At 32.1% G+C, this 115,343-nt stretch carries 94 protein-coding genes and 1 tRNA gene (1 of these 95 running past the window's edge); 49 read left to right on the top strand and 46 right to left on the bottom strand.

Annotated elements, in window-relative coordinates; all coding sequences use genetic code 11:
• Positions 1-115, top strand: partial view of a DNA polymerase IV gene (dinB, locus tag ACKTTR_RS00475; RefSeq protein ID WP_408026014.1) — the end only. It extends 968 nt beyond the left edge of the window; the window shows 115 of its 1,083 coding nt (coding positions 969-1,083); its start codon lies beyond the left edge, outside the window; the stop codon is at positions 113-115.
• Here the strand turns inward: dinB and ACKTTR_RS00470 are convergent.
• From ACKTTR_RS00470 to rplU, 4 genes are all read right to left on the bottom strand, one after another.
• Complete coding sequence (locus tag ACKTTR_RS00470) at positions 112-2,034, bottom strand: tetratricopeptide repeat protein (protein ID WP_408026013.1); 1,923 nt, start codon at positions 2,032-2,034, stop codon at positions 112-114. The genes dinB and ACKTTR_RS00470 overlap by 4 nt on opposite strands.
• Positions 2,035-2,772: a LytR/AlgR family response regulator transcription factor gene (locus ACKTTR_RS00465; protein WP_408026012.1), complete on the bottom strand. Its 738-nt coding sequence runs from the start codon at positions 2,770-2,772 to the stop codon at positions 2,035-2,037.
• A gap of 371 nt (positions 2,773-3,143) precedes the next feature.
• Positions 3,144-3,404: a 50S ribosomal protein L27 gene (rpmA, locus tag ACKTTR_RS00460; protein ID WP_028891690.1), complete on the bottom strand. Its 261-nt coding sequence runs from the start codon at positions 3,402-3,404 to the stop codon at positions 3,144-3,146.
• Between the two features lie 22 nt (positions 3,405-3,426).
• A complete protein-coding gene (gene rplU / locus ACKTTR_RS00455) occupies positions 3,427-3,912 on the bottom strand; it encodes a 50S ribosomal protein L21 (RefSeq protein ID WP_408026011.1) in 486 nt (161 codons plus the stop codon).
• Positions 3,913-4,120: 208 nt separating this feature from the next.
• On the opposite strand from rplU, the gene ACKTTR_RS00450 reads away from it, so the two are divergent.
• A complete protein-coding gene (locus tag ACKTTR_RS00450; RefSeq protein ID WP_408026010.1) occupies positions 4,121-5,437 on the top strand; it encodes a M16 family metallopeptidase in 1,317 nt (438 codons plus the stop codon).
• 19 nt (positions 5,438-5,456) lie between these two features.
• The gene (locus ACKTTR_RS00445; protein WP_408026009.1) at positions 5,457-7,505 is read left to right on the top strand and encodes a M16 family metallopeptidase; all 2,049 of its coding nucleotides are present in this window, start codon (positions 5,457-5,459) and stop codon (positions 7,503-7,505) included.
• 80 nt (positions 7,506-7,585) lie between these two features.
• On the opposite strand, the gene ACKTTR_RS00440 is transcribed toward ACKTTR_RS00445, so the two are convergent.
• Positions 7,586-8,458, bottom strand: coding sequence for a DMT family transporter (locus ACKTTR_RS00440; RefSeq protein ID WP_408026008.1), 873 nt, complete (start codon positions 8,456-8,458; stop codon positions 7,586-7,588).
• An 89-nt stretch (positions 8,459-8,547) separates the two neighbouring features.
• Between ACKTTR_RS00440 and ACKTTR_RS00435 the strand changes: the two genes are divergently transcribed.
• A complete protein-coding gene (locus ACKTTR_RS00435) occupies positions 8,548-9,066 on the top strand; it encodes a cation transporter (protein ID WP_408026007.1) in 519 nt (172 codons plus the stop codon).
• Positions 9,067-9,151: 85 nt separating this feature from the next.
• Positions 9,152-10,168: a COX15/CtaA family protein gene (locus ACKTTR_RS00430; protein ID WP_408026006.1), complete on the top strand. Its 1,017-nt coding sequence runs from the start codon at positions 9,152-9,154 to the stop codon at positions 10,166-10,168.
• A gap of 208 nt (positions 10,169-10,376) precedes the next feature.
• Here the strand turns inward: ACKTTR_RS00430 and gldD are convergent, their stop codons facing one another.
• The 4 genes from gldD to mutY are packed head-to-tail and all read right to left on the bottom strand — an operon-like array spanning position 10,377 to position 13,793.
• Entirely contained in the window at positions 10,377-10,931 is a 555-nt protein-coding gene (gene gldD / locus ACKTTR_RS00425; RefSeq protein ID WP_408026005.1) for a gliding motility lipoprotein GldD, read from the bottom strand.
• Positions 10,924-12,252, bottom strand: a complete 1,329-nt coding sequence (gene gldE / locus ACKTTR_RS00420; RefSeq protein ID WP_408026004.1) for a gliding motility-associated protein GldE — start codon at positions 12,250-12,252, stop codon at positions 10,924-10,926. Before gldE ends, gldD begins: the two co-directional genes overlap by 8 nt.
• A 19-nt stretch (positions 12,253-12,271) precedes the next feature.
• Positions 12,272-12,709, bottom strand: coding sequence for a single-stranded DNA-binding protein (locus ACKTTR_RS00415; protein ID WP_408026003.1), 438 nt, complete (start codon positions 12,707-12,709; stop codon positions 12,272-12,274).
• A 37-nt stretch (positions 12,710-12,746) separates the two neighbouring features.
• Entirely contained in the window at positions 12,747-13,793 is a 1,047-nt protein-coding gene (mutY, locus tag ACKTTR_RS00410; protein WP_408026002.1) for an A/G-specific adenine glycosylase, read from the bottom strand.
• Positions 13,794-13,926: 133 nt separating this feature from the next.
• Between mutY and ACKTTR_RS00405 the strand changes: the two genes are divergently transcribed.
• Both ACKTTR_RS00405 and ACKTTR_RS00400 read left to right on the top strand, forming a co-directional pair.
• Positions 13,927-14,217 (top strand): HU family DNA-binding protein, encoded by a 291-nt coding sequence (locus tag ACKTTR_RS00405; RefSeq protein WP_047787990.1) that lies wholly within the window; start codon positions 13,927-13,929, stop codon positions 14,215-14,217.
• 294 nt (positions 14,218-14,511) lie between these two features.
• The gene (locus ACKTTR_RS00400; protein WP_408026001.1) at positions 14,512-16,056 is read left to right on the top strand and encodes an Rne/Rng family ribonuclease; all 1,545 of its coding nucleotides are present in this window, start codon (positions 14,512-14,514) and stop codon (positions 16,054-16,056) included.
• Positions 16,057-16,113: 57 nt separating this feature from the next.
• Here ACKTTR_RS00400 and ACKTTR_RS00395 read toward each other — a convergent pair whose 3' ends face one another.
• Positions 16,114-18,303, bottom strand: a complete 2,190-nt coding sequence (locus ACKTTR_RS00395) for a patatin-like phospholipase family protein (protein WP_408026000.1) — start codon at positions 18,301-18,303, stop codon at positions 16,114-16,116.
• Complete coding sequence (gene uvrC / locus ACKTTR_RS00390) at positions 18,300-20,096, bottom strand: excinuclease ABC subunit UvrC (protein WP_408025999.1); 1,797 nt, start codon at positions 20,094-20,096, stop codon at positions 18,300-18,302. The genes ACKTTR_RS00395 and uvrC overlap by 4 nt, the downstream gene beginning before the upstream one ends.
• A gap of 69 nt (positions 20,097-20,165) precedes the next feature.
• On the opposite strand from uvrC, the gene ACKTTR_RS00385 reads away from it, so the two are divergent.
• From ACKTTR_RS00385 to ACKTTR_RS00360, 6 genes are all read left to right on the top strand, one after another.
• Positions 20,166-21,938: a MutS-related protein gene (locus tag ACKTTR_RS00385; RefSeq protein ID WP_408025998.1), complete on the top strand. Its 1,773-nt coding sequence runs from the start codon at positions 20,166-20,168 to the stop codon at positions 21,936-21,938.
• Positions 21,939-22,028: 90 nt separating this feature from the next.
• The gene (moaA, locus tag ACKTTR_RS00380; protein ID WP_408025997.1) at positions 22,029-23,018 is read left to right on the top strand and encodes a GTP 3',8-cyclase MoaA; all 990 of its coding nucleotides are present in this window, start codon (positions 22,029-22,031) and stop codon (positions 23,016-23,018) included.
• A 68-nt stretch (positions 23,019-23,086) separates the two neighbouring features.
• The gene (locus ACKTTR_RS00375) at positions 23,087-24,277 is read left to right on the top strand and encodes a molybdopterin molybdotransferase MoeA (protein ID WP_408025996.1); all 1,191 of its coding nucleotides are present in this window, start codon (positions 23,087-23,089) and stop codon (positions 24,275-24,277) included.
• Positions 24,278-24,280: 3 nt separating this feature from the next.
• Positions 24,281-24,685, top strand: a complete 405-nt coding sequence (locus ACKTTR_RS00370; protein WP_408025995.1) for a hypothetical protein — start codon at positions 24,281-24,283, stop codon at positions 24,683-24,685.
• Complete coding sequence (moaC, locus tag ACKTTR_RS00365; RefSeq protein ID WP_273695000.1) at positions 24,682-25,158, top strand: cyclic pyranopterin monophosphate synthase MoaC; 477 nt, start codon at positions 24,682-24,684, stop codon at positions 25,156-25,158. The genes ACKTTR_RS00370 and moaC overlap by 4 nt, the downstream gene beginning before the upstream one ends.
• Positions 25,151-26,260, top strand: a complete 1,110-nt coding sequence (locus ACKTTR_RS00360; protein WP_408025994.1) for an NTP transferase domain-containing protein — start codon at positions 25,151-25,153, stop codon at positions 26,258-26,260. Before moaC ends, ACKTTR_RS00360 begins: the two co-directional genes overlap by 8 nt.
• Before the next feature lie 89 nt (positions 26,261-26,349).
• Here the strand turns inward: ACKTTR_RS00360 and katG are convergent, their stop codons facing one another.
• Both katG and ACKTTR_RS00350 read right to left on the bottom strand, forming a co-directional pair.
• Positions 26,350-28,632: a catalase/peroxidase HPI gene (katG, locus tag ACKTTR_RS00355; RefSeq protein ID WP_408025993.1), complete on the bottom strand. Its 2,283-nt coding sequence runs from the start codon at positions 28,630-28,632 to the stop codon at positions 26,350-26,352.
• Between the two features lie 185 nt (positions 28,633-28,817).
• Positions 28,818-28,901: transfer RNA gene (locus ACKTTR_RS00350), tRNA-Leu, on the bottom strand.
• A gap of 110 nt (positions 28,902-29,011) precedes the next feature.
• On the opposite strand from ACKTTR_RS00350, the gene ACKTTR_RS00345 reads away from it, so the two are divergent.
• From ACKTTR_RS00345 to pth, 3 genes are all read left to right on the top strand, one after another.
• Complete coding sequence (locus ACKTTR_RS00345) at positions 29,012-29,953, top strand: ribose-phosphate pyrophosphokinase (RefSeq protein WP_408025992.1); 942 nt, start codon at positions 29,012-29,014, stop codon at positions 29,951-29,953.
• Positions 29,954-29,974: 21 nt separating this feature from the next.
• Positions 29,975-30,550 (top strand): 50S ribosomal protein L25/general stress protein Ctc, encoded by a 576-nt coding sequence (locus tag ACKTTR_RS00340; RefSeq protein WP_408025991.1) that lies wholly within the window; start codon positions 29,975-29,977, stop codon positions 30,548-30,550.
• 137 nt (positions 30,551-30,687) lie between these two features.
• Positions 30,688-31,254 carry an aminoacyl-tRNA hydrolase gene (pth, locus tag ACKTTR_RS00335; RefSeq protein WP_408026135.1) on the top strand — a complete coding sequence of 189 codons (567 nt, stop codon included), beginning with the start codon at positions 30,688-30,690 and terminating at the stop codon, positions 31,252-31,254.
• A 31-nt stretch (positions 31,255-31,285) separates the two neighbouring features.
• Here the strand turns inward: pth and ACKTTR_RS00330 are convergent, their stop codons facing one another.
• From ACKTTR_RS00330 to ACKTTR_RS00315, 4 genes are all read right to left on the bottom strand, one after another.
• Entirely contained in the window at positions 31,286-31,735 is a 450-nt protein-coding gene (locus ACKTTR_RS00330) for a 6-pyruvoyl trahydropterin synthase family protein (protein ID WP_408025990.1), read from the bottom strand.
• A gap of 184 nt (positions 31,736-31,919) precedes the next feature.
• Entirely contained in the window at positions 31,920-32,093 is a 174-nt protein-coding gene (locus ACKTTR_RS00325; protein ID WP_408025989.1) for a hypothetical protein, read from the bottom strand.
• 2 nt (positions 32,094-32,095) lie between these two features.
• Positions 32,096-32,863, bottom strand: coding sequence for an enoyl-CoA hydratase/isomerase family protein (locus ACKTTR_RS00320; RefSeq protein ID WP_408025988.1), 768 nt, complete (start codon positions 32,861-32,863; stop codon positions 32,096-32,098).
• A 21-nt stretch (positions 32,864-32,884) separates the two neighbouring features.
• Positions 32,885-34,219 carry an MATE family efflux transporter gene (locus ACKTTR_RS00315; protein WP_408025987.1) on the bottom strand — a complete coding sequence of 445 codons (1,335 nt, stop codon included), beginning with the start codon at positions 34,217-34,219 and terminating at the stop codon, positions 32,885-32,887.
• Between the two features lie 83 nt (positions 34,220-34,302).
• Here ACKTTR_RS00315 and ACKTTR_RS00310 point away from each other — a divergent pair, with 83 nt between their 5' ends.
• Positions 34,303-34,758, top strand: coding sequence for a hypothetical protein (locus tag ACKTTR_RS00310; RefSeq protein ID WP_408025986.1), 456 nt, complete (start codon positions 34,303-34,305; stop codon positions 34,756-34,758).
• 2 nt (positions 34,759-34,760) lie between these two features.
• Here ACKTTR_RS00310 and mutS read toward each other — a convergent pair whose 3' ends face one another.
• On the bottom strand, positions 34,761-37,370 hold the full coding sequence (gene mutS / locus ACKTTR_RS00305) for a DNA mismatch repair protein MutS (RefSeq protein ID WP_408025985.1): 2,610 nt from the start codon (positions 37,368-37,370) through the stop codon (positions 34,761-34,763).
• A gap of 108 nt (positions 37,371-37,478) precedes the next feature.
• Between mutS and ACKTTR_RS00300 the strand changes: the two genes are divergently transcribed.
• The 8 genes from ACKTTR_RS00300 to ACKTTR_RS00265 all read left to right on the top strand — a co-directional run bounded on the left by ACKTTR_RS00300 (position 37,479) and on the right by ACKTTR_RS00265 (position 44,927).
• Positions 37,479-38,009: an RNA methyltransferase gene (locus tag ACKTTR_RS00300; RefSeq protein WP_408025984.1), complete on the top strand. Its 531-nt coding sequence runs from the start codon at positions 37,479-37,481 to the stop codon at positions 38,007-38,009.
• 208 nt (positions 38,010-38,217) lie between these two features.
• A complete protein-coding gene (locus tag ACKTTR_RS00295) occupies positions 38,218-38,364 on the top strand; it encodes a hypothetical protein (protein ID WP_408025983.1) in 147 nt (48 codons plus the stop codon).
• Positions 38,365-38,450: 86 nt separating this feature from the next.
• On the top strand, positions 38,451-40,313 hold the full coding sequence (locus ACKTTR_RS00290) for a tetratricopeptide repeat-containing sensor histidine kinase (RefSeq protein WP_408025982.1): 1,863 nt from the start codon (positions 38,451-38,453) through the stop codon (positions 40,311-40,313).
• Positions 40,282-40,959, top strand: a complete 678-nt coding sequence (locus ACKTTR_RS00285) for a response regulator (protein ID WP_408025981.1) — start codon at positions 40,282-40,284, stop codon at positions 40,957-40,959. Before ACKTTR_RS00290 ends, ACKTTR_RS00285 begins: the two co-directional genes overlap by 32 nt.
• A gap of 674 nt (positions 40,960-41,633) precedes the next feature.
• Complete coding sequence (glpK, locus tag ACKTTR_RS00280; RefSeq protein WP_408025980.1) at positions 41,634-43,118, top strand: glycerol kinase GlpK; 1,485 nt, start codon at positions 41,634-41,636, stop codon at positions 43,116-43,118.
• Positions 43,119-43,130: 12 nt separating this feature from the next.
• Positions 43,131-43,673, top strand: coding sequence for a pyridoxamine 5'-phosphate oxidase family protein (locus ACKTTR_RS00275; RefSeq protein ID WP_408025979.1), 543 nt, complete (start codon positions 43,131-43,133; stop codon positions 43,671-43,673).
• A 105-nt stretch (positions 43,674-43,778) separates the two neighbouring features.
• Entirely contained in the window at positions 43,779-44,576 is a 798-nt protein-coding gene (locus tag ACKTTR_RS00270; RefSeq protein ID WP_408025978.1) for a heparin lyase I family protein, read from the top strand.
• 216 nt (positions 44,577-44,792) lie between these two features.
• Positions 44,793-44,927 (top strand): hypothetical protein, encoded by a 135-nt coding sequence (locus tag ACKTTR_RS00265; protein ID WP_408025977.1) that lies wholly within the window; start codon positions 44,793-44,795, stop codon positions 44,925-44,927.
• 88 nt (positions 44,928-45,015) lie between these two features.
• On the opposite strand, the gene ACKTTR_RS00260 is transcribed toward ACKTTR_RS00265, so the two are convergent.
• Positions 45,016-46,194, bottom strand: a complete 1,179-nt coding sequence (locus ACKTTR_RS00260) for an acyl-CoA dehydrogenase family protein (RefSeq protein WP_408025976.1) — start codon at positions 46,192-46,194, stop codon at positions 45,016-45,018.
• Between the two features lie 109 nt (positions 46,195-46,303).
• Here ACKTTR_RS00260 and rnpA point away from each other — a divergent pair, with 109 nt between their 5' ends.
• The 4 genes from rnpA to purD all read left to right on the top strand — a co-directional run bounded on the left by rnpA (position 46,304) and on the right by purD (position 51,494).
• Entirely contained in the window at positions 46,304-46,723 is a 420-nt protein-coding gene (rnpA, locus tag ACKTTR_RS00255) for a ribonuclease P protein component (RefSeq protein WP_244210735.1), read from the top strand.
• The gene (locus ACKTTR_RS00250; protein WP_408025975.1) at positions 46,713-48,338 is read left to right on the top strand and encodes a S41 family peptidase; all 1,626 of its coding nucleotides are present in this window, start codon (positions 46,713-46,715) and stop codon (positions 48,336-48,338) included. The genes rnpA and ACKTTR_RS00250 overlap by 11 nt, the downstream gene beginning before the upstream one ends.
• 40 nt (positions 48,339-48,378) lie before the next feature.
• On the top strand, positions 48,379-50,058 hold the full coding sequence (locus ACKTTR_RS00245) for a DUF6909 family protein (protein WP_408025974.1): 1,680 nt from the start codon (positions 48,379-48,381) through the stop codon (positions 50,056-50,058).
• Between the two features lie 161 nt (positions 50,059-50,219).
• A complete protein-coding gene (gene purD, locus ACKTTR_RS00240; protein WP_408025973.1) occupies positions 50,220-51,494 on the top strand; it encodes a phosphoribosylamine--glycine ligase in 1,275 nt (424 codons plus the stop codon).
• Positions 51,495-51,533: 39 nt separating this feature from the next.
• On the opposite strand, the gene ACKTTR_RS00235 is transcribed toward purD, so the two are convergent.
• Both ACKTTR_RS00235 and ACKTTR_RS00230 read right to left on the bottom strand, forming a co-directional pair.
• The gene (locus ACKTTR_RS00235) at positions 51,534-52,580 is read right to left on the bottom strand and encodes a sensor histidine kinase (protein ID WP_408025972.1); all 1,047 of its coding nucleotides are present in this window, start codon (positions 52,578-52,580) and stop codon (positions 51,534-51,536) included.
• 145 nt (positions 52,581-52,725) lie between these two features.
• The gene (locus ACKTTR_RS00230; RefSeq protein WP_115899675.1) at positions 52,726-53,424 is read right to left on the bottom strand and encodes a response regulator transcription factor; all 699 of its coding nucleotides are present in this window, start codon (positions 53,422-53,424) and stop codon (positions 52,726-52,728) included.
• A gap of 174 nt (positions 53,425-53,598) precedes the next feature.
• Here ACKTTR_RS00230 and ACKTTR_RS00225 point away from each other — a divergent pair, with 174 nt between their 5' ends.
• Positions 53,599-55,359, top strand: a complete 1,761-nt coding sequence (locus ACKTTR_RS00225) for a DUF4153 domain-containing protein (protein ID WP_408025971.1) — start codon at positions 53,599-53,601, stop codon at positions 55,357-55,359.
• The gene (locus tag ACKTTR_RS00220; RefSeq protein WP_408025970.1) at positions 55,349-56,065 is read left to right on the top strand and encodes a 3'-5' exonuclease; all 717 of its coding nucleotides are present in this window, start codon (positions 55,349-55,351) and stop codon (positions 56,063-56,065) included. Before ACKTTR_RS00225 ends, ACKTTR_RS00220 begins: the two co-directional genes overlap by 11 nt.
• A gap of 8 nt (positions 56,066-56,073) precedes the next feature.
• Here ACKTTR_RS00220 and ACKTTR_RS00215 read toward each other — a convergent pair whose 3' ends face one another.
• The 5 genes from ACKTTR_RS00215 to ACKTTR_RS00195 all read right to left on the bottom strand — a co-directional run bounded on the left by ACKTTR_RS00215 (position 56,074) and on the right by ACKTTR_RS00195 (position 71,693).
• Positions 56,074-57,936, bottom strand: coding sequence for an ABC-F family ATP-binding cassette domain-containing protein (locus ACKTTR_RS00215; RefSeq protein WP_408025969.1), 1,863 nt, complete (start codon positions 57,934-57,936; stop codon positions 56,074-56,076).
• Positions 57,937-58,011: 75 nt separating this feature from the next.
• On the bottom strand, positions 58,012-62,259 hold the full coding sequence (locus tag ACKTTR_RS00210) for a GEVED domain-containing protein (RefSeq protein WP_408025968.1): 4,248 nt from the start codon (positions 62,257-62,259) through the stop codon (positions 58,012-58,014).
• A gap of 240 nt (positions 62,260-62,499) precedes the next feature.
• Positions 62,500-65,985, bottom strand: coding sequence for a M4 family metallopeptidase (locus ACKTTR_RS00205; RefSeq protein ID WP_408025967.1), 3,486 nt, complete (start codon positions 65,983-65,985; stop codon positions 62,500-62,502).
• A 67-nt stretch (positions 65,986-66,052) separates the two neighbouring features.
• Complete coding sequence (locus ACKTTR_RS00200) at positions 66,053-68,749, bottom strand: GEVED domain-containing protein (protein WP_408025966.1); 2,697 nt, start codon at positions 68,747-68,749, stop codon at positions 66,053-66,055.
• 211 nt (positions 68,750-68,960) lie between these two features.
• Complete coding sequence (locus ACKTTR_RS00195; RefSeq protein ID WP_408025965.1) at positions 68,961-71,693, bottom strand: GEVED domain-containing protein; 2,733 nt, start codon at positions 71,691-71,693, stop codon at positions 68,961-68,963.
• Positions 71,694-71,989: 296 nt separating this feature from the next.
• Here ACKTTR_RS00195 and ACKTTR_RS00190 point away from each other — a divergent pair, with 296 nt between their 5' ends.
• From ACKTTR_RS00190 to ACKTTR_RS00165, 6 genes are read left to right on the top strand one after another with little or no spacing between them, the layout of a single operon-like run.
• Positions 71,990-73,651, top strand: a complete 1,662-nt coding sequence (locus tag ACKTTR_RS00190; protein ID WP_408025964.1) for an ABC transporter ATP-binding protein — start codon at positions 71,990-71,992, stop codon at positions 73,649-73,651.
• Positions 73,652-73,708: 57 nt separating this feature from the next.
• Positions 73,709-74,725 carry a sugar nucleotidyltransferase gene (locus ACKTTR_RS00185; RefSeq protein ID WP_408025963.1) on the top strand — a complete coding sequence of 339 codons (1,017 nt, stop codon included), beginning with the start codon at positions 73,709-73,711 and terminating at the stop codon, positions 74,723-74,725.
• The gene (locus tag ACKTTR_RS00180; RefSeq protein WP_408025962.1) at positions 74,703-75,701 is read left to right on the top strand and encodes a tetratricopeptide repeat protein; all 999 of its coding nucleotides are present in this window, start codon (positions 74,703-74,705) and stop codon (positions 75,699-75,701) included. Before ACKTTR_RS00185 ends, ACKTTR_RS00180 begins: the two co-directional genes overlap by 23 nt.
• Before the next feature lie 20 nt (positions 75,702-75,721).
• Entirely contained in the window at positions 75,722-76,489 is a 768-nt protein-coding gene (locus tag ACKTTR_RS00175; protein ID WP_408025961.1) for a DUF4292 domain-containing protein, read from the top strand.
• 2 nt (positions 76,490-76,491) lie between these two features.
• On the top strand, positions 76,492-77,709 hold the full coding sequence (locus ACKTTR_RS00170; protein WP_408025960.1) for a murein hydrolase activator EnvC family protein: 1,218 nt from the start codon (positions 76,492-76,494) through the stop codon (positions 77,707-77,709).
• Between the two features lie 56 nt (positions 77,710-77,765).
• Positions 77,766-78,800: an AI-2E family transporter gene (locus ACKTTR_RS00165; protein ID WP_408025959.1), complete on the top strand. Its 1,035-nt coding sequence runs from the start codon at positions 77,766-77,768 to the stop codon at positions 78,798-78,800.
• A gap of 6 nt (positions 78,801-78,806) precedes the next feature.
• Here the strand turns inward: ACKTTR_RS00165 and ACKTTR_RS00160 are convergent, their stop codons facing one another.
• Together ACKTTR_RS00160 and ACKTTR_RS00155 are read right to left on the bottom strand one after the other, a co-directional pair.
• Positions 78,807-79,319, bottom strand: a complete 513-nt coding sequence (locus ACKTTR_RS00160) for an acyl-CoA thioesterase (protein ID WP_408025958.1) — start codon at positions 79,317-79,319, stop codon at positions 78,807-78,809.
• A gap of 59 nt (positions 79,320-79,378) precedes the next feature.
• Positions 79,379-80,275: an HU domain-containing protein gene (locus tag ACKTTR_RS00155; protein ID WP_408025957.1), complete on the bottom strand. Its 897-nt coding sequence runs from the start codon at positions 80,273-80,275 to the stop codon at positions 79,379-79,381.
• A gap of 94 nt (positions 80,276-80,369) precedes the next feature.
• Here ACKTTR_RS00155 and dprA point away from each other — a divergent pair, with 94 nt between their 5' ends.
• The 3 genes from dprA (at position 80,370) to ACKTTR_RS00140 (ending at position 83,141) form a co-directional block, all read left to right on the top strand.
• Entirely contained in the window at positions 80,370-81,470 is a 1,101-nt protein-coding gene (gene dprA, locus ACKTTR_RS00150) for a DNA-processing protein DprA (RefSeq protein WP_408025956.1), read from the top strand.
• Between the two features lie 117 nt (positions 81,471-81,587).
• Complete coding sequence (locus tag ACKTTR_RS00145; protein ID WP_408025955.1) at positions 81,588-81,935, top strand: hypothetical protein; 348 nt, start codon at positions 81,588-81,590, stop codon at positions 81,933-81,935.
• 120 nt (positions 81,936-82,055) lie between these two features.
• Positions 82,056-83,141, top strand: a complete 1,086-nt coding sequence (locus ACKTTR_RS00140) for a hypothetical protein (RefSeq protein WP_408025954.1) — start codon at positions 82,056-82,058, stop codon at positions 83,139-83,141.
• On the opposite strand, the gene ACKTTR_RS00135 is transcribed toward ACKTTR_RS00140, so the two are convergent.
• The 6 genes from ACKTTR_RS00135 to ACKTTR_RS00110 form a co-directional block, all read right to left on the bottom strand.
• On the bottom strand, positions 83,138-83,998 hold the full coding sequence (locus ACKTTR_RS00135; RefSeq protein ID WP_408025953.1) for a DMT family transporter: 861 nt from the start codon (positions 83,996-83,998) through the stop codon (positions 83,138-83,140). The two genes, ACKTTR_RS00140 and ACKTTR_RS00135, sit on opposite strands and share 4 nt — an antisense overlap.
• A 491-nt stretch (positions 83,999-84,489) precedes the next feature.
• Positions 84,490-87,858 (bottom strand): transcription-repair coupling factor, encoded by a 3,369-nt coding sequence (mfd, locus tag ACKTTR_RS00130; RefSeq protein WP_408025952.1) that lies wholly within the window; start codon positions 87,856-87,858, stop codon positions 84,490-84,492.
• Positions 87,859-87,926: 68 nt separating this feature from the next.
• The gene (locus ACKTTR_RS00125) at positions 87,927-88,526 is read right to left on the bottom strand and encodes a 7-cyano-7-deazaguanine synthase (RefSeq protein ID WP_408025951.1); all 600 of its coding nucleotides are present in this window, start codon (positions 88,524-88,526) and stop codon (positions 87,927-87,929) included.
• Positions 88,514-89,707 carry a PfkB family carbohydrate kinase gene (locus tag ACKTTR_RS00120; protein WP_408025950.1) on the bottom strand — a complete coding sequence of 398 codons (1,194 nt, stop codon included), beginning with the start codon at positions 89,705-89,707 and terminating at the stop codon, positions 88,514-88,516. Before ACKTTR_RS00120 ends, ACKTTR_RS00125 begins: the two co-directional genes overlap by 13 nt.
• Before the next feature lie 2 nt (positions 89,708-89,709).
• Complete coding sequence (locus tag ACKTTR_RS00115) at positions 89,710-90,027, bottom strand: hypothetical protein (protein WP_408025949.1); 318 nt, start codon at positions 90,025-90,027, stop codon at positions 89,710-89,712.
• Between the two features lie 619 nt (positions 90,028-90,646).
• Positions 90,647-91,876: an RNA methylase gene (locus ACKTTR_RS00110; protein ID WP_408025948.1), complete on the bottom strand. Its 1,230-nt coding sequence runs from the start codon at positions 91,874-91,876 to the stop codon at positions 90,647-90,649.
• A 607-nt stretch (positions 91,877-92,483) separates the two neighbouring features.
• Here ACKTTR_RS00110 and ACKTTR_RS00105 point away from each other — a divergent pair.
• The gene (locus tag ACKTTR_RS00105) at positions 92,484-92,780 is read left to right on the top strand and encodes a GIY-YIG nuclease family protein (protein ID WP_408025947.1); all 297 of its coding nucleotides are present in this window, start codon (positions 92,484-92,486) and stop codon (positions 92,778-92,780) included.
• Positions 92,781-93,343: 563 nt separating this feature from the next.
• Here ACKTTR_RS00105 and ACKTTR_RS00100 read toward each other — a convergent pair.
• Together ACKTTR_RS00100 and ACKTTR_RS00095 are read right to left on the bottom strand one after the other, a co-directional pair.
• On the bottom strand, positions 93,344-96,913 hold the full coding sequence (locus ACKTTR_RS00100) for a hypothetical protein (RefSeq protein ID WP_408025946.1): 3,570 nt from the start codon (positions 96,911-96,913) through the stop codon (positions 93,344-93,346).
• A gap of 371 nt (positions 96,914-97,284) precedes the next feature.
• Positions 97,285-97,782 carry a nuclear transport factor 2 family protein gene (locus ACKTTR_RS00095; RefSeq protein WP_408025945.1) on the bottom strand — a complete coding sequence of 166 codons (498 nt, stop codon included), beginning with the start codon at positions 97,780-97,782 and terminating at the stop codon, positions 97,285-97,287.
• Between the two features lie 402 nt (positions 97,783-98,184).
• Between ACKTTR_RS00095 and ACKTTR_RS00090 the strand changes: the two genes are divergently transcribed.
• Both ACKTTR_RS00090 and ACKTTR_RS00085 read left to right on the top strand, forming a co-directional pair.
• Positions 98,185-98,619 (top strand): TerB family tellurite resistance protein, encoded by a 435-nt coding sequence (locus ACKTTR_RS00090; protein ID WP_408025944.1) that lies wholly within the window; start codon positions 98,185-98,187, stop codon positions 98,617-98,619.
• A 56-nt stretch (positions 98,620-98,675) separates the two neighbouring features.
• A complete protein-coding gene (locus tag ACKTTR_RS00085) occupies positions 98,676-99,269 on the top strand; it encodes a transporter family protein (protein ID WP_408025943.1) in 594 nt (197 codons plus the stop codon).
• 52 nt (positions 99,270-99,321) lie between these two features.
• On the opposite strand, the gene gltX is transcribed toward ACKTTR_RS00085, so the two are convergent.
• The 6 genes from gltX to ACKTTR_RS00055 form a co-directional block, all read right to left on the bottom strand.
• Entirely contained in the window at positions 99,322-100,839 is a 1,518-nt protein-coding gene (gltX, locus tag ACKTTR_RS00080) for a glutamate--tRNA ligase (RefSeq protein WP_408025942.1), read from the bottom strand.
• 108 nt (positions 100,840-100,947) lie between these two features.
• Positions 100,948-101,109, bottom strand: a complete 162-nt coding sequence (locus ACKTTR_RS00075) for a hypothetical protein (RefSeq protein ID WP_408025941.1) — start codon at positions 101,107-101,109, stop codon at positions 100,948-100,950.
• Between the two features lie 155 nt (positions 101,110-101,264).
• Entirely contained in the window at positions 101,265-101,417 is a 153-nt protein-coding gene (locus ACKTTR_RS00070; RefSeq protein ID WP_408025940.1) for a hypothetical protein, read from the bottom strand.
• A gap of 9 nt (positions 101,418-101,426) precedes the next feature.
• A complete protein-coding gene (locus ACKTTR_RS00065) occupies positions 101,427-101,612 on the bottom strand; it encodes a hypothetical protein (protein WP_408025511.1) in 186 nt (61 codons plus the stop codon).
• Positions 101,613-102,018: 406 nt separating this feature from the next.
• Entirely contained in the window at positions 102,019-102,864 is an 846-nt protein-coding gene (locus tag ACKTTR_RS00060) for a hypothetical protein (protein WP_408025939.1), read from the bottom strand.
• A gap of 139 nt (positions 102,865-103,003) precedes the next feature.
• Positions 103,004-103,237, bottom strand: coding sequence for a hypothetical protein (locus ACKTTR_RS00055; RefSeq protein WP_408025938.1), 234 nt, complete (start codon positions 103,235-103,237; stop codon positions 103,004-103,006).
• A 200-nt stretch (positions 103,238-103,437) separates the two neighbouring features.
• On the opposite strand from ACKTTR_RS00055, the gene ACKTTR_RS00050 reads away from it, so the two are divergent.
• The 4 genes from ACKTTR_RS00050 (at position 103,438) to ACKTTR_RS00035 (ending at position 110,120) form a co-directional block, all read left to right on the top strand.
• Positions 103,438-106,731, top strand: a complete 3,294-nt coding sequence (locus ACKTTR_RS00050; RefSeq protein ID WP_408025937.1) for a DUF4175 family protein — start codon at positions 103,438-103,440, stop codon at positions 106,729-106,731.
• A gap of 87 nt (positions 106,732-106,818) precedes the next feature.
• Positions 106,819-107,235 carry an rRNA maturation RNase YbeY gene (gene ybeY / locus ACKTTR_RS00045; protein WP_408025936.1) on the top strand — a complete coding sequence of 139 codons (417 nt, stop codon included), beginning with the start codon at positions 106,819-106,821 and terminating at the stop codon, positions 107,233-107,235.
• A 30-nt stretch (positions 107,236-107,265) separates the two neighbouring features.
• Complete coding sequence (mnmG, locus tag ACKTTR_RS00040) at positions 107,266-109,143, top strand: tRNA uridine-5-carboxymethylaminomethyl(34) synthesis enzyme MnmG (protein ID WP_408025935.1); 1,878 nt, start codon at positions 107,266-107,268, stop codon at positions 109,141-109,143.
• Positions 109,144-109,226: 83 nt separating this feature from the next.
• Positions 109,227-110,120, top strand: coding sequence for a class I SAM-dependent methyltransferase (locus ACKTTR_RS00035; protein WP_408025934.1), 894 nt, complete (start codon positions 109,227-109,229; stop codon positions 110,118-110,120).
• Positions 110,121-110,263: 143 nt separating this feature from the next.
• On the opposite strand, the gene ACKTTR_RS00030 is transcribed toward ACKTTR_RS00035, so the two are convergent.
• Complete coding sequence (locus ACKTTR_RS00030) at positions 110,264-110,662, bottom strand: DoxX family protein (protein WP_408025933.1); 399 nt, start codon at positions 110,660-110,662, stop codon at positions 110,264-110,266.
• 136 nt (positions 110,663-110,798) lie between these two features.
• On the opposite strand from ACKTTR_RS00030, the gene ACKTTR_RS00025 reads away from it, so the two are divergent.
• Together ACKTTR_RS00025 and ACKTTR_RS00020 are read left to right on the top strand one after the other, a co-directional pair.
• Entirely contained in the window at positions 110,799-111,725 is a 927-nt protein-coding gene (locus tag ACKTTR_RS00025) for an SPFH domain-containing protein (RefSeq protein ID WP_408025932.1), read from the top strand.
• Between the two features lie 2 nt (positions 111,726-111,727).
• Entirely contained in the window at positions 111,728-112,045 is a 318-nt protein-coding gene (locus tag ACKTTR_RS00020) for a heavy metal-binding domain-containing protein (protein ID WP_408025931.1), read from the top strand.
• A gap of 67 nt (positions 112,046-112,112) precedes the next feature.
• On the opposite strand, the gene ACKTTR_RS00015 is transcribed toward ACKTTR_RS00020, so the two are convergent.
• The 3 genes from ACKTTR_RS00015 to rnr all read right to left on the bottom strand — a co-directional run bounded on the left by ACKTTR_RS00015 (position 112,113) and on the right by rnr (position 115,308).
• Positions 112,113-112,310, bottom strand: a complete 198-nt coding sequence (locus ACKTTR_RS00015; protein WP_408025930.1) for a Sec-independent protein translocase subunit TatA/TatB — start codon at positions 112,308-112,310, stop codon at positions 112,113-112,115.
• A 33-nt stretch (positions 112,311-112,343) separates the two neighbouring features.
• Positions 112,344-113,021, bottom strand: a complete 678-nt coding sequence (locus ACKTTR_RS00010; RefSeq protein ID WP_408025929.1) for a head GIN domain-containing protein — start codon at positions 113,019-113,021, stop codon at positions 112,344-112,346.
• A gap of 91 nt (positions 113,022-113,112) precedes the next feature.
• Positions 113,113-115,308 carry a ribonuclease R gene (rnr, locus tag ACKTTR_RS00005; protein ID WP_408025928.1) on the bottom strand — a complete coding sequence of 732 codons (2,196 nt, stop codon included), beginning with the start codon at positions 115,306-115,308 and terminating at the stop codon, positions 113,113-113,115.
• Between the last annotated feature and the right edge of the window lie 35 nt (positions 115,309-115,343).

Genomic DNA, 115,343 nt, shown 5'->3' with positions numbered 1-115,343 from the left:
GCTGTTATACCAAGATACACTTAATAACTCTGTTAGGTTATTAGGGATTTCTTTTAGTAATTTAAATACTGAGAAAACTGAACCTGTTTGGGTACAGTTACGATTTGATTTTTAAAGTATTGGTATTTTCAACGAAACTTTGGTTCCTTTCGGATTTCCTTCTTCATCAATTATATCTGTATAAATTAATGAATAATTATTTGCATACTCATTTGCAAAGTTTCGTAATCGTTCTTTAGTTAAATCTATACCTATAGACCTACGATTCAACGATTTATTTTTTCTAATTTTCATAGCAGCATCCCTACCAATTCCATTATCTACAATATCAATTTGTATAAATTCATCTGATATTTTTGTAACCGACAACGAAACTTCTTTTTTTCCTTTCTTAGATGATAGTCCATGCCAAATAGAGTTTTCTAAAAAGGGTTGTAATATTAATGGCGGAACTTTTATCCTTTCTATATTTACGTTTGAATCTATATTTTCTATATAGTTAACTTCATTTGATAATCGAATGTTCTCTATACTCATGTATAAGTTCATTGTTTTTAGTTCTTCACTCAACGTTACTTCTTTTACAGATGAAGATTCTAAAATACTTCGAATTAGTTTTGAAAATTTATTTAGGTAATATACCGCATTCTTCTGTTCGTTATTTATAACATACAGCTTGATAGAGTTTAATGCATTGAATACAAAGTGTGGATTCATTTGAATTCTCAAAGCCTCCTGTTCTAGCATTAATATTTTTTTGTCATTATTTAACAATCTTTGTCTATACATAGAATACAGCAACACTCCTAACAATGCTATAGAAACTAATGCTATAATTAAAACATTTCTGTTTCGTAATAGTTTTAGCTTCGCTATCTCATTCTCTTTTGCTAAGTTCTTTATTTTATTTCTACTTACCTCATTATCATATTTATTGATAAGGTTGTTTACGTATAGTATATTTTTATCATTAAATGTTTTACGTTCTCCTTCGATAGCTTTCTTATAAAAACTATATGCTTTTTCGTAATCCTTTTTTTTCTCATATAGCTCAGACAAGTACAAGTTAGATTGATTAACTCCTGAAGGAATTTTATGTTTATTGGCAACCTCTAAACCTTTTTCTAAATATGTTTTTGCTTTGTCTAAACTATCTAACTTTAATTGTACGTTACCAAACGTAATATATACATCGGATGTATAATACTGATTTCCTATTTTTTCTGAAATAGGAACTACTTCACTTATATATTTGTAAGCTTCATCATATTTTCCTTGTAGCAATAAAACATTACTAATACTGTTATGACAAATAACTTTTCCTATACTTGAATTATTCTCTATGTTATATTGTAAAGATTTGTTGTAATGCTCTAACGCAGCATCAATATCTCCCAGATTTTGAAAAGCAAGCCCCATGTTTTGATGGTTAATTGCTAAACCTCTTTTATCTTCAGTTTTTTCTTGAATTAAAATTGCTTTTTTAAACTTTTCTAATGCTAGTTGGTACTGCTTAAGAGCCAAGTAAATATTACCAATACTATTGTTTGATATACTTATACTTATTTTAGTATCAATATCAGGTATATCAATCTTATCAGCTAATTCGAGTGCCATTTGATGATAATTCAAGGCATTTCTAATCTTATCTTGCCTTCTATATACTACTCCTATTTGATTTAGTGTAACAATTTCTGCATTGACATCTTCTATTTCTCTTGATAACTCAAGAGCTTTCATATAATTCTCTATTGAACTATCAAAAAAAGAGTTATTTCTATAGTGTCTTCCTAACAAATTATAAGCATACACCTCTCCTAATCTGTATTCTTTTTGCTGACTCTCTTTTAAAAGAAAATCTATGTCTTGTTTATTAAATCGTTCACGTTGAAAAAAACGATATAAATCATAATAATCATCTATCTTTTTTTCTATTGCTTGCTGTATTAAACTATCTATACTTCTCTCTTCTTCTTGTGAAAAACAAGAAAGTACTACAGAAAATAAAAAGGTGATTATTATTAATTTCTTCATTTAAAATTTTTCTAAGAAATCCGACTTTCTTTGTCTGGAAACAGGAATTTTATGGTTATTTTCTAGTACAACATAACCATCTGATTTTAAAAACTCTTTTATTTTATTCAAGTTAATTATAAATGAATTATGTATTCTAAAAAAATGGTCTTCTGGAAGTAGTAAGTTTATCTCTTTTAGTTTTTTTGTAACCACAATTTTCTTATTCGCTCCAGTAGTATAAATTGTTGAATAATTACCATCTGACTCTACAAACAAAATTTCATCTTGAGACAAAAAGACAAGTTTACCATCGGTATTAATAGTTATTTTTCTTCTATTAAACTTCTCGTTAAAACTTGATAGTATTTTTTCAACCTTTTCGGTATTATTATTCTTTTTATAATGTTGCTTAACTCTACTTATCGTTTCCTCTAAATCATCAGAATCAATAGGTTTAAGCAAATAGTCTATTGCCTGATTCTTTAGTGCCTTTATTGCATACTCATTATATGCTGTTGTAATGATTATAGCAAAATCTTTATTTTCTATTTTTTCTAACAATTGGAAACCATCCATCGTAGGCATTTCAATATCTAAAAAAAGGCAATCAATACTATTCTCATTTATAAACTTAATTGCTTTTTCCGCAACCGTGAATGTTTCTATGATTTCTATATCATTCCCAAAGCTTGATAGTTCCCAGGAAAGTCCTTGTATTGCTTTTGGTTCATCATCAACTATAACTGCTCTTAACATCTCATGTACATTTATATCAAATGTAACAGATAATATTTTAAAAATAAAATGTAACTAATACGATTTTAGCAAAAAACCAGTTCAAAACTATGTTATAAACATATTTTTTTTACCATTTACACAAAAAAGCACACCATTTATACATCCTTTACATTAATAAATGTTCTTTTATATGATATTTGCAGTGTAATACACAAGGGGAATCATATTGATAAATTGGGGGATTAATCAATAATGATATTAAGTTATGAAACACCACTTTAAAGTGGTGTTTTTTTATATATAAATTTTTATGTTCGTTTATTTATATACACAAAAAAAGCTCAACTAAATTTAGTTGAGCTTTTATTTTATCCTAATCAATTAGTTTCTTAAGCCTCGAATGGAGTTACAGAAACATATGATTTATTATCTCTTTTCTTTTGGAATTTCACAACACCATCAACCTTAGCATGTAAAGTATGATCTTTACCCATGTAAACATTTTCACCTGGGTTGTGTTGAGTTCCTCTTTGACGAACAATAATGTTACCTGCAATAGCAGCTTGTCCTCCAAAAATCTTTACTCCTAATCGTTTCGATTCTGATTCACGACCGTTCTTCGAACTACCGACACCTTTCTTATGAGCCATCTTTGTAAGTTTTTAAAGTTAATTATTTACTTAATGCTTCAATTAATTCTGCTTTCTTTAAAGAAGTATATCCTGAAATACCTTTTTCTTTAGCTAAAGCTTTTAATTCTGCTACAGTCATTGAACTTAAATCCTTCGATTCTTCTTTTGCTTCAGCTTTAGGAGCTTCTTTTTTAGCAGCTGCCTTTTTAACTCCTGATGCAGAAATTCCTTCGATTTGGATTTCAGTTAAATACTGTCTGTGTCCATTTTTCTTTTTGTAACCTTTTCTTCTTTTCTTCTTGAAAACGATTACTTTATCACCTTTTAAGTGACCTAAAATTTTTGCAGTTACTCCTGCACCTTCTATAGCTGGGGCGCCAATAGTTACGTTTCCTTTATCTTCAATAAGCATTACATTATCAAAAGTTACTTTTGATCCTTCAGCCTCTTGTAAACGGTGTACGTATACTTTTTGGTCTTTTGCTACTTTAAATTGCTGCCCTGCTATCTCTACGATTGCGTACATACTATTTGTTTTGCGTTTATACTTTATTCACACTTTCTTAAATAAAAATGCGGGTGCAAATATACATTTTTTACTTCAAAAAAAAATGTATTACTCAGAAAATTACTCTTTTAGCATAAAAAAGGCTCGTTTTTATTATTTCAACTGTAACAAATGCTCTAATTTCACGTCAAATACACGAAAATCATTAAAAATTAAATTTCAATCAATGAGAAAAAGAGTTATCACTCTAGCTTCAGCTTTGTTGTTAGGCTTATCGGCTAATGCACAAAAAGTTGAGTTTGAAGAGTACGATTTAAGCAACGGAATGCACGTTATTTTGCATCAAGACAATTCTGCTCCTGTTGTTACTGTTGGAGTAATGTACCATGTAGGATCAAAGGATGAAGAGGATGGTAAAACAGGAATGGCGCATTTTTATGAGCACTTGTTATTTACCGGAACTAAAAACATTGGCCGTGGTGAATGGAATAAAATTGAAGCTGCCAATGGAGGAACAGGTAATGCTAACACTAACTGGGATAGAACCTATTACTACGAAACATTTCCTTCGAACAACTTACAGCTAGGTTTATGGATGGAATCAGAACGATTATTACACCCAATTATCGACCAAAAAGCTGTTGACACTCAAAATGAAGTAGTTAAAGAAGAGAAGCGTCAACGTATGGATAATGCTCCTTATGGAAAAATTATATACGGAGATGTATACAGTCATATTTTTGACAAGCACAACTATGGTAGGCCTATGATTGGTTATATTAAAGATTTAGACGCCGCTAAACTAAGCGAGTTTCAGGATTTTTATAACAAATGGTATATGCCAAACAATGCTGTGTTAGTAGTAGCTGGTGATTTTGAAAAAGCTTCTACTAAAAAGTTAATTAAAGATTATTTTGAACCAATTCCTGCAAGAACACTTCCAAAAAGAGACAAAGTAGTAGAGCCAGAAAGGACTCAAGAAAAACGTGTAAAAGAATACGATTCTAATATCCAGTTACCTGCTATTTTATTAGCACACAAAACTCCTTCAATGAAAGAAAGAGACTCAAAGGTGTTAGATGTTATCTCAACTATTTTAAGCAACGGAAAAAGCTCTAGATTATATAAAAAATTAGTTGACGATAAGAAAAAAGCACTACAAGTATTTTCTTTTGCTCGTAACCTAGAAGACTACAGTGTTTACAATATTGGAGCTATTCCTTTAGGAAAAACATCTTTAGATGATTTAATTAAAGAAATGGATGAAGAAATTGAGAAATTACAAACTGAATTAATTTCTGACAGAGATTTACAAAAAGTTCGTAACAAATTTGAGAACCAGTTTGTTGCTTCAAACTCTAGTGTACAAGGTATTGCTAATTCATTAGCAAGAAATTATATGTTAGTTGGAAACACTAACCAAATTAACAAAGAGTTAGAGGTTATCAACTCTATTACAAAAGAAGAAATTAGAGACGTTGCTAAAAAATACTTAGCTAAAAATCGTCGTGTTGTTATCGAATATTTACCAAAAAAGAAATAATCATCTAAACTGAATTTTAATGAAAACGAAAATATTTTCAATTGTCACAATATTATTTCTATCATTAACTGTTTCAGCGCAGATTGATAGAACCCAACAGCCAAAACCAGGTCCAGCTCCTAAAATTAACTTAGGAAGTCCTAAAAAGTTTGCTTTACCTAACGGATTGCAAGTTTTAGTGGTTGAAAATCATAAATTACCAAGAGTATCTGCTACATTAACTATTGATAATCCACCAATGTCTTTTGGAAATAAAAAAGGGGTTGAAGGATTATTAAGTGGGATGCTTGGAACAGGATCAACAAATACTCCAAAAGCAAAGTTTGATGAAGAAGTTGACTTTTTAGGAGCTAATATCTCTTTTTGGAATGAAGGAGCAAGAGCAAGTTCATTATCTAAATACTTTCCAAAAGTATTAGGATTAATGGCTGATGCTGCTTTTAACCCTGTATTTACTCAAGAAGAGTTTGATAAACAAATGAAACAATCTCTTGACGGAATTAAAAACAGTGCTAAGAGTGTTAAAGCTATCGCTAGTAGAGTTGAAAACGCTTTGACGTATGGTAAAAACCATCCTTTTGGTGAGTTTACCTCTGAAGAAACCTTAAAAAACGTTACGTTACAAGATGTTAAAGATTTATACAACAAAACGTATAAACCAAACAATGCCTATTTAATTATAATTGGTGATGTAAACTTTAACGAAATTAAATCACAAGTTAAAGACTTATTTGGAACTTGGAAAAAAGGCGATTTAGTTGCTCAAAAATTACCAAAAGTTGAAAATCCTTCAACTACAGAAATCAATTTTATTGATATGCCAAATGCTGTTCAGTCTGAATTATCTATCATTAACGCAGTAGATTTAAAGATGAACGATAAGGATTACTATGCTGCTTTATTAGCTAACCAAATTCTTGGTGGAGGCGGTACTGGTAGGTTATACAAAAACCTTCGTGAAGATAAAGGGTACACTTATGGAGCTTATTCAGGAATCGGATCAAGTAGATATGCTTCTCGTTTTAAAACAACTGCATCTGTAAGAAACATGGTTACTGATAGTGCTATGGTTGAAGCGATGAAAGAAATCAACAAAATTCGTTACCAAAAAGCAACTCAAGAAGAGTTAGATATAGCAAAAGCTAAATACATTGGAAACTTTGTTCGTAACGTTGAGAAGCCTCAAACAGTAGCTTCATATGCTTTAAATATTTTAACGAACGACTTACCTGCTGATTACTACAAGAACTACTTAAAAAATATAAATGCTGTAACATTAAACGATGTTCAAAATGCTGCAATTAAGTACTTCAAAGGAGATAAAGCTCGTATTATCATTACAGGTAAAGGAATTGATGTTTTAAAGAATTTAGAAAAAACAGCTGACTACAAAATCAACTATTTTGACAAAAACGGAAATCCAGCTGAAAAACCAGCAATGAGTTTACCTATCCCTAACGGTGTTACAGCTTCTAGCGTAGTAGATAGTTATTTCGAAGCCATTGGAGGAAAAGAGAAAGTAGCAAGTGTAAACTCTATAATGACTACATCAAATGCTGAAGTTCAAGGAATGCAGTTAAGTTTAGTTCAAAAAAATGCTGCTCCAAATAAATCTGCAGTAATCGTTTCTATGATGGGCAATGTGATGCAAAAGGTAATTTTTGATGGAACTAATGGATATCAAGAAGTAAATGGTCAGAAAAAAGAAATGACAGGTGATGAATTAGAAGAGGTTAAAAATACTGCTGCTCCTTTTGCTGACAAAGCTTATAAAGCTGGAACTTTAGATAGAATTGAGCCTATAGATGGAAACAATGCCTATGTGATTAAACATGGTAAAAAAGAAATCTTTTACGATGTAAACTCAGGGCTAAAGGTTAAAGAGGTAAAAACCGCTAAAGGACCACAAGGAGAAATGAAAGTACCTGTTGTTTTTTCAGATTACAAAGAGGTAAATGGAATTAAATTCCCTCATAAAATGATTCAAAAGAATGGACCAATGACTTTTGAGTTCATTACAAAAGAAATCAAAATTAACGAAGGTGTTTCTGATGCTGATTTTAAATAGATATTAAACTTACGTTTATAAAAACTAAAAGAGCCAAAATGCAATATTTTGGCTCTTTTTATTTTAAGTAATTTTTAAAATTATCTTGCTTTATTTACTAACCAAACTCCAAACAGAATAATTCCTCCAGCTAACAACTGAATTAAGCTTAATTTTTCTCCATCTATAATTCCCCACATTACAGCAACAGCAGGGATTAAATACGTTACAGAAGCTGCAAAAACAGGAGATGATAAATGCACCATTTTATTAAACAACACTTTTGCTATTCCTGTTCCCACTACGGCTAAAATTGTAATATAGCCTAATGCTGAAGTAGTTTCTGCTGTTACTTCAAAAGTTGAAAAGAACCCAGAAACCATCAAAACTACAAACGCTGGTATTATCAATAACAAAAAGTTTCCGGTTGTAATTGCCAATGCATCTAAATCATCTAAATATTTTTTAATCATATTTACATTAAAAGCGTACCCTATTGAAGCTATTAGTATTAAAACAGCATACCAATAATTTTGATTCGGATTTAACTCGGCTCCTTTCAAAATAAGAATTAAAGTTCCTGTCAACCCAATTAAAACTCCGTAAAACTGTTTTCTTTTAAAAGTGAACCCAAATACCAACGCCCCAAAAATAAACGTATTAAAAGGCGTTAACGAGTTTAAAATAGCTGGTATAGAACTGTCTATTTTACTTACAGCAAAGGCAAATAAAAACGCAGGAAAAAAAGTACCTAAAACTGCTGTGTAAGCAACATACTTCCAATGTCTCTTTTCTATCCTCTTTAAACTCTTAAACCCAACCAATAACAAAAAAGCTGCTGTAATTAGCATACGTAAAGCTCCTACTTGGACTGGACTTAACCCTATTAATGCCTTTTTCATTAAAATAAAAGAGCTTCCCCAAACTAGTGAAAGCACTATTAAAAACAACCATTTTTGTTGTTGACTATTCATTCTCAATTAATTTAAGCACAAAAGTCGTTTATTTCTATTTTTAATTTTGATTTTATTGATAAATTTGCTGAATAACTCAATAAATAAAAATGATGAAAATTCAGAAAATACTATTTGCATTGGCTTTTGTTAGCTTTTTAGCTGTCGGATGTAAAAATGAAGTTAAAAAAGAGGAGGCAACTCAAGAGCAAAAAACAGAGATAGTTGCTGATGCTAAAGAGCTTTCTTTAAGTATTTCAGGAATGACTTGCGAAATAGGTTGTGCTAGAAAAATAGCATCTGATTTAAGTAAAAAAGAAGGTGTTTTAGAAGCAAACGTTGTTTTTAATGATAGTATTGCAACTATTAAATATGATGCAAATAAAACTAATAAAGCAGATTTAATTGCTTTTGTTGAAGGAATAGGTAGCGGTGATATGTATAAAGCTTCTGAAACAGCAAAAAAAGATGCTGATAAAAAAGCATGCAACATGAAGTGTTGCGCAGACAAAACAGAAGCAGAAAAGGCTACTTGCGAAAAAGAATGTTGCACTAAAGCAGAAACTGAAAAAGCTGCCTGTAAAGAAGATTGCACTATGGCATGTTGTGCTGAAACAAAAAAAGCATAATTGCTAATTCAAACAATATCGAAAGCTCCTAAATTAGGAGCTTTTTTTATGGCTTTTAAGTATCTTTGCTAAAACTTTTCATCAGATGAAGAAACATTTTCCTCTCATTGTAAAAATCTCGTTGATTGCTGTATATGTTATTTTTTTAGCTGGTTCTGTTGTTCGTATGACAGGTTCAGGAATGGGTTGTCCTGACTGGCCAAAATGTTTTGGATATTATATTCCACCAACTTCTGAAGAGCAAATTACTTGGCAACCTAATTCTGAGTATAAAAAAGGGATGATTATCGTAAAAAATGAAGCTTTATTTGTTGCTGAACATGATATAAAAACCACACAAGATTTTAACGCTAATAACTGGAAAAAATACACCAAACATGACTATGCTAAATTTAATAAGTTTCATACTTGGACAGAGTATATTAACCGATTAAGTTCTGCTTTGGCAGGAATTCCTTTTTTGTTTTTAATTTTTGTTTCTGTTAAGTTTTGGAAAGAAAACAAACAAATAACTCTTTTATCATTCGGAGCTTTCTTTTTGATGTTATTTGAGGCGTGGCTTGGTAAAACCGTAGTAGATTCAAACCTAAAACCAACAATTATCACCATTCACATGGTTGGTGGTTTAGTTATTGTTGCTTTGTTATTATGGTTGCTTTACATCGTTTCCGATCGAAAGAAAACATCATACAAATACAATTCATTATTTAGTAAGTTAGTAATTCTTTCAGCTGTATTTTCACTAATTCAAATTGCTTTAGGAACTCAGGTACGCCAATTTATTGACGAGCAAGTAAAACTACATGGATTTGAAAACAAACATTATAGCTTGATGGATCCAAATATAAAATTCTACATCCATCGTTCATTTACTATAGCTATTGTATTGGTAAACCTTGGGTTATTTTATTTAAATCAAATAAAGAATTTAGGCTACAAACTGGTAAACTGGATTGTACTCTTAATCTTTTTAGAAACCATAACAGGTATTTTAATGTACTATGCTGAGTTTCCTTTAGGAACACAAGCTGTACACTTATTATCGGGTGCTGTTTTATTCGGATTACAGTTTTATTTGTGGTTGCAAAGTAGGAGAAGTTAAATAATATTTATTCCGTGAAAAATATATTTAATGCTGACACAACAACTATAAAAAAACAAAAAAAGAGTATATTTCTTTCCTTCTTTTTTTCTGACATTTCATTTGATAATTCAGTTTTACATAGTTTTACAAAAACCCACCAAAGGAAACCTCCAATACTTACCAAAAGCATGTACCTACTACTACCTAACATAAAAATTTTACCTCATTAATTTTTCCACTCCAACGTTTCCATCATATGAATCATATCTTTTTTGATGTATTCAACTGCTGGTAAAATAGAATCGTAATTTGGCTTAGTATAAAAAAACAATGACCCTTTTAAAAAGTGTTTAGAGCTATCTGTTGCATGAAACTGCACTTGTGAAGCAGCATTACCTAAAATTTGATATAAGCTCCCGTAAACTTTTGTATTTGGATTCGCATATTCTACTGGAGCAGTAATTTGATCTGCTTTAATAGCATGTTCAAATACTAGCTTTTCAGATTCAATTAGTAACTCTCTTAAATTTCCTTCAATAGGACGATACGTAATATCTACCGAGGCTTTTAAACTTGGGTACTCAACTTTTATCCAGTTTTTCGGCAAATCTTTAGCTTGTGCCATTTGAGCTATTTCAAACGTATATGGTTTGTTTAAATTTTCTTTTTTATAATTTTTATCAGGATATTCTAAACTTAAATATCCTTTAGGCTTAGGCAAGGTTTCCTCACCACAACTTATTAAAAATATTGCTGATGTCAGCAAAAAGAGTTTACGCATTTCGGGTAACTTTTACTTGTTTTATACGTTTTTTAGCCAACGCTTCAATAGTAAACGTATAATTACTGAAGTTTATTTTTTCACCTTTTTTAGGGAATTTTCCTGAGACCTCTAAAATAAAACCTGCTATAGTTTCACTTTCTCCTTTAGCCTCTTCAAACTTTTCCTCATCTTCATCTTCCAAGACTCGGCAAAAATCTTTTATGGTTATTTTTCCATCAAAAATATAATTATTTTCATCAAGTTTCGAATAAGTTAGGTCTTCATCGTCAAATTCATCATTTATATCACCTACAATTTCTTCTATTACATCCTCTAATGTTACAATTCCACTAGTACCTCCATACTCATCAACTACAATTGCTAAGTGTTTTTTCTTTTCTTGAAACTCTATCAGCAAATCATCTAATTTTTTGTTTTCTGGAACAAAAAATGGCTCTCGTAACAATTTTTGCCACTTTAATGTTTTCTTATTTAAGTGCTCTAATAAATCTTTAGCATATAGAACTCCGGTAATATTATCAATACTTTCATGATATACCGGATTTCTGGAATACCCATTCTTTAAAATAGTTTGCAACACCTCTTCGTAACTAGTATCATCTGATAATGCACACACATCTGTTCGAGGTTTCATAATTTGTACAGTTTCAGTATTACCAAAACTTACAATTCCTTCTAAAATTTTTTGCTCTTCTTTAGTCGTTGCGTCATCTGATGTTAACTCCAACGCTTGTGACAAACGCTCTACAGAAAGGTTATTATTCTTATTACCAAGCTTATTTTCAACAACACTTGTTAATTTGATAAGCGGCAAACTTAATGGCGTAAGTAAAGTATTTAATGCTTGAATAGGTTTTGCCATAAACTCAGCAAACTGTAATGATTTTCTGCTAGCGTATACTTTAGGCAACACTTCACCAAACAATAAAATTAAAAAAGTAATGAGTACTATTTCTATTAAAAAAAGTACAGATACATTGAAAAAATAAAAGTCCAATTCATAATCTAACCCTGAGAATAACACCTTACCAATGCTTGCAAAGAGCAATACAATAAGAATATTAATAAAGTTATTTGTTATTAAAATGGTTCCTAATAACTTTTTAGGGTCTTGAAGTAGTTTTACTACGGTGTTTTCTTCTTTTGAGTTTGCTGATAACTCATCTAATTCTGTTTGTGAAATTGAAAAGAAAGCAACTTCAGTTCCTGAAACTAATGCAGAACAAATCAATAATAAAAGTAACAACAAACAGTTGATAGCAGTCAACCAATCAAAACTTGATAATACTAAAAGTAAAGGTTCGGGTTCTGGGTCCAATTTTTAAAATTTAATTAAACTAAAATGGTAAATCATCATCTTCTTCATTAGTTACACTCGGTGGTGTAGGGTTAGGGCTACCTTGAGTTGGCGCCACATTTGACTGTGCATTGTTTGGGTCTTTTTTAGTTGATAAAAACGTCATGTCTTGTACATGAATTTCGGTTGTATACCTTTTTTGTCCATCAACTTCATACTGACGTGTTTTTATACGCCCTTCGCAATACACTCTATCTCCTTTGGTTAAATATTTTTCACAAATTTCAGCCAACTTATTACGCACTACTATATTATGCCATTCAACATTTGTTATTTTTTCTCCTGTTTGGCGATTGGTGTAGGTTTCATTAGTTGCTAAAGGGAAACGACCTATTGAGTTTCCTCCCTCAAAATAATGCATTTTAACCTCATCTCCTAAGTGTCCTATTAAAATAACCTTGTTTATTGTTCCTGCCATAGCATTATAGTTTTGTGTAAAATCAAATATACAAATTTTAAGATTCTTTGCTTAAATATTCCTCTAAAAACTTATCAATTAACACTGGTACCGGACGCTCTTTAACAGTTGTCCAGTCCATAGTTCTTGTGTTTACATCTGTAGTTTTTACTACCCAAAACTTAGTAACTAAATGTTGGTGTGATAATTTATGAACAATATCTTCTTTATTAAAAAGAGAGATTGTGGTTTCATTTGGAAAAAGTTTCACAAACTGTTCACTTTCTATCAACTCTTCTTCACTTGTAATCTTTTGTGTTTCTATCAAAGGAAACTGATAAAGACCTTGCCAAATACCTTTCCCTTTTCTTTCTTCTAAAACAGTTTTGTTTTCTCTAGTAATTGGAACTAAGTAATTAAAGTATCGCTTTTTTACCTTTATCTTTTTCTCTTTTACAGGAAGTTCTTTCACCCTATTCTTTGCCAAAGCTACACAACTATTCGCAAGTGGGCACTCACTACATATTGGGTTTTGAGGTTTGCAATGTAATGCTCCAAAATCCATTATAGCTTGATTATATACTCCTGGTTGAGATGTATCAATTAAAGTTTGGGCTAATTCTTTGAACTCTTTAATTCCTTTAGTAGAATTAATTGGTGTATCTATACCAAAAAAGCGCGAGAGAACTCTATAAACATTACCATCAACCACAGCCACTGGCTCAGTATAACAAATTGAAGCAATCGCTGATGCAGTATAATCTCCTATCCCTTTTAATTTGAGCAACTCTTTATATGTTTTAGGAAATACTCCTTTTAATTCGTTTGCTACAAACTTAGCTGTAAAATGTAAGTTTCTTGCTCTTGAATAATAACCAAGTCCCTGCCATAACTTCAACACTTCACTTTCATCTGCTTTGGCTAAATCAAACACTGTTGGAAATGCTTCTGTAAACTTTAAAAAGTAGGGTAAACCCTGTGCTACACGTGTTTGTTGCAACATAATTTCACTCAACCAAACACGATACGGATCCTTTGTTTTTCTCCAAGGAAGATCTCTTTTATTTTGTAAATACCAGTATACTAGTTGCTTAGCTAAAATCATTTATGTAAATTGTGAACGCAAAATTAGTATATTTAATTTAGATATTTTTATTCTTATTTTTTTCGGAATAGATTAATTATCATATATTTGCACCCTCAATTTTTTAAAAGAAAACAAACAAAATATATTTATAATGACAAAAGCAGATATCGTATCTAAGATTTCAGATAAGAGCGGAATTGAAAAAGCGGATGTTTTAGCGACTGTTGAAGCATTTATGGAAGAGGTAAAAGATGCATTAGAGAATGGTGATAATGTATATTTAAGAGGTTTTGGTAGCTTCATTATTAAAACTAGAGCAGAAAAAACTGGTAGAAACATTTCTAAAAATACAACTATCAAGATTCCTGCACACAACATACCTGCTTTTAAGCCTTCAAAAGTATTTACTGAAGGGGTAAAAACAAAAGTAGCTGTAAAGTAATTAAAAAAGTATTAACCCAAAACCTTTACCTTTAAGGTTTTACAAAACATTTTAACTATGCCAAGTGGTAAAAAAAGAAAGAGAGCTAAGATCTCTACACACAAAAGAAAGAAAAGAGCAAGAGCAAATCGTCATAAGAAAAAGTAAGCAGTAGCTTACTTTTTCGTTGCTTTTATAAGTTACGTTCATTGACATTAAGGTTTTAACACCTTAAAAATGGTATAAACAATATACCTGTTTACAAATTTTAATCCGTCTTCGTAAATTTTACGTTGGCACAAAACCATATTCAGAATGAAAACAGAATTAATAATTCGTTCCAATTCTTCTGATATTGATTTCGCCTTACTAAGAGATGGTAAACTTATTGAGTTAAACAAAGAAACTAGCGACAATAATTTTTCAGTCGGTGATATTTTCCTTGCTAAAATAGGAAAAGTAATGACTGGTTTAAATGCCGCTTTTGTAAATGTTGGATACCCTAAAGATGGTTTTTTACACTACCACGATTTAGGTCCACAAGTACAATCTTTAAATAAATTCATTAAGAAAGTAAGCACAGGTAATTACAAAGAATTCACTTTAAAAAACTTTCGCTTTGAAGAAGATATTAACAAAGATGGGAGTATTAACGACGTACTAAAATCAGGTCAAAATTTATTAGTACAAATTGTAAAAGAACCTATATCTACCAAAGGTCCGCGTATTAGTTCGGAGCTTTCTATTGCAGGTAGGTTTTTAGTTTTGGTTCCTTTTTCTAACCGTATATCGGTATCGCAAAAAATAGCAGATCCGAAAGAAAAGGAGCGTTTAAAAAAATTAGCAAAAAGTATCAGACCCAAAGGGTTTGGACTTATTTTACGTACTGTTGCCGAAGGTAAAAAGGTAGCAGAACTTGACAAAGATTTACAAAACTCACTTGACCGTTGGAAAACCATGTGCAAACGCATAGCTAATAATAATACTCCAACAAAAATATTAAGTGAGTTAAACAGAGCATCTTCTATCTTAAGAGATGTTATGAACGATTCTTTTACAAGTATAATAACCAACGATGAAACCCTTAAGGTTGAAATTAAAGAGTACTTACAAGAAATATATCCTGAAAAGGAAAACATTGTAAGACACCATCGTTCTGATGTACCTATTTTTGAAAAATATGGTATTGAACGACAAATAAAAACATCGTTTGGTAAAACAGTTTCAATGAGCAAAGGAGCTTATTTAGTTATCGAACATACCGAAGCTTTACATGTTATAGATGTAAATAGTGGTAACCGATCTAACAAATCCTTAAACCAAGAAGAAACTGCTTTAGAAGTCAATTTAATTGCAGCCAGTGAAATAGCTCGTCAGTTACAGTTACGAGATATGGGCGGAATTATTGTTGTTGACTTTATTGATATGAAATCTGCTGAAAACAGACAGAAGTTATATCAACATTTAAAAGATGCGATGTCTTTAGACCGTACTAAACATAAAATTTTACCTCCAAGTAAGTTTGGTTTAGTTCAAATTACAAGACAACGTGTACGACCTGAATTAGAGATAAAAACACGCGAACCAAACCCAAATAAAAATGGGGAAGTTGAAGCTCCTATTGTGTTATTAGACAAAATAGAAGCCGAATTAGAACGCATATTAAACAGCGGTAAAAAGTATAAAGAAATCACATTAAATGTGCATCCGTTTATAGCTGCTTATTTAACAAAAGGCGTTAATTCAATCCGTTTTAAATGGTTTGTTCAACACAAAAAGTGGATTAAAGTATTACCTAGAGATGCTTACCAATACCTACAATATAAATTCTATTTAAAAAAAAATAAGAAAAGTAAGTAAGGCAATCTTATTATGAAATAAAAATCCCGTATCAAATGATACGGGATTTTTTTATCTCTAAAACCAAAAACCAAGGTTAAATAACCAATAGTGGTCTGAATGATCTGGCGACCATGAATATTTTAACTCTATAGGCCCTAAAAAAGTCTCTACACTATATCCAACAGCATACCCAGATTTAGTGTCTTTAAATAAATCTCCGTCCTCAAATACATCCTCTTCTACACGTGCGTAGTTAGCTATAAACATTGCATAATGCTTTTTATAAACTTCATAACGTAAATTAAACTCAGATCTTAAATAAGACTGATTATTTAACCCACCTGTATCATACCCATACATTGGAATGAAATTATTAATATAGTTTTGATTATAACCTCCTAGATGATAATCAAATATTTCAAATGTTTTTTTCCCTAATGTATATCCTGCTTGTGAAGTATACTGAAATGTCAGTTTATCATAAAAAGTGGTTGCAAACCCTAACGTTCCTCCTAATTGAGAAAACTGGTGAAAAGGCTCGCTGTTTTCTATTAATTCATCTAACCTGCTATTTCTATCAGACCATAAGAACCATTTAAATCCTATGTCTGCATAGAAGCCTTTTTTAGGGAACATTTCTTTGTTATAAGTATCTAATTTTAAAAAAGCAAAAGTGTTTACGTAGTTACTATTATCAAAAAAGTCTTCTTTTCCTTCGGTGGAAATATTTTTTGTACTTGCATTAATATTTTTATGCTCAGCTCCTATACCTATCGCAAATTTTTTATCAAATGTTGTTTGCAGATATAGTGCAGTAGAAAAGTCTCTATATTTTCCATTTATAAGACCCGTATCATATATAAAATCACTATTAAACACATTATACCTTGTCCTGAAACCATAACTTGGTAATAAACCATTATCTATAAAGTACTCTACGTTATATCTAATTTTGTCTCCTACACCAACATCTAAAGAAAACTCATCGTTTTGAAAAAGCATTTTTTTATGATTGTAGTTTAGTAATACTGCCGATTTATACAACAAATCATAATGTAGCCCAAGTCGTAAATACGATTGTATTTTTTCTTCTTTAACAGTTAATTCTAGTTTTTTCCCTTGAAAAGATTTTTCAAAGTGATAGTCAATTCTTTTAAAGTTTTTTGACGCTGTTAATGTGTTAATTTTTTTAGAAACCTCTTTATAAGAAACACTATCCCCTTCTCTTAATTGTAGTTTTCCTAAGATATAGTTATTTGTGTAATTTTTATTTCCTTTTATAATAATTCTATCAACCAAAAACCTCTTTTCTTTAGGCTCAATTTTAGGGATTTGTTTTTTAACAGGTTGCATTTTTGCTATACTATCAAAAACTACCCTGTATGTTTTTGCTATTTTTTCACCTTCCTCTAAAATCTCATTCTTTACATCAAAAGATATCACACTATAATCAATTACATTTGGCCTTATATAAACATCCAATAACTCAACCTGTTCATCGGACTTTTTATACATTTGAAAGTTAATAATTTGCAACAAAAGTGATGCTATTGATACTAGCTCTTCTCTTTTTAACAACTCTCCTTGCACACTCACACCTATAACAATATCTACTCCTTTCTTTTTCATTACATCTACAGGGAAATTGTTTACAACTCCTCCATCAACCAATAATTTCCCATCAATGTCCACTGGGTTTAAGAGCGAAGGAAACGCTGCACTAGCTCTCAAAGCTAATGGTAATGATCCGCTTTCTAAAACCTCTTCTTCTCCTGTTTCTATATTTGTTCCTATACAATAAAAAGGAATTGGAAGTTTTGAGAAGTCAGTGATTTCATCAACAGGAGCTAATAGTTCTGTTAGAAAATTAAGTACATTTTGTCCTTTTGATAAACCTAAAGGCAATCCTAAGTTTCCTTTTTTTATGGGTAAAGAAATAGCATATTTCTCTCCATGGGCTTTACTAAAGAAGGGCTTTTCTCTTCTAGAAACCTTATCCTGTAGTAAATCCATAAAGTCTGTTTTAAGAACAGTCTCTTCAATTTGATCTGCTGTATATCCAGAAGCATACAGTCCACCAACAATGGCTCCCATACTTGTACCTCCAATATAATCTATCTGAACCCCAGCTTTTTCAATCTCTTTTAAGATGCCTATATGGGCAATTCCTTTTGCTCCACCACCACTAAGCACCAAACCTACCTTAGGTTGATCTTGTGCCAACATGAGTGCTGGTAGTAATATTAAAATTAGCAACTTTTTCATTCTTCTTTTTTTTGATAATGTTTGTATATTTTTTGAGCTCTGGCATTGCCTACTACTTCTTTTAACTCATCAAAAGTAGCTTCCTTAACTCTTTTTGCTGACTTAAACTTGCGTAATAAATTAGTAATAGTTTGCTTACCTATATCAGGAATTTGTTCTAATTCTGATTGTATAGCACTTTTGCTTCGTTTGTTTCTATGAAAAGTAATTCCAAAACGGTGTGCTTCATTACGTAAATATTGGATAATTTTAAGTGTCTCTGATTTTTTATCTAAATATAACGGAACTGGGTCTCCAGGGTAAAAAATCTCCTCCAATCTTTTTGCAATACCAATAATGGCTATTTTCCCTCTTAAACCTAAAGCGTCTAGACTCTTTAAAGCGGAAGATAACTGTCCTTTACCTCCATCAATCACTATTAACTGTGGTAAAGGCTGTTCTTCATCTAATAATCGCTTATATCTCCTGTACACAACTTCTTCCATTGAAGCAAAGTCATCGGGTCCCTCAACTGTTTTGATATTAAAATGACGATAGTCTTTTTTACTCGGTTTTCCATCTTTAAAAACTACACATGCAGCAACAGGGTTTGTTCCTTGTATGTTCGAGTTATCAAAACATTCAATATGTCGCGGTTCTTTTCCTAATCGTAAATCCTTTTGCATCTGTGCCATGATTCTTTTTACATGACGATCAGGATCAACAATCTTTATTTGCTTAAACTGTTCTTGACGGTAAAACTTTGCATTTCGTTCAGATAATTCTACAATACGCTTTTTGTCTCCTAGTTTTGGTATCGTGACTTTGATATCTTTTCCCACATTCACCTTAAACGGAACAAAAATTTCTCGTGATAAAGAATTAAAGCGCTGACGAGTTTCAACAATAAATAACTCAAGAAGTTCCTTATCAGTTTCTTCTAGTTTTTTCTTAATCTCTGTGGTATACGATTGCACGATTGAACCATTCATTATCTTGAAAAAGTTTGCATAACCATGCGATTCATCAGAAATAATAGAAAACACATCTACATTATTAATTGATGGGTTCACTATTGTTGATTTTGCTTGATAGTTTTGTAAAGATGCTAACTTTTCTTTGATTTTTTGTGCCTCTTCAAATCGCATGTCAGCAGCAAAGTCAAGCATTATTTTTTCAAACTGTTGTAAACTCTCTTTAAAATTCCCTTTAATGATGTTTCTAATTGCTCTGATATCCTCTAAATAACTCTCCTCTGTTTGATATCCTTCACAAGGTCCTTTGCAATTACCTAAATGATATTCTAAGCAAACTTTATACTTATCAGCATCAATCTTTTCTTGACTCAAATCATAATTACAAGTACGTAGCGGGTATAACTCTTTAATTAAATCCAACAACGCGTGTACCGTTCGCACATTGGTGTATGGCCCAAAATACTCCGATCCATCTTTAACAACTCTTCTTGTAGAAAATATACGCGGAAATCGCTCTTTTTTAATACAAATCCATGGATATGTTTTATCATCTTTTAACAAGACATTATATCGTGGTTTGTATTTTTTTATAAGATTATTTTCAAGAAGTAATGCATCTGTTTCTGTATCAACCACCACATGTTCTATTCGAACAATTTTTTTTACTAAAACTCGTGTTTTGCCATTCTCGTGATTCTTAGTAAAATAAGACGAAACTCGTTTCTTTAAATTCTTAGCTTTTCCAACATAAATAATCGTATCATTTTTATCAAAATATTGATAAACTCCTGGCGAATTTGGTAGTGTTTTTATTTGAAGTTCGAGTGATGTTGGCATACAACGAAAATACGATTTTATTAAAAGATATTTGTTGTAATACTGTACATTTATCCTTTTCAATTAAAAATGCAACAACCACTAGATTTTTATAATAAAGAGCTGAAAGATTTAGCTGTTCAACTTTCAAAAACAAATAGTAAAATAACCTTTATAAGAATACTCAGGCTATTTGTTTTTATAGGTTTTTCTTTTGGAGTTTACTTAACCTTCTATCAAACCTACACACCTTTTATAATTGGTTTTATTGGTGTTTTACTCTTTGCTGTTTTAGTTATACAGCATCAGCACGTAAAAGAGAAACGTACTATTCTTCAGCTTAAAAAAGACAACAACCAACTAGAAATTGATGTTCTTAATGGTCATTTTGAATCACTTCCTGAAGGAACAGAATTTACAAATTCCACGCACTATTATAGTAATGATATTGATTTGTTCGGAAATGGTTCTTTTTTTCAATATATCAATAGAACTGCAACAACCAATGGTAAAAAACTATTAGCTTCCTTATTAACAAGTAATTCAATTAATTTTATTGAAGAAAAACAAAAAGCACTTAAAGAATTATCTGAAAAGATTCATTGGCGACAACATTTTACTTCACTAGCACATTTAGTTTCGTCAACCACTCAAGAATCCTCAGTGATTACAAAATGGTTAATCAATTATGAATCAAAATTAGCAACTGCTTTAAAATGGGTTTCTTTATTTTTTTCAACCATTTCAATAATTTTAATAACCTTATTTGTTTTTAGCGTTATTCCTTTTTCAGTTGTTTTAACTTGGTTTTTTATCGGTTTAACAATCTCGGTATTCCATATTAAAAGAACACAACATATCTACACCTCATCAAGTAAGGCTAAAGATACTTTCAAACAGTATTATTTACTTCTAGAACAAATAGAAAAGGAAACTTTTACTTCTACTTTTCTAAAAGAAAAACAACAAAAAATTGCTACCGATACAAAAAAAGCATCTGTTATTTTTAAAGAGTTTTCTAAAATTTTAGACACTTTCGATCAACGTAATAATATTGTTATTGCTATTATTGGAAATGGCTTGTTTTTATGGGATATTACTCATGCAATAAGAGTAGAAAAATGGATTCTTTCCTATAAAGAAACTACCGATGAATGGTTTAACGTTGTAAATTTTTTCGATGCTTATAACTCTTTTGCCAACTTCGTTTTTAATCATCCTACTTTTACTTTCCCCACTCTTCAAAAAGAAAACAACGGTATTATTACTCAAAACCTTGGGCATCCTATTTTGAGGTCTTCAAAAAGAGTTGATAATGATTTTACAATTTCTAAAGGACATTTTTTTATTATAACTGGTGCTAACATGGCAGGAAAAAGCACATTTTTACGCACCGTTTCCCTATCCATAGTCATGGCTAACTGCGGGCTACCTGTATGTGCAAATAATTATCAATACACTCCAGTAAAATTAATTACCAGTATGCGTACATCCGACTCATTAACCAAAGATGAATCTTATTTTTATTCGGAACTAAAACGGTTAAAGTTTATTGTTGATACTATTGAAACCGATCGCTATTTTATTATTCTTGATGAAATTTTAAAAGGGACAAACAGTAAAGACAAAGCATCAGGCTCTAGAAAATTTGTTGAAAAACTTACACATTCAAAATCTACTGGAATTATAGCTACTCACGATGTAAGTTTGTGTGAACTGGCTAATGAGTATCCTCAAATACTGAATTATTATTTTGATGCTGAAATTGTGAATAATGAATTGTTTTTCGATTACACGATAAAATCTGGAACTTGTAAAAACATGAATGCTTCTTTTCTTCTTAAAAAAATGGAAATTGTGTAACCTTTCGTTTTAAGAAAGCCTGTATTATCTTTCAACAAAACCATGACAAATGACAGGAAAAATTGATTGATTAATCCGTACCTTTACGCTATGAGCACACTCATAGATAATTTTGGAAGACAAATTAGCTACGTTCGATTAGCTGTAACCGACCGTTGTAACTTACGTTGTCAATATTGCATGCCCGCTCAAGGAATTGATATTGTACCAAGAAAAGAGCTACTTACCTATAAAGAAATGTACCGTATAATTAGAGTACTTACTGAATTAGGTGTAAACAAAGTTCGTTTAACAGGAGGAGAACCTTTTGTTAGAAAAGATTTTGTCTCTTTTTTAGAAATGCTATCTTATAATGATTTGTTAGATGATATCAATATCACGACCAACGGAGCGCTTATTTCTAAACACATCAAAACGATAGAAAAACTTAAAAAGGTAAAGAATATCAATTTAAGCATTGATAGTTTACACTCTGAAAAGTTTGCTAAAATTACCCGTAGAGATATTTTTCCTGAAGTATATAAAACATTTGAGTTATTAGAAAAAAGTTCGTTGAATTTAAAATTGAATGTAGTAGTACAATCTGGTTTTAACACTGATGAAATTAATGATTTTGTACAGCTTACTAAAGATAAAAATATTGCAGTTCGTTTTATTGAAGAAATGCCTTTTAATGGAAAAGGACAACGAAATGCAGAAGAGGTTTGGAACTATAACAAAATCTTAGATAAGATACAATCTAAGTTTACTGTTACTGAACTTCCCTCAAAAAAATCATCTACTTCTAGAAACTTTTCTATAGAGAATCATAAGGGAACTATAGGGATAATACCTGCATTCACTCGTACTATCTGTAATGATTGTAACCGAATTAGGATTACCTCAACAGGAACTTTTAAAAACTGCCTGTTTGATGATGGCGTTTTCAACCTACGTGACTTTATTAGAAACGGTGCAAGCAATGAAGACTTAAAAGCCTTGTTTTTATCATTGATAAAAGAAAAACCTGAAAATGGTTTTGTGGCTGAAGCAAATAGAAAAGGTAATGTAACTGAAAGTATGAGTACCATTGGAGGATAATTTCAATGTATCAATTAGATAATTTGAAAATGTAACAATTAAACTTTTTAACAGTTACACTTTAACATATGATAACAGTAGAAGAAGCCAAACATATAATTTTAGAAAACACACAAGATTTCGGAATTGAAGAAATTCCATTTTTACAAGCTGTCGGAAGAGTTTTAAAGGAAGACATTGTTGCTGATAGAGATTTTCCTCCATTCAACCGAGTTGCAATGGATGGTATTGCTATCAATCATCGTTTTTTTGAGCACGGTATTCGCGATTTTAAAATTGAAGGAATCCAAGCTGCTGGAAGTCCGCAACAAACACTAGATAATGCCGCCAACTGTTATGAGGTTATGACGGGGGCTGTATTACCCAACAATACTGATACAGTAATTCGCTATGAAGATGTGGATATTAACACACTAGTAGCCACTATTACTATTGATGAAATTAAAGAAGGACAAAACATACACATACAGGGTTCTGATAAAAGTGAAGGTACAATTCTAATAAAAAAGAATACTATTATTTCCGCTGCTGAAATAGGCGTATTAGCTACTGTAGGTAAAGCCACTGTAAAAGTAGCTAAACAACCAAAAGTAATGATTGTTTCTACAGGTGATGAATTGGTTGATGTAAATGAAAATCCGTTAGACCACCAAATTCGTAGAAGTAATGTATACACGTTAGTTTCCTTATTGAACGATTTAAAAATCCAAGCAGAAACAACCCACATTGCTGATGAAAAATCAGTTTTAAAAGAAAAAATTGAATCTTACTTAAAAGAATACGATACACTCTTATTCAGCGGTGCTGTAAGCAAAGGAAAGTTTGATTTTTTACCCGAGGTTTTAGATGAACTGGGTGTTAAAAAGTTATTTCATAGAGTTTCACAAAGACCTGGAAAACCGTTTTGGGCAGGTTTTACAAATAATTGCAATGTGTTTGCATTCCCTGGAAATCCAGTTTCAACCTTTGTAAATTGTTTGGTCTATTTTTACCCTTGGTATTATAAATCTGTTGCAGTTTCTTCCGAAGAAAAAACAGCAATTTTAGTAAAAGACATTACTTTTAAACCTAATCTAAGCTGTTTTTTACAAGTAAAATTAACTTCTGAAAACGGACAAGTATATGCAACTCCAATACAAGGAAATGGCTCAGGAGATTTGGCTAGCTTAGTAGAAGCAGATGGTTTTATCGAGTTCCCGAAAACCGAAGAAGTAGCATTTAAAAAAGGAAGTGTCTTTCCGATTATTAAATTCAGATAAAATATGAATAGGTTTTTTAGTTTTTTGCATGACCGTGGCTTAATAACCGGAGGAACCTTAATACTTATAATCGGCCTTTTAATTATAAATAACGGACTAAAAGAAAAACAAATAGCTCAAGAAAGCAACAAAGTAAAAGTTAAAGTAATTGATTGTTATAAAACGACAAATAATAATTATTTTTTAAAATTTGAATTCAATAAAAAAACATTTACAAAAAGAACTAAAGCTTATTACTGTAATAGTGTTTCCAAAAATGAAGAAATTATAATGTTAAGCAATAAGCAACTAAGTCGTTTTATTTTTTTAGATGAGATTGAAAAAAACAACAATTTCACATCTGGTACTATCTTAAGTCTATTAGCTATTATAATAATTTTTAAAGGTTTTAAGCAAAAGAATAAATGAGCAACTTTTCCCACATAAACGAACAAAACCAACCTAAAATGGTAAATGTTTCTGATAAAAAAATCACGAAACGTACCGCTATTGCCAAAGCAACTATGTTTTTAGGTTCAGAAATTGTGAGTCATTTTACCAACGATGAACTCATTACTAAAAAAGGACCAGTTTTTCAAACAGCTATCATTGCTGGAATTCAAGCAGTAAAAAAAACTTCAGATATCATCCCAATGTGTCATCCTTTGTTAATCAACGGAGTGGATATTGACATCAATATTGTAGACGATGAGCATGTAGAGGTTTTTTGTAAAGTGACCATTGAAGGAAAAACAGGAGTAGAAATGGAAGCGCTTACAGGTGCTTCAGCAACTTGTTTAACCATTTACGATATGTGTAAAGCTATCAGTCAAAAAATGGTGATTCAAGAAGTGAAATTGGTAGAGAAAACTGGTGGTAAATCGGATATTAAAAATGGATAAAAAACATACTAAACATACAAATCTAGTTAAGAAGTATAATGATAATTTTGCGCCTAATGAAGTAGCTATTTTAGGAACCAAATGCGGAGTTATTGCTGATTTAGTTCATAAAGTTTCAAAAAGATTATCGAACTATAACTTAGGGTATTTTGATGCTTCACATGCTAAAGATGTCGAGCAAAATACGTTAGCTGAATATACCTTTCATCATGAAGGAAATTTACAAATAAACACTTCATCTCCTGTAAACAAATACGAACAACGTTTACAGTTTTACAATTACGATTTTGTCTTTATTAATGGAAATCATTACCAAGGAGCGAAACAAATTTTGATTTTAGATGACGAAAAAGAAGCTTCTGTAAAAAAAAGGTTAGACCAATTAACAAACATCCAGTTTATAATTAAGTTGAATGAAGACTCAAGGTATTTTGATTGTTTACTAGAACGTTTTCCAAACATCAAAAATATTACCTCATATACAATTAATGAGGTTGACAAAATATCTAATCATATATATAATCTCATTAAAGAAAATATTGCTCCCGTAAAAGGATTGGTTTTAATAGGCGGAAAAAGTACTCGAATGGGACGTGACAAATCGGAGTTAGTGTACTATAAAAAACCTCAAAAAGAACATGTAAAAGAGTTGTTAGAAAGCTGTTCTTTAAAAACTTTTTATTCTGTTCAAGCCTCCTCAGAAAAAGAGAATGAAATTCATGATACGTTCTTAAACTTGGGACCTTTTGGAGGTATTTGCTCTGCTTTTCAAAAAGACCCAAACTCAGCATGGTTTGTTATAGCTACAGATGTTCCGTTTGTAAATAATGAGCTTATTCAATTGTTATTACAAAAGAGAAATCCGTCTAAAATAGCAACTACTGTAAAAGGGAAAAACAAAGAATTTCCTGAACCTTTAATTACAATTTACGAACCAAAAGCTTACGGAAAATTATTAGCCTATTTATCGCAAGGTTATTCTTGTCCTCGTAAAATGTTAATTAATTCTGATGTTGAGATTATTGAAGTTGATGATAATTTAATTAGAAACATTAACACTCCAGAAGATTATAAAGAAGCTACAAAAAAGGTTAATTCTTAAAAGCTATCAACAAAATTTGATTTAATAAGAAAACCTATACCAAGAACATCTTGGTATAGGTTTATATATTTCTTTCTTGCCAATATTGTTTAAGATTTCAAATCAAACCTATCTAGGTTCATCACCTTAACCCAAGCAGCAATAAAATCTTTTACAAACTTTTCTTTAGCATCATCACTCGCATATACCTCAACCAATGCTCTTAGTTCGGAATTAGATCCAAAAATTAAATCTGCTCTGGTTGCTGTCCATTTTACCTCATTTGTAACTCTATCTTTTCCTTCAAAAATTAATTGATCTTCAGATACAGCCTTCCAATAAGTATTCATATCCAACAGATTTACAAAGAAATCGTTTGTCAACACTCCTGGTTGGGTTGTAAAAACTCCTTTTTTTGAATTATCATAATTTGCATTTAAAGCTCGCATACCACCAACTAACACTGTCATTTCTGGAGCTGTTAAGGTTAGTAATTGTGCCTTATCTACTAACAATTCTTCTGATTTAAGTGTGTATTTCTTTTTTTGATAGTTTCTAAAACCATCAGCCATTGGCTCTAAAACAGCAAAAGATTTTACATCTGTTTGTTCTTGCGTAGCGTCCATTCTACCAGGATTAAAAGGAACTTTTATTGAAAATCCTGCTTTTTCTACTGCTTTTTCTACTGCTGCGGATCCTCCTAAAACAATTAGATCAGCCATAGAAACTTTTTTCTCCTTTGACAATTCATTGAATTTATGTTGAATTTTTTCATAAACTGCCAATACCTTTTTCAATTGAGCTGGATTATTACTTTCCCAATTAACTTGTGGCTCTAAACGAATACGTGCTCCATTTGCTCCTCCTCTTCTATCAGAACCTCTATAAGAAGACGCTGAAGCCCAAGCTGTTTCTATTAATTGATTATGAGGAATCCCTGACTTTAAAATTTCCTTTTTAAGGGAATTGATATCTGCCTCAGTTATCAACTTATGAGTACGTATAGGAATAGGGTCTTGCCAAATAAATTCTTCTTGTGGAATATCCGACCCTAAATATGTTGTTTTAGGCCCCATATCTCTGTGAGTTAGTTTAAACCATGCACGAGCAAAAGCTTTATCAAAAGATAATGGATCTTCTAAAAACTTCTCACAAACTTTCTTGTATTCAGGATCAAACTTTAAAGCTAAATCTGAAGTTAACATCGTAGGTCTATGCCTTTTATTTTTATCAAAGGCATCAGGAAAAACCTCTCCAACATTTTTGGCTGCCCATTGATGTGCTCCTGCTGGACTCTTGGTTAGTTCCCATTCATTATCAAATAACGTATTTAAAAAAGCATGACTCCAACGAGTAGGCGTAGGCGTCCAAATAACTTCTAATCCAGAAGTAATAGCGTCTTTCCCTTTACCTGACTTGTAGCTACTTTTCCATCCTAATCCTTGTTCTTCAATGCCAGCAGCCTCTGGTGAAGGCCCTACGTTATCAGCTGGTCCTGCTCCATGAGTTTTTCCGAAGGTATGCCCTCCTGCTATTAATGCCACTGTTTCTTCATCATTCATTCCCATTCTACCAAAAGAAATACGTATATTTTTTGCTGATGCTACTGGATCTGGGTTTCCGTTTGGACCTTCAGGGTTTACATAAATCAACCCCATTTGTACAGCTGCTAAAGGATTTTCTACTTCTAAATCTAGCTCTCCTTCCTCATTCAACCTTCTGCTTTCTAACCAACCTGATTCGGATCCCCAATACACATCCTCTTGTGGTACCCAAACATCTTCTCTACCTCCTGCAAATCCTATGGTTTTTAATCCCATAGACTCTATAGCTACATTTCCTGTTAAAATCATCAAATCAGCCCAAGAAATTTTCTTCCCATACTTTTGTTTAATAGGCCATAACAATCTTCTAGCTTTATCTAGATTAGCGTTATCTGGCCAACTATTTTGTGGAGCAAAACGCTGAATTCCCATTCGGGTTCCTCCTCTACCATCTCCTGTACGATATGTTCCTGCACTATGCCATGCCATACGAATAAACAAAGGTCCATAATGTCCATAATCAGCGGGCCACCAATCTTGGGATTCTGTCATTAATTTTGTGAGGTCTGCTTTTAACGCAGCATAATCTAACTTATTAAACTCTTCAGCATAATTAAATTCTTCTCCCATTGGGTTAGACAATTCCGAATTTTGAGCAAGTACATCTAAATCTAACTTATTAGGCCACCAATCTTTGTTTGATTTAGTTTCTTTTAGTTGTTCTTTTTTATGCTCCTTATCAAAACCAAAAGGACACCCTCCCTTTTCTTTTTCTCCTTCATGGTTTTCTTTTCCACCACAAGAAAAAAGTAATGAAGCTACTGCTACACTTAAAATTATTTTTTTCATTTTTAAATTATTAATTGATTTTTAGCAAATCTATATTTGAAATAATTATGTTTTTTAAATTTTAAATAGAAATAATTTATATTAATGTAATTTAGATTTATTTTTGAGCAAGTAGTAATTCTCTCCTTTTAAATTAGGCGCATAAAAAAAGCACACTATCTTTTTAAAAAGATAGTGTGCTTTTGTACCAAAGGTGGGACTCGAACCCACACGCCCTTGCGAGCATCGGATTTTGAATCCGACGTGTCTACCAATTCCACCACTTTGGCTTTGGAGAGTGCAAATCTATAAAATATTTCATTTAAAATATCCTTTAAACTCTTAAAATAGTTTTATTTTTGCCTCAACAACAACACTAACTAAAAATATCTTTTTGTAAATGGCTACAAATCAATTAAGCCCAAAAATCTTTGCGTGTTCTCAAAGTATTGAACTAGCAGAGGAGATTGCCAATGCTTACGGAACCAAACTAGGAAATGTAATTACTACACATTTTAGCGATGGTGAATTCCAACCTGCTTTCGAAGAATCAATCAGAGGAAGAAGAGTTTTCATCGTAGGGTCAACCTTTCCTTCTACTGATAATTTAATGGAAATGTTATTAATGTGTGATGCTGCTAAACGTGCATCAGCAAGACATATTACCGCTGTAATGCCTTATTTTGGTTGGGCTCGCCAAGACAGAAAAGATAAACCTCGTGTAGCAATTGGAGCTAAATTGGTAGCTAAATTATTAGAGACTGCTGGGGCAACTAGAATTATGACCATGGATTTACATGCTGATCAAATTCAAGGTTTCTTTGAAAAACCGGTAGATCATTTATTCGCTTCTACCATCTTTTTACCTTATGTAAAAAGCTTAGGTCTAGATAATCTAACTATTGCTTCTCCAGATATGGGAGGCTCAAAAAGAGCTTATGCTTATTCTAAATACCTAGAAAGTGATGTTGTTATTTGCTATAAACAGCGTCAAAAAGCCAATGTAATAGCACATATGGAGCTAATTGGTGAAGTAGAAGGTAAAAATGTAATTCTTGTTGATGATATGATTGATACAGGAGGAACACTTACAAAAGCAGCCGATTTAATGATGGAACGTGGTGCCAAGAGTGTGCGCGCCATTTGTACACACCCAATTCTTTCTGGTAATGCTTACGAAAGAATTCAAAACTCGCAATTAACAGAGCTAATCGTTTCAGATACAATTCCTTTAAAAAAGAATATTTCTAAAATAAAAGTTGTATCTTGCGCCGCTTTATTCGCTGATGTGATGCATAAAGTTCAAGACAATACATCTATTAGCGATCAATTTTTAATGTAAATAAATTTAATAAAAAAAGTAATGAAATCAATTACAATCAAAGGATCTCAAAGAGAAAGCGTAGGTAAAAAAGCAACAAAAGCCTTACGTAATGCTGGAAAGGTTCCTTGCGTTTTATACGGAGGAGACAAACCTGTTCACTTTTCAGCTGACGAAAAATCGTTCAAGCCATTAGTATATACTCCAGACGTATTTACTGCTACGATTGAATTGGATGGTGTAACGTATAACGCTGTATTACAAGATATACAGTTCCACCCAGTAAGTGACAGCATTTTACACGTAGATTTCTACCAGTTATTTGAAGACAAAGCTGTAACTATGGACATTCCTGTTCGTTTAGTTGGATCTTCTAAAGGTGTTATGATAGGGGGTGCTTTACGCCACAACTTACGTAAATTAAAGGTAAAAGCGTTACCAGCTAACTTACCAGATTATATCGAAGCTGATATTACTGAGTTAGAAATTGGTAATAAACTATATGTTACTGAATTAAAGAATGATAACTATACGTTCTTACACCCAGACAACACAGTAGTTGCTCAAGTTCGTATGTCTCGTAACGCTGCTAAAGCTGCAACTGAAGCAGAAGGATAGACTGCAAAACTATAATCATACAAAAGCGTTACCATGTGTAGCGCTTTTTTTATTTTTGATGTATGATTTTTACACCTTTTTTGAAAAGATTATTTGGTTTTTCTACAAAACAATTAACAGAGAAAGAAGACAACCCTATGAAGAAATTTTTAATTGTAGGCTTAGGTAATATTGGCGAAAAATATGACAATACACGTCACAATATAGGTTTTAAAATCGCAGATGCTTTCGTAAAAGAACATCAGAGTTCTTTTGAGACCGAAAAACTAGGCGATATTGCCAAACTCAAAATTAAAGGTAAAACAGTAATCGTTTTAAAGCCGAATACTTATATGAATTTAAGTGGTAAAGCGGTTAAATACTGGATGCAAAAAGAAAACATTCAAGTTGAAAACTTGCTGGTTATTACTGATGACTTAAACATTGATTTTGGAAAAATTCGTATTAAAGGAAAAGGAAGTTCTGGTGGACATAACGGATTAAAAGACATCCAAGATAAGTTTAATACTGGTGCCTACCCTCGTTTTCGATTTGGAGTTGGTTCAGACTACTCTAAAGGACGACAAGTTGATTATGTATTAGGAGAATGGTCTCCTGAAGAAGAAAGTGCAATGATTGAGCGCATCCCTTTTTCAGTAAAAGCAGTTACTTCTTTTATTACCGCTGGTTTAGCTAATACCATGAATGAATTTAACGGAAAATAATTAAGTTTTACTCCGCTAACTCATTTAGACATTAATTGTCAGAAGCATACCACTCTGCAAAACTAGTATCCGTTTCTTGTAGCTTAATGCCGTGTAGCTTGATGTTTTCTGGAAGTCTATCTTGTATTTTCTTAGCAAAATCAATCACCATCATTTCACTTGTTGGTTGGTAATCAACTAAAATCACATGGTGCCCACGGTCTTTTAACTCCTGTGCTAACTCAACATGAGGCGTATTTTTGTTAAACACTGTAGCATGGTCAAATACATCAACAATCTCTTCTTTTACTATCTTCTTTAGGTCTCCAAAATCAATCACCATCCCATACTTAACATTAGAGGCATCTGTAATTGGAGATCCAATTACGGTAACCGAAAGCTTGTAACTATGCCCATGAACATTTTTACACTTTCCGTCATAACCATACAATGCATGTCCAGTTTCGAATGTAAACTGTTTGGTAATTCTAATCTTACTCATAAATTATCTATATCTAAAGAAGCTATAAAATAACCTTTAAAAAAGATTACTTCTCTACGTTTTTTGTAGTGACTCTTATTTTCTTTTAAACCTTTTGTTTGCTCTATATTTATTAAAAAAATAAATAACTGCAACACCTGCTGCTAAAATAGCAAAGAAAGAATTTCCCATTTTAATACTTGTTTTATTCGCCAAAAGTACGAATTTGCTTTACAACTTTTGTTAAAATCCACACAAAACCTACTGAAACTACAGCTCCTATAAATACTGCTAACATAGGATTATGTGCTATCCATTGTCCTACTTCATATCCTGCCTTATAAGCTGTGGAACTTTTTTCATTTTGAATTACAAACATTCTTATTTCTTAAATTTTTCTAATGCCTTTTTGGTAAAGTCTGACAACACTAATTTACCAGAAGTCTCTGCCCTTTCTATTAACAGTTCTTCCCAGTGTTCTGTTCCAACCCACAACGCTCTTTTCATTTCAGCTAACGCTTCAGGATTATAAGAAGCTAGTTTTTCTGATAAGATTTCTACTTCTTTATCCAATTCACTTTGTGTTTCAAAAACACGCGCATACAAGCCTTTTTCTTTTGCCCAATACGCATTTTTCCAACTGGTAGCATCTAGGGTTAATTCTGCTAACCCGCTTACATTTATCTTACGTTCTACAGCAGGTGCAATTACAAATGGACCAATACCTATTGTAAATTCAGAAAGTTTAATAGAAGCGTGCTCTGTAGCTAACACACAATCACAAGCAGCTGCTAATCCAACTCCACCACCTACAGTTTTTCCTTGAACTCTTCCTATGATTAGTTTCGAACAACGACGCATCGCATTAATTACATTCGCAAAACCTGAGAAAAAAGCTTTGCCATCTGTTAAATTGTCAATTGCTACCAGTTCATCAAAAGAAGCACCAGCACAAAAAGCACGATCTCCTTCTGATTTTAGTACAATTACTGAAACTTCATTATTAGTTGAGAGCTTATCAAATTCATTTGCTAAACGTTCTAATAACACACTTGGAAAGGAATTGCTTGCTGGGTGTCCAAATTCAACCGTAGCAATCTTATTTTCAATATGCGTATATAAACTTCCGTTTTCTCTAGTTGTAGTCATTTATTTGTTGTTTGTTCAAAATTACGTTTTTTGAGCAAGTGGTAAAAACTTTCTTCTAAACTTTACAATTAATGGAGTTCCTCTAGCAATCATCCACAAGAAAAAAGCAATCCAAATGGCGTACAGTTTATAATCTAATGAATCAAAAAACAATAAGGTAGGTATAAACACAAGCCCTGTTGCTAATAATAAAACGTTTCTTAAATACTTCATTTCTCCCATACCTTTAAACATTCCATCATAAATAAAAGCGATAGAACACACAGGCTGCATGATTAAAATAATCCAAAAAGTATTGTAAAATTGTTGTAAAACCTCAGGTTCTTTAGTGAATACTTTTCCTATAAATTCATATAAAACAAAACCAACAACCGCAAGCAACAATCCAAAGAGAAATCCATAAGTAATTAATCGATTTCCCAAAATAACTAGAGTTTTGTAAGCTTTTGCTCCCAATAATTTTCCTGAAAGTATGTTTCCTGCAGAAGAATAGCCATCAATCATGAAAGCGCCTGTGAGCCATAAATTAAAACCAATAGTATAAGCCGCTATATATGCATCTCCATAATCTGTAGCATACGAAGTTCCAAAATACAAGGCTACATTTAACGCTATGGTTCGCACAAATAAATTTAACACCATCACTATAAACTTTGGTATTTCTGCATTAAATGGTAAACTAAATCTTAACGAAATATCTGTCTTCTTTAATAGCAATACTGCAGAAATTAGTGCCATAACAACCTGTGCCACAACACTTGCATATGCTGCTCCTTGAATATACATAGCAGGAATGAAACCTTCTATTCCATATACCAATACTATATCTAGCCCAATATTTATAAATGTACCAACCAAGGCTATAAGCATTGGATAATAGGTATTTTGCAAACCTCTAAATGTGCCAAAGATTGCAATAGTAAAAAGCGTAAACGGAAATCCGAAAACACGGATTTTGTAATACTCAACAGAGTAGTCTAAAATTGTTCCAGAAGCATTATATAACTCAAAAATTTCTTTTGCAAAGGGATAACTCAATCCTAAAATAAGTGCACTTACTCCTAACACAATTACAATGGCTTGTGCTGGTAAGCTTTTTATTTCGTTAAGCTTGTTAGCACCTAAATATTGAGAGACAATTGAAGAAATTCCACTACGGGTTTGTCCAAATACCCAAATTAACATCGATAAAAAAGCCCCTACAATACCTATCGCAGCAATACTTTCAGTAGCATTGTGTTCAATATTCCCCACAATAGCTAAATCTGTGGTAGAAAGTAAAGGTTCTGCGACTCCTGCAATTAGGGCAGGCATTGCTAGTTTGTTAATGTGTTTAAAACTAATGTCGTGGTTCATCATACAAAGATCAAAAATAATACTATTCAATATTGGTTTTGTAACTTTGGCAATACTTATTTTTGATTAGCGAATAATATTTTATGATTGACCTTATTGGCTGTATTTCTGAAATTATTTTAGAGATTCAGCAATTTTTATTTCGAAAGAAAAGGAGAAAACAGCGTGCTTATGAAAAGAGCCACAATCTTCCCAAAAAGAGAATGATTTCTCCTTACCAAAGGTTTAGCATAGCTCTTTTAATAACTGTAACTGTAATCACCAGTTTGTTTTTTCTTTTTACAAGTAGTTCTTCTTCAAAAAATCATGATTTAGAAAAAATACAGCAAATTTCCTCTCTGCTAGAAAAAGAAAAAATCATCTTAGGAAGGTATCCATATAACCTTCAAGGAATTACAAGAAATAACCCTTTATACCAGGACTTATTAATTGACTCTTGGAACACTCCTTTTTACTACAAAAAGATTGATAAAAATACTTTCATTTTAATCTCTTTAGGAAAAGATAAAATATTACATACCAAAGACGATGTTAAGTAACTTTACTTCTTAGTCAACATTCGTTTTATTTCATTCAGTTTCATAAGTGCTTCAATCGGTGTTAAGGTATCAATATTAGTGGTTAAAATTTCTTCTCGAATATCTTCTAACAACGGGTCGTCTAACTGAAAAAAGCTCATTTGCATATCTTCATGCTGTGCTTCTTTCAAGGTTTCTTTAACCTCTTTGTGTGAATGTGAGTCTTCTAACTCTTTTAGAATTTTGTTTGCTCTATGAATTACCATACTTGGCATTCCCGCTAATTTTGCTACATGAATTCCAAAACTATGATCACTTCCTCCTTTCACTAATTTACGTAAGAAAATAATGCTATTGTCCAATTCTTTAACCGATACATTGAAATTCTTGATACGCTCAAAGGTTGTCGTCATTTCGTTCAACTCGTGATAGTGTGTTGCAAACAAGGTTTTTGCTTTCGAAGGGTGTTCATGTAAGTATTCCGAAATAGCCCAAGCAATAGAAATTCCATCATAAGTAGAAGTTCCTCGTCCAATTTCATCTAACAACACCAAACTACGGTCGGAAATGTTATTCAAAATCGATGCGGTTTCATTCATTTCAACCATGAATGTCGACTCTCCCATCGAAATATTATCGCTCGCACCTACTCTGGTAAAAATCTTATCCACCATACCAATACGGGCATTTTGAGCGGGAACATAACTTCCCATTTGTGCCAATAATACAATCAAAGCTGTTTGACGTAAAATTGCTGATTTACCAGACATGTTAGGACCTGTAATCATAATAATTTGTTGCTGATTACGGTTCAACACAACATCATTGGCGATGTATTCTTCGCCTATAGGTAATTGTTTTTCAATAACGGGATGGCGGCCATTTTTGATTTCAACATCGGTGCTATCGTCCATTAGCGGACGCACATAATTATTCTCGGTAGCTAAGGTTGCAAAAGATTGTAAAACATCAATCTTAGCTACATTCTGTGCATTTTGTTGTACAGGTTGTACAAAGCCTATAATGTATTGTACTAATTTAGCAAAAATCTCAGTTTCTAATTGCTGAATTTTCTCTTCTGCTCCTAAAATTTTTGCTTCATATTCTTTTAATTCTTCGGTAATGTAACGCTCTGCATTCACTAAGGTTTGCTTGCGAATCCATTCTTCAGGAACTTTATCTTTATGTGTATTTCTAACTTCAATATAGTATCCGAAAACATTATTAAACGCAATTTTTAAACTCGGAATTCCTGTGCGTTCCGTTTCACGAGCTAGCATCGTATCTAAATACTCTTTTCCAGAGTTTGAAATACTTCGTAGTTCATCCAACTCTTCTGAAACTCCATTTGCAATAGCATTCCCTTTATTGATATTTACAGGAGCTTCTTCTAAAACTGTCTCTGTAATTTTATCAATCAACGTTTTGCAATCATGCAGTTGTTTTCCTATTTCTTGAACTGCTTTGTTGTTGCTTTTTTCTGCGGATTCTTTTATAGGAAGAATCGCTTTTAACGAATTTTTCAACAAGATGACCTCTCTTGGAGATACTTTGCCTGTCGCAACTTTCGATATTAATCGTTCAATATCAGAAATTTGTTTTAACTGATAGGTTACTATTTCAGAAAAGGCATCGTTATCAATTAAAAACTTCACTAACTCGTGTCGCTGCTGAATTTGGTCTAAATCTTTTAACGGAAGCGCTAACCAACGCTTTAATAAACGTCCTCCCATCGGAGAAATCGTTTTATCGATTACATCTAATAACGAAACTGAGTTCACCGAATTACCTCCGTATAACTCTAAGTTTTTTACAGTAAAACGATCCATCCACACATAATTATCTTCAGCAATTCTGCTAATAGATTGTATGTGTTCTATTTTGTTGTGTTGTGTTTCCGATAAATAGTACATGGCTGCACCTCCAGCCACAATTCCATATTCTAACTCTTCAACTCCAAATCCTTTTAACGTTTTTACCTTAAAGTGATTTCGAAGTAGTTCATCTCCATAATCTTTTTGAAACACCCAATCATCCAAATAAAAAGCATGAAAACGATTGGTAAAAGCTTCTAAAAATCGCTGCTTGTGTTTCTTTTCTACCAAAACTTCACTTGGCGTAAAGTTTTGTAAAAGTTTATCGATGTACTCTTCATTTCCTTGTGCAATGAAAAACTCTCCTGTTGACACATCTAAAAACGAAACTCCTAATAGCTTTTTCCCAAAATGAACGGCTGCTAAAAAGTTATTCGACTTTGATTGTAATACCTCATCGTTCAACGCAACTCCAGGGGTCACTAATTCTGTAACTCCTCGTTTTACAATCTTTTTAGTCATTTTTGGATCTTCTAACTGATCACAAATAGCAACACGTAATCCAGATTTTACTAACTTAGGCAAATACGTATTTAAAGAATGGTGCGGAAATCCTGCCAATGCAGTTTCACTTTCGCTTCCACTTCCTCTTTTGGTTAAAATAATACCTAAAACTTCTGATGCTTTTACAGCATCTTCTCCAAAGGTTTCATAAAAATCGCCTACTCTAAATAACAACATCGCATCCGGATATTTTGCTTTAATTCCGTTATACTGTTGCATTAATGGAGTTACCTTTTTTGCCTTTGTTTTTGCCAAGTTTGTGGATTTTTTGGGTTAGTTTTGCGAAGATAGAAAAAAGTCTTTAGTCATTAGCTTTTAGTCATTAGCTTTTAGCTATTGACCTAAAAAAGTTACCTAACAAAAATGAGAAAATTAAAAAACAGCGAACTAGGTAGAAAAACCGTTGAAGAGTTTAAACAAACTAATAAAACCCCAATCATCGTCGTATTGGATAATATTCGTAGTTTGAATAATGTAGGGTCTGTTTTTAGAACTTCGGATGCTTTTTTAATTGAAAAAATTTACTTGTGTGGTATCACTGCTACACCGCCTAACAAAGAAATTCATAAAACTGCTTTAGGTGCTACCGAATCAGTAGATTGGGAATATGTTGAAAACACGGTGGATTTGGTTGAAAAACTGCAAGCGGAAAGTGTAAAAGTTTTGAGTATTGAGCAAGCTGAAAATAGTACGATGTTAGATACTTTCACCCCTGAAACTAACCAAAAATACGCGGTAGTATTTGGTAACGAAGTAAAAGGTGTACAACAAGCCGTGGTTTCTGCTTCTGATATGTGTATTGAAATACCTCAGCTAGGTACTAAACACTCTTTAAATATTTCCGTAAGTTGTGGTGTGGTGTTGTGGGATTTGTTTACTAAAATGAAAAAGTAACGTCATTACGAGGAACAATAGTGACGAAGTAATCTGCTTATTTAGAGTTCATAATTCAAAGATTGCTTCACTATCGTTCGCAATGACGATATCATTCTTTTAAAAACAGAATGTTAAATTTTTGACTTTCTCCTAAAAACCTACTACATTAGACACTTGATTACCCCCATCCCCAAGAGTTATTTTGTAATTAAAAACCCTATTTAATATGGAAAACAAGTACTTAAAAGAAACCGTAATGAGTTTAAGCCCTGATGGAGATAATGCAACTGTAACTACCGATACAGGTGGAACAGATAGCCCTAAAACTGGTACAGATACAGGTGGTAGTGGTGGTGGCCAAGGAGGAGATTAAATATTAAATCAAATAAACATATTTCCGTTTAACATAAAAATAAAACCATTACTTTTGAATGTAATGGTTTTATTTTATGATTTGTGATGAAAAATTTCCTCTGTTTTATTTTTTTCTGCTCTTCTTTTCTTTTTTCACAAGAAAAAAGCAACTTAATCGACTCAATAAAAGGAGAACTTATAGAAAGTGGAAGACAAGCCTACTTCAATAAAAAACTCCCCTTATTAAAGAAGATTACTCTACAAGTTGATTCTTTATATCAAAAAACAAATGACTCTATTTTATTAGCTAAATATTTTCATTTTAAAGCCTTGCAAAATAAGCTTACCTACACCAACGATAGTGCTTTCTATTATTATCATCAATCTAAAGACGTTTCAAAAAGGATAAACGACTCTCTAGCTATTGGAAGACGTTTACTAAGCTTAGCTATATTACAGAGAGACGCTAAAGATTATCGAGGAAGTGAAATAAGTTTAATTGAAGCTTTACAATATTTAGAACCAATACAACATTCTATTTATCTAGAAAGGGTCTATAATGCCCTAGGATTAGTTTCAGAAGAATTAAATCAACAGAAAGATGCTTTAAAATATTACGACAAAGCTATTTTTTATAACAAGAAAAACAAAAATAACATAGGGTATACCTATATTATTAATAATATAGGTTTGTTGTATCAAAAACAAAATCAGCATCAAAAAGCTATCACTTACTTTAAAAAAGGACTATCTCAAGATAGTATAAAAGAGAAACACCCTTCCCAATATGCTTTATTGTTAGAAAACTTAGCTGCTAGTAACTTTTTATTAGGCCAAAAAGAGAATGTTTTGCAGCAATATAATGAAGTTCTAAACATACGTGAGAAAGAAAAAGATTTTGTAGAACTCAGTACAACTCATATAAACTTAGCGGATTTTTATAAAAGCTTAAACCTAACTGACAAAGCTTTATCTCATTTTAATAAAGCCTCACAATATGCAAAACAAACTTATAACAATAAAAAACGATTAGAGTCTTTAATAAAACTTTCAGGCTTAACAACTGGTGATAAATCAAAACAGTATTTAGAAGAATACATTACCTTAAATGATAGTTTATTTCAAAACGAACGTAGGTTAAAAAATCAATTTGCTAAAATTAGATACGAAACCGATAAAAAAGAAAAGGAAAATGTTATTTTAAAAACTGAAAATCAACAAAAGCAAGCAGAAATACTTTATCATAAACAACAAAAAACGATAGGGTGGCTAGCTGCTGCAGTTGGTCTTTTGCTATTTGGTTTTAGTGTTATGTTTTATTTTCAACGTAGAAGAAAGTTATTGTATCAAGCTCAACTTCAACAAATACAAGTAAGAGAACATGAGCGCAAACAAATTGCTAAATCTTTACACGATGAAGTAGCGGGAGACCTCCGCTTATTACATCATAAGTTAGAAAAGTCTAATTTATTAGAGGAAGCTCAAAAATTAGATGCAGTAAAAGAAAATGTACGTAATTTATCACATCAATTAAGTAGTGTTAGTTTTAACAAAGTTTCTTTTAAAAATCAAATTATTAATTTAGTTAGTGATTATTTTGAACCTAACTTTAAAATAAAGGTAAACGGATTACAAAACTATAATTGGACTAAAGTTGATAATTCCATAAAGCGTTTGCTGTACCTGAGCGCTCGTGAAAGCATACAAAATTGCAAAAAACACGCAAAAGCAAGTAAGGTAATTATCAATTTTTCTGTACATAAAAAATACGTACATTTGGGTATTATTGATGATGGTATTGGTTTCGATACCAAGATTAGTAAAAAAGGAATTGGTTTACAGAACCTACAAGAACGCGTTGAAGAGTTAAACGGAACGTTAACCATTAATAGTGAAGTAGGTAGAGGAACCCAAACCGATATTCAAATACCCCTAAATGGCTGGACAAACAAAAATACTTTTAGTTGATGACCATCAGTTAATTCTTGAAGGAATTCTTTCGTATTTGAAAGATATAGATGGTTTAGAAATTGAAACGGCAAATTCATGTGACGAAGCTTTTTCTAAAATAAAATCAAGTTTAAGCGTAAATCCATTTCATATTGTTTTTACCGATTTGAGTTTTGACAATCAAAACAAAAATGTTGTTTTAGATGGAGGCGAAGCTTTTATAAAGTCTATACTTAAAGAAGAAATTCCTATTAAAGTAGGTGTAATTACAGGTCACTCTGAAACAAACAGAATTTTTAATGTAATACACAATTTAAACCCTTCTGCCTATATTTTAAAAGGAAAGTGTAGCACTGATGAGCTAACCTTTGCTATTCAAAAAATGTTAAAAGGAGAGGTATATTACACACATGAAATCCATCAAAAACTCTTAAAAAGAGCTTTAGTAGAAATACAAATGGATGATATCGCTATCCAAATTTTAAAAGAGCTTCCTAAACATGCTAAAATTTCTAACTTAGAAGGTTTAATTAAAAAAAGTGATGGATCATTAATAAAAGTACGTTCTATAGAAAGCAAACTATCTAAGCTTAGAACAGACCTACAAGCCAATAATAATACAGACCTTGTGTTAAAAGCAAAAGAATTAGGAATTATAGATTAACTCTTATTGCGGAAATACGCATTTATTTTTACGGTTATCCCTTTTTATACATTAGAAACAAAGAATACTTTCGCAAAAGAATTCAAAACCATTGTTGGGAAGAATCTTGAAAGAGAGAGAATATAAAAAAAGCCTTTAGACATCTAAGGGCTTTTTTATTTAAAAATAGCTCCTTTTTAACCTCTTGCGGAAAACCACACTTTTTTTTGCGGAAATACCCTTTTTTAACCTTTAATCTCTCCTTACATTTGTGACATCTTCTTTTCAAGATTAATTGAAAAAAGACATTTAAGGGGAATAATGAACCTTCTAGAGTTTCTAGAAGGTTTTTTTTATGCTCTTTCGGAAAATTGCACTTTTAACTTCGGAAATCCCGTTTTATACCTCTGATTATCAACATATCTTTGAAGTGTTCATTCTTTAATGACAATTAATTTAAGGGGAATTAAATTATTTTAAAAATGGGAAAATTACTACTACGCAAGACGAGCAAAGGTTTAAACACTTTACTTTCAGTTTTAGCCGAATTCGGTAAAGGTGCTGGATATGCTCTGAGACACTAAAAGTTAATTAACCAAACTTAAACGTGTAAACCTTCTAGAAATTCTAGAAGGTTTTTTTTATTACGCTTAACTAAAATTGTAAATTAGGCGTTCAATCATTTTTACACCTAAATGACCCAAAAATATATTATTGCTTTAGACCAAGGAACAACTAGCTGTCGTACAGTAATTCTTAATAAAGAAGAAAAGATTATTGCAAAAACTCAACAAGAGTTTCAACAAATATTTCCTCAACCTGGTTGGGTAGAACATGATGCTAATGAAATTTTACAAACTCAGTTAAAAACCTTACAACAGGCTCTTGAACAATCCAAAATATCACCTTCAGAAATAGCAGGAATAGGTATTACTAATCAGCGTGAAACAACTGTTGTTTGGAATAAAAACACAGGTGAACCAATATACAATGCTATTGTTTGGCAAGACAAACGAACCGCTGATACTTGCGAATTACTCAAGGAAACAGGACTTGAAAACTATGTGCGTAAAACTACTGGATTGGTAATTGACAGTTATTTTTCTGCAACAAAAATTCATTGGATATTAAACCATATAAAAGGAGCTCAAGAAGAAGCAGAAAAAGGAAATTTGTTATTTGGAACTATTGATTCTTGGCTCTTGTGGAACTTAACCAATGGAAAGGTTCATGCAACAGACTATAGCAATGCATCACGTACCATGCTATACGATATAAAAAACTTGTGTTGGGATGAAACCTTAGTAAAAGAACTAAACATTCCAATTTCAATGTTACCTGAAGTAAAACCTTCTTCTTTTCATTTTGGAAACTACGAATTAGACGGAGTTCTAATTCCAATTGCTGGAATAGCAGGAGATCAGCAATCTGCTTTATTTGGACAAGCGTGTTTTAAAAAAGGGGAAGCAAAAAACACCTACGGAACGGGATGCTTTATGTTAATGAATACTGGTGAAAACTTAGAATATTCTGAAAACGGTTTAATTTCTACTATTGCATGGGGAATTAACAACAAAGTCTATTATGCTCTCGAAGGAAGTGTTTTTGTTGCTGGTTCGGCAATTCAATGGTTACGAGATGGACTACAAATTATCAATAATGCAGAAGAGAGTGAACTTTTTGCTGAAAAAGTTACCGAAGAAAACCCTGTTTATGTAGTTCCTGCCTTTGCTGGATTAGGTGCTCCGTATTGGGATATGTATGCTAGAGGTGCTGTTTTTGGTTTAACTCGTGATACTGGAAAAAACCATTTAATTAAAGCCACCTTACAATCGTTAGCTTATCAAACTAAAGATATTTTAGATGTTATGCAAAAAGACAGTATGCTTAAACTCTCTTCTTTAAAAGTGGATGGTGGTGCCTGTGTTAATAATTTACTCATGCAATTTCAGGCAGACATCTTAAATGTAGATGTTGAACGTCCAGAAGAAATTGAGACCACTGTAATGGGAGCTGCATATTTGGCCAGTTTTTGCGTTGGTTTTTGGCAACAAAACGACATAATTAACAAAAGAAAAATAGACAAAACATTTACTCCATCTTTCTCTAAAGAAAAAAGAGAAAAATTATACCGTACTTGGCAAAAAGCTGTTGAACGTACTAAAGATTGGATTGACTAAAAAATAAAAATAATGGCAAAGTTTTACGACAAAATAACAAATAGAGTTCAACAATTTATTGAAGCACAAAAGCTCTTTTTTATTGCTACAACAGCAAAAGAAGGAAGAATTAATCTTTCTCCTAAAGGAATGGACACCTTTAGGGTGCTTAACGAAAATACAGTAGCTTGGTTAAGTGTTACAGGAAGTGGTAACGAAACCTCTGCACATTTGTTAGCTGACAACCGAATAACTATTATGTTTTGTGCTTTTGAAGGAGCTCCAAATATACTCAGACTATACGGAAAAGCAGAAGAAATTCTTCCTACTCATAATAAATGGGAGAATTATGTCAAGTTGTTTCCTAAACTTCCAGGTACTCGTCAAATATTTATTGTTTCTGTTGAAAGCGTACAAACCTCTTGTGGAATGTCAATTCCTTTTTATGAATACCAAGGAGAACGAAATCAGTTAAATAATTGGGCTACTGAAAAAGGTGAAGAAGGAATTAAACAGTATTGGAATGACAGAAACCAAACTAGCATTGACGGGTTAAAAAGTGGCTTTGATTCTTAGTTTTTCTTTGCTTATAAGGTTTTTAATTTGCATACGAAATCTAATTTTTATTCGTCAAAACGGTCTAAACATTAACTATATACGCTACAAAACAATTATTACACTATGAAAAAAAGCCTCCTACCTTTCACAATTTTCCTTACTCTATTTTTAATATCTTGTACAAAAGAGGAGCCTAAAATAGTTAAAGAACCTTCTGAAGATATATTGTTTTTTGATGACTTTGAAAAAGGTGACCTATCTCAAATAGAAAATAATGTTAGCTACGGTAGCAGTACCTACTCATCTGTTTCTAATAAAGTAAAGAAAGATGGAGAGTACTCTCTTGAGTTTTACTATAAAGGTGGACCACAAGGAGAAGACGCTTTTTCTGAGCAAAGAATATCCTACCCAAACACTGGAGAATTATGGATAAAATATGACCTTTACATCCCTAATAATTATATTCACCGCAAAGAAAACTCAGCTAGCAACAATAAATTTTTAGCAGTTTATAAAAGTGATTATCGACATCCAGGTTTTCAGGTAAATTGGTCATTATCTCCAAACAACACAGGAGGCTCCAATCTAACCCTACATAGGTATAGAAATGGAACCGAGCAACCTAGCATATCACCTTCAGGGGGCTTAGGAACTAATTTTATTACTGAAGACGATCGTGGAAAATGGATTCATATTATGGCTAGAATTAAAGCTCCTAGCAGTGAAAATACTACTGATGGAGTGATGCAACTATGGAAAAATGATGTTCTGGTTTGTGATGAAACAGCACTTAACATGTATGGTGGTATTGATGAAAACTTTATGAACGAATTGTATTTAATGGGCTGGTCAAACTCTGGATACTTAGAGGATACTATTTTTTATATAGATAATCTATCTTTAAATTACTCTGCATTTTAATATAAGGTACTTATAATATTCGCAAATTGAATAATACTAAAGTGATAGAGTAGAAACCAAACTAGTATTGATGGCTTTGACTCTTCATTAAAAAGAGGAAACATCTTCTTAATCTATTTTAAAAAAATCTCTTCTTTTTTTTTCAAAACCCTGATAAAAATCATGTTTTTACTTAAACTATGCTTGTATTTTTGAGACAGTAAAGTATAAGAAGAAATGGTACAATTAATGAACATCCCAATGGTATCTTGGACAAACGGAACCATTATGATGATTATTTTCGGTTTAGTTTGTATAGGTTTAGTAACTACTCTTTTAATTCTTGTTAATGGTGGCAGAAAGGAAGAGTAGGTAAATTTTAGTTTTAATAGTTGATTGAAGAAGCACTCTTTAATAATGTGTTAGTGGTTTAACGTTTGAGTGCTTCTTCTTCTTTTTTTTATTTAAATGCGTTTAATCCTGTGATATCCAATCCTGTGATTAATAAATGAACATCGTGTGTTCCTTCGTAGGTTATTACACTTTCTAAATTCATTGCATGTCTCATAATTGAGTATTCTCCAGAAATACCCATGGCACCTAACACTTGTCTTGCTTCACGTGCTATTTTTAATGCCATATCCACATTATTTCGCTTCGCCATAGATATTTGTGCTGATGTTGCACGACCTTCATTTTTCAATACTCCCAATCGCCATGTTAGCAACTGTGCTTTGGTAATCTCGGTAATCATTTCAGCTAGCTTTTTTTGTTGTAACTGAAACTGTCCTATTGGTTTCCCAAATTGTGTACGTTCTTTCGCATAACGTAATGCTGTATCGTAACAATCCATCGCAGCACCAATAGCACCCCAAGCAATACCATAGCGAGCAGAATCAAGACACAGCAATGGTGCTCCTAACCCAGATTTATTAGGTAATAAATTTTCTTTCGGAACCTTTACATTATCAAAAATTAACTCCCCGGTAATCGATGCTCTTAACGACCATTTATTATGGGTTTCTGGTGTAGAAAAACCTTCCATACCACGTTCTACTAACAAACCATGAATACGTCCTTCTTCATTTTTTGCCCATACAACTGCTACATCACAAATTGGCGCATTTGAAATCCACATCTTTGCTCCATTCAACAAATAATGGTCTCCCATGTCTTTAAACTTAGTCTCCATTCCTCCAGGGTTGCTACCATGATTTGGTTCTGTTAACCCAAAACTTCCCATCCATTCACCAGAAGCTAACTTTGGTAAGTATTTTTGTCTTTGCTCCTCAGTTCCGTAGTTATAAATAGGCCCCATAACTAAAGAAGATTGTACCGAAGCAGTAGATCGAATTCCACTATCACCTCGCTCTAACTCTTGCATGATTAATCCATAAGAAATTTGGTCTAACCCCGCACCTCCGTACTCTTCAGGAATATAAGATCCAAAAGCTCCCACTTCTGCCAATCCGTTAATTAATTCCTTTGGAAACTCAGCACGTTGTGCATATTCTTCTATAATTGGAGATAAGTTTTTCTTAACCCATTCACGAGCTGTATTGCGAACAAGTTTATGCTCATCTGTTAATAAATCATCTACTTGATAATAATCTGGCGCTTGAAATAAATCAGACTTCATAAATATATTTTAAAATTAATTTTACTAATTGTATAAGAGAAATGTAAAATTAATCGCGATTTGTTTTTTGTGGTTTCTTAAAAGAATTGTTTCAAAAATACTTAAAAAAATGGTTATTCGTGCAGGTTTGCGTATGTTTGTACTAATGAGATTTACTTTAGGAAAAGAGGAGCGCTTAAAAAGCAAAAAGCTCATAGGAAGATTATATGAGGAGGGAAAAGTAATAAAGGTTTTTCCACTAAGAATGGTATATATACAAACCGAACACACCTCTAAATTTCCTGCACAAGTTGGAGTTTCTGTACCTAAACGTAATTTTAAAAAAGCGGTGGATAGAAACCGTATAAAACGATTACTTCGTGAAACCTACCGTAAAGAAAAGCATACTATTTATGAGACTGTAGATAAACCATATGTGTTTATGATTTCTTATCTTGCAAGAGATGAATGGAAATATGCCGATATAGAGCATAAAATGAAGAAATTATTAACACAGTTTATTACAGAAGTTACTCAAGATGAAAAATAGAAAATTCCTTTTTTTTGGTTCCCTCATTGTCATCTCCCTTTTCTTTTCTTTTCAATCTCGTTTTTTTGAGATTGCTAAACAAATTGAAATCTACAACAACCTTTTTAAAGAGTTGAACATTAATTATATTGATGAAATCAACCCTGGTGATTTAACTGACAAAGCGATAAAAAATACCCTTAAAAATTTAGATCCATATACTAATTTTTATAACGAACAAGATGTTGAAGATGCACGTATTCGTCGTGAAGGTGAATATGGAGGTATTGGTATTTCTACGTTTTACACCAAAAAAGGAATTGTGGTTTCTGAAATTTACAAAGGTTTTTCGGCCGATAAAGCTGGCTTAAAAGCAGGTGATATTATTACCAATGTAAATGGACAAGAATTAGCTACTTTGGAGAGAAGTCAATTTTCACAAATGTTAAAAGGAGTTCCAGGTAAAGAGCTTTCTTTACAGGTAGAAAGAAACGGGGAAACAAAAAGTGTATCAGTTAAACTTGATAAAGTTGTTTTAGATCCTGTTCCTTTTTACGATATGATTGATACTGAAACAGGATATATAGTTTTAACACGATTTATTAGTCAGAAAGCTACTGAAAGTGTCGTAAACGCATTTGGTGATCTTAAAAAAAGGGGAATGAAAAAGTTAGTCTTTGACTTAAGATATAATCCTGGTGGCTCTTTATTTGATGCTATAAATATCACCAATTTATTTATTCCTAAAGGTTTAAAGGTTGTAGATACTCGTGGAAAAACTCAAAAAAACAGCAGAACCTATAAAACAAATAGAGATCCTTTAGATGCTGAAATTCCTATTGTAGTTTTAATTAATGGCCGATCGGCTTCTGCTTCTGAAATTGTTTCAGGTGCTTTGCAAGATTATGACCGAGCAGTAATTATGGGAGAGCGCTCTTTTGGAAAAGGGTTGGTACAACGTTACTTTGATTTAAGTTATGGAACTCAAATGAAAATCACAATTTCTAAATATTACACCCCAAGCGGACGTTGTATTCAAGAATTAGATTATGCCAATAGAGATCCAAAAACAGGTGAAGTACCTAAGTTTTCTGATACTACTCTTAATGAATTCACGACTCAAAACGGACGAAAAGTATACGATGGTGGAGGTGTTACTCCAGATGTAACAAGTGAATTTTCTAAAAAAACAAAAGAAACTGATGATTTACTAAAATCAAGAGCAATATTTAATTTTGTAACAGATTTCACATATCAAAATCCTAATTTATCTACTGAAAACTATACTTTTTCATCTACAAACTTTAATCAGTTTAAAGAATATTTACTTCGTAAAGACACCGCTTTTGTATCTAAAGAAGAAAAGCTTTTCCAAGAAGCATATGAATCAGTAGAAAACAACAAAAAAATTACTTCTGAATACAATACAATTATCCAACAATTAAAAGCAGCCAAAGTTGCTAAAGTTTTGGTAAATGAAGATCTTTTATCAAAAGAAATTGAAAATGAAATTGTTGAACGTTATGCGTACAAAGAAGGAATGTATAAGCATTTATTTAAAAATGATAGAACTATAAAAAATGCTGTTAACTTGCTAAATAACCCTGAAAAATATAGCAGTATTTTAAAAAAATAGCTTCTTTAACATAATTTGTATATTTGTACTTTAAAAACATATGTCAAAACCTATCCTAAAAGAACGTACAAGAGCCCAAGAATCTACAAATGCTATTGAGCGTTTATACATTTCAATGCGACACTTATTTAGTCGCGGTTTTTACAAGCCAATGGGTGTTTCTGGTGAAACCTTACGTAAATCACTATTGTCTTTACGTCCAGAAATTTATGGTTCAATTGCAGAAAACAAAACTGAATTAAACGGACTGGTATACGTTATTGAACGTTTACCTGAAGGAATTGAAGAATGTCAGTTTATTTACTTAACTGCCGACGAAGGATATCGTAATTCAAAATTCAAAGCAATTATTCCTCCTAAAAGAAGAAGAAACTGCTACCGTATTGATAAAAATCAAATGAATATTGAAATTACTAGAGGTCGCTCAGAAATTTATGACATTCTTACTCATTTGACATTTTTATTTATTGAATCTCACAAAATTAAAGACCGTGTAGTTTTTAATAATGGAGAAAGTTTTATTCGTGAATGGTTACAGCTAGAAGATATTGTAATACACAACAAAACACTTACTGATGAGGAAAAGGATGTAATTGTTGTACACCTTGGTAATATTTTAGGAAGAACTTACGATGAAGTATATGACGCTTACAACACGTTTGCAACAGAAGAAAATCCAAATAGGTTTTTTCATCTAATTTATTGGTTAGGTAAACTCGCTATCAATGAAGCTTTACACGACCAAAAACGTTCTATTAAATTCAGTTCTGTTTTAATTGAAGAAATAGGACATCATTATTATGGAGAAATATGGGCTAACAATATTAAAAAAGTATTGTTAGACAACGAATTAATAGAGCGCCCTATTCATATAATTAGTGCGAATATGCACAGTGTAATGAATAGTATTTATGCTAAAAATGCTTTACCAAAAGAAGCTAAAAAATATAAAGATTTTCAACTTTTTGAAGTATTAAGTAATGCTAATAGTAGTGCTTTACAATCTGCCGTTAAAAATTATGCTTCAGAAAACGGATTGATATATATCAAAGATACATCAGGTACTAACATCAATGTTCAGGTAATTGACACAGGAAAGATTGATTTTGAAACGAACTCTTTTAACAAAAGAAATTCTGTTGGAGAAGACCCTGTAATTATTGTTATGGACTATGCCTTTGGTGAACAGGCTTTTGAAACTATGGATGAATTGTTAAAACCTTATAAAACAAATGGAGAAAAAATTCATTTAGATGTTCAATCTGTTTCTATTATGGGGAAAGCAGGTATTTTAGAAGGTGGTAAAGGAGATATTATGATCCCTTCTTCACACATTTTTGAAGGAACTGCTGATAATTATCCGTTTAAAAACGAATTATCAAAAGAAGATTTAGAAGGCTTTGGAGTTCAGGTTTTTGATGGTGCAATGATTACTGTGTTAGGAACTTCATTACAAAACAAAGATTTATTACGATTCTTCCACGATTCAACTTGGAATGTAATTGGTTTAGAGATGGAAGGTGCACACTACCAAAAAGCAATTCAATCAGCCTCAAGAATTAGAGAAAATATTTCAGAAAATGTAAAAGTACGTTATGCTTACTATGCTTCTGATAACCCGCTAGAAACAGGTGCTACACTTGCCTCTGGTGGACTTGGAATGAGTGGAGTAACACCAACTTACGCTATTACACAAAAGATACTAGAACAAATATTTTAGTCGCAGGGCGACTACCAAAAAACCTAATTATACTGTAAAAAGGCATCATTCCACTTGAAATGATGCCTTTTTAGCTTTTTTATGCAATTTTAAAGACTGGTTTTGTTCATAGCCTTTTTTCTTATTTTATATTTGCACTCACAATACAACAACACACAACAATGAATATTCTAATTTTAGGATCGGGCGGTAGAGAACACGCCTTTGCTAAAAAACTTTCAGAAAGCACGAAAATCAACAACCTTTTTGTAGCTCCTGGTAATGCAGGAACTGATGCAATTGCAACGAATATAGCTATCAATCCAACTGATTTTACACAGGTAAAAGAAACCGTATTACAACATAATATCAATATGGTTGTAGTAGGCCCCGAAGCTCCTTTAGTAGAAGGTGTTCACGATTTTTTCTTAGCCGATGAAGAGTTAAAAAACATTCCTGTAATTGGACCTAAAAAAGATGGTGCTTTATTAGAGGGAAGTAAAGATTTTTCGAAGCAGTTTATGGAAAAGCACAACATTCCTACAGCTCGCTATCAATCTTTTACCACTGAAACCTTAACTGAAGGGAAAAAATTCTTAGAAACATTAGATGCTCCGTATGTGTTAAAAGCTGACGGTTTAGCTGCTGGGAAAGGAGTTTTGATTTTAAATGATTTAGAGGAAGCTAAAGCCGAATTAGAAGAAATGCTTTCCAATCAAAAATTTGGAAGCGCTTCATCAACAGTAGTTATTGAAGAGTTTTTAAAAGGAATTGAATTATCTGTTTTCGTTTTAACAGACGGAAAAAATTATAAAATTTTACCTTCTGCTAAAGATTACAAACGTATTGGAGAAGGCGATACAGGACTAAATACAGGCGGTATGGGCGCTATTTCTCCTGTTCCTTTTGCAACGGATGATTTTTTAACGAAAGTGGAAGAATTAATCGTTAAACCAACAATTGACGGTTTACAAAAAGACGGAATTGATTACAGAGGGTTTATTTTTATCGGATTGATGAATGACAACGGAAATCCATCTGTAGTTGAATACAACGTTCGTATGGGAGATCCTGAAACAGAAGTAGTATTACCTCGTATTCAATCAGATTTAGTCGATTTATTTGAAGGGGTAGCTACGCAAACTTTAGGAGAAAAGTCATATGAGGTTACTCCACAAACAGCAACAACTGTTATGTTAGTTTCTGGAGGGTATCCTGAAGCTTACGAAAAAGGGAAAGAAATTACAGGTTTTGATACTGTGGAAGATTCTATCGTTTTTCATGCAGGAACTACTTTAAAAGATGGTAAAGTAGTTACCAGTGGTGGGCGTGTTATGGCAATCACTTCTTTTGGAGACTCTATGGAAGAAGCCCTAAAAAAATCGTATAAAAGCATCAATAAAATAACTTTTGATAAAATCAATTATCGAAAAGATATTGGTTTCGATTTAAAATAAATAACAATAAAAAAAGGAGTTGATAATCAACTCCTTTTTTTATTTCATTGCTTTTTCAAGGGTAAAAGAAAATTCTGAACCTTCTCCATGTACACTCTTTAAAAGAATTGTTTCATTATGTGCTTCAATGATATGCTTCACAATAGAAAGCCCTAATCCAGAACCTCCTTGTTCACGAGATCTACTTTGATCTACACGATAAAAACGTTCAAATAAACGAGATATGTGTTCTTGTTTTATTCCTTCACCATTATCATTTATTTTAATGATAAGTTTATTCTGGTTATATGGTTCAACGCTTACTGTGGTAATTCCTCCTACTCTACCATATTTAATAGAATTTACAATAAGATTAATCAATACTTGTTCAATCCTTTCTACATCTCCTTTTACAAAATGAGGAAAGTCATACACTTTATCAAAACGTAGCGTAATATTTCTCTTTTTAGCTTTCATTTCAAACAAATCGAACACATTTTGAATCAGTTCTATAATATTGAATGTTTGCATGTTCATTTTCATTCCCTCAGTTTCTAACTTAGCAATCATATCTAAGTCTTTTACAATTGAGGTTAACCTCTCCACACCTTTGTTAGCTCTTTCTAAATATTTTTCAAGAATTTCCTTGTCTTCAGCAGCTCCTTCAATAAGCGTTAAAATATATCCTTGTACTGTAAAAAGTGGTGTTTTAAGCTCATGAGCTACGTTTCCTAAGAAATCTCGACGAAATGAATCGCGTTGCGTTAAATTCGCTATCTCTTCACTCTTCCCTTCAACATATTCTTGTACACTTTTTGTTAAAGCCTCTACATCTGTTGTTACTTTTTTTCGCTTTAAATCGTTAACATCTAAAATAGAAATATCTTCATACATTTTTTTTACTCGTTGGTAAATAAAGTGTTCTGCTCTATATTGAATTACAAAAAAAGAGACAATAAACATTGCTACTCCAAAAATAACAATGGTTATTACTCCTAAGCTATTTAATAAAAGTAAATACGATAAAACTGCTATAACTATAGATAATAGCGTTGAGTATAATGCCGACCAAAGCGCGTAGTTATATGTTTTTTTTATTTTTTTCATCTGTTTTTTCTATTATTCTTTTAAATGTCAGATGTAATTCGCCATTAATTATCTTGTAAAGTATCAAGAATTATTATAGCTCATTTCATGATAAAAAAATAGATTGCTAGCTAGCAATCTACTTATTAATTTTTGAGTTTAAAAATTATTTGTCTGTTTCGTCTAGCACAAACTTGTATCCAACTCCTTTTACTGTTTTAAAATAGTGATCTCCTATTTTTTCTCTGAGTTTACGTATGTGTACATCTATAGTTCTACCTCCTACAACTACTTCATTTCCCCAAACGCTGTCTAAAATAACTTCTCTTTTAAATACTTTTCCAGGTTTTGAAGTTAGTAAAGAGAATAGTTCAAATTCTTTTCTTGGTAAAGAAATTTTTTCTTCTCCTTTAAAAACTACATACTCATCTCTATTAATTACTATATCTCCAATTTTTGTAGTAGTATCTGCTTTTTCTTCTGTCTTTAAACGACGTAATAATGATTTAACCTTACTTATCAGCACTTTTGGTTTTACTGGTTTAGTTATGTAGTCGTCTGCTCCAGCGTCAAAACCTGCCACTTGTGAGTAGTCTTCTCCTCTAGCAGTTAAAAAAGAAATTATAACGTCTTCGAGAGGTTTTACGTTTCTAATTTTTTCACACGCTTCGATACCATCCATCTCAGGCATCATAATATCTAGTAAAATTAAATGTGGAGTTACTTTTTTTGCTGTTTTAACAGCTTCTGCACCATTGTTTGCAGTAAAAACCTGATATCCTTCTGATTTTAAATTGTATCCTACAATTTCTAAGATATCTGGTTCATCATCAACTAGTAAAATTTTAATGTCGCTAGTGTTCATTATTCATTTTTATTGTGTTATCCAAAAGTAATCATAAAAAAACAAACCCTTTACACGCGCACTTAACTTAACGTTCATTTAATATTTACTAAACTTTTGCTTAAAAAGGAAACTAGTAAAACACATTGTTTTGTCCTTTTTATGGTTTTTGTATATTTATACAAATTGATTTCTATGAAAATTATACCTTCATTTGGTGAAATTACTTCAAAAACTAAAAAAGCATTTAAGCGATTTCCTATAACATTGTTCTGGGCAATTGTAGGTACCTTATTTACTTTATTTACAATTGAAACTGATACTTTTGATAGTGCTTTTTACGGCAAGGTTATTTTAATTTTTATCTTAGGAATTAGTTGGTTGATTGCCACTCGCTTTTTTGAAGAGCAATTTAAAAAAGATAAAACCTGGATATTCTTACTAACTTTCGGTTTTCTAAGCCTGTTTTATATTAGTATTGATGTTGTTGGTTTTGAAATTCATCAAAACTCTATCATCCGCTTTGTGCTTTACTTTCTAACTGGGCATTTACTTGTAATGGTGGCTCCCTTTGTTTTTAGCTGGAATAAATCTACATATTTCAATTATTTAAAATCTGTTTTTATAGCTTTAGTTAGAAGTCTTTTTTTCTCTCTGGTTTTATATTTAGGAATTGTATTAGCACTTCTGGCTATTAAACACTTGTTTGCTATTGATTTTAAAGGAGAACGTTTTTTTCAGGTTTTTGTGTTTTGCATAGGAATTGTAAACACCTGGATTTACCTTTCAGATTTTCCTAAAGATATTCACAACCAACTTGCTATTAACTACACCAAAGCTCTAGAGGTATTGGTTAAGTACATCTTAATTCCGCTAGTAATTTTATACCTCATCATTTTATACGCGTATGGGTTAAAAATAATAATCAACTGGAACTTACCTAAGGGATGGGTTTCTTATTTGGTTATTGCTTTGTCTTTTTTAGGGTTTATTGTTCAAATACTTATCAACCCCATTCAAAAAACAATAGATTCTCGCGCTATTAGAAGATTTTACCCTTGGTTTTACTACCTTTTATTTCCTCTAATACTATTGCTTTTTGTGGCTATTTTCAGGCGTATAAATGAATATGGAGTTACAGAAAATCGATATTTTGTGCTTACACTAGCCTTCTGGATTTTGGCTATGACTATATATATGCTGATTAGTAAACGTAAAAAAATTAAGGTATTTCCTTTTAGTTTAGCAATTATTGCAATAGTAGTTTCTTTTGGTTTTTGGGGAGCTTTTTCTGTATCGACCAAAAGTCAAGTTCAACGATTTGAAAAAGTATATACTGATATTAAAAACACAGATTTTACAACCACTTTTGAAAAGAAAAATCAACTGCGCTCTATTATTCGTTATCTAAACGAAAAAAATGAATTAGAGAAACTTGAAACTACTATAGGGTACAATCCAAAAACAACTTTTAAAACAGAAAGTCATTGGCAATTACAAAGTAAACTAATAGATAGTTTAAACATTAAAGTAACAGACAAACCTTATAGTACTTATAAGAATAATTATTATAACATTGAAGAGTTTAACTTAACTATAGATATTAAAAATTACGATCTTTTAAAAAGTCTACTTCTTAATAAATATGAAAGGAAAAATACTATTAAAAACTATCGTTTTTCTCTGAATGAAAAAAGTAACATTATCAAAATTTGGAATGGAGACAATTATATTGGTGATATTGATTGCTCTGACATAGTTGAAAAGCTTCAAAATCAAGATAAAAATTACAATTTAGATCCTGATTTAATGACAACAGAGCGTCGTTTTGAAACACTAAATGTTAAACTTATTTTTCAAAACATCAGCCTATCAGAAACCGATGATGATACAACTAAAAAATATTTATCTAGTACAAATGTTTATGTTTTAATTAAAGAAAAAAATGCTGAATAAACTCAACTTACAAAACATCTTGTTTTTAGATATAGAAACGGTTCCTGAAGTGGAGTTATTTGCTGATTTATCGCCTGAAATGCAAGAGCTCTACGCTTTAAAAACGCAATATCAACGTAAAGACGAGTTTACTCCTGAAGAGTTCTACCATCGCGCAGGTATTTGGGCTGAGTTTGGAAAAATTATCTGTATTTCTGTGGGATATTTTGTAGAACGTAAAGGTGAAAGTCAACTACGAATTACTTCTTTTTATGGCGATAATGAGTTTAAACTTTTGCAAGATTTTAAAAATTTGTTAGATACACATTTCAACCATCCAAACCATTTATTATGTGCCCATAATGGAAAAGAATTTGATTTTCCATACATCGCACGACGAATGATTATTAATCGAGTAGATTTACCAAACAAACTCAATTTATTTGGCAAAAAACCTTGGGAGATTCCACATTTAGATACAATGGATTTATGGAAGTTTGGCGACTATAAACATTATACCTCGTTAAAATTGCTCACCGCTATTTTAGGAATTCCCTCTCCCAAACAAGATATTGATGGTAGTGAAGTTGCCAACGTATATTACCAAGAAAAAAACTTATCTCGTATTGTTGAGTATTGCGAACGCGATACCGTAGCGGTTGCACAACTCCTGCTTCGTTTTTTAAATAAACCTTTAATTGATGAAGTTGACATTATAAGGGTGTAATATCACACCTATTCTCCTTCCAACTTCATCGAAAGCTCAAACCAACGTTCTTCTTTTTCTTCTAAACTATCTATAACTTCTTGTAATTCGAGTGATTTTTCGTTGATATCATCCATCGCTATTTCTCCATTCGTAAATTGCGCTTCTAATTTTACTTTCTTTTTTTGCAACTTTTCAATATCCACTTCTAGTTGACCAAACTCTCGTTTTTCGTTATAACTTAACTTTCCTTTTTGTGGTGTTTTTTCTTGCTTTTCAGCTACTTTCTTTTCTTCTTTAGGCTCTGGTAGTAAAGAGCTTTCATACGCCCTGTAATCAGAGTAATTTCCTGGAAAATTCTCTACTTCTCCATTTCCTTTAAAAACAAATAAACCGTCTACGATCTTATCCATAAAATAACGGTCGTGCGATACCACCATTAGATTTCCAGGATAATCAAGTAAAAAACTTTCTAATACGTTTAAGGTTACTACATCTAAATCATTGGTAGGCTCATCAAGAATTAAAAAATTAGGGTTTTGAATTAACACCGCACATAAATACAATCGCTTTTGTTCTCCTCCACTTAACTTCTCAACAAAATCGTACTGTTTTTTTCGGTCGAATAAAAAACGTTCTAATAATTGAGCTGCAGAAATTCTTCTTCCTTTAGTTAGTGGAATTTCTTCTCCGAACTCTTTAATAACCTCTATTACTTTTTGTCCTTCTTTAATTTGAATTCCTTTCTGTGTATAATATCCAAATTTCACAGTCTCTCCTACAATTACTTTCCCTCCGTCGACAGGAAGTTTACCCGTTAATATGTTTAAAAAAGAAGATTTTCCTGTTCCGTTTTTTCCAATAATCCCGATGCGTTCTCCTCTTTTAAAAACGTAGTCAAAACCATCTAAAATTACCTTATCGCCAAAATTCTTTTTAAGTTTGTGAAGCTCTACAATTTTACTTCCTAAGCGCTCCATATTAATTTCTAACTGAACTTCGTGTTCTTTTCTTCGTTGATGTGCTTTCTCTTTGATTTGAAAAAAGTCATCAATACGCGATTTTGACTTAGTTGTACGTGCTTTAGGTTGACGGCGCATCCAATCTAATTCTTTTTTAAACAAGCTTTTTGCTTTGCCTAAGTTGGTTGCTTCTAAAGCTAATCGCTCTTCTTTATTTTGAAGATAATATGAATAATTTCCTTTGTATTTATACAGCTTTCCGTTGTCTAATTCAATAATCTCATTACACACTCGCTCTAAAAAATAACGGTCGTGTGTTACCATAAACAACGTAATTTTTTCTTTAGCAAAGAAAGCTTCTAACCACTCAATCATTTCTAAATCTAAATGGTTGGTTGGCTCGTCTAAAATTAATAAATCAGGTTTATTGATAAGGATGATTGCCAAAGACAATCGTTTTTTTTGGCCTCCTGAAAGCTTTCCTACTTTTTGCGATAAATCATCTAGTTTTAACTTGGAAAGTATCTGCTTGTACTGCGTTTCAAAATCCCATGCATTGTGTTGTTCCATCAACTCAAACGCTTTCTGGTACGCCTCAGCATCATCTGGGTTTTGTAAAGCTTTTTCGTATTGTTGAATTATAGGAAGAATGGTGCTTTCTGTTGAAAAAATAGTTTCTTCAATAGTTAATTCAGGGTTCAAGTCATCATCTTGTGCCAAATAAGCAATATTAATTCCTTTCCTACTAATAACTTGTCCTTCATCTGGTGTATCCTTTCCAGCAATAATGTTTAAAATAGAGGTTTTTCCACTACCATTTTTAGCAACAAAGGCTATTTTTTGATCCTTATTAATTCCGAAAGAAATATCTTCAAATAAGACCTTTTCACCATACGATTTTGCTATATTTTCTACTGATAGGTAATTCATTCTCTATAATTTTATGCAAAGAAACAAAAAACCCGAGCAATTGCTCGGGTTTTATTATAATTAAAAGAAACGCTTTTATTTCTTCATTAATTTAATGGTTTCTGATTTTTTACCATCATTAGCTTCTAATAAATAAATTCCTGTTTTTAAATTAGAAACATTTACAGTACCATTAACTGTTTTTCCTCTTAACACAACTCTACCAATTGTATTTGTTATTTTATAACTTACATTTTCGTTGCTTCCAAATTTTACAGTAACGTTACTTACAGCTGGGTTTGGATATGCTATTAAACTCGATTTTGCTTCTTTATCTAATGGCTCAGCAAATGCATCACTTGTACCTGAATTTGCTACTGAAGACGATGAGTTAACAATATTAACTGTATAGTCTTCCACCTCTCCATCTGCAAAAGTTTCACAAGCTGTTGATGCTCCATTATATTTCATAGATACACGCATTCTTGTTTGTCCTAATAACGCGCTTGCTGGAATAGAAATATTAGCTGATCTATTTGCTGCAGTACTAGACGAACCTAAAGAAGTTTGTTCACTAGACTCAAAAGTTCCATTACGGTTATAGTCAATCCAAACCGTGAAATACTCAGTATATGAAGAACCACTAAATCCTGCACTTACAATAATTTGATTCGTTGTTCCTTGAGTAACTGTTGCTATTTTGTTCGTAAAATCACCATATCCTCCATTTGCAGAAGTTGTATTAGTCATTCCTCCAAAAGAAACATAATCTATCCATTCGTAAGTAACTCTATTTCCTTTTGAAGTACAATAAGTAACAACATTATCTAATGTAGTAACATTTACCGTATTACTTGCTGAAGAAATATTTCCTGCAGCATCTTTAGCTTTTACTGAGAATGTATAAGCTGTATTAGCTGTTAATCCTGTTACGTTGTAAGATGTTGTTGTAACAGTTGTTAACTTAGTTGCTCCTTGATATACATCATATCCTGTAACACCTACATTATCTGTTGATGCTGTCCAAGATAAAGTCAATGTAGTTTGTGCAACGTTTGATGAAGCTAAACTACTAGGTGCTGTTGGTGCTTGAGTATCAGCTACAGCAGCTGTAATATTTACTGTGTAATCTTCTACTTCACCATAAGAGAATGATGCCTCACAAGCTGTTGGTGTTGCATTATACTTCATAACAATTCTCATTCTTGTAGCTCCATCTACCGCTGAACTAGGTACCGTAAATGATGTGCTTACAGGAGTGTCTTTCGATTTAGCTTTTGTCCAAACCGTTTCTCCAGCATCAGAAAAATCACCATCTTGGTTGTAATCAATCCAAACTCCGTACCCTTCGTCGTATTTCGTTCCTGTCCAAGTTGGTGTGATCGTAATTGTGTTTGATTTTCCTTTTTCTAAATCGGTAGAAATTCCAGTATGGTCAGAGTATCCATTTCCTCCTCCTGAAGAATTATCGATACTTCCTAACTGAACTCTTCCAATATATTCATCTGAAACACTGTTCCCTTTAGAGGTACAATACGTAACTGTTGCTGCTGTAGTAGTAGCATTTGCTGTATTACTTACTGCTGAAATATTTCCTGCAGCATCTTTTGCTTTAACAGTAAATGCATATACTGTACTTGCTGTTAAACCTGTTACGTTATATGAAGTTGTTGTTGAACTTCCTATTTTAGTTGTTCCTTGATATACATCATACCCTGTAACACCTACATTATCTGTTGATGCTGTCCAATTTAACGTTAAGCTTGTTGCTGTTATAGAACTTGCAGCTAAACTAGTTGGAGCTGTTGGTGCTTCAGTATCGGCAGCTGCATTACTTGTAAATGAACCTGTAAACACTCCTCTACCATATGTAGATGCAATTACTTTATTAGTAACATGGTCTCCACTTACGTTCCAGTAATCAAATGAAGTAACACTAACATCACTCATTCCGTTATAAGCTTGATTCCAATTAGGGTTTGCATCATTAAAGTTAGATGTTGACCAAACTCCTAATTGTGTTGCTAAAATAACTTCTGTTCTATCTAATGGATTTTGTAAAATATCTCTTACAGGAATATTTGGTAGGTTTCCTTCTTTACTCACCCAATTCGCTCCTCCATCTGAAGTAGCCCAAACACTTGTTACTCCATAGTTATGTATTGTTACAAAAATATCATTTTCTGTAGCTCCGAATCTTACTGAAGATACTGAACCAACAAAAGGTGTATTTATGTTTGACCATGTAGCATTAGAATTAGTAACGTTTGTTAACTTTAATAGTTTACCGTTTGCCAATCCTACAAACCATGCATTATTTGTAAAAGGAGATGCTTGAAAAGCTGTTGGGCTTGCATCTAATAATGCATTTGTTATGTTTCCTTTTGAATTTGATGCTACATTAATACTTAAAATTGAGTTAGCTGTACTTGTAGATGAATTAGATAATAGGCGATTAGCATCATTATCATATCCCATAGGATTTACAAAATCTCCTGTGTTTTGGTCACTTGATAATGTTGTTGCTCCTCCTTGTTGTCTACCTAATCCATTCCAAGGTAAGCTAAATCTATATATTACGTTATTTACATAAGTTGCAATCATATAGTCTCCATCTTTATCAACGAAAGTATAGAATCCATCACCATCGCTTAATTCAGTTGAACTATTAACTCCTGCTACTGCATTTCTAAATGCTTGTGTACCGTTATCTTGCGCTCCTGCACTAAAAATTCCATTAACATCACCTGCTCCGTCAGGACCAATTCCTGCTTTTACAAACTGAGTTACATTGTATCCTTTATTTCTTACGCTAATTGTACTTCCAGCATTTCCTGAATAATAGATTCCTCCATCGTTACCGAATAATATTTTAGAAGAGTCATTATTTCCAAAAGCCATCGAGTGTTGATCTGCATGAACATTTTGATGACCAAAACCTCCATACCAGTGTGATAATTGAGACCAAGAAGAACCTCCATTTGTTGTTTTAAATAAATCGATACCTCCAACATACACTATATTGTCATTTGTTGGGTCTGCTTCAATTACTAAATCATAAAATGCTTGCCCACGACAAAAATCATTTGCTGCAATTCCAGTGTCTGCATCATTTGGTAATGATGTTGCACTTGCTGTTGAAAAAGCATTGGTTGTTTTATAAATATGAACAGGTGCAGTACTTGTTGTCCCTTGTGTTAATGCATAAATCTTATTTGCATCAGTAGCAGAAGGTTCAATTTCAACTCTATTAGATTCTGTTAGAGGTGAAGCAGCTGCTTCTGTCCAAGTACCTCCATTTGTAGAGCTAAATACTCTACCTCCGCCTTCTCCTAAAGCAGAAGCAATGGTTCCCATCCATAGCGTATTATTTGCACTTACTTCTAAGTCATTAGCTATATAATAATAGTCTTTTCCACCGAAGGCATACTTCATATTAGCAGATTCTATTCTGTTCCATGTAGCTCCATTATCTGTAGAGCGGTACAATCCTGCAGACTGTAACCCTAACCAGTTTCTAGGACTAGAAGAGTCTCCATATACATGCGCTCCAACTGCAACAAATAATTCTGTTGAAGCCCCATTATCCCATGCTAACACATCGTTTACATAATGAATTCCAGATAAAAAAACATTACTTGCATTGTAGTTAATAATTGCATCTCCTGCAGCTGGTATATTAACTGCATTCCATGTTGTACCTCCATCAGTAGTCACATATACTCCATTTCCTACTACATCACCAGCTGTATATTGTTCTCCTGTACCTACATACCATCTATTTGAGTTTCTTGGGTCTACAGTAATAGAAGTTACAGATAAGTTTCCTGGTACATTTTGTACTCTTGTCCATTGCGAGTTGGCATTACTAATATTAGTGTTTTTCCATAAACCTCCACTTACTCCACCAGCATATACGGTATTGTTTGTAGCGTCATTTGGATCAAATAAAACAACTCTTGTACGACCTCCTACATTATTAGGTCCTCTTTCTGTCCATGAATTTCCATTGTCTCCAGGATTTTTTTGTTGTGCTCTTTTTTTCAACAGGTCTTCTCTCAATCCTGCTAAACTTCCATCTTCCATTTTTCCTGTAGCTGGATTCATGGTAAGTAATTGCATTTGATCAAAATACCTATTAGGTGGTAACCCTCTAAGTTTTCTTTCTTTTTTCCCCCATTTTAACGATTCATTTAAAGGACTTTCCTTTAAAAAAGTACTGTGTACTTTACGTTGTTCAGCCAGTTTATCAGCAACACTTTGCTTTTTAAGATAATCTGAACCAATAATTGAAATTGCTGCAACAGACAGCCCTCCAATCAGAAATTTAAACTTTTTGTTCATTTGAATTAATTTAATTAAATAATTAAGTTTTTATTTCCTAGCTCTTTTGTAATACTACCTTTTCTTCGTCTTTTACCTTTTTGAATAGACTCATTTTTAACCCTTTATAAACCAATTTTAATAGTTCAGCCGCCCCTAGCTAAGTCAAAGATTTTATTCTCAATGGTATTTACAATTTAAAACAAGCAAAAGCCTGAGTAAAAACTCAGACTTTTGTTTTTCTTTAATGTTTTTAAAAACTTACTTTTTAAACAGTTTAGTTGTAAGTAGTTTTTGTCCGTCATTTACCTCTAAAATGTACATTCCTGTATTTAGTTTTGAAATGTCTAGGTTAGAAGATTTTAAACGACCTTCTTTTACTACTTTACCAACAGTATTTATAACTTTATAACTTATTTTTTCTGCTTTTGAAGCAAGTTTAACTTGTACAAAATCTACTGCTGGATTAGGATATGCTAGTAAGTCTAAACTTTCTTCATTTCCTATTACTTCTCCACCAATATTGGCTGAAAAACCAGTTATTGTAGCCACTGAAGAACCAGAAGAAATATTAACAGTATAATCTTCTACTTCACCATAAGTAAATGTTTCACATGCTGTTTGAGCACTATTATACTTCATAGAAACTCTAAGTCTTGTTGTTCCTGAAACGTTTGATGGAATTGTAAAATCTTCATAAAGATCTCCAGCGCTAGAAGAAGATCCACTTAACACAACTTCGGTATCTTCAAAAACACCATCTTTATCATAGTCAATCCACACCTTCCAATACTCAGTATAAGAAGAACTACTAAATCCAGCACTTACATAAAGTCTATTAGATCCTGTAGCTACATTCATGGTTAAGTTTGTATAATCTTTATAACCTCCATCGTTTCCTGTAGTGTTATCAACTCCTCCCATAGAAACTCTATCAATCCATTCGTAAGAAGAATTGTTTCCTTGAGAAGTACAATACTCTACTGCTGACACTTCTTTTGTTGTAAAAGTTGCTGTGTTACTTGATGCAGAAACGTTTCCTGCCGCATCTTTTGCTTTTACTGTAAAGTTATATGTAGTATTTGCAGTTAATCCTGTTAAGTTCATTGATGTACCACTAACAGTTCCTGCACTTGTAGCTCCATTAAATACTTCGTAACTAGCTACTCCAACATTATCTGTTGACGCTGTCCAACTTAATGTTGCTGTTGTTTCTTCAACATTAGATGCTGTTAATGAAGAAGGTGCTGTAGGTGCTTCTGTATCTGGTGTAGCATTTGTAATATTAACTGTATAATCTTCTACTTCACCATAAGAGAATGTTGCTTCACAAGCCGTTGGTGTAGCGTTATATTTTAATACAATTCTCATTCTAGTAGTTCCTTCAGTTGCTGAAGCTGGTACTGTAAATGATGTACTTACAGGAGTATCTTTCGATGCTGCTTTTGTCCAAACGGTTTCTCCAGAATCAGAAAAATCTCCATCTTGGTTATAATCAATCCATACTCCATATCCTTCACTATAAACAGTACCTGTCCATTTAGGCGTAATGGTTATAGTATTAGAATCACCTATAGATAAATCTGTTGAAATTGTAGTGAAATCAGAATATCCTCCACCTCCATCAGAAGTATTATCTATACTTCCTAACTGAACTCTTTCTATATATTCATCAGCAACACTATTTCCTTTAGAAGAACAATAATTAAGTGGTGGTGTACCTGTTGTCGTTACATTTAATGTTGCTGGTGTTCCTGTTCCACCTGCTGTACATTTAGCAGCTACAGATACTGTATACTCTGTTCCACTTAATAACCCTGTAGCGTTAAATGATGTTCCTGTTACATTTGTTGTATTTCCTCCAATAGTTACATCGTAAGAAGCTGCTCCAGAAACTGCTGTCCAAGTTACCGTAAATCCATTATCACCAATATTTGATGAATTTAAATTTGTTGGTGCTGCTAAAGCACATGTTTGTACAAATTCTTCTCCTACATTAACTGCATAAAAAGCATTTGTTGTAGAAATTACTTCTTGAGAATTTGCTCCGTATAAATCAGTAGCTGCTTGAATAGCTCCTGTTCTAGCATCAGCAAAAGTTGAACTAGCTGATAAATAATTAGCTTCGGTACGATAAGCAATTTTAGCTGCTTTTGTTATACCTATTCCTGTTACATTATAATTATCACTTGCATCGTTTGTTCCAGATCCACCAACTGATAGTAAATAAAACCATTTATTCAAAACTCCTGAGTTTGTATGAACTCCACAGTAATCATTAAATCTTGTTGGTGTTCCACAGTTAGGATTCTTCCAATAAGTTCCTCCGTAGGTATCTGGTTGCCCTTGTGATTTTGGATCATTCATAGAACGTAAAGCAGCAGAACCACTACGTCTATCAATTTCGTCTCCAATTAACCAAACTGAAAGGTCTGGGTTTAAATCGTTACCATTTCCTTTTGCAAAATGTTCAACAGCTGCTCCCCAAATATCTGAGAAACCTTCATTTAAAGCTCCTGATTCTCTTTGGTATGCTAAATTTGCTGTATAAGTACATACTGCATGCCCTATTTCATGAGCAGCAACATCAATAGAAGTTAAAGCATCAAAGTTACCATTTCCTTCTGTTCCGTTCGAAGAACCATCTCCATAAGACATTACTGAACCATTCCAAAAAGCATTATCATAGTTAGTATCAACATGTACATAGCTTCTAATTTGAGCCCCACTGTTGTCATAACTATTTCTATTATGCTTTTGTAAAAAATATTCATAAGTCATCATTGCTCCCCAATGAGCATCTAACGCTGCATCATCTTTGTTAGCACTATGCTCTGCGGTAGTCCAATTATTATCATTATCTGTAAACTGATCGTAATTTGTAACATATGGGTATGTAGAACCTGGTGCTTGATTTTTTGCATCTCTGGTATATATTTTTCTTCCAGAATCACTTAAAATATAGTTTCCTCCACTTAGTGATGTTTCAATAGTTCTCGTTCCACTATAACGAGTTTGCGCAGTACCAGATACTAATGCTGCTGTCATAGCCTCTACAGTTTTTTTACTTTTTTTAGCATGCTTGGTAAGCTCACCTACATGACCAAATTCATCTAAGTGCTTAATAATAGCATTGTAAAATAACGCTTCTCCTGTATGAGCATCTATATATAAATATCCTCTACTTAGTGGTTTTGTCGCAAAAATGTCGAATTTATAAGCTAGTCTTGCTTCTTTTTTTCCTATAACTTCTCTAGGAAGAATTAATAATTCACCTTCTGGCTTTTTATAATTATCCATTTCTTTGGCAGCCTCAGGAAATTCCCATAAATACTTTTCTGCTCCTGTATGTGATAAAGCTTTTTGAAATGCTTGAGCTTTTGAAAGCTTTGGGATTACTTTTACTTTTCCTACATCGTAAAATTCACCATTCATACTCATTAAAGCACCGTTCTTTGCATGTGCTGTGTATGTGGCAAATTCTACTTTTACTCCTTTAAATTTTTGTTGAAATTTTTCATGTGTAAAACCTAAGTCATCTCTGTTTGATTTAATTTTTTGCAAGCCATCATTTTTAAATAGCTTTAATTTTTGTCTAATTAAATCTGGTGCTTTTTGTAATGACACCTTTGAAGATTTATCGAACTTTACGTGCTTTAACTCTCTATTTTCCTGGGCGTTTACGGTATAAACTCCTGCGAATAGAAAAGCAGATAAAAACACAGTTCTTGCATAATTGTGTTTCATTTTTGAAGGGTTTAGTTAATTGATTTTAGTTAAAAAGCCTGAGAATAACTCAGGCTTTTTGTGTGGTTTATTTTTTAAATACCTTAGTAGTTAGTAGCTTTTGACCATCATTTACTTCTAAAATATACATCCCTGTATTCAACTTTGAAACATCGATGTTTGAAGAGTTTAAGCGACCTGCTTTCATTACTCTACCAATAGTATTTACAATTTTATAAGTCATATTATCAGCTCTAGAAGCTAATTTTATTTGAATAAAGTCTACTGCTGGATTAGGGTATGCCATTAAATCTAAAGTGCTTTCATTACCCAATCTTTCTCCATTTACACTAGCTGAAGAGTTTTGTCTTGTACTAGAAACAATATTTACCGTATAGTCTTCTACTTCTCCATAAGTAAATGTTTCACAAGCTGTTTGAGCAGAGTTATATTTCATAGAAACACGCATTCTTGTTGCTCCTAAAGTTGCTCCTGCAGGTACATCAACTGTAGCTGTTAAGTTATTAGCACTTGATGAAGATCCTGTTACAACCTTTTCACTACTCTCAAATGTTCCGTTTTGATTAAAATCAATCCAAACAGCCCAATATTCTGTATATGAAGAACTACTAAATCCTGCACTAATAGCCATTTGGTTTGAGCTTCCTAAGGCTAAAGTTGCTGTTTTTGAAGTAAAATCTGCATATCCTCCATTATCTCCAGTTGCATTAGTCATTCCTCCTAATTCAACATTGTCAATCCACTCATAAGAAGAGTTATTTCCTTTTGAATCACAGTATGATACAGAGTTTGATAAAGTTGTTACGTTTATAGCACTACTAGAAGCAGAAACATTTCCTGCAGCATCTTTTGCTCTTACTGAGAAAGTATAAGCTGTAGCTGCTGTTAATCCTGTTACGTTCATTGTAGTTCCTGTTACAGACCCAATATTTGTTGTTCCTTGATAAACATCATAACCAGTTACTCCAACATTGTCAGTAGATGCTGACCAGTTTAATGTTAAAGAAGTTTGCGTTACAGCAGAAGCTGCTAAGTTTGTTGGTACAGTTGGTGCTGTTGTATCTGCTGTTCCCGCTCCAATTACTACTGTATAGTCTTCTACTTCACCGTAAGAAAATGAAGCTTCACATGCAGTTGGTGTTGCATTATATTTTAAAACTATACGCATTCTTGTTGCTCCATCTGTAGCAGAAGCTGGTACTGTAAAAGATGTGCTAACTGGCGTATCTTTTGATGCCGCTTTTGTCCAAACAGTTTCTCCTGAATCAGAAAAATCTCCATCTTGATTATAGTCAATCCAAACACCATATCCTTCGTTATATACTGTTCCTGTCCAAGTTGGTGTAATTGTTATAGTATGAGAAGTTCCTTTTGCTAAATTTGTTGAAATTCCGGTATGGTCTGAATAACCATTTCCTCCTCCTGAACTATTATCAATAGTTCCTAATTGTACTCTTCCAATATACTCATCAGAAACACTATTTCCTTTTGAAGAACAATAAGAAATTGTTACTTCAGGAGTTGTAAAAGTTGAAGAGGCACTATATGCTGAATTTGATCCATCTGAACATTTGCTACGTACTTGTACTTCATATTGAGTAGAAGCTGATAATCCGCTTAAAGATGTTGAAGTTCCAGAAACCGCATTAGTTGTCCATGATGAAGTTCCTGTTTGACGATATCTAACATCGTATGTAGCTCCTGAAACTGCTGTCCAAGATACTGATGCACCTGAAGAAGTAATACTAGAAACAGTTACTCCTGTTGGCACTGTTGCTGTACATGAAGTAGAACCACCTGTTTTATCAGATAGCGCTAAACTTCTACGTACTCCTCCAGTTTCTAAAACAGCACGCATTCTATTTTTTTGCCCTAAAGTAAATAGGTTCATACAAGTATCATCCGAGTAATCCATATAGTTTTCAACCATATCTGCTGATCCACAAGAAGAGTGACTTGAAGCACACCCGTAGTTTGCAGCATCTGACTCAGGAGTATCAGAAACAAAATCATCAACACCACAACCACCATCACCCCAGATATGTCTAAGGTTTAAAAAGTGACCTACTTCGTGTGTTGTTGTTCTTCCTTTATCAAATGGAGACGATAAATAGAAACCTGATCCTTTATCTGAACTACCAAAATATTGAGGTCCCATCACTACTCCATCAGTAGCAGCACTACCTCCAGGAAATTGAGCATATCCTAAGATTCCTCCACCAATATTACATACCCACATGTTAAGGTACTCAGAGGTATCCCATGGATCTACTCCTCCTTGTGATGATTTTTTCATCGCATCACTAGTTCCCCATGAAGTTTTAGATGATGATTTTCTTGTAATACCAGTTGTTGGATTACCATTTGGATCTACTTGAGCTAAATAAAATTCTATTTCTGTATCTGCTGCTTGAGACCATTTATTCGTTTTGTCTGAGTTAGTTCTTCTGTAATCTTCGTTTAAAACATCTATTTGTGACTGAATTTGTGCTACACTAATGTTTTCTTGTGAATTACTATAAATAACGTGTACAACTACTGGAATTTGAATAATGTTTCCTACTATTTTTCCTTGGTAGTTCTTCTTTTCTGCAATTCTTTTTTGAGTAAAAGTCTCAATTTCTTGCATTTTACTTTTTAAAGAAGGATTGAGGGATTGCCTGTACTCTAGGTTTTCCATTGAGTGACAGTTTCTTTTTTCTTGGGCATACGAAGCACCAACAAAAAATAAGCACAGAAGTGCTAGGGTAATTTTGTTTTTCATTTTTGAAGGGTTTTTTAAGTTTATTAAGAGCAGTTTTTCTACGAAGAAAAAGCTATTCTTAATTTTTTGTTAAAACATTAGCAAATATATATTTTTTTTGCTAAAAACCTATAAAAACAGAAAATAAATTCATCATAACATACTAATAACCAGCAAAAAGCCTTAGAGGAGTCTCTAAGGCTTTTACTTTTTTATACTTTGTTTTTTAAGTTTATTTCTTCAAAAGTTTAGTTTTTAATAGCTTTTGACCATCATTAACTTCAAGGATATATAACCCTGTTTTTAATTTTGAAACATTAATATTTGTAGCATCTAAAACTCCTGATTTAACCACTCTTCCTCTTGTGTCTACAATTCTAAATGTAGTATCTTCTGCTAAAGAACTGAATTTAACATTTACAAAATCAATAGTAGGGTTTGGATATATTTCTAAGTTTTGAGTCGCTTCATTTCCTAATCTTTCTGCATCTACAACATTATCTTGTCTTGCACTCGAAACAATATTTACCGTATAATCCTCAACTTCTCCATAACTAAATGTTTCACAAGCTGTTTGAGCAGCATCATACTTCATTGAAACACGCATTCTTGTTGATCCTAATGTAGCTCCTGAAGGTACATCAACTGTTGAGGTTAAGTTATTAGCACTTGATGAAGATCCTGAAACTACTTTTTCACTACTTTCAAATGTTCCGTTTTGGTTAAAATCAATCCATACAGCCCAATGCTCTGTATATGCTGTGCTCTTAAAACCTGCGCTAACAATCATTTGATTTGAACTTCCCCTTGCTAGAGTAGCTACTTTTGAAGTAAAATTAGCATATCCTCCATTATCTCCAGTTACATTCTTCATTCCTCCTAATTCAACATTATCAATCCACTCATAAGACGAATCATTCCCTTTAGAAGCACAATATGATACCGAATTAGATAGTGTAGTTACATTTACTGTATTACTTGATGCAGAAACATTCCCTGCTGCGTCTTTAGCTTTTACTGAAAACGTGTATACTGTTCCTGCTGTTAATCCTGTTACATTTGTTGTAGTTCCTGTTACTGAACCTATTTTAGAAGTTCCTTGATATACATCATAACTTGTAACTCCAACATTGTCAGTTGATGCTGACCAATTTAAAGTTAATGAAGTTTGCGTTACACTAGCTGCTGTTAAATTTGCTGGTGCGGTTGGTGCTTGAGTATCTGCTTGTGCAGTACCAACTACTACTGTATAATCTTCTACCTCCCCGTCAAAGCTTGTTGCACAAGAAGTAGGATCTGAATTATATTTTCCTGAAATTCTCATTCTTGTACTTCCTAATTTTGCATTTGAAGGAACAACAATCGCTTTTGTAGGTAAAGATCCGTTAGAAACATTACTAATATTACCTAAATCATACGCTTCTCCACTATCTGTAAAATCTCCATCTTGGTTCCAATCAATCCAAGCAAAAACATCAATTCTATAGTTTCCATCTGTATTTACTGATACCGTAAGATTTGTTGATGAAGATTGAGAAACTGTCGTACTTAAATTTGTAAAGTTTTCATATCCTTTATCTTTTGCAGTACCATCTGCATTATTTATAGTACCAAAAACCACTTTTGTTATTCCTGTTTCATAGGTAGTGTTTCCACTTGAATTACAATATGAAATGGTTACTGATGGTGTTGTAAAGTTTACAGAAGCACTATAGTTTGAGTTTGTTGAAGAACATTTACTGCGTACTTGTACTTCGTATTGAGTAGAAGCTGATAATCCGCTTAGCACTACAGAATTTGAAGAAGAAGCAACTGTTTTCCATGAAGAACTAGTAACTGCTTTATATCTTACATCGTATGTTGCTCCTAAAATAGTTGTCCAAGAAACTGTAGCTCCTGTAGCAGTAACTGAAGATGTATTTACACCTGTTGGCACTGTCGCATTACAAACTGCTGGTGCATCTGCCTTATTAGATAGTGCTAATGAACGTCTTGCTCCTCCTGCTTCTAAAACAGCACGCATTCTGTTTTTTTGACCTAAAGTAAATAAGTTCATACATGCATCATCTGAGTAATCCATATAATTTTGAACCATATCTTCTGTACCACAAGAAACATGTCCTGTTTTACAACCGTAATTCGCTGCATCTGATTCTGGAGTATCTGCTACAAAATCATCAACACCACAACCACCATCACCCCAAATATGACGTAAATTAAAAAAATGCCCTATTTCATGTGTTGTAGTTCGACCAAGGTTAAACGAAGGGTTAAGTGTTCCTGTAGAACCAAAAGCATCATGAATCATTACTAAACCGTCAGTAGAAGCGTCTCCTCCTGGAAACTGTGCAAAACCTAAAATAGTTCTATCTCCAGCTGGACTTGTATTGGTCATTTTTGGAACAATCCACATATTCAAGTATTCAGCAGTATTCCATGGATCAAGTCCACCTGATGCAGAACTTTTCATTGCGTTGTACGCTTTATACTTTGTTCCCCAATCTGAGCTGCTTACTTGTTTTCTAGTAATTGCGGTAGTTGCATTACCACTAGGATCAATTTTAGCCATAGCGAACTCTATTTGAGTATCAGCTGCCTGTGCCCATTTATTTGTTTTATCCGTATTTTGTCTACGAAAATCCTTATTTAACACATCAATTTGTGAAAGAATTTGAGCATCACTAATATTGTTTGTCGAATTTGTATATAAAACGTGTACTACTACAGGTATTGTAATAATCTCACCCTCTATTTTTCCTTGACGGTTTTCTAAATCTTGAATTTTACTCAGAGTAAATTTTTCGATTTGATCCATACGGTTCTGAAGATTAGGGTCTTTAGATTTTCTATACTCTAAATCTTCCATTACTCCACAAGTTCTTTTTACTTGCGTCTGATTTTGTTGAGAAAAGGCAGTAACTACCATAAACAAGCACATAAGTGCAAGGGTAATTTTTCGTTTCATTTTGAAGGGGTTTTTAATTAATTTTTTTTAGTTTTTTGCTTTCTTTTAGTTAAAAGCGGGAGCAAATATATATTTTTATTAAGAAATTCATAATAAAAATTAAAAAACAATATATTTTCGGTAACAATAAGTGTTTTTATATAAGAAAAAAGCACTTACTTAAACTGAAGTATCTATTTCTTTTTACTTTACTTACAACATAGGTAACATACTTACTAGTAAGCAGTTATATTCTTGATTAGTTTTTAAGAAAAAAATGAAAATATTAATTGTACTTTTATTAAAATTTATGATTGATGCTTGAAGTTAAAAACTTAGAAATTTCCTTTAAAAACTCTCATCCTGTAGTACAACATGTTTCTTTTAGTGTTGAAAAAAACAAAACATTAGGAATTGTAGGAGAGAGTGGTAGTGGAAAATCAATAAGTTCTTTAGCTATTTTAGGACTACTTCCTAAAACTGCTACAGTAAAAGGTAAGCTACTTTTTAACCAACAATCTTTGTTAGATTTTAATGAACAAGATTTTCAAAAAATACGTGGTAACCAAATAGCCATGATTTTTCAAGAACCAATGAGTTCTTTAAACCCAACCTTGACTTGTGGTATCCAAGTTGCTGAAATGTTACAGCAGCACACCCAGTTATCCAATCATGAAATTAAAGAAGAAGTTATCTCATTATTTTCAAAAGTAAAACTTCCTAGACCTGAAGCTATTTACGATTCGTATCCTCATCAAATAAGTGGTGGACAAAAGCAGCGTGTAATGATTGCTATGGCAATTGCCTGTAAGCCTCAACTTTTAATTGCTGATGAACCTACCACAGCATTAGATGTTACAGTACAAAAAGAAATAATTTTATTATTGAAAGAACTACAGCAAGAGTTTGAAATGGGAATTATTTTTATTTCTCATGATTTAGCATTGGTTTCTGAAATTGCAGATTCTGTTGTAGTGATGCATAAAGGAAAAATAGTAGAAAAGGGAAGTGCTAATCATGTTTTTCTACACCCGAAAGAAAGTTATACAAAAGCTTTAATCAACTCGAAACCAAATACAGAAAAACGATTAAAAACCTTACCTACGGTTAAAGATTTTATCAACGAAACTATAGATTCTACAATTTATACGGATGAAGAACGCACTGCTTTTCATCAAAAAATATATAATCGCCCTCCGTTGTTAGAAATAGTAAATTTGCATAAAGATTTTATCAGTAACGCTTCATGGTTATCAAAACCAACTATCGTAAAAGCAGTCAATAATGTCTCTTTTAAAATTTATGAAGGTGAAACTCTAGGGTTAGTAGGGGAGAGCGGTTGCGGAAAAACGACTTTAAGTAGAACTATTTTACAATTAGAAAAAGCCACTTCGGGAAGCATTCTGTATAACGGAACAGATATTACTAAACTTTCGAGAAAGGATTTTAAAAAACTTCGAAAAGAAATTCAAATTATATTTCAAGATCCGTTTTCTTCATTGAATCCAAGAGTTACCGTTGGTAATGCTATTTTAGAACCTATGAAAGTTCATAACATTTTAAACTCCAATAAAGGACGAAAAGAGTATGTATGTAACTTGTTAGAGAAAGTAGGTTTAGAAGCAACTCATTTTAATCGTTACCCACATGAATTTTCTGGTGGTCAACGTCAACGTATAGGAATTGCTCGTGCTATAGCTTTACATCCAAAACTAATTATTTGTGACGAATCGGTTTCTGCTCTCGATGTATCTGTACAAGCACAAGTATTAAATTTATTGAATCAGTTAAAAACAGAATTCAACTTCACTTATATTTTTATTTCACATGATTTATCCGTTGTAAAATACATGGCAGATCAATTAGTTGTAATGAACAAAGGTAGGGTAGAGGAAATAGCTGATGCTGACGAAATTTACCAACGTCCAAAAACAAAATATACACAAACATTAATAGAAGCTATTCCAAAAGGGCTATAACTTTTTTCACTGCGTTATTAATGGTATATTGCACCGTTAATTACGAAAAGAAAGAATATGAAGATTATAGTACCAATGGCAGGAATTGGGTCTCGTTTAAGACCTCATACATTAACAACTCCTAAGCCATTAACAGTTATTGCTGGTAAATCAATTGTACAGCGATTAGTGGAGGATATCACTTCTGTTGTAGATCAACCTATAGAGGAAATTGCTTTTATAATTGGACCTGCTTCTAAAGGGTTTCCTACAGACACAAAAGATAAATTAATAACGATAGCAGAAAATTTAGGAGCTAAAGGTTCTGTATATGTTCAAGAAGAAGCATTAGGAACTGCGCACGCTATTTATTGTGCTAAAGAATCATTAGGTGGTTCTTGTGTGGTAGCTTTTGCTGATACATTATTTAAAGCTGACTTTACTTTAGATGCTAATGCTGATGGAGCTATTTGGGTGAAACAAGTGGAAGACCCTAGCGCTTTTGGTGTAGTAAAGTTAAAAGACGGTTTTATTACTGATTTTGTTGAAAAACCAAAAGAGTTTGTCTCAGATTTAGCCATTATTGGTATTTATTATTTCAAAGATGCTGATAAATTATTGGAAGAGATAAAGTATTTAATTGATAATGATATCAGACCTTCTGGTGAATATCAATTAACAGAAGCTTTGGAAGCTTTAAAAGTAAAAGGAGCTAAGTTTATTCCTGGAAAAGTAAATACTTGGATGGATTGTGGTAAGAAAGACCCAACAGTAGATACCAACAAACAAGTTTTAGGTTTTGAACAAGCAGACGGCAACAATTTAGTATCTGAAGACGTTGTATTAGAGAACGCTGAAATTATTCAGCCTTGTTATGTTGGAAAAAATGTAGTGTTGAAAAACACTAAAATAGGTCCTTTTGTTTCAATTGGTGAAAACAGTGTTGTTGAAAACTCAACAATTACAAACTCTTTAATTCAAACAAATGTTCATATTTCGAATGCCAATTTAGATAATGCTATGATTGGTAACCATGCAAAATACAATGCTAATTATACATCGGTAAGTATAGGTGATTATACAGAACTTACATAAAACCTCATTAGAAAGGAGAAGAGAGAAAAGAGAAAAAAAGTTTTTTTCTAAAGTAATATTATCTTTTTTCTTTCTTTTCTTTTCTTTCTTTCTAAACGCTCAAGATAGCATTCCAGCATCAGTTAACATTGCTGAAAAAAACAATATTGAATTTCAACAATATTTTTTTAGAGCACTTTCAGACAAAGCTATTTTTAATTACCAAAAAGCTATACAAAATCTAGAAAAGTGTAACAGAATACTTCCAAATAACAAAGCTGTTTTATTTGAACTCTCTAAAAACTATGAAAAGTTAGGTAGAAACCCTGAAGCCCTATCTTATATTGATTTAGCTTTAGAAATAGAACCTAATAATATTTGGATGCTTGAACACAAAGTTTTTATTTTAAGAAAGTTAGCCAATTTTGATGATGCTATTATTGCGCAACAAAAAATAGCTACAACAAACCCAAAGAAAAAACAATTACTTGTTTTTTTACATCTCCAAAACAAAGATGTTACATCTGCTAAAAAAGTGTTGGCAGAGTTAAAGGAAGCTAAATTATTAAATGCCAGACTTCGCTCTATTGAAAGAAAAATAAATGCTCGAAAAACAACCGAGGCACAACCCAAAAAAATCACCGAAAATCTTGACCCTAAATCACTTTTTGAAAAAGAAAAATCCTATAACAATTTAAAAACGTTACTAGACAAGTTAGCTGCAGAAAATGATGTTGAATTGTTAAAATATAGCGAGCAAGGTTTAGCTCTTTTTCCTGCGCAACCTTTTGTATATTTAATGAACGGAAAAGCGTTTAATAACAATAAAGATTATAAAAAAGCATTACAAACCTTACAGAACGGCATTGATTTTGTTATTGACAATAATGAAATAGAAGCTAAATTTTACTTAGAAATGTCAAAAGCTTACCAAGGATTGAATGATGTTAAAAAAGCCAATTCCTATAAAAACAAAGCTGAAAAGATTTTAAAATAGGTTTCGTTAGTATAAAATTTATGAAATACACCACTTTATTACTTATATTATTTTTAGGTTTAACTTCATGTAAATCTACCAAAAACGTTACTAGTGATGTCGCTATTAAAGAATTATCGGCACGCAAAGTAGCTAAAAAGCATATTGCTACAAATTTTGACAAAAAAACGGTAGATGCTCGTTTAAAAGTTAATTACAAAAACAATAAAGAAAGTTTAGGTTTTTCAGTAAGAATGAAAATTAAAAAAGACGAAGTTATTTGGTTAAAAGGAACCAAAATCATCTCTATTTTTAAAGCTAAAATCACTCCTACGAAAGTTCAGTTTTACTCTCCGTATGAAAAAAGTTATTTTGATGGAGATTTTATGATGCTAAAAAAACTATTAGGAACCGATATTAATTTTAAACAGTTACAAAGCATGTTGTTAGGGGAGGCTTTGATGGATGTAAAATCTGAACGTCAAGAAGTTAAGATTCAAGAAAAATCATATCAATTATCTCCTAAAAAACAACCTACTTTATTCGACTTGTTTTTTTATGTAAACCCAAAACACTTTAAACTAAACAAGCAATTAATAGTAAATTCGTTAAAAGATCAACGTTTAGACATTAGTTATCCAAAATATCATAAGAAAAACACTACTTTTTTCCCTGAGAAAATTAACATAAAAGCTAAAGAAAAAAATAAATTTACTATTATTGATATTACTACACGCTCTGTAGAATATGATACTAAACTAAATGTAAACTTTAATATCCCTAACGGATATAAAGAAATTCAAATATAATTATGAAGTACCCTGTTTTTTATATCTCTTTTTTATGCCTGTTTTTTGTAGGAATTTCTTCTTTTGCTCAAAGTAGGAAAGAGCTTGAAAATAGGCGAAAGAAACTTAAAAATGAAATAGAGCAGGTTAATAACCTTTTGTTTAAAACAAAGAAAAAAAAGAGCAGTGCTTTAGATGATTTAAAAGATTTAAACCAAAAAATTAGTGTTAGAGAACGCTTAATTGAAACTATTGAATTAGAAACTAAGTTACTTTCAAAAGAAATTAAGTCTAACGAACAACAATTAAAAAAATACAACGACGAACTTGCCAAATTAAAAAATGACTACCGAGATATGGTAGTTAAATCTTACAAGAGTAAATCGCAACAGAGCAAAACCATGTTTTTATTGTCTTCAGAAAGCTTTTACCAAGCTTACAAGCGCTTAAAATACATGCAACAATACAAAGATTATAGAAAAAAGCAAGGAGAAGAAATTATAGTAAAAGCGAAAGAAGTAGAACAATTAAACGATTCACTAACTGCTCAAAAAAAATCAAAAGAAGCCTTGCTATCTGACGAGAAAAGTCAGAAAAAAGAAATTGAAGACGATAAGAAAAACCAAGAGCAACTTATTTCAAAAATTAAAAAAGAAGAGAAAAAATACAAAAGCGATTTACAGAAAAAGCAACGAGAAGAAAAGAAAATTGCTGCCAAAATAGATAAGTTAATTAGAGATGCTATTGCTAAAGCTAACAAAGGCAAAAAAACTACAAAAGGTAAAACCAAAAGCTCTGGTTTTATTTTAAATGCCGAAGAAAAAGCTTTACTTGCTAACTTTGAACAAAATAGAGGTAATTTACCTTGGCCTGTTAAAGGTGTAATTACACGAAAATTTGGAGTACAACCACACCCAACATTTCCCGGAATTAGTATTAACAGTCACGGGTTATACATTGCTACCAAAGCAAATACCGATGTAAAGAGTATTTTTAACGGAAAAGTACTGGTTATTCAATTGCATTCTGATGGTCGAAAATCAGTTTTAGTACAACACGGTAACTACATCTCTGCTTACAATAAGCTAAAAGAAGTGTATGTTAAAAAAGGAGATGTAGTAAAAACTGGTGAGAGGTTAGGAAAAGTGTTTACCAACAAAGTTACTGGTAAAACACAGCTTAGTTTTATGCTATACAAAAACAGAAACCGATTGAATCCTGCACAATGGATTCGCTCATAACACCATTAAAAAACATTTATAAATTTTATTTTTAAATTGTAATCAAATTTAAACGTGTGAAAAACGCATCAAACTTTATTATTGTAACCGTAGCAATTATTGCAACATTGGTTATTGGAAAAGGAATTTTAATCCCATTTATTTTTGCACTTATTTTTTGGTTTCTAACACGTGAAATCCGTAAAACCATCTACAAAATTCCTTTTGCCAAACGCTTTATTCCTTTTTGGTTAAGTAATGTATTTGTTTTTACATTAATCATCTTAGGGTTTGGTTTTGTTTCTGAAATAATTACCAACAGTATTTCAAACCTAACCACTTCATACTCTAAATATGAACCAAATGTTGATGCTATTATAAAACGTTTAGATGCCTATTTTCATATAGACATTATCAAGTCACTACAATCAGTTATTGGAGATTTTGATTACGGCTCTGTTTTAGGCGATATAGCGAACGGAATTAGTAGTTTGCTAGGGAATACCTTTATGATTATTATTTACGCCTTATTTATCTTCCTAGAGGAAAGTAATTTTAAAAAGAAGTTACAGAAGATGTTTATGAGCACTCAAAATAATCCTAAAAGCTTTCAAGCTATCTTAAGAAAGATTGAAGATTCAATTTCAAACTATTTACGACTAAAAACCTATGTAAGTTTATTAACAGGTGTGCTTAGTTATTTTGTATTACTGTTAGTAGGTGTAGATGGAGCTCCGTTTTGGGCGTTCCTTATTTTTTTATTGAATTATATACCTACCATTGGTTCACTTGTAGCTACAGCTTTTCCTGCCATTTTCTGTTTAATACAATTTGGAGAATTTCCTCCATTTTTAATCGTGTTGTTTGCCGTAGGTAGTATTCAAGTAGTGGTTGGTAATGTTGTAGAACCTAAAGTTTTTGGAAAATCTCTAAACTTAAGTCCGTTAGTTACCATACTTTCCTTAGCTGTTTGGGGAGAAATTTGGGGAATTACTGGAATGATACTTTCAGTACCTATTACGGTAATTATGATTATTATCTTTTCACAATTTGATAAAACAAAAAACATTGCCATTCTCTTATCTGAAAGTGGCAATGTAGATGAAATATAAACTGTTTTAATCCATAAAAATAGATTTCAACTCTACTGCTTCCTTAGGATTCATTTTACCCGCTAAAACTAAGCTTAATTGCTTTCTACGCAATGCTGCTTCATAACGTTGTTTCTCTAATTCTGTTTCTGGTTCAATTTGAGGAATTGGTACTGGTTTTCCTGTTTCATCAACAGCAACAAACGTGTAAATTCCTTCGTTTACCTTTGTTTTTTCACCAGACTGACGATCTTCAATCCAAACATCTACATAAATTTCCATTGATGATTTAAAGGCACGTGAAACCTTTGCTTCTAAAGTTACCACACTTCCTACAGGTACCGATTTGGTAAATGCTACGTGATTTACAGAGGCTGTTACTACAATTCTTCTCGAATGACGGCGTGCAGCAATACTACAAGCTCTATCCATACGAGCTAATAACTCTCCTCCAAAAAGGTTATCTAAATAATTTGTTTCTCCTGGTAAAACTAAATCGGTAAGTACAGTTAACGATTCTCTTGGTGATTTTGCTCTCATCAATTAAATTTTGCTGCAAAGATACAGCAACAAAAAAATCTACCTAAAATAAATGCAGTTTATTTAGCCAATAACCAAGCCTCTTCGCTTACAGATTCTTTAATGATTTCTAAGGCTTTTCTAGCTTCTTCTTTAGTTACATAACTTGCAAAAGCTACTTGAGTTAAGCCTAACCCATTCTTTCCAACAATAGAAGCATCATACCCTTTTTCTTGTAACTCTGCTAATTTGTTTTCAGCATTATGCTCTTCTTGAAAAGCTCCTGCAATAATATGAAAGTTTCTATCTTCTTTACTAACGTTTAAGTTAATAGTTGGTAACGGATTCTCAATTACAAAAGTTGCTGATTGAATTTTCTTCTCAACAGCTTCTTCTTGATTTGCTAATACTTGTTGTTGTTGATTTTGAACACCATTCCAACCCACATAGGCAATTCCTACAAAAACAGCTGCAGCTGCAGTTCTTTTTAAATACAACGGAATTGTTTTTCTGTTTTCTTTAGTAGTAGCAGGTAATGACTTAATTGCTACTTCTTTTACTCTTTCTACAGAAGGTGTTGAAACCTCAGCTAATCCAAAAGATTCTTTTAAAAAGTTACTAGATGGATTTGGTTCAAAAATAATTTGTTTTGCTTCGTTTAATGACAAGCTTCCTACAGAAGCAACAGTAACTGTTGTTGTTGCTAACTTTTCATTCCATTGTGCAACTTCCTCTGCAATATAAGCAGTAGCTTCTTCAAAAGAAATGTTTTTACTCGAAGCTATATAGTTTGCCAATAAACCGTCATTATGCTGTAAATATGCATTAAACGTAAGTTGTTTTTTTGGCGGATAAAAAGTGTGAGTAGTTGTATTTACTCTAGCACCAATTTTATTGGTTACAAATCCTCCAAAATTAGGAACAATTACGCAATCGTATCTATATAATAAATCGTTAATGTAGTTGGCTAATGTCATAATAACAAATATAGCTTTTTAGTACATTACTTTCAAGTAATCTTGTAATTTTTATTAACAGTTTTTTGTATATTGATACTCAAATTATTGCTATATGAACTCAGAAAAATTGCTAGCCATTCTTAGGTTACAAGCAACAAAAAACGTAGGTGATATTTTGGCAAAAAAGCTAATTACCTCCGTAGGAAGTGTTGAACAAGTGTTTTTAGAGAAGAAAAACACGCTACATAAAATTAACGGAATTGGAACTCATGTAACCCAACATCTTTTTGATGAAAATAACCTGAAAAGAGCAGAAGAGGAGCTAATTTATATTCAAAACAACAATACTGCATTTTCTTATTTTTTAGATGATGATTACCCGCAACATCTAAAACATTGTATTGATGCTCCAATCTTACTTTTTAAAGACGGCAACCTCAACTTAAACAATCATAAAATTATTTCGATTGTAGGAACTAGAAAAATGAGTTCGTACGGACGCGATTTCTGCAATCAACTTATTGAAGACTTAAAAGAACACAATCCCATAATTGTAAGCGGTTTTGCTTACGGAGTAGATATTTGCGCACACAAAGCTGCTGTAAAAAACAACTTACAAACTATTGCTGTGTTGGCACACGGATTGGATGAAATTTATCCAAAAACACATAAAAAATATATTCATCAAGTGAATGAAAATGGTGGTTTTATTACTGAGTTTTGGCACGATGAGCAGCCCATGAGAGAAAACTTTTTAAAACGAAATCGTATTGTAGCTGGGTTATCTAAAGCAACCATTATTATTGAGTCTGCTAAAAAAGGTGGTTCGCTTGTTACTGCTGATATTGCCAACTCTTACAATCGTGATGTATTTGCAGTACCTGGTAGAGCAACCGATGTATATAGCAAAGGTTGTAACAATCTCATTAAAAATAATCAGGCACATTTATTAACTTCTGCTGAAGATATTGTAAAAATGCTCAATTGGGACGTACAGCAAACTGCTGTACCAAAACAAGAAAAGTTATTTATTGATTTGAGTGAAACCGAACAAAAAATACACGATTATTTACAGCAAAAAGGTAAACAGTTGTTAGATGTTATTGCATTAGATTGTAATCTTCCTACTTATCAACTATCATCTATTTTAGTTCAGATGGAATTAAAAGGAGCCATAAAACCTTTACCCGGAAAAATGTTTGAAGTTAAATAATAGTTAAAGTGATTATACTGCCTACTTTTTCTTGAAACAAACATTTAGCTTCGCTTTAAAACCAGGCAGTCGAAAATGGAAAAAAGAGTAGGCAAAAAATTGTAATTTAATTTAAAAATGAGAAAAAAAATTTTAACTATTACTACATTACTGATGTTTATTGCAATATCAGTCAACAGTCAATCAAAAGAAGAAGTAATTACTAAAGCTGTACAAGATGCAAAATCTGGAGTTAGATTAATGAATGATTATTCTATGTCTTTAGATATAGTACCATTTGGTTACTATGACACTGCGTATAGAGTTGCTAAAGAATCTTTCTCTGGTTCTTCTGGTTCTTCAAGTAATCCACCATCAAGTATTTCAGGACCAGGTGAACAAATAGGTTTTATTAATGACGGTAAATATCACAATTATGTAGGATCAACTCGTGATTTAATCAAATATTTAATGGAGAAGTTATAACTCGATAAAAAAATATAATAAAAAGCAGCTACATAAATTAAATGTAGCTGCTTTGTTTTAAAGTATTATCAACACAAATTCCTTTAAAATTAATTATTTTTGAGAAATAATCATCCATGCATGTCAGAATATAAACTCATATCACAAAAAAAACCAGCTTTTCCTGTTACCAAAAAATTAGGAAACTACTTGAAAAGGCATAACAGAACTATTCAAATTCCTATTTTTTATGATGATTTGTTACGCTTTCAAGGATCTGTTTCTGTGTATGATAAACACGATAACGATACCTTGTGGATACGTGTTTTTTATAATGAGTTTGAGCGAGCAGAAATTGATTTATACCTAAAAAAAGTATATAATATCTTACACTCTAACGGTTCTGACGCCAGTATTAAACACTTAAACGTTGATGCTATCGATTTTTGTACGTTTGGTAACTCTAAACCTTTTCGTATAAAAATTCGAAATATTTTAAATGATAACTACACTTATTTTTACGTAAAGAAAACCGATGCTTCTCGTATTTACGGTCTAGAGTTAGAAGATATTTTATCACCTTATAACCTAAACTTTTTGGTATATGAAGACACGTTGATAGAAGAGCATATATCAGGAATTCCAGGAGATGTTTTTATCAATGATTATTTAGAAGATTGTTTAGATATTGAAAAAGCACAGCTGGCTAAAGAGTTTGTTAAATTTAACGAGCGTTGTATGATTCGTTTGTTAGGCGATATGCGTTCGTATAACTATGTGGTGGTGCCAACACACGATTTTGAAAATGTTGTGTATAAAATTCGTCCGATAGATTTTGACCAGCAATGTTACGAAGGTAAATTTAAAGTATACTATCCACAGTTTTTTAAGGAAAATTTAAAGCTAGTTCAACTGGTAGGAGACAAACTTACTTCAGAGTCAATTGAACAATATCAAATAGAAGAGCGATCAATTGTTGCTAAAAGAATTTTAGGTTCTCGTTCTCGATTGAATCGTTTGCTTACTGCTATGAAATCAGATAATATTTCTACTCCCAAAAATATCGAACAATTAAAATTAGAAATTTTTGAATTTACAGGAGATATTAATTTTAGAGATAGTGACGGTATGGGAGAGGTTTTAGACAGTGCACTAACTTTTGTTCGTAGAAATTACGAAGATGTTAGTATGAAAACCATTATTCAACAACAGCAAAGACTACACTAGCCTTTTCTACTTCGAATACTTTCAATAATCACCGTTGCTAAAATTAAGCTTCCTCCAACAAAAGTGTTCCACGTGGGGATTTCGTTTAAGAAAATAAACGCTAACAAAATTCCGAAAACAGGTTGAATACTACTAATTATACTTGCGGTTGATGCCGAAAAAAACTGTAGTGAATGTACCATTAAACTATGTCCGATAGCCGTAGTTAACAAGGCTAATAATAGTAAATAGGGGAGTTGCTCTTGAAATCCGGAAACATCCATAAAAAACAATACTGGAACTAATAAAACCGTAATTATTACCGTTTGGTAGAACATCAACATTACTCCATTGTATTGTATTACGTATTGCTTTAATATTAAAATTCTTATAGAATACGATAGGGCAGAGAGTAAGCCAAACAATACTCCTTGAACTTGGGTGTTTTTAATATCAAACTCAGGGGCTAGAATGTACAACCCTAACAAAACCATCAACCCTAAAATAATATGAATTGGGTTGAACTTTATCTTTAAAAATAGCGGTTCTAAAAAAGCAATCATTACTGGGAAAGTGTACAACGACAACATTCCGATAGCTACATTCGATAGTTTTAATGCGTAGAAATAAGTGACCCAATGCACTCCCATAAAAATTCCACCCATTAAAAACGGAAACAAGTGTCTTCTTGATTGTATGGTTAAATCAATCTTTTTGAATCGGCAAAACACATACAAAATCACCATAGCAAACACAGAACGGAACCACACAATAACTTCCGAAGGCATTGCAATATACTTACCTAGTACTCCTGAAGTACTGATAAACAGGGTTGCTAAAATAATTCCTGATAGGTTTTTAATGTGGTTGTTTTGCATGGGCGTAAAAGTATGTCATTTCGAGCGGAGCGCGGCAATCTTTTGGTTGTGAATTTAATTGTCACATCGAGTAAATTTCTTTTTCGATAGAGAAAATAAATTTGTATCGAGATGCATATAAACTAGTTCTCGATACAATTTTCACTCATTCTAATCGTGAAAACCACTCGAACAGACAACTTCTTTGTACCTTCATTGCGAATGCAACGCAGTGAAATGAAGCAATCTTTCTATTGTGAGTTACCTACAAACAGATTACTTCAGTCGTACCTCCTTCGTAATGACGGTTTGCTTTTTTCGTCATTGCGAGCGGAGCGCGGCAATCTTTTGGTTGTGAGTTCCCGATTAACAGATTACTTCGTCGTATCCTCCTCGTAATGACGTTGTTTTTTCCGTCATTGCGGATGCAACGTAGTGATATGAAACAATCTCCAAGTTGTGAGTTCTTAACAAACAGATTGCTTCACTCGTTCCTCGCTCGCAATGACGTTTTAAACTTTCTGTAAGGTCTCTAACGCCTTGTGTACACTATCAATTTTTATAAATGTGATGAGTAAACGCAATCCTTTTTTGGTTTTCTTTTCTTTCATTACACAGCTCTTCGGATTTTGCTGTACGTACCTCAACATTTTGGTAAATGCTTCGGTTTGATAAAAAGCACTTTGTTGATCGGCTACAAAATATCCTATTAATCGTTTTTGTTTTAAAATCACCTTTTCTAAGCCTAATTCTTTCGCTAACCACTTAATACGAACACTGTCTAATAAATCAGCTACTTGCGTTGGATATTCTCCAAAACGGTCGATAATTTCAGTTTCAAAAGTTTGCAATTCTTCTTCTGTAGTTAAGGCTCCTAATTTGTTGTATAAACTCAAACGTTCAGTAACAGAATTCACATAATCATCTGGGAACAGAATTTCAAAATCGGTATCAATTTGCACCTCTTTTACATACTCTTTTGGCGCATTTTCATCCGTAGGATATAAGTCTTTAAACTCATTTTCCTTCAGTTCTTCAATCGCTTCATGTAAGATTTTCTGATAGGTATCAAAACCAATATCATTAATAAATCCACTTTGTTCTCCACCTAATAAATCTCCAGCACCACGAATTTCCAAGTCTTTCATGGCAATGTTCAATCCACTTCCTAAATCAGAAAACAGTTCTAATGCTTGAATTCGCTTACGCGCATCATCAGTCATATGGTGATACGGTGGCGTGATAAAATAACAGAAGGCTTTTTTATTCGATCGTCCTACACGACCACGCATTTGGTGTAAATCTGACAGTCCGAAATTATTCGCGTTATTAATGAAAATCGTATTGGCATTCGGTACATCCAATCCACTTTCAATAATGGTCGTTGACACTAGTACATCAAACTCATTGTTCATAAAACCAAGCATGAGTTCTTCTAACTTTTTCCCTTCCATTTGTCCGTGACCAATACCAATTTTTGCACTTGGTACTAAACGTTGCAATAATCCTGCTACCTCTTTGATGTTTTCAATACGGTTATGGATAAAAAATACCTGTCCACCACGAGAAATTTCGTACGAAATCGCATCGCGAATCGTTTCTTCGCTAAAGCGAATTACATTGGTTTCTATGGGGTGACGGTTGGGTGGTGGTGTTTTAATTACCGATAAATCTCGCGCCGCCATCAAACTAAACTGCAAAGTACGCGGTATCGGCGTTGCCGTTAAGGTCAATGTATCTACGTTTTCTTTAATGGTTTTTAGTTTGTCTTTCGCTGCTACTCCAAATTTTTGTTCCTCATCAATAACCAACAATCCAAGATCTTTAAACTGAACTGCTTTATTGGTTAATTGATGCGTTCCTATCACAATATCTACACTTCCATCAGCAACCCCTTCTAACACACCTTTGCGTTGTTTTGTGGTTCTAAAACGGTTTAGGTAGTCAATTGTAACCGGAAAATCTTTTAATCGCTTAGAAAAGGTTTTAAAGTGCTGAAATGCCAAAACCGTAGTTGGCACGAGCACTGCAACCTGTTTTCCGTTATCTACCGCTTTAAAAGCGGCTCTAATGGCAATTTCTGTTTTTCCAAAACCAACATCACCACATACCAAACGATCCATCGGTTGTTCTTTTTCCATATCGGCTTTTACCTCTTGAGTAGAAGAGAACTGATCGGGTGTGTCTTCGTATAAGAAACTCGCTTCCAACTCATGTTGCATATGTGTATCGGGTCCGAAAGCAAATCCTCTTTGTAACTTACGCTTTGCATATAACTGAATTAAGTTGAACGCAATATGTTTTACACGGGCTTTGGTCTTTTGCTTGACTTTTTTCCAAGCGTTCGACCCTAATTTATATACTTTAGGCGGTTTTCCGTCTTTTCCATTGAATTTGGAAATTTTGTGTAGTGAGTGAATACTCACGTATAAAATATCACGATCGCCATAAATTAACTTGATGGCTTCTTGTTTTTTACCTTCTACATCAATTTTTTGAAGTCCGCCAAACTTTCCAATACCGTGGTCGATATGGGTTACATAATCACCTACGTCTAATTTGGTAAGTTCTTGTAGGGTGATGGATTGCTTTTTCGCGTATCCGTTTTTGAGTCGGAATTTGTAATAACGTTCAAAGATTTGATGATCAGTATAACAAACAATTTTACTATCAATATCCACAAATCCTTGATACAACGGAAACACGATTGTTTCATACGAAACTTCTTCTTCGTGGTCGTCAAAAATATCGTGGAAACGTTGTGCTTGCTGTTCGTTAGAACATAAGATATAATTGGTAAATCCTTTTGCCGAAAATTCGTTGAAATTCTGAATTAACAGATCGAATTTTTTGTTGAAAGACGGCTGTGGGTGGGTATTAAAACTTATTTCGGTGAGATTTAGCTCCGCTGAACCTTGCGGTTTCTCACTACGTTCGGAATGACCCGTTTTACCGATGTCAACCGTTGTAAAATCTTGTAGTTGATTTCGAATGAGCTCACCGTTGCAAAACAATTCTTCGGGTTTTGCGTGTTTGATTTCGGTAGATAATTCGTTGAATGATAATTCTGCTTTTCGGTAGAATTTGTCCAACGAATCGCTTAGTAAATCCAAATTCTTCACAAAAACAGCCGTTTTAGCCCAGATGTATTTTAAAAAGCTTTCTCGTGACTCCTGCAATGTTTTGTTTTCTACATTGGGCATAATGCTCACTTTCTTCAGTTTTTCTTTAGAAAGTTGCGTTTCTACATCAAACGTTCGGATGCTGTCTACCTCATCACCAAAAAACTCAATACGATACGGTTCGTCGTGAGAAAACGAAAACACATCGATAATTCCACCACGTACCGAAAACTCTCCTGGTTCGGTTACGAAATCGACACGTTTAAAATGATATTCAAACAATACTTCGTTGACAAAATCGAGCGATACTTGCTCGCCCACTACCACTTTTAGCGTGTTTTTTTCCAATTCTTTTTTGGTCACCACTTTTTCGAACAGGGCAGTAGGGTAGGTAACAATAATCGCAGGTTTTTTACGAGAATTGATACGGTTTAACACCTCAGAACGCAAGAGTACATTGGCGTTGTCAGTTTCTTCTATCTGATACGGTCTGCGATACGAACCCGGATAAAACAACACGTTTTTATCGCCCAATAACTGTTCTAAATCGTTTAGATAATAAGCAGCTTCTTCCTTGTCGTTAAAAATTAACAAGTAGGGTTTATCGGCTTGTTTAAAAGTTTCGGAAATGACAAAAGACAACGAAGAACCGACCAAATTCGTTATTTGAAAATGGTGTGGATCTTGTTGAAGCTGATTAACAATCTGTTTTACATTATCAGATTGTTGGTATTGGTTTACAATTGCTTGCTTGCTCAACGTACAAAAATTTTACGCAAATGTACGAGGTTTATTTTTTTAAATTTCTTTCCTTGATAATCTTTATCCTATACAATTTTTAATTCGTGTCTAACTTTCAATTGTTTAGTACATCCTGAACATTTACCACAAGCAAAATTTGATATGTGACAAGAATGAGCAATGGACAACAGATTAATTGGTACTTTATATTTTAATGCAAGCTCATGGCTATAATAGTCCAAAGTAGGGCAAATAACCTTTATTTGTCCTTCTTGATAAGAAACTAAATTATTTATTAATTTATAAAACTCCTTTGTACCGTCTCTATGAAAACCATCTGATTTTACAGATGATAAGTATAATTCTTTTACCTCATCTTTTATAGCTTGCATAGCTGCAAATGTTATTAGTAATTGATTTCGAAAAGGCCACCATTCATCAGATGGAGAAAGTTTTAGATTTTCTGAATTTGCTAGGGTTCCTGAACCTAAACTTCTACAATCAATTTTTATAATTTTATGTTCAATATCAAGCTTTTCACAAATATATTTTGAAACATATAACTCTCTTTCCGATACAGTTTGCCCATAATCAATAGTATAAGCTATTTCAGGCATAATACCATAAGTTAAACATATTGAATCTATTCCTCCAGATAATAAAACTGCCTTTTTTATATTTGCCATATAGTTTGGTACATTGCCGTGGTTAAATGCTTATATATTTTTAATTTACTTGGTTTTAGCATTAATAGTTTTTTTTCGTCACAAGTCCTGTGATACCCTATCATTTTTTTTCCTTTTGCTAATGAATAACCTGATTCTATTAAAGTACCAGAATCTAAATTATCGAGCACTAAGAAAATCATATCTGACTTTTCAATTCCATCTATATCATTTTTAGCTATTATTTCTTCATCTCCTAGTCCTATATCATGGAAAGGAGAAAAAACTTTTACTCCAAATGATAAAAAAGCTGTTCGTATTTTATCTATTAAAATCAATTCTGATATGGAAAAAAAAGGAGAAGCTAAATAAATTTGTTTTTCTGATAAATCTTTATAATTAAACTCCTTATAGTTAAAATTAGATATATTATCAGTAGTATCCATATATACCTTTTTATCACAATAAAATGCTGTACTTTTTGATGCATTCTTAGCTGATTCTTCTAGTGATAATTTTTTTTCCATCCAATAATATCCAAAACTCGATGTAAATATATCTCCCGAACCAATTTTATTTACATTTTCAGTAATATATGCTGGAATTATAATTTCTTTATTATTATAAAAAAGTGTTGCTCCATACGGCCCATTTTTAATTATCAGGGCTTTTGCTTTTTCTGATTTAAAAAAATATTCTTTAATTTTTTCAATATTACTACTTGATGCAATAGATCTAGCTTCATTCATATTAACAATGTAAACCAATTCTTTTGCTTTTCCTATTTCACTAAAAATTATAGGTTTTATTGATGTTTGAGGATCATAGACTACTTTATCTGCTTCTATTTCAAAATCAGTTTCAAGCATACCATATGCCACCACATTTTTACCATTAACATTTATCTTTTTTGATTTTGAAATATTTAAAATATTAGGGTAAATAATTGGTTGGTCTACTGCAAAATTATATTTAAATGTGATTAATTCATTATAATCAGTACATTCAAATTTAAAACCATCATAAACTTTTTTATTTTCTTCAAGAAACCTAGATGTTTCCTTATTCCCTGCTGTAAAAAAATTAACTGAACATTTATTTTCTAACAAAAATTTTGTCCCTCTAAAACCAGAACCATAAATTTCCAGCGTAATATCATCATAGTCAATTTCTCTATATGTCCCTCCAACTACAGTTATCATAATTACCCTTTATATATTTTTACCTTACATGAAGGAGAACTTATACTTAAAATTTTCGCTTTATAGTTAACTCCACCTTCAATACAATTAATTATATCTGTTGTATTTGAATGAAGTATTGCCCCAATAAACTCTCCATCTCCATCTTCCATTAACAAAGCTCCTTTTTCTCCAATAACTAAATCAAAAATATCTCCTACTTTATGTTTTTCTAAAACAGATATCTCTACTGATGAAACCATTGTTATTATAACCCCTGTATTACAATCAAATTTTGCTTTTTGTGGAGGTTCATAACCTCCTCCTCCTGATCCACTCATTATTTATTTTTTAAATTATACTTCAAAACTAGGTATACACAACCACCATTCTTTACGGCAACCCATAAAGAAGTGTTTGTTTTTACTTGTTGTTTATAAAAAATAGTTGAGATAAGGGGTAGTACTACTTTTTACTTTTTTAGCGTGTTAAACATAGTAAAAAAAGAGGAGGGAGGCAAGGGTTATTACTCATTGCGAGTAAGTTACGATGAAGTCCGTTGTTTATTAAGAACTCGTAATAGAGAGATTGCTTCGCTATTGCTCGCAATGACGAGATGAAAATAAATATAACGTCATTACGAGGGAAGTTATGACCGAAGTAATCTGTTGGTTGGGAACGCGCGAGTTAAAGATTGCTTCGCTAGCGCTCGCAATGACGGAATCAATAACAATGACGTCATTACGAGGGAGGTGACGACTGAAGTAATCTGCTGGTTGGAACACACGATGTAAAAATTACTTCGCTAACGCTCACAATGATGGGAAACCATACAACCTTAACGTCATTTCGAAGGAGGTGACGACTGAGAAATCTTAAAATTGCGTGTTAGGTGCTTTCAAGAGTGTTTCTGACTCCAGTGAATGAGATTTTTCGCTATCGCTCGAAATGACAATACACTTATTCCTTACAAATAGTAATCGCTCCAACTCGTGCTAACTGACTTACAAAATCAAATACATCCATCAATTCCCAAGTAGGAGTAAGGTGGTTTTGTAATTCTTCAAAGCTTATGGTTTCTCCTGTGTTTAGCTTTTCTATAATTGTACTTAGTTGTGAGTTATTGCTAACAACAACTTCATTTCCTCTTGCCATAACGCAGGTTTTCTCTGTGCTTTCTGTATGTATTAACAACGGAAAAATTGTCTTTCCTGTAATTTGAAATGGCGGATTTGGTACCCCTTCTTTGTTTTCAGATATCGAAGGTTGTAAGACTCCTGCGTTACTTTTTAGTCTGGTAATATATTTTGAAAGTGCTTTTTTGTATTGCTGTTCCCATGTTTTTGGGTTTAATAAGCTGTTCCAATCCAATTCTTCGGTGGTGATATCTACTGGTGGTAAATATCCTACATTCGGATTTTTTTGGAGCTCTTTTGAGGCTATTTGTGTGGCAATCGTTTTTTCTAAATAATCTCTCGACGGGTTTATATAATCCATCACTACACTTAGTGAAAATTCATCAGTTTTTGCAATATGATATACATGATGCGGAATAAACATCGCCGATTTTGCTTTTAGCGGGTATTTTGTGGAGCTTGGTAGCATTGCATCTACCTCGTGGAACACCTGAGTATTGTGTTCTATTTGATTGTATTTTTCAATATCCCAAGTGTAAAAATCTTTAGAGTTTGGACCTAAATGAAACAAAAATCCTTCTTCTCCTTTGGCTTCTTTGTGAATTCCGAAAGGGGTAAAACCATAGTTTCCCATAAAAAACAAAAAAGAGAGTCCGCCCAAGGGCATTCCTACTTTTTGAAGTAGTGGAGCAACAATCTGACACATTCTCTCGGTAAACTCATTACTAAAGGTTTCTAAACTATTAAAAACAACTCCGAATTTTTGATCTCCAAATAGTTTCATACACCACTGCTCAATAGTTTCCTCTTCTTTTGGTCTGTTAGCAGCCATTTCTTCTGCTATTCCGTTTTGTAGCTCATGGTTTATGTATACTTTGATGCCTTTGTGCAATTCTCCTTTATCTAAAAACCGATTGATGATGTTCTTTAATTCTTGTTTTAAAAAGGTAACATCGTCATCAGAAAGTATATTATCTACCGAGGTTGGTTTATTGAGTTTTTGTGAGTTTTGGTAGAGTTTTTTCCAAGTTTCAGAATTTTTCTCGTTGTTCATAGACGGGTTTTAAAGCTTGTGTGGTAAAAATAAGGTATTTTCAAAATCCTTTTTTTACGTTTATTCCTTTATTTTAATCAGTTATACCAGCTCAACGTCATTACGAAGGAGGTACGACTGAAGTAATCTGTTGGTTGGGAACGCAAAACTTAAAGATTGCTTCGCTTTAGCCTGCCTTGAGCGACAGTCGAAAGGCTCGCAATGACGGGATCAATAACAAAGACAGAACAAAAAACTTAACGTCATTACGAGGAGGGTACGACGAAGTAATCTGTTGGTTGGGAACGCAAGACTTAAAGATTGCTTCGTTACCACTCGCAATGACGGAGTCAATAGCAATGACGACACAAAAAACATAGCGTCATTACGAGGAGGATACGACGAAGTAATCTGTTGGTTGGGAACACAAGACTTAAAGATTGCTTCACTTCGTTCGCAATGACGGAGTCAATAGCAATGACGACACAAAAAACATAACGTCATTACGAGGAGGATACGACGAAGTAATCTGTTGGTTGGGAACTCATGACCTAAAGATTGCTTCACTTCGTTCGCAATGACGATGTGAATAGCAATGACAGTGTGAATAATTTTGTAAATTAACACTATGAAAAATCCTTGTATTTATCTGTTAACCAACAAGAATAATACTGTCATTTACATTGGTGTAACTTCTAATCTTATCAAACGGATTTATGAACATAAATCTGGAAAGTATAAGGGTTTTACTCATCGGTATAATTGTGATAAACTAGTATACTTCGAACAATTTTCTACTATGGATGAAGCGATTGCTAGAGAGAAACAGTTAAAAGCTAGTAATAGAAAAAGAAAAGAAGATTTGATTACTAATGAAAATCCTGATTGGTTGGATTTAGCTGAGAATTGGGTGTTCGATTTTTAAAATATTTCGTCATTACGAGGAAAGTCATAATCAAAGTAATTTGTTTGTTCAGAACGCACGACTTAAAGATTGCTTCGCTTTAGCCTGCCTTGAGCGACAGTCGAAAGGCTCGCAATGACGGGATCAATAGCAAAACGGAACAAAAAAACTTAACGTCATTACGAGGAAAGTCATAACCAAAGTAATTTGTTTGTTCAGAACGCACGACTTAAAGATTGCTTCGCTTTAGCCTGCCTTAAGCGACAGTCGAAAGGCTCGCAATGACGGGATCAATAACAAAGACAGAACAAAAAACTTAACGTCATTACGAAGGAGGTACAACTGAAGTAATCTGTTGGTTGGGAACTCATGACTTAAAGATTGCTTAACTTCATTCGCAATGACGGAATCAATAGCAAAACGGAACAAAAAACTTAACGTCATTACGAGGAGGATACGACGAAGTAATCTGTTGGTTGGGAACTTTAAAGATTGCTTCGTTAACACTCACAATGACGGGATCAATAGCAATAACGGCTTAAAGTATAAATAAAAAAGCTGCCTAAATAGACAGCTTTTTGTTTTTACATCGTTTCTGAAGCGTTTAAGACACTTTCTGTAATATCTCTTACCATTCTGGATACATCCTCTAAAAAGGGTTTTAAAACGTTTGTAGCTTCTTCTGATTCGGAAAGCATTTCTATTAGTTCTACACGTTTATCAACTGAGAAGTTTTGTGATAGATCAAACAGTTTTTCTGCTCCTAAAGCAATAAACCAATGTTTTGAGGCTTCATTATATTCATCAAGTGCTATATCTGCAATGTATAATGGATTGACTTCTAAGGTATCTAAAAGGTTTAGTAAGTATGTAAATGCTGCTTCTTTGTACTCATCTTCTTCTGATTTTTCTCTTATTTCTTCTAAACTAACTTCTTTTTCACGTACTTTCATTCGTAAAAATGCTTTGGTAAAGTCTCTCGTTAGCATTTTGGTTCCTTCGAGGCTATGATTCGCAAATAGTTTGATAAAACGATGTTGTTTTTCCTCAGGCATCATCCAAATAAATTGCTGAATTGTCATCGCTGAATAATTTCTATGATAGGCATTGAAGGCTTCTTTTTCAAGCATTTTATTACATAGCGATACCATATCTGTATAACTCACCTCATCATTTAAATACTCTTGTAATTTGGTAACTAATAATTCAACATCTTCGGCATCGGTAGTTTGGTTACGAATGGCGTTTAAAATTGCTTCTGTATCTATTTCTTCAGGAAATAACACAAACTGACCAAAAGGTAACGATACTTTTTCTGGTGTTATTTGCGAGTCTTCAAACCTATGGTCGTTATACTCTTTATCTAGTTGTAAAATAACGAGTTCTTCTCCTTTCTTTTGGAGTAATTGAACTTGGTTGTAATCGTTAATTTTTGTAGAAAGGTTGATAACTGCATTTGGATGAAATGATATTGGTAATTTCTCTAAAGCACTAACTTCTTCTTTGTCGTTGTTGTAATAATTATCATAGCTTTTACAAGTATTACCATTGTATACCGGTAATCTCTGATACCATGGTGCTAAATTTACTTGAAACAATTTACCTACTGTTTCTTTAAATGCTTCTGGTTGGTTAAAAGGAAAACGTTCGTTTTGTAACGATAAATCGATAAAATATTCAATTCGTCTATGTGCTTCGATGTAATGCATTCCTTCGTCTAAAGCCAATGCGCGTTTTTTATCTATTACATCAAACATACCTGTTGCGGTACTATCTATTTCATTATACTTATCTAACCATACTAAATAAGGAGCTTTATCTCCTTCCCAACTATTATGAAACTCTTTTTGAGCCACTACCATTTGAAAAGCAATACTTTGTGCTTTAGGTACTCCGCTTCTTTCAATTCTGTCGTAAAAATCAATTTCTTTAATAGGCTTCTCAAATGTGTAATTGTATTCATCGTCTGCATTTATTTTTGCTAAAAATTGTATTGCTCTTTGCGGAGCCAAGGCTACCCACAATTTCCACAATCGTTTTCCTTGTTTTTGACTTGGTAGTGACATTTGTGATAACCAATAACAAATAAGCACAGTACGTTGGTTGTCTTCGTAGGCATTATCGAATAAATCGTACTTTTTTTGTTTAGCACTTGCTTCTTCTTTTTTGTCTACTCGTAAAACTTTTTTGAAAATTTCTAGTGCTGCTTCTTCTGTTAACGTGGTATTTGTCTCAGTGATATATCCTAAAGCTTGCTCCTTAATAAGGTCTAAGTCTTTATTCTTTTCATTAATAGGATTTACCAATGATTCTTCTACCATTTTAGCCATCAACGTCCAAACATTTTCGTTGATATAATTGAATAAACCTTGAGTATATTCATCACCTACATGTTGTTGAAAGTCTTGAAAGAGTAGGTGCGTTGCTAAAGTACAACAGCCTATGTTGTCTTTTGACCACCAAGAACAGTCGCGACGTTCTCTTTTTTCTTCAAAAACAAAAGCTGCATCGTCAAAATTCTTTTTAGAAAGTTTTATATCAAGATCTGCAAACTCTCGTAATACTTCTATTATTATCTTTTTCTCATGCTTTTCTTTCTCTTCAGGTGTTGCTTCTTTTGAAAGTTGAGGATAGTAACGTTGCTTATATTCTTCAACACTTAATAAAGGATCATTTTTAGTTACAATATCTTTAATATCGTCATCAAACGGTTTTTTACCAAAGGCGTAATAGAACACATCTAGTATGCGTAAATACATAGCGTTACGTTCTTGTTGTCTTTCTGCTACTTCTGTATCTTCTGGTTTACCAGTAGGTCGTGTTTTAATGGTAAGAATTAGACCGTTTTGATAGATTTTTTCAACATCTTCTTCTTCTAATGACAACAATTCAGCGGTAACATGACTTATAATATCATCTAGAGATTCACGAACTTCATTTTCATCACGATAACCTCCTGTAAAATATAACATTCGTAAGTATATAAGACGTGCATGTTCTTTGGCTAAGGGCAATAAATCAGTCTGAGGTAAATCGTTTAAAGCATCTTTATGTTGACCAGTTTGCACATATTTCCAAAGGTCTGCACCACGATGTAAGTGTAAGATTAGCTCCTTCACACTTTTTAAACCGTCTCCATATTCATAATTCTCAAAATAGGCTTCTCTTTCTTCATCTTCGTCTTTTTCTCTTTGAGCCTCTTCACTAATTTTACTTAAAGGTTTTTGAAGTGTGTTTTTTATACTTTTTTCTAAATCAAGTGCTTCATTTTCTAAGGTATCTTCAATAAAGTGTTCTTGTAATACCTCTTCATTATCTTCTATCGACTCTTCCCATTCTTCGGCAACAACTACTAAACTGAAATAAATATCTAATACAGGATGTGCTTCTTCTGGGTCATCATCACTGTAGGGTAATAGTACTGGTTCTTCTACAAACCGCTCTTGAAGTGCTTGTTTGAAATAGGTATATTCTTCTGAGTTTGCTTTTAAATAGTTTCCTAATGATTCTTCTTGTGATGTTGCAATAGCTTGTCTAAAATAGCTATTATCACACCAAATAAAAGCTTTAATCATAGGTCTGTTCCATCCGTTTTTTTGGAATAAATCGCGTAAATACTCTTCGTAACCTACAGCGTGTTCATCATCCCAATAAGGAATTAAAAATTGCGATAGTAAGTAGGTATAATTAACATCTGTTCGTGATAGCATATATAAAGCTTCGATACCAAAAACACGCATATCGTCTATCCATAAATTCCAAGTATCGTTAAAGCGTCTACTATGTGCTACTATTGCTTTTGCTGTAGTAACTACTGCTTCTTTTAGTGAGGGATACTCTAATGCAATAGCAAAAAAGAGTACTTCTGAAATATAAGTTTCATCGGTATCTCCAATATGTGCTGGGTAATAGCTTGGACCTCCATCTGGTCCCATGTTTAGTGCATCTTTTACCAACTCTTGATTGTTAGTATCTGCCAATTGAATACGACGCTGGGTATCGTTTTCTATAATTTTAAACTCTACATCAAACACCTGATTTACGACTGCTTTATTGGTGTCTAATAGTTCTTTGTACTTTACTAAGGCTTCTTTAATAGAGGCTTCATTCCCTAAATAAAAAGGAATGATTTGATGCTTATCAAATTGATTCATTTACAATAAAATTTTTAGTTTTCTTTTCAATTTTTTTTGAGAAGAGTGACTGAATAGGAACAACAGCAATGTTTTCGCAATTCTTTTTTTAAAGCTGAAGTAATTAACAATCGTGGGGAACTCTGCGCAAAAACTCTACACAAATTTACGTTTTCACTCAGATTTTACACTTAGTAGAATTTAAATTTTACAATACTTTAACAGATGAAAAAGTAATGCTTTTCTTAGTTATTTAGTTTTGAAATAGATACATTTTTTTAAGCCAATTTCAGTTTTGATGGGATATTTACTACTAAAATATTTAAACAGGTTTCTCCTTACAGTCGAAATGACAAATGCAGGGTAAAATAACTTAAAAATTATTATCTAATTTACAAACATTTACCTGATTCAAAATCTTCTTTGGTAATTGATTTTCCATTCATGGTATCGGTATCCCAATCTTGTGTAATTAACCAAGTATTATTCCTTTTATTTAGTACCACGTGGAACCTACCATATACTGTGCGAGGTTCTTTATCTTTTTCAGTATATATAACTCGGTAATACCCCACTTCATAACCTGTGTTTTCTTTATAGATTCTTTGATTGAAACAAAAATCTATTTGTCGTTTCTTGGTTGTTGGTTTTTGATAGGATGTTTGTATTGAATTTTTGTATTCCTCTCCTATACGAATTCCATACTTATTTACTCTTAACACATCATTACTATGTAAATTATTAAATGATTCCCAATCTCTGGCTTCAAAAGATTTTTTAAAGGGTTTCCATATTTGTTGATTAACCTCTTTTTCTATTACTTCGTTGTTTTGTGAAAAACTCAACGTAACTGAAACTAAAAAAATTAAAATAGTGTATACCGCTTTCATTTTTGATAAGATTAAAAATTCATTTGTTAACAAGTTAGTAATTTTTTAAGAGTAAAGCTATATTAAATTTTATCGATTCTTTTTTTTGATTTTATAAGTATTGTTTATTCTTTTTTATTTTTCTCTATCTTTTTTATTAAAACCTATATAATCGTTGTTTTAAAAGATTAAAAACAGCTACCGTAAGTATTTGTATTAGCTAAAAATAAAAACCCTTTAAAACAGATAAAAAAACACTTTTTTTTATTAGTAGATCTTATGTGTTTTCTAATTACAATAAGAAAAAATAATACTTTGTTTTTAGTCAGAATTGTTAACTTTCGACGGTATTTTATGTGATTTTATTTAAACTTTGCTTCTAAATAAAAACCACTTACTTTCAATCAAAAAAAACAAAAAATTATGTCAATATCAGATTTATATTCAACCGGAAAACACAAACAAGAAATAGGACACTTTGCTAGTGTAGTAAAAATTGCTGAAACTGATGGAATTATTTCAGAAGGAGAACAATTGTTATTAGACAGAGCTGCAAAAAAATTAAATATTAGTGAAGAAGAATATCAACTAATTTTAAAAAATCCTGAAAAGTACCCAATAAACGCTCCTGTAAGTTATGATGAACGTATTGAGCGCCTATATCGTTTAACCAGAATGATTTTTGCTGATGAAGATGTAGCTAAAGAAGAAGTTGGTATACTCCGTAAAATTGCAGTAGCTTTGCATTTCTCTACTGAGAATGCTGAAAAAGTTTGTGATGAAGCTATCCATTTAGTTTTAAACGACAACGACTTAGATGATTTTACCGCAGCTATTAAAAAGGTAAATGCCAATTAATTTAATTATACTAAAAACTTATTAAACCAGTTATTACTCTAAACACTTATCTCCCGATGAAACATAAAATTTTATTCATAGCAATCTTTACTTGTTTAACAACATCCGTTTTTTCACAAAATTTAAACGACTCTTGGCAAATAGGTGTAGGTTTTGGAATAACAAAATTTAGTGAAAGTGATGCCGCTTTTATTGGCGATCAATATTTATTTCAAGTACCTACTTTAAGTTTAACCATGCCTATTGGTGACCGTTTTTCTTTAGATGGTGCTATGTCGTTTAATACTATTGATGATGTTGGTTTTATTAAAAACTCAGCAAAGTATTTTTCTATGGATGCTTCGTTTCGTTATAACTTGAATGCTATGTTTAACAAATTTGCTCCATATGTTTTTATAGGAGGAAGTGTAGTAGATTCTGAACGTAAAATGACACCTACACTTAATGTTGGTGCTGGTGGAATTTATTGGGTTAGTGATAATATTGGTATTAATCCACAATTATACTACAAACACTCTTTTGAAGGCTATGAAAGTATGCGTTCACACATTCAAGGAACTTTAGGTGTTGTATTCAAATTAAACTGGAATAATGGTGGTGCTAATAATGGTCGTAATGCTGCCAAACATTTAGGAGGTTGTATGTTTTAAACCTCTAATTTAATATATAAAAAAAGCCGCTTAAATAGCGGCTTTTTTATTTTTATGATAGTTCGTTTATCGCGTTTTCTATTCTTGTAATGGTAGTTTCTTTACCTATCATTGTCATAATATCAAACAAATCTGGACCTGCTAGCTTTCCTACCAAACTTAAACGAAGTGGTTGCATTACTTTACCAAATCCTATTTCTTTAGAAGTAATCCACCCTTTAATTTCAGTTTGTGCATTTTCAACTGAAAAGTCTTCAATTTTAGAAATCACTTCAATTAGCTCTTGCATTAATTCACTTGTAGTGTCTTTCCATTGCTTTTTAACCGCTTTAGCATCGTATTCTGAAGGGTTTTCAAAGAAAAAGCTAGATAACTCCCAAAAATCAGCTACAAACGTTGCACGCTCTTTTATTAAAGAAACTACTTTTTCTGCGCTATCCTTATCTGTAGTTACTCCTTTTTCTTCAAGAATTGGTAAAAACAACGTTGTAAGTTCCTCATTAGATTTTTGCTGTAAATACTGTTGGTTAAACCATTTAGTTTTATCTGGACTAAACTTAGCTCCTGATTTACTTACGCGCGCTAAATCGAATGCTTCTGTTAATTCTTCTAAACTAAAAATTTCTTGCTCTGTTCCAGGATTCCACCCTAAAAACGCTAACATGTTTATAAATGCATCAGCAAAGTATCCGTCTTCTTTGTATCCACGTGAAACATCACCTGTTTGCTCATTTGTATATTCTAACGGGAATACTGGAAAACCTAATTTATCACCATCACGCTTACTTAATTTTCCTTTTCCTACTGGTTTTAAAATTAATGGTAAGTGTGCAAATTTTGGTGCTTTCCAATCAAATGCACGATATAATAACTCATGGAGTGGGAGAGAAGGTAACCACTCTTCTCCACGAATTACATGCGAAATTTCCATTAAATGATCATCTACAATATTTGCTAAATGATACGTTGGCATTCCATCAGACTTAAATAATACTTTATCATCTAATGTATTTGTTTCTACTTTAATAGTACCACGAATTTCGTCTTGTAGAATTAAGGTTTCATCTTGTGGAGTTTTAAAACGGATCACATATTTTTCTCCTGCACTAATCTTAGCCGCAACTTCATCAGCAGAAAGAGCCAACGAATTGTTTAATTTTAATCGATTGTGCCAGTTATAAATAAAGGTTTTTCCTTTTTCTTCATGATCTTTTCGGTGTGCATCTAGTTCTTCAGCTGTATCAAAAGCATAATATGCCCAACCGGTTTCAATTAATTGATCTGCATATTTTTTATACAAATCTTTACGTTCTGACTGACGATATGGTCCGAATTTTTCGTTTTTACCTGGGCCTTCATCAAACGGAATATTACACCATTCTAATGAATTGATGATATATTGTTCTGCATTGGCTACATAACGAGTTTGATCTGTATCTTCAATACGTAAAACAAAGGTTCCGTTATATTTTTTAGCAAATAAATAATTGAATAAAGCAGTTCTTACACCACCTATGTGTAAAGGTCCTGTTGGACTCGGAGCAAAGCGTACTCTTACGTTCTCAGTCATTTTTTTATTGATTTGAAAGCGCAAAGATAGCTGTATGTTAATAGAAAAGAAAAAGGAGGAAAGAGAAAAAAAGAAAAAAGCGAGTTAAACTCGCTTTTTAAGTAATTTTTATGGGTTTGGAACATCAGGCACACATTGACATAAGGAATAATCATATCTTTCATCAAAATCACATACTTCAAATGGATTACATCCTTTATCTGATCCATTAATATTTTTTTTCTCTGTTTTGTTTAGGATAGTGCCTAAGTTTGAAATGTTCTTTAACATAATTTTTTAATTTATAAATTAATAAAGGTCCAATCTACTTCGTTTTTAAAATTGAATTTAGATTTTTACCATAAAAAAAGTAAGAGAAAACCTTATTATTTAGTTTTTTATACATTATTAATAAAAAAAGCGAGTTTAACTCGCTTTTTAGAATATTATTTATACTGGCAATAACCATTATAACAAAAAGAATCCCAAGGTGGACAATCCTTGTCAGAGAAACATCTAATGTTTCTAAATCCTCCATTAATGTTTTTTTGCTCTTTTTTGTTTAGGGTAGTACCTAAGTTTGAAATGTTCTTTAACATAATATATTTTTAAGATATTTGACAATAACCCCAGAAACAAAAGAAACGTTCATTTTCCATCCCTGGGTAAGAATTAAGAATATCACAATCGCTATTTGAAGAGCATTGCATAGTTCCTCCGCCAAAACCACCATTAATATTTTTTTGTTCTTTTTTGTTTAGGGTAGCACCTAAATTTGAAATGTTTTTTAACATCTTTAAAGTTTTTAAAATTAGTACCAGCAATTTAATTCAACTTTAAAAACTCTTCGTTTATTTCGCCTTACAAAAAGTAAGGAAAAACCTTACTTTTTAAGTTTTGTTCCTTATTCAAGGTTAAATAAAAAGCGAGTTTAACTCGCTTTTTAAATACTATTTATATTGGCAGTAACCATGGAAGCAATACATGTCGTTTCTCGGACAATCTTGATCGTATCTACATCTAGTAAGTCCGAAACCTCCGTTAATATTTTTCTGCTCTGTCTTTTTTAGAGTAGTACCTAAATTTGAAATGTTTTTTAACATCTTTAAAGTTTTTAAAATTAGTACTAGCAATTTAATTCAACTTTAAAAACTCTTTATTTATTTTGCCTTAAAAAAAGTATGGATAAACCATACTTTTTTAAAACTTATGATACAATCCAAAACTCAATGCTGGAGCTTTGGCTACATTTCTTCCCGCAAAAGCACCTCCAAATCCAACATTTACACCAAAAGATTTATTAAACTCTCCAATAAACTTTAGTCCAAAAGCAGCGTAGCTTTGATCGTTTACATATAAGCCTGTTGCTAAGTTTTCTTGAGGCAATATAACGTCACCATTTTTTAAAGAGGCAACACCGTCTAAAAAACCTGCTATCCATAACCAATTTAAAGCCTTGTAACCTATTTCTCCTCCTAATTTATAGTTAGAACTATAATCATTTGTTCTAATATCAAATCCTGTAAAAGCTTGAATGTACCATGAGTCAAAACCTCTTCCTGTTAAAAATAATGGTGTAAATGTCCATGCATCGTAACCGCTTCGTAATCCTGAATTTTCTTTATAGGTACTTGTATTTGCTTCTATAGAAAGTTGTCCCGAAAGCAACCATTTATTATTAGAAAAGTTGTGTTTTATTCCTAATTGGATGTTTCCTAATGAGGTTTCAGAAGTTTCTTCAATAGTAAAAGAAGGAAAAATCACTGACATGTCTTCAGTAAAATCACCTGTTTTTACCATTTTTAAAGGAATGTTGGCTAATAATGTTGTTTTATCTGTTACACCATATTCTCCGTATAATTGTAATGTATTATCGGTAATTTCTCGTTGAGGCTTATAATCTGGATTCCCATAGATTTTATCATAGCTTCCAATAGTAGTAAATGAAGCTTGAATATATCCTTCATTTTTATTTTTTGTCCACGGACTTTGAGAAAAAGCATTAAGTGTAATTAAAAACAATGCTGGTAAAACTAGTTGTTTCATGCTGAAAATATTTTTTTAGTTAGTTTACAAAAGCTTTTATTCCTTACAAAAAGACTTATTATTAAGATGACATTTTTTATTACACTTCACAAAAAAAGCAGCATTTAAATAAATACTACTTTCATACATTTTCTGGATCTTAGCTTATACAACACAGACCATCTTGTATAATTCCTGAGCAACTTGTACCATAAGGCGTGTCAAAAGCACATGGATTTCCTTCGCCACGGCCAACGTATCCACTTCCTCCTGGATATCTTTCGTAACATCCTGTAATATCACATTCATTATTTCCTGAAAAGAAACCTCCGTTTATGTTTTTTTGAGCTACTTTATTTAGTACAATACCTAAATTTGAAATGTTTTGTAACATCTTTAAAGTTTTTAAAATTAGTACTAGCAATTTAATTCAACTTTAAATATTCATCGTCTTTTTTACCTTATAAAAGGTATGGTAAATCCTTATTTTTTCTTCAAATAACGTATTTAAAGTAGTTTATTAATGAAATATCAGTGTTTAAATAAATCTTTAACTAAGATTTCCTCATAAAACATGTATTTTTATACTTAGATATGGGAGATTTTAATAAAATACAACAGAAACTAGAGCAGTTTAGTAAGAAGTTTTACACTAATGAATTGATAAAAGGAAGCATTTTATTTGTTTCGTTAGGATTGATTTATTTGCTATTTACACTATTTATTGAATATTTTTTATGGTTAAAACCAACCGCTAGGACTATCTTATTTTGGTTATTTATTGTGGTAGAGATGTTCTTATTTTTCCGTTTTATTTGTTTTCCTATTTTTAAAATTGCGGGTTTACAAAAAGGAATTTCTTTTGAAGAGGCTTCTAAAATCATCGGGAATCACTTTCCTGAGGTAAAAGACAAATTATTAAATGTTTTACAGTTACAACAAAACAATCAGCAGTCTGATTTATTAGCTGCTAGTATTGAGCAAAAATCGAAAGAGTTACAGCCTGTTTCTTTTAACAAAGCAATCGATTTTAAAGGAAATAAAAAGTATATAAAATATGTTTTAATTCCTGTTCTTATTTGGGGAGTTTCTTTACTTACAGGAACGTCTACCAAGCTCTCACAAAGTTTTAATCGTGTAGTAAATCATTCGGTAGCTTATAATCCTCCATCTCCTTTTTATTTTAATTTAACCGCAAAAGATTTACGTGTTATTAAAGGAAGAGATATAACTGTATATATACTAACAGAAGGGGAGGTCATACCACAAGAAACCAAAATTCATTTTAATGGTCAACAATATTTTATGGAAAATGAAGGAAATGGTTTGTTTTCTTACACATTTTCTGAAGTTCAAAATCCTATCTTATTTTATGCAAGTGCAAACGGGATTGAATCTAATGAGTATACTATAACGATTATTAAAACTCCATCAATTCAAAATATTTCATTAAGCTTAACTTATCCGTCATATATAGGAAAAGCTTCTGAAACAATTAACAACACCGGAAACTTAAATGTTCCACAAGGAACAATTATAAAATGGGATATTAAAACTTCTGAAACCGATACAGTTACCTTTATAGAAAAAGAAAAAAGAACAATTTTTAAACAAAAAGAAAACAACGAATTTGAGTTTTCTAAACGTGTGCTGGACAATACTAATTATCAAATTACAACATCTAACAAAAATCTAACAGATTACGAACAGCTACAGTTTTCTATAAATGTTACTAAGGATGAACATCCAACAATTACTGTAAATTCTAATATTGATAGTATTTCTCGTGGAAATGCGCAATTTGTGGGTCAAATTGCTGATGATTATGGTTTTAAAAGGTTAGAATTGGTTTATTACGATAAAAAAAATAATCAAAACATTGATAATCAAATAATTAAAATAAACAAAGAGACTATTCAAACCTTTTATTTTCAATTTCCTGGAAGTTTAGATTTAAAAGAAGGAATAGACTATGAAATGTACTTTCAAGTATATGATAATGATGTTGTAAATGGTAGTAAAAAAGCCATGAGTAGAAAATTTAGCTATCGACAAAAAACAGAAGATGAAATAGAAGAAGAACTATTACAGGAGCAAAAAAACTACATAGAAAACATAACTAACTCACTAGATCAACAACAAAAAAGTAAGAAAGATTTAGAGAAAATTCAGTTTGATTTACAAAACAAAAAGAATATTAACTGGAACGATCAAAAGAAAATTCAGAATTTAATAAAGCGTCAGGAGCAATACAAGCAAATGATGCAACGTCAAACACAAAAATTACAAGAGAATTTTTCTGAAAAGAAAGAGGAGAATGAAACTCTTGAGCAGAAAAAAGAAAACCTTAAAAAGCGTATTGAAGAACTTAAAAAGTTAGAAAAGCAACAAAAATTATTAGATGAATTACACCAACTAGCTGATAAGCTTAAAAAAGAAGATTTAATTAAAAAGACAAAAGAACTAGCTGAACAAAACAAACAACAAGAACGTAGTTTGGAACGTATTTTAGAAATGACTAAACGCTTTTATGTAGAACAAAAGATGAATCAATTAGCAAACAAACTCGATGATTTATCAAAAAAACAAGAAGAGTTAAGCAACAAAGAATCTAGTAAAGAAGAACAGCAACAAATTAATGAAGAGTTTCAAAAAGCAAAGAAAGAGTTAGATGATTTAGAAAAAGATAATCAAGGTTTAAAACACCCAATGGAAATGCCTTCTATGGAAGATTTAGAAAAACAAACTCAAGAAGAGCTCAATAAAGCTGAAGAAAATTTAGATAAGAATAACGCTTCTGAAACAAAGAAAAATCAAAAAAAGGCTGCTAAAAAAATGCAGCAAATGAGTCAGAAGATGCAACAATCAATGCAATCTATGAGTGCTGAAATGGAAGAAGAAAACATGGAAAGTTTACGTCAAATATTAGAAAACCTTATCACATTTTCATTTGATCAGGAAGCTTTAATGAATGAATTTTCTTCCTCAAATTCATCGCATCCAAACTTTGGTAAAAACCTTCAAAAGCAACACCAACTTAAAACCTATTTTGAACATATTGATGATAGCTTATTTGTACTTTCAATGCGAGTTCCTAGTATATCTTCAAAAATTCAAGATCACTTAGCACAAGCTCATTATAACTTAGATCAATCTTTAGAAAATTTTGCAGATAATTATTTCCAAAATGGAATATCTAATCAACAGTATGTAATGACTTCAGCAAATACATTAGCTGATATGTTGAGTAATACTTTAGACGCTATGCAAAACCCTAAACCTGGAAATGGAAAAGGAAAGGGGAAAGGTAAATCGTTTAGCTTGCCAGACATCATTCAAAAGCAAAGTGAATTAATGGAAAAGATGAAACAAGGCATGCAAAAGAAAAATCAAGGAAAACCAAAGGATGGAAAAGATGGTAAAAATAAAGGTGAAAAAGAAGGACAAAATGGTGAACAAAGTGATGATTTAGATGGTGAATTGTATCAAATTTACAAAGAACAATCACAACTTAGAGAACAGTTAAAAAATGCTATTAACGAAGGAAATACTGGGAATAAAGAAGCTAAAAAAGCTTTAAAAAAGATGGAGGAGTTAGAGAATGAAATTTTAGAAAAAGGTTTTACTCAAGAGAGCCTTAATAGAATGCAGCAGTTAAACTACGAATTACTTAAATTAGATAAAGCTACTTTTGAGCAAAACAGAGATAAACAACGTAAATCAAACACCAATTTACAAGAGTTTGATAACAATACAACTAAAGAATTGAAGTTTAAAAAGTTGTTTTATAACCAAACTGAGATATTAAACAGACAATCACTACCTTTGCGCCAAAATTACAAAAAGAAGGTGCAAGAGTACTTTAGCCTTCCTAAGGATAGAAAATAACGTATTAAAAAGCCTTTAGATTATACAAAATACTATTGCTTTTTAATTAAGTTTTTAAATAATAACAATAGTATTTGATATAAAGAAATGATCGCATTTAATTACGAAACCGAGTTTCAATTAAACAATGAAGAAAACACTTCTAAATGGATACAAGAATGTATCGAAAGAGAAGGTTTTGAATTAGGAGAAATCAACTATATTTTTTGTGATGACGCTTATTTACATAAAATAAATATAGAGTTTTTACAACACGATACATTAACTGATATTATAAGTTTTGATTACACTTTAGGTAAGTTAGTTGGAGGTGATATTTTTATTTCAGTAGAAAGAGTAGAGGACAATGCCAAGGAGTTTAATACTTCTTTTGAAAATGAATTACACCGAGTAATAATTCATGGTATTTTACATTATATGAAATACAAGGATAAGACTGATGAAGAGAAGCAAATTATGCGCTCTAAAGAAAATGAATATTTAGAAATTTTAGATAAAAAATAAAAGAGTTCCACGTGGAACTGATTATAAAAAATGAGTTTATTTAATACAACATACGATGTAATTGTAGTAGGAGGTGGGCATGCTGGTAGCGAAGCAGCTGCAGCAAGTGCAAACATGGGAGCACACACTTTGTTAATTACAATGAACTTACAAAACATTGCTCAAATGAGTTGTAATCCTGCTATGGGTGGAATTGCAAAAGGGCAAATAGTTCGCGAAATTGATGCACTTGGTGGTTACAGTGGTATTGTAACTGACAAGACTGCTATTCAATTTAAAATGCTAAATAAATCCAAAGGACCTGCTATGTGGAGCCCCAGAGCTCAATCAGACAGAATGCAATTTGCAGAGTGCTGGAGAACCATGCTAGAGCAAACTGATAACTTAGATTTTTATCAAGATTCTGTTAACGGATTATTATTTAATGGCGATAAAATCATAGGAGTAAAAACTGCTTTGGGTTTAGAAATTAAAGCAAAGACAGTAATTGTAACTGCTGGTACTTTTTTAAACGGATTAATTCATATAGGTGAAAAAACGTTTGGTGGTGGTAGAGCAGGAGAAGGAGCTTCAACAGGTATTACTGAAGATTTAGTAGAAAAAGGTTTTGAAGCTGGTAGAATGAAAACAGGAACACCTCCTCGTGTTGATGGACGTTCTTTAGATTATAGTAAAATGACAGAACAACCTGGTGACGATGCTCCAGAAAAATTCTCTTATTTACCCGTAACAAAACCATTAACAAAACAACGCTCTTGTTACCTTACTTACACTAATCCTGAAGTACATAATTTGCTTCGTGAAGGTTTTGAACGTTCACCAATGTTTAATGGTAGAATTAAATCTACAGGACCTCGTTATTGTCCATCTGTAGAAGATAAAATTAATCGTTTTGCAGAGAAAGAACGTCATCAAATTTTTGTTGAACCAGAAGGATGGAATACCGTTGAAATTTATGTTAACGGATTCTCTACTTCGCTTCCAGAAGATATTCAAGATAAAGCCATTCGTTCTATTCCTGGATTTGAAAACGTAAAATTCTTTAGATATGGTTATGCAATTGAGTACGATTATTTTCCACCTACACAATTAAAGCATAATTTAGAAACTAAGTTAATTGAAAACTTATTTTTTGCTGGCCAAATTAACGGTACAACAGGTTATGAAGAAGCAGCTGCTCAAGGTTTAATGGCAGGTGTAAATGCAGCATTAAAAACTCAAAATAAAGAACCATTTATTCTAAAAAGAAGTGAAGCTTATATAGGTGTTTTAATTGATGATTTAATAACAAAAGGTACTGAAGAACCATATCGTATGTTTACTTCACGTGCTGAGTATAGAACTCTTTTACGACAAGATAATGCAGATTTACGCTTAACGGAAAAAGCTTATAAGTTAGGTTTAGCTTCACAAGAAAGAATGGATAGGGTAGAAGAGAAGAAAAATAAAACTCAAAACTTAATAGACTTCATTACGAATTTAAGTATTACTAAGGAAGATGTTAATCCTATTTTAGAAAGTAAAAATTTAGCAACAATTAATCAATCTATGAAATTGTATAAAATTGCTGCTAGACCTCAATTAACGTTTTCTGATTTTAGATCAATTGATAAGCTTGAAAATTATATTCAGGAAAACGAAATTGATAATGAAATTATAGAGCAAGTTGAAATCCATTTAAAATACTCTGGTTATATAGAGAAAGAAAAGAACAATGCTGATAAATTAAATAGATTAGAAAATGTACCTATTCCTTCTACATTTGATTATAGCAAAGTAAAATCTTTATCGTATGAAGCTAGAGAAAAACTATCAAAAATACAACCTACTTCAATTTCACAAGCAAGTAGGATAAGTGGAGTATCTCCTAGTGATATATCCGTCTTACTTGTTTACATGGGTAGATAAATACTAATTTAGAATTACAAAAAATAAAATGTTCCATGTGGAACGTTTTATTTTTTTATGTATAATTGTTTAACCAAAAACCAATGTTCCACAAGGAACACTCAACACAACTTATTAATTTGATTACAGAAAAAGAGTTCTATAAGAACTTAAAACCTTTTTTAAACTGTATTGATCATACAGTGTCTAAAGAGAGTTATGAGGTAATGAAGAATGAAGAATACGATATGTTAGTAACTTCACCTGTACCTAATAACTTAGAAAAATACTATGCTAGTGAAGATTATATTTCACATACGGATAGTAAAACATCTCTTTTTGATAAAACATATCAGTTTGTAAAAAACTACACTTTAAAAAAGAAACTAAAATTAATCAACTCTTTTAACACAGAAAATAAATTGATTTTAGATGTTGGTGCTGGTACTGGTGATTTTTTAAAAGTGTGTGAAAATGGTGGCTGGGAAATTACAGGTGTTGAACCTTCTGAGAAAGCAAGAAATTTTGCTAAAAATAAAAACATAAATCTTTTAGATGACCTTTTAAAAATAGAAAACAAACAATTTGATGTTATCACTCTTTGGCATGTCTTAGAACATATTCCTAATTTAATAGAATACATACAGGAATTAAAATCACTTTTAAAACCAAAAGGAGTTTTAATTATTGCTGTTCCTAATCATAAAAGTTTTGATGCAAAACACTACAAAGAGTTTTGGGCAGCTTATGATGTTCCAAGACACTTGTGGCATTTTTCAAGAACAGCGATTTCAAAAATATTTTCTTTGGTTGGAATGAAAGTAGAAAAAACACTTCCAATGAAATTTGATTCTTTTTACGTCTCTTTATTATCAGAAAAATATAAGACAAAAAAATCAAGACCATTACAAGCTTTTTTAACAGGATTAAAATCAAATATTAAAGCAAATGGTTCGGGTGAGTATTCTTCTTTAATTTATATCTTAAAAAACAGCTAAAACTCAATTTAAAGTTATTTTAACTAGTTTTATACATTATAATATACAAACACCTTACTAAAATTAAAAAACCTCTTAAAAAGCACTTTTTAAGAGGTTTTTTTATAAGTAATTTTTATTTTATTTTAAAATAAAAATAGTTTTTATCTATTTAATAAATAAACTGCTAAAATTGCAATTATAAAGTAAACTGCTAGTGTCATTGCTCCAGCATAATCCTTTGCTAATCGTTGACCAATTAATAAAAAGATTAATGTTACTGCTGATAACTCAGCACCTATTAAAGCAATATTATGATTACCTGTTGTTGATAAATGAAAAATTCCAACAAACATTAATGCACCAGCTAATAATTCCATCACTAAAATTATAGCAAGTAAAAAGGGTACCGAATTTTTTAAAGGAGAATCTTTAAAGTGTCCTCTAATAAAAGATAAATTTCCTTTCCAATCTGTTACCTTATCTATTCCCGATTGTAAAAAAGTAACGATTAAAAAAAGTAAAAGTAAAATTTCTGTTATGCTTTGTTGTATAAGTTCCATATAATTGATTTTTTACAAATATAAATTTTAAAAAAGAATTGTAACAATTCAAATAAAATTCGTCTTATAAATATCTACTATTAATAAGTAGTATCTTTATCAAAAAAAATTACTAACATTTAAAAAATTAAAAACTATGTCAATTTACATGTATCCGGTAATTGTTATCGGTTTTCTGGTATTCTTATCATTATTCTTTATTGTTAAGCAACAAACTGCTGCAATTGTTGAACGTTTTGGTCGCTTTCAAAGCATTCGTCACTCTGGTTTACAATTAAAAATTCCTATTGTTGATAGAATAGCAGGTAAACTAAGCTTAAAGATTCAACAGTTAGATGTAATTGTAGAAACAAAAACATTAGATGATGTATTTGTGAAATTAAAAGTTTCTGTACAATACAAAGTAATTCGTGAAAAGGTATATGACGCATTTTATAAGTTAGATTATCCTCATGATCAAATTACATCTTATGTATTTGATGTAGTACGTGCTGAAGTACCTAAAATGAAGTTAGATGATGTGTTTGTTAAAAAAGATGATATTGCTATCGCTGTAAAAGCTGAATTGAATGATGCAATGGCAGACTATGGTTATGATATTATAAAAACCTTAGTAACTGATATTGATCCAGATGCTCAAGTAAAAGCAGCAATGAACCGTATTAATGCTTCTGAACGTGAAAAAATTGCAGCTCAATTTGAAGGGGATGCACAACGTATTTTAATTGTTGAAAAAGCTAAAGCAGAGGCTGAGAGTAAACGTTTACAAGGACAAGGTATTGCAGATCAACGTAGAGAAATTGCTCGTGGTTTAGAAGAATCTGTTGAAGTATTAAATAAAGTGGGTATTAATAGTCAAGAAGCATCAGCTTTAATTGTTGTTACACAACACTACGATACATTACAGTCAATTGGTGAAGAAACTAATAGTAACTTAATTTTATTACCTAATTCGCCTCAAGCAGGAAGTAATATGCTAAATGATATGGTAGCTAGTTTTACTGCAAGTAATCAGATAGGGGAGGCTATGAAAAAAGCACAAGAAAATAAAGACAAAGAGTAATTATGATATTATCAACTACACCTTCATTAGAAAATAAACCTGCCAAAGAATATTTAGGTATTGTTACTGGTGAAACAATTATAGGTGCAAACATTTTTAAGGACTTTTTTGCAGGTATTAGAGATATAGTGGGAGGTAGGTCTGAATCGTACGAAAAAGTACTAAAAGAAGCTAAAGAAATAGCTTTAAAAGAAATGACTGAAAGAGCTCAAAGAATAGGAGCAAATGCAGTCGTAGGAATAGATTTAGATTATGAAACCGTAGGTGCCAATGGTGGCATGCTAATGGTTACTGCTTCTGGAACCGCTATTAAACTATAACAAACAATAAAAAAACCGAAACAGTAAATGTTTCGGTTTTCTTTTTATTTTTAATAAGATAATTATCTTATTTTTTATCTTCTACTTTATCTTTATCAGTATTCTCTTCATCCTTAGTAGCATCTTTAAATTCTTTGATACCAGTACCTAAACCTCTCATTAATTCAGGAATTTTTCTACCTCCGAATAATAATAAAACTAATGCAACGACAATAGCTATTTGCCATGGTCCAATCATTCCTAAAAATATAGTAAGTAAATTCATTTTTATTAAATTTTGCGCTACAAAGATACGAAATTAACTTCGGTGTTCAATTACTCCACCAATTACTTTTTTATCTCTAAATACTTCTGGTTTTCCTTTGTAAAAAATTGAACCTCCAAACGATACTTTTGCATCTAATGTTTCACCTGATTGTACTTCAACTTTAGAACCAGATCCTGCTTTTACAGTAGTCATATCTTCTACTGATAATTTGTATCCGTGATACATTCCTCCTAAATCAGCATTTACATTTTGATTCTTAGTTGTACCAGAAAGCCTAATAACAGCTCCTGAAGAGCTTTTTACCTCCAAATGCTTAACATTAACTACAAGATTAATAAAAGCTCCTTCTTGAGCTCTAATTTCAACTTTTTGTTGATTAATATCTTTACCTGTAATTGTTGCTCCTTCATTTGCATCAATAATTGATAAAGTTTTATTGTAATATAATGTTGCTTTTACTTTACCATCAGCAGTAGTTTCAGGAAATCTTAATAATATTTTTAAAGTAGTTCCATCCAACTTAATTTTAACTTTATCTGTTTTTTCACCAGTAACTATAATTTTAGAAGCGTCTGATTTTACCAGTTTTAAATCTATACCGTTATACACTTTTACAATTGAAAAGTCTCCTAAATTTTTAGTTATGGTTGTTTGAGCTGATGCTAAAACGGTCATCAAAAACAAACTTAATATTGCTAACTTCTTCATAATAAATTCCATTAGTTAATTGAGTATAACCAATAATTATACCAATACTATAAAGTCAAATCTTAATTTTTATTGTTTAAAACTATACAAATTAGTGTGAAATCAAATTGAAATCAAGGTGTTTACGTTCCAAATCGGTGTGTTTTACTTTTACTACTACTTCATCACCTAGTTGAATCATATTCTTGGTTGATTGTCCAATCACAGCATATTGTTTTTCGTCAAAGATATAATAATCATCCTTAATATCCTTGATTCTAACCATACCTTCACATTTATTAGATTTTATTTCAACATAAATTCCCCATTCTGTTACACCTGAGACTACACCTTCAAATTCTTGATCTTTATGATCTTGCATGTATTTAACTTGCATGTATTTAATAGAATCTCTTTCTGCTTTTGAAGCTAATTCTTCCATTTTAGAAGAGTGTTTACACTTTTCTTCATAAATTTCTGCTTTAGGAGAGTTTCCGCCATCTAAATAGTGTTGTAATAAACGATGCGTCATTACATCAGGATAACGACGAATTGGTGATGTAAAATGGCTGTAATAATCAAATGCCAATCCATAGTGTCCTATGTTTTGTGTAGTATATTCAGCTTTACTCATTGAACGAATAGCTAAGGTTTCTACCATATTAGCTTCTCCTTTACCATGAACATCTGATAATAATTTATTTAAACTGTCTGATGTTTTTTGTCGTGTTTCTGTATTAATTTTATATCCAAATTTACTAACAATGTTCTGTAATGAAGCTAATTTTTCTACATCTGGTTCATCATGTACACGATATACAAATGTTTTCTTACTTGGTCTTCCAGCTGATTGTCCTACAAATTCAGCTACTTTTTTGTTTGCTAATAACATAAATTCTTCAATCAATTTATTAGCATCTTTAGCCTCTTTAAAGAAAACACCTGTTGGATTAGCATTTTCATCTAAATTAAATTTTACTTCAACTCTATCAAAAGAAATAGCTCCAGATTTCATACGTTTTTTACGCATCTTTTTAGCCAATTCATCAAGTTTTAATGTAGCTTCAACAATAGTTTCATCAACTTCATATGCTTCACCAGTTAAAGAAACATCTGCCGGAATAATATTACTCTTATTTTCAATAATTGCTTGTGCTTCTTCGTATGCAAAACGTTTATCAGAATATGTAACTGTTCTTCCAAACCATTGGTTAATAACTTGTGCTTTTTCATTCATTTCAAATACTGCAGAAAAAGTTAGTTTTTCTTCATTTGGTCGTAATGAACAAACTCCATTACTTAACATTTCTGGAAGCATTGGTACTACTCTGTCAACTAAATATACTGAAGTAGCACGATCGTAAGCTTCATCATCTAAAATAGTTTTTGGTTGTAAATAATGAGAAACATCGGCTATATGAATTCCTATTTCATAATTACCATTTTCAAGTTTTGTAAATGATAAAGCATCGTCAAAATCCTTAGCATCTTTTGGATCTATTGTAAAGGTTAAATCACTACGCATATCTCTACGCTTAGCTATTTCCTCCTTAGTTATTTCAATAGGTAATTCAGATGCTTCTTTCTCTACTTCAGTAGGAAATTCATACGGTAAACCATATTCTAATAAAATAGAATGGATTTCTGTATCATGGTCTCCTGGTCTTCCTAAAACTTGAGTAATTTTTCCAAACGGATTTTTAGAGTTCTCTGGCCAATCAGTCATTGTAGCAACGACTTTATCTCCATCTTTTGCACCATTTAGTTTACTTTGAGAAATAAAAATATCTGCATACATTTTAGTACTGTCTGGTATAACAAACCCGAAATTTTTATTCATTTGTAGTACACCAACAAATTCAGTTTTTGCTCTCTCAATAATTTCTACAACATCAGCTTCAAGTTTATTACTTCTACGTTTTTTATACACATAGGCTTTTACAGTATCATTATGCAAGCCCTTACCTAAGTTTACTGATGGTACAAAAATGTCGTGTTCAAAATCATCACAAATAAAGTAAGCATTACCATTAGAAGTAGCATCTAAAGTACCAACATGGTATTTACGGTCTTCATTTATTTGATATTTACCTCTATCAACTTCTTTAATTTTCTTATTTGCTGTTAATTCAGCTAATTTTTTTATAATCTGATTTTTACCATCAGTATCAGAAACCTTCAATTTAGAAGCAATCTGCTTATAATTGTAATATTTATTACTGTCCTCGTTAAGTATTTTGAATATGTTTCGGGTAAGATCTTTAATTACTTTACCCTTTTTTTTGTAGATTTTTTTCTTTCTAGTCATTAATCTTTCGTCTTATTTAAATTTTTACCAAAGTA

Origin of the sequence: Tenacibaculum litoreum (assembly GCF_964513915.1) — a bacterium.
GTDB lineage: Bacteria > Bacteroidota > Bacteroidia > Flavobacteriales > Flavobacteriaceae > Polaribacter > Polaribacter litoreum.
Note: the sequence above shows the minus strand (reverse complement) of the source record. Positions and strands in the feature narration are given on the sequence as shown.

Coding starts and splice junctions, on each gene's coding strand:
- ACKTTR_RS00315 (WP_408025987.1), bottom strand. CDS start 34,219: ATGAACCACGACATTAGTTTTAAACACATTAACAAACTAGCAATGCCT.
- ACKTTR_RS00235 (WP_408025972.1), bottom strand. CDS start 52,580: ATGAAAAAAATAAAAAAAACATATAACTACGCGCTTTGGTCGGCATTA.
- ACKTTR_RS00290 (WP_408025982.1), top strand. CDS start 38,451: ATGAAAAATTTCCTCTGTTTTATTTTTTTCTGCTCTTCTTTTCTTTTT.
- ACKTTR_RS00190 (WP_408025964.1), top strand. CDS start 71,990: ATGCTTGAAGTTAAAAACTTAGAAATTTCCTTTAAAAACTCTCATCCT.
- ACKTTR_RS00325 (WP_408025989.1), bottom strand. CDS start 32,093: ATGTTTGTAATTCAAAATGAAAAAAGTTCCACAGCTTATAAGGCAGGA.
- ACKTTR_RS00195 (WP_408025965.1), bottom strand. CDS start 71,693: ATGAAACGAAAAATTACCCTTGCACTTATGTGCTTGTTTATGGTAGTT.
- ACKTTR_RS00060 (WP_408025939.1), bottom strand. CDS start 102,864: ATGAAACAACTAGTTTTACCAGCATTGTTTTTAATTACACTTAATGCT.
- ACKTTR_RS00100 (WP_408025946.1), bottom strand. CDS start 96,913: ATGAATCAATTTGATAAGCATCAAATCATTCCTTTTTATTTAGGGAAT.
- ACKTTR_RS00310 (WP_408025986.1), top strand. CDS start 34,303: ATGATTGACCTTATTGGCTGTATTTCTGAAATTATTTTAGAGATTCAG.
- ACKTTR_RS00230 (WP_115899675.1), bottom strand. CDS start 53,424: ATGAACACTAGCGACATTAAAATTTTACTAGTTGATGATGAACCAGAT.
- ACKTTR_RS00285 (WP_408025981.1), top strand. CDS start 40,282: ATGGCTGGACAAACAAAAATACTTTTAGTTGATGACCATCAGTTAATT.
- pth (WP_408026135.1), top strand. CDS start 30,688: ATGAAGAAATTTTTAATTGTAGGCTTAGGTAATATTGGCGAAAAATAT.
- rpmA (WP_028891690.1), bottom strand. CDS start 3,404: ATGGCTCATAAGAAAGGTGTCGGTAGTTCGAAGAACGGTCGTGAATCA.
- ACKTTR_RS00055 (WP_408025938.1), bottom strand. CDS start 103,237: ATGTTACAAAACATTTCAAATTTAGGTATTGTACTAAATAAAGTAGCT.
- ACKTTR_RS00275 (WP_408025979.1), top strand. CDS start 43,131: ATGGCAAAGTTTTACGACAAAATAACAAATAGAGTTCAACAATTTATT.
- ACKTTR_RS00185 (WP_408025963.1), top strand. CDS start 73,709: ATGAAGATTATAGTACCAATGGCAGGAATTGGGTCTCGTTTAAGACCT.
- ACKTTR_RS00320 (WP_408025988.1), bottom strand. CDS start 32,863: ATGACTACAACTAGAGAAAACGGAAGTTTATATACGCATATTGAAAAT.
- ACKTTR_RS00120 (WP_408025950.1), bottom strand. CDS start 89,707: ATGATAACTGTAGTTGGAGGGACATATAGAGAAATTGACTATGATGAT.
- mnmG (WP_408025935.1), top strand. CDS start 107,266: ATGAGTTTATTTAATACAACATACGATGTAATTGTAGTAGGAGGTGGG.
- rnpA (WP_244210735.1), top strand. CDS start 46,304: ATGGTTATTCGTGCAGGTTTGCGTATGTTTGTACTAATGAGATTTACT.
- ACKTTR_RS00250 (WP_408025975.1), top strand. CDS start 46,713: ATGAAAAATAGAAAATTCCTTTTTTTTGGTTCCCTCATTGTCATCTCC.
- ACKTTR_RS00450 (WP_408026010.1), top strand. CDS start 4,121: ATGAGAAAAAGAGTTATCACTCTAGCTTCAGCTTTGTTGTTAGGCTTA.
- ACKTTR_RS00435 (WP_408026007.1), top strand. CDS start 8,548: ATGATGAAAATTCAGAAAATACTATTTGCATTGGCTTTTGTTAGCTTT.
- ACKTTR_RS00085 (WP_408025943.1), top strand. CDS start 98,676: ATGAAACATAAAATTTTATTCATAGCAATCTTTACTTGTTTAACAACA.
- ACKTTR_RS00125 (WP_408025951.1), bottom strand. CDS start 88,526: ATGGCAAATATAAAAAAGGCAGTTTTATTATCTGGAGGAATAGATTCA.
- ACKTTR_RS00440 (WP_408026008.1), bottom strand. CDS start 8,458: ATGAATAGTCAACAACAAAAATGGTTGTTTTTAATAGTGCTTTCACTA.
- rnr (WP_408025928.1), bottom strand. CDS start 115,308: ATGACTAGAAAGAAAAAAATCTACAAAAAAAAGGGTAAAGTAATTAAA.
- ACKTTR_RS00340 (WP_408025991.1), top strand. CDS start 29,975: ATGAAATCAATTACAATCAAAGGATCTCAAAGAGAAAGCGTAGGTAAA.
- ACKTTR_RS00050 (WP_408025937.1), top strand. CDS start 103,438: ATGGGAGATTTTAATAAAATACAACAGAAACTAGAGCAGTTTAGTAAG.
- ACKTTR_RS00170 (WP_408025960.1), top strand. CDS start 76,492: ATGAAGTACCCTGTTTTTTATATCTCTTTTTTATGCCTGTTTTTTGTA.
- ACKTTR_RS00035 (WP_408025934.1), top strand. CDS start 109,227: ATGTTCCACAAGGAACACTCAACACAACTTATTAATTTGATTACAGAA.
- ACKTTR_RS00030 (WP_408025933.1), bottom strand. CDS start 110,662: ATGGAACTTATACAACAAAGCATAACAGAAATTTTACTTTTACTTTTT.
- ACKTTR_RS00445 (WP_408026009.1), top strand. CDS start 5,457: ATGAAAACGAAAATATTTTCAATTGTCACAATATTATTTCTATCATTA.
- ACKTTR_RS00205 (WP_408025967.1), bottom strand. CDS start 65,985: ATGAAACACAATTATGCAAGAACTGTGTTTTTATCTGCTTTTCTATTC.
- ACKTTR_RS00145 (WP_408025955.1), top strand. CDS start 81,588: ATGAGAAAAAAAATTTTAACTATTACTACATTACTGATGTTTATTGCA.
- ACKTTR_RS00160 (WP_408025958.1), bottom strand. CDS start 79,319: ATGAGAGCAAAATCACCAAGAGAATCGTTAACTGTACTTACCGATTTA.
- ACKTTR_RS00200 (WP_408025966.1), bottom strand. CDS start 68,749: ATGAAAAACAAAATTACCCTAGCACTTCTGTGCTTATTTTTTGTTGGT.
- moaC (WP_273695000.1), top strand. CDS start 24,682: ATGAGCAACTTTTCCCACATAAACGAACAAAACCAACCTAAAATGGTA.
- ACKTTR_RS00070 (WP_408025940.1), bottom strand. CDS start 101,417: ATGTTAAAGAACATTTCAAACTTAGGTACTACCCTAAACAAAAAAGAG.
- ACKTTR_RS00115 (WP_408025949.1), bottom strand. CDS start 90,027: ATGAGTGGATCAGGAGGAGGAGGTTATGAACCTCCACAAAAAGCAAAA.
- ACKTTR_RS00110 (WP_408025948.1), bottom strand. CDS start 91,876: ATGAACAACGAGAAAAATTCTGAAACTTGGAAAAAACTCTACCAAAAC.
- ACKTTR_RS00220 (WP_408025970.1), top strand. CDS start 55,349: ATGCTGAATAAACTCAACTTACAAAACATCTTGTTTTTAGATATAGAA.
- uvrC (WP_408025999.1), bottom strand. CDS start 20,096: ATGCCAACATCACTCGAACTTCAAATAAAAACACTACCAAATTCGCCA.
- ACKTTR_RS00400 (WP_408026001.1), top strand. CDS start 14,512: ATGAAAACAGAATTAATAATTCGTTCCAATTCTTCTGATATTGATTTC.
- ACKTTR_RS00265 (WP_408025977.1), top strand. CDS start 44,793: ATGGTACAATTAATGAACATCCCAATGGTATCTTGGACAAACGGAACC.
- mutY (WP_408026002.1), bottom strand. CDS start 13,793: ATGATTTTAGCTAAGCAACTAGTATACTGGTATTTACAAAATAAAAGA.
- ACKTTR_RS00075 (WP_408025941.1), bottom strand. CDS start 101,109: ATGTTAAAGAACATTTCAAACTTAGGCACTATCCTAAACAAAACAGAG.
- ACKTTR_RS00405 (WP_047787990.1), top strand. CDS start 13,927: ATGACAAAAGCAGATATCGTATCTAAGATTTCAGATAAGAGCGGAATT.
- ACKTTR_RS00395 (WP_408026000.1), bottom strand. CDS start 18,303: ATGAAAAAGTTGCTAATTTTAATATTACTACCAGCACTCATGTTGGCA.
- ACKTTR_RS00140 (WP_408025954.1), top strand. CDS start 82,056: ATGTCAGAATATAAACTCATATCACAAAAAAAACCAGCTTTTCCTGTT.
- ACKTTR_RS00295 (WP_408025983.1), top strand. CDS start 38,218: ATGGAAAACAAGTACTTAAAAGAAACCGTAATGAGTTTAAGCCCTGAT.
- ACKTTR_RS00260 (WP_408025976.1), bottom strand. CDS start 46,194: ATGAAGTCTGATTTATTTCAAGCGCCAGATTATTATCAAGTAGATGAT.
- gltX (WP_408025942.1), bottom strand. CDS start 100,839: ATGACTGAGAACGTAAGAGTACGCTTTGCTCCGAGTCCAACAGGACCT.
- ACKTTR_RS00215 (WP_408025969.1), bottom strand. CDS start 57,936: ATGAATTACCTATCAGTAGAAAATATAGCAAAATCGTATGGTGAAAAG.
- ACKTTR_RS00375 (WP_408025996.1), top strand. CDS start 23,087: ATGATAACAGTAGAAGAAGCCAAACATATAATTTTAGAAAACACACAA.
- ACKTTR_RS00330 (WP_408025990.1), bottom strand. CDS start 31,735: ATGAGTAAGATTAGAATTACCAAACAGTTTACATTCGAAACTGGACAT.
- ACKTTR_RS00370 (WP_408025995.1), top strand. CDS start 24,281: ATGAATAGGTTTTTTAGTTTTTTGCATGACCGTGGCTTAATAACCGGA.
- moaA (WP_408025997.1), top strand. CDS start 22,029: ATGAGCACACTCATAGATAATTTTGGAAGACAAATTAGCTACGTTCGA.
- ACKTTR_RS00155 (WP_408025957.1), bottom strand. CDS start 80,275: ATGACATTAGCCAACTACATTAACGATTTATTATATAGATACGATTGC.
- ACKTTR_RS00095 (WP_408025945.1), bottom strand. CDS start 97,782: ATGAAAGCGGTATACACTATTTTAATTTTTTTAGTTTCAGTTACGTTG.
- ACKTTR_RS00175 (WP_408025961.1), top strand. CDS start 75,722: ATGAAATACACCACTTTATTACTTATATTATTTTTAGGTTTAACTTCA.
- ACKTTR_RS00020 (WP_408025931.1), top strand. CDS start 111,728: ATGATATTATCAACTACACCTTCATTAGAAAATAAACCTGCCAAAGAA.
- ACKTTR_RS00225 (WP_408025971.1), top strand. CDS start 53,599: ATGAAAATTATACCTTCATTTGGTGAAATTACTTCAAAAACTAAAAAA.
- ACKTTR_RS00470 (WP_408026013.1), bottom strand. CDS start 2,034: ATGAAGAAATTAATAATAATCACCTTTTTATTTTCTGTAGTACTTTCT.
- ACKTTR_RS00245 (WP_408025974.1), top strand. CDS start 48,379: ATGTCAAAACCTATCCTAAAAGAACGTACAAGAGCCCAAGAATCTACA.
- gldD (WP_408026005.1), bottom strand. CDS start 10,931: ATGCGTAAACTCTTTTTGCTGACATCAGCAATATTTTTAATAAGTTGT.
- ACKTTR_RS00385 (WP_408025998.1), top strand. CDS start 20,166: ATGCAACAACCACTAGATTTTTATAATAAAGAGCTGAAAGATTTAGCT.
- ACKTTR_RS00300 (WP_408025984.1), top strand. CDS start 37,479: ATGAGAAAATTAAAAAACAGCGAACTAGGTAGAAAAACCGTTGAAGAG.
- ACKTTR_RS00415 (WP_408026003.1), bottom strand. CDS start 12,709: ATGGCAGGAACAATAAACAAGGTTATTTTAATAGGACACTTAGGAGAT.
- dprA (WP_408025956.1), top strand. CDS start 80,370: ATGAACTCAGAAAAATTGCTAGCCATTCTTAGGTTACAAGCAACAAAA.
- ACKTTR_RS00135 (WP_408025953.1), bottom strand. CDS start 83,998: ATGCAAAACAACCACATTAAAAACCTATCAGGAATTATTTTAGCAACC.
- ACKTTR_RS00090 (WP_408025944.1), top strand. CDS start 98,185: ATGTCAATATCAGATTTATATTCAACCGGAAAACACAAACAAGAAATA.
- ybeY (WP_408025936.1), top strand. CDS start 106,819: ATGATCGCATTTAATTACGAAACCGAGTTTCAATTAAACAATGAAGAA.
- ACKTTR_RS00025 (WP_408025932.1), top strand. CDS start 110,799: ATGTCAATTTACATGTATCCGGTAATTGTTATCGGTTTTCTGGTATTC.
- glpK (WP_408025980.1), top strand. CDS start 41,634: ATGACCCAAAAATATATTATTGCTTTAGACCAAGGAACAACTAGCTGT.
- katG (WP_408025993.1), bottom strand. CDS start 28,632: ATGAAAAAAATAATTTTAAGTGTAGCAGTAGCTTCATTACTTTTTTCT.
- ACKTTR_RS00065 (WP_408025511.1), bottom strand. CDS start 101,612: ATGTTAAAAAACATTTCAAATTTAGGTGCTACCCTAAACAAAAAAGAA.
- ACKTTR_RS00010 (WP_408025929.1), bottom strand. CDS start 113,021: ATGAAGAAGTTAGCAATATTAAGTTTGTTTTTGATGACCGTTTTAGCA.
- ACKTTR_RS00270 (WP_408025978.1), top strand. CDS start 43,779: ATGAAAAAAAGCCTCCTACCTTTCACAATTTTCCTTACTCTATTTTTA.
- ACKTTR_RS00345 (WP_408025992.1), top strand. CDS start 29,012: ATGGCTACAAATCAATTAAGCCCAAAAATCTTTGCGTGTTCTCAAAGT.
- ACKTTR_RS00360 (WP_408025994.1), top strand. CDS start 25,151: ATGGATAAAAAACATACTAAACATACAAATCTAGTTAAGAAGTATAAT.
- rplU (WP_408026011.1), bottom strand. CDS start 3,912: ATGTACGCAATCGTAGAGATAGCAGGGCAGCAATTTAAAGTAGCAAAA.
- ACKTTR_RS00015 (WP_408025930.1), bottom strand. CDS start 112,310: ATGAATTTACTTACTATATTTTTAGGAATGATTGGACCATGGCAAATA.
- ACKTTR_RS00430 (WP_408026006.1), top strand. CDS start 9,152: ATGAAGAAACATTTTCCTCTCATTGTAAAAATCTCGTTGATTGCTGTA.
- ACKTTR_RS00465 (WP_408026012.1), bottom strand. CDS start 2,772: ATGTTAAGAGCAGTTATAGTTGATGATGAACCAAAAGCAATACAAGGA.
- ACKTTR_RS00210 (WP_408025968.1), bottom strand. CDS start 62,259: ATGAACAAAAAGTTTAAATTTCTGATTGGAGGGCTGTCTGTTGCAGCA.
- ACKTTR_RS00105 (WP_408025947.1), top strand. CDS start 92,484: ATGAAAAATCCTTGTATTTATCTGTTAACCAACAAGAATAATACTGTC.
- purD (WP_408025973.1), top strand. CDS start 50,220: ATGAATATTCTAATTTTAGGATCGGGCGGTAGAGAACACGCCTTTGCT.